Origin of the sequence: Mesorhizobium sp. M0701, from assembly GCF_040320365.1 — a bacterium.
In the GTDB taxonomy this organism is placed as follows: Bacteria; Pseudomonadota; Alphaproteobacteria; order Rhizobiales; family Rhizobiaceae; genus Mesorhizobium.
The window spans coordinates 115,344-200,320 of the sequence record NZ_JAMYPO010000010.1 but is presented as its reverse complement, the minus strand read 5'-3'; the positions used below and the strand labels follow the sequence as shown (position 1 = coordinate 200,320).

Annotated in this window: 89 protein-coding genes, 11 pseudogenes, 1 riboswitch and 1 other annotated feature (1 of these 102 only partly in view); of the genes and pseudogenes, 54 read left to right on the top strand and 46 right to left on the bottom strand. The window is 61.2% G+C overall.

Going from position 1 to position 84,977, the window contains the following annotated elements; genetic code table 11:
• Positions 1-727: 727 nt before the first annotated feature.
• The 8 genes from NKI24_RS13315 to NKI24_RS13280 all read right to left on the bottom strand — a co-directional run bounded on the left by NKI24_RS13315 (position 728) and on the right by NKI24_RS13280 (position 8,770).
• Complete coding sequence (locus NKI24_RS13315) at positions 728-1,432, bottom strand: GntR family transcriptional regulator (protein WP_352452202.1); 705 nt, start codon at positions 1,430-1,432, stop codon at positions 728-730.
• Positions 1,433-1,534: 102 nt separating this feature from the next.
• Entirely contained in the window at positions 1,535-2,275 is a 741-nt protein-coding gene (locus NKI24_RS13310; protein ID WP_352452197.1) for an aspartate/glutamate racemase family protein, read from the bottom strand.
• An 8-nt stretch (positions 2,276-2,283) separates the two neighbouring features.
• The gene (locus NKI24_RS13305) at positions 2,284-3,006 is read right to left on the bottom strand and encodes an ABC transporter ATP-binding protein (RefSeq protein ID WP_352745800.1); all 723 of its coding nucleotides are present in this window, start codon (positions 3,004-3,006) and stop codon (positions 2,284-2,286) included.
• Positions 3,007-3,008: 2 nt separating this feature from the next.
• Positions 3,009-3,788 carry an ABC transporter ATP-binding protein gene (locus NKI24_RS13300; RefSeq protein ID WP_352745797.1) on the bottom strand — a complete coding sequence of 260 codons (780 nt, stop codon included), beginning with the start codon at positions 3,786-3,788 and terminating at the stop codon, positions 3,009-3,011.
• 4 nt (positions 3,789-3,792) lie between these two features.
• A complete protein-coding gene (locus NKI24_RS13295) occupies positions 3,793-4,767 on the bottom strand; it encodes a branched-chain amino acid ABC transporter permease (RefSeq protein WP_352452195.1) in 975 nt (324 codons plus the stop codon).
• Between the two features lie 5 nt (positions 4,768-4,772).
• Positions 4,773-5,639 carry a branched-chain amino acid ABC transporter permease gene (locus tag NKI24_RS13290; protein WP_352452194.1) on the bottom strand — a complete coding sequence of 289 codons (867 nt, stop codon included), beginning with the start codon at positions 5,637-5,639 and terminating at the stop codon, positions 4,773-4,775.
• Between the two features lie 76 nt (positions 5,640-5,715).
• Positions 5,716-6,918 (bottom strand): ABC transporter substrate-binding protein, encoded by a 1,203-nt coding sequence (locus tag NKI24_RS13285; protein WP_352745793.1) that lies wholly within the window; start codon positions 6,916-6,918, stop codon positions 5,716-5,718.
• A gap of 409 nt (positions 6,919-7,327) precedes the next feature.
• Entirely contained in the window at positions 7,328-8,770 is a 1,443-nt protein-coding gene (locus NKI24_RS13280) for a LuxR C-terminal-related transcriptional regulator (RefSeq protein ID WP_352452192.1), read from the bottom strand.
• 182 nt (positions 8,771-8,952) lie between these two features.
• Between NKI24_RS13280 and NKI24_RS13275 the strand changes: the two genes are divergently transcribed.
• On the top strand, positions 8,953-9,333 hold the full coding sequence (locus tag NKI24_RS13275) for a hypothetical protein (RefSeq protein ID WP_352452191.1): 381 nt from the start codon (positions 8,953-8,955) through the stop codon (positions 9,331-9,333).
• Positions 9,334-9,874: 541 nt separating this feature from the next.
• Here the strand turns inward: NKI24_RS13275 and NKI24_RS13265 are convergent.
• The 7 genes from NKI24_RS13265 to NKI24_RS13235 all read right to left on the bottom strand — a co-directional run bounded on the left by NKI24_RS13265 (position 9,875) and on the right by NKI24_RS13235 (position 18,331).
• Positions 9,875-10,753, bottom strand: coding sequence for an SMP-30/gluconolactonase/LRE family protein (locus NKI24_RS13265; RefSeq protein ID WP_352452190.1), 879 nt, complete (start codon positions 10,751-10,753; stop codon positions 9,875-9,877).
• 36 nt (positions 10,754-10,789) lie between these two features.
• Complete coding sequence (gene kce / locus NKI24_RS13260) at positions 10,790-11,752, bottom strand: 3,5-dioxohexanoate:acetyl-CoA acetone transferase (RefSeq protein ID WP_352452189.1); 963 nt, start codon at positions 11,750-11,752, stop codon at positions 10,790-10,792.
• Complete coding sequence (locus tag NKI24_RS13255) at positions 11,749-12,696, bottom strand: 3-hydroxyacyl-CoA dehydrogenase (protein WP_352745787.1); 948 nt, start codon at positions 12,694-12,696, stop codon at positions 11,749-11,751. Before NKI24_RS13255 ends, kce begins: the two co-directional genes overlap by 4 nt.
• Positions 12,697-12,706: 10 nt before the next feature.
• Positions 12,707-13,513, bottom strand: a complete 807-nt coding sequence (locus NKI24_RS13250; protein WP_352452187.1) for an SDR family oxidoreductase — start codon at positions 13,511-13,513, stop codon at positions 12,707-12,709.
• A 13-nt stretch (positions 13,514-13,526) separates the two neighbouring features.
• Entirely contained in the window at positions 13,527-15,599 is a 2,073-nt protein-coding gene (locus NKI24_RS13245; RefSeq protein WP_352452186.1) for an ABC transporter permease, read from the bottom strand.
• Positions 15,596-17,131: a sugar ABC transporter ATP-binding protein gene (locus NKI24_RS13240; protein WP_502901452.1), complete on the bottom strand. Its 1,536-nt coding sequence runs from the start codon at positions 17,129-17,131 to the stop codon at positions 15,596-15,598. The genes NKI24_RS13245 and NKI24_RS13240 overlap by 4 nt, the downstream gene beginning before the upstream one ends.
• Before the next feature lie 72 nt (positions 17,132-17,203).
• Positions 17,204-18,331 carry a sugar ABC transporter substrate-binding protein gene (locus tag NKI24_RS13235; RefSeq protein ID WP_352452185.1) on the bottom strand — a complete coding sequence of 376 codons (1,128 nt, stop codon included), beginning with the start codon at positions 18,329-18,331 and terminating at the stop codon, positions 17,204-17,206.
• A gap of 240 nt (positions 18,332-18,571) precedes the next feature.
• Between NKI24_RS13235 and NKI24_RS13230 the strand changes: the two genes are divergently transcribed.
• Positions 18,572-19,252, top strand: a complete 681-nt coding sequence (locus NKI24_RS13230; protein ID WP_352452184.1) for a GntR family transcriptional regulator — start codon at positions 18,572-18,574, stop codon at positions 19,250-19,252.
• A 140-nt stretch (positions 19,253-19,392) separates the two neighbouring features.
• On the opposite strand, the gene panC is transcribed toward NKI24_RS13230, so the two are convergent.
• Together panC and panB are read right to left on the bottom strand one after the other, a co-directional pair.
• Complete coding sequence (gene panC, locus NKI24_RS13225; RefSeq protein ID WP_352452183.1) at positions 19,393-20,361, bottom strand: pantoate--beta-alanine ligase; 969 nt, start codon at positions 20,359-20,361, stop codon at positions 19,393-19,395.
• A complete protein-coding gene (gene panB / locus NKI24_RS13220) occupies positions 20,358-21,194 on the bottom strand; it encodes a 3-methyl-2-oxobutanoate hydroxymethyltransferase (protein ID WP_352745293.1) in 837 nt (278 codons plus the stop codon). The genes panC and panB overlap by 4 nt, the downstream gene beginning before the upstream one ends.
• Positions 21,195-21,636: 442 nt before the next feature.
• Here panB and NKI24_RS13215 point away from each other — a divergent pair, with 442 nt between their 5' ends.
• Both NKI24_RS13215 and NKI24_RS13210 read left to right on the top strand, forming a co-directional pair.
• Positions 21,637-21,828, top strand: coding sequence for a hypothetical protein (locus NKI24_RS13215; protein ID WP_352745781.1), 192 nt, complete (start codon positions 21,637-21,639; stop codon positions 21,826-21,828).
• A gap of 991 nt (positions 21,829-22,819) precedes the next feature.
• Entirely contained in the window at positions 22,820-23,005 is a 186-nt protein-coding gene (locus NKI24_RS13210) for an FCD domain-containing protein (RefSeq protein ID WP_352745290.1), read from the top strand.
• 57 nt (positions 23,006-23,062) lie between these two features.
• Here NKI24_RS13210 and NKI24_RS13205 read toward each other — a convergent pair whose 3' ends face one another.
• Positions 23,063-23,479, bottom strand: a complete 417-nt coding sequence (locus NKI24_RS13205; protein ID WP_352745288.1) for a hypothetical protein — start codon at positions 23,477-23,479, stop codon at positions 23,063-23,065.
• Positions 23,476-24,138 (bottom strand): nucleotidyltransferase domain-containing protein, encoded by a 663-nt coding sequence (locus NKI24_RS13200; protein ID WP_352745286.1) that lies wholly within the window; start codon positions 24,136-24,138, stop codon positions 23,476-23,478. Before NKI24_RS13200 ends, NKI24_RS13205 begins: the two co-directional genes overlap by 4 nt.
• 521 nt (positions 24,139-24,659) lie before the next feature.
• Between NKI24_RS13200 and NKI24_RS13195 the strand changes: the two genes are divergently transcribed.
• Complete coding sequence (locus NKI24_RS13195; RefSeq protein ID WP_352745838.1) at positions 24,660-25,364, top strand: SOS response-associated peptidase; 705 nt, start codon at positions 24,660-24,662, stop codon at positions 25,362-25,364.
• On the opposite strand, the gene NKI24_RS13190 is transcribed toward NKI24_RS13195, so the two are convergent.
• Both NKI24_RS13190 and NKI24_RS13185 read right to left on the bottom strand, forming a co-directional pair.
• Entirely contained in the window at positions 25,361-25,621 is a 261-nt protein-coding gene (locus NKI24_RS13190; protein WP_352745777.1) for a hypothetical protein, read from the bottom strand. The two genes, NKI24_RS13195 and NKI24_RS13190, sit on opposite strands and share 4 nt — an antisense overlap.
• Before the next feature lie 3 nt (positions 25,622-25,624).
• Entirely contained in the window at positions 25,625-25,885 is a 261-nt protein-coding gene (locus NKI24_RS13185; RefSeq protein ID WP_352745284.1) for a hypothetical protein, read from the bottom strand.
• Positions 25,886-26,019: 134 nt separating this feature from the next.
• Here NKI24_RS13185 and NKI24_RS13180 point away from each other — a divergent pair, with 134 nt between their 5' ends.
• The 6 genes and pseudogenes from NKI24_RS13180 to NKI24_RS13155 all read left to right on the top strand — a co-directional run bounded on the left by NKI24_RS13180 (position 26,020) and on the right by NKI24_RS13155 (position 28,318).
• Positions 26,020-26,235 carry a hypothetical protein gene (locus tag NKI24_RS13180; RefSeq protein WP_352745281.1) on the top strand — a complete coding sequence of 72 codons (216 nt, stop codon included), beginning with the start codon at positions 26,020-26,022 and terminating at the stop codon, positions 26,233-26,235.
• The gene (locus NKI24_RS13175; protein ID WP_352745278.1) at positions 26,210-26,419 is read left to right on the top strand and encodes a hypothetical protein; all 210 of its coding nucleotides are present in this window, start codon (positions 26,210-26,212) and stop codon (positions 26,417-26,419) included. The genes NKI24_RS13180 and NKI24_RS13175 overlap by 26 nt, the downstream gene beginning before the upstream one ends.
• Positions 26,420-26,596: 177 nt before the next feature.
• A complete protein-coding gene (locus NKI24_RS13170; RefSeq protein WP_352745276.1) occupies positions 26,597-26,944 on the top strand; it encodes a hypothetical protein in 348 nt (115 codons plus the stop codon).
• Positions 26,945-27,083: 139 nt separating this feature from the next.
• Positions 27,084-27,374: a hypothetical protein gene (locus tag NKI24_RS13165; RefSeq protein ID WP_352745459.1), complete on the top strand. Its 291-nt coding sequence runs from the start codon at positions 27,084-27,086 to the stop codon at positions 27,372-27,374.
• A gap of 372 nt (positions 27,375-27,746) precedes the next feature.
• Positions 27,747-28,019, top strand: a pseudogene (locus NKI24_RS13160) (type II toxin-antitoxin system RelE/ParE family toxin).
• Positions 28,020-28,096: 77 nt separating this feature from the next.
• Positions 28,097-28,318 (top strand): HigA family addiction module antitoxin, encoded by a 222-nt coding sequence (locus NKI24_RS13155; RefSeq protein WP_352745273.1) that lies wholly within the window; start codon positions 28,097-28,099, stop codon positions 28,316-28,318.
• Between the two features lie 210 nt (positions 28,319-28,528).
• On the opposite strand, the pseudogene NKI24_RS13150 reads toward NKI24_RS13155, so the two are convergent.
• Positions 28,529-28,990 (bottom strand): annotated as a pseudogene (locus tag NKI24_RS13150) (transketolase-like TK C-terminal-containing protein); the annotation flags it as partial.
• A gap of 101 nt (positions 28,991-29,091) precedes the next feature.
• On the opposite strand from NKI24_RS13150, the gene NKI24_RS13145 reads away from it, so the two are divergent.
• The 3 genes from NKI24_RS13145 to NKI24_RS13135 are packed head-to-tail and all read left to right on the top strand — an operon-like array spanning position 29,092 to position 30,222.
• On the top strand, positions 29,092-29,346 hold the full coding sequence (locus tag NKI24_RS13145) for a type II toxin-antitoxin system VapB family antitoxin (protein ID WP_352745270.1): 255 nt from the start codon (positions 29,092-29,094) through the stop codon (positions 29,344-29,346).
• Positions 29,346-29,798, top strand: a complete 453-nt coding sequence (locus NKI24_RS13140; RefSeq protein WP_352745267.1) for a type II toxin-antitoxin system VapC family toxin — start codon at positions 29,346-29,348, stop codon at positions 29,796-29,798. Before NKI24_RS13145 ends, NKI24_RS13140 begins: the two co-directional genes overlap by 1 nt.
• Positions 29,799-29,820: 22 nt before the next feature.
• Entirely contained in the window at positions 29,821-30,222 is a 402-nt protein-coding gene (locus NKI24_RS13135; protein ID WP_502901451.1) for an SOS response-associated peptidase family protein, read from the top strand.
• Positions 30,223-30,478: 256 nt separating this feature from the next.
• Here the strand turns inward: NKI24_RS13135 and NKI24_RS13130 are convergent, their stop codons facing one another.
• Both NKI24_RS13130 and NKI24_RS13125 read right to left on the bottom strand, forming a co-directional pair.
• Positions 30,479-30,862, bottom strand: coding sequence for an isocitrate lyase/phosphoenolpyruvate mutase family protein (locus NKI24_RS13130; RefSeq protein ID WP_352745770.1), 384 nt, complete (start codon positions 30,860-30,862; stop codon positions 30,479-30,481).
• A 543-nt stretch (positions 30,863-31,405) separates the two neighbouring features.
• Positions 31,406-32,581: a Fic family protein gene (locus NKI24_RS13125; RefSeq protein ID WP_352745767.1), complete on the bottom strand. Its 1,176-nt coding sequence runs from the start codon at positions 32,579-32,581 to the stop codon at positions 31,406-31,408.
• Positions 32,582-32,886: 305 nt separating this feature from the next.
• On the opposite strand from NKI24_RS13125, the gene NKI24_RS13120 reads away from it, so the two are divergent.
• The 4 genes from NKI24_RS13120 (at position 32,887) to NKI24_RS13105 (ending at position 36,519) form a co-directional block, all read left to right on the top strand.
• Positions 32,887-33,318 carry a potassium channel family protein gene (locus NKI24_RS13120; protein WP_352745258.1) on the top strand — a complete coding sequence of 144 codons (432 nt, stop codon included), beginning with the start codon at positions 32,887-32,889 and terminating at the stop codon, positions 33,316-33,318.
• Between the two features lie 161 nt (positions 33,319-33,479).
• Positions 33,480-34,448, top strand: a complete 969-nt coding sequence (locus NKI24_RS13115; RefSeq protein ID WP_352745255.1) for a GAF domain-containing protein — start codon at positions 33,480-33,482, stop codon at positions 34,446-34,448.
• Positions 34,449-34,586: 138 nt separating this feature from the next.
• The gene (gene adh / locus NKI24_RS13110; protein WP_352745764.1) at positions 34,587-36,104 is read left to right on the top strand and encodes an aldehyde dehydrogenase; all 1,518 of its coding nucleotides are present in this window, start codon (positions 34,587-34,589) and stop codon (positions 36,102-36,104) included.
• Between the two features lie 70 nt (positions 36,105-36,174).
• Positions 36,175-36,519 (top strand): DUF779 domain-containing protein, encoded by a 345-nt coding sequence (locus NKI24_RS13105; RefSeq protein WP_352745761.1) that lies wholly within the window; start codon positions 36,175-36,177, stop codon positions 36,517-36,519.
• 26 nt (positions 36,520-36,545) lie between these two features.
• On the opposite strand, the gene NKI24_RS13100 is transcribed toward NKI24_RS13105, so the two are convergent.
• The 4 genes from NKI24_RS13100 to NKI24_RS13085 all read right to left on the bottom strand — a co-directional run bounded on the left by NKI24_RS13100 (position 36,546) and on the right by NKI24_RS13085 (position 37,823).
• Positions 36,546-36,671 (bottom strand): hypothetical protein, encoded by a 126-nt coding sequence (locus tag NKI24_RS13100; RefSeq protein WP_502894994.1) that lies wholly within the window; start codon positions 36,669-36,671, stop codon positions 36,546-36,548.
• 118 nt (positions 36,672-36,789) lie between these two features.
• Entirely contained in the window at positions 36,790-37,044 is a 255-nt protein-coding gene (locus tag NKI24_RS13095; protein WP_352745758.1) for a DUF982 domain-containing protein, read from the bottom strand.
• A 184-nt stretch (positions 37,045-37,228) separates the two neighbouring features.
• Positions 37,229-37,447: a hypothetical protein gene (locus NKI24_RS13090; protein ID WP_352745845.1), complete on the bottom strand. Its 219-nt coding sequence runs from the start codon at positions 37,445-37,447 to the stop codon at positions 37,229-37,231.
• Positions 37,386-37,823: an ATP-dependent DNA ligase gene (locus NKI24_RS13085; protein ID WP_352745835.1), complete on the bottom strand. Its 438-nt coding sequence runs from the start codon at positions 37,821-37,823 to the stop codon at positions 37,386-37,388. Before NKI24_RS13085 ends, NKI24_RS13090 begins: the two co-directional genes overlap by 62 nt.
• Before the next feature lie 192 nt (positions 37,824-38,015).
• On the opposite strand from NKI24_RS13085, the gene NKI24_RS13080 reads away from it, so the two are divergent.
• The 4 genes from NKI24_RS13080 to NKI24_RS13065 all read left to right on the top strand — a co-directional run bounded on the left by NKI24_RS13080 (position 38,016) and on the right by NKI24_RS13065 (position 39,792).
• Positions 38,016-38,327: a hypothetical protein gene (locus NKI24_RS13080; protein ID WP_352745756.1), complete on the top strand. Its 312-nt coding sequence runs from the start codon at positions 38,016-38,018 to the stop codon at positions 38,325-38,327.
• A 779-nt stretch (positions 38,328-39,106) separates the two neighbouring features.
• Complete coding sequence (locus tag NKI24_RS13075; protein ID WP_352745754.1) at positions 39,107-39,256, top strand: hypothetical protein; 150 nt, start codon at positions 39,107-39,109, stop codon at positions 39,254-39,256.
• Positions 39,257-39,260: 4 nt separating this feature from the next.
• Positions 39,261-39,485: a hypothetical protein gene (locus NKI24_RS13070; RefSeq protein WP_352745751.1), complete on the top strand. Its 225-nt coding sequence runs from the start codon at positions 39,261-39,263 to the stop codon at positions 39,483-39,485.
• A 52-nt stretch (positions 39,486-39,537) separates the two neighbouring features.
• Positions 39,538-39,792 (top strand): DUF982 domain-containing protein, encoded by a 255-nt coding sequence (locus tag NKI24_RS13065; protein WP_352473196.1) that lies wholly within the window; start codon positions 39,538-39,540, stop codon positions 39,790-39,792.
• Between the two features lie 236 nt (positions 39,793-40,028).
• On the opposite strand, the gene NKI24_RS13060 is transcribed toward NKI24_RS13065, so the two are convergent.
• The 9 genes and pseudogenes from NKI24_RS13060 to NKI24_RS13020 form a co-directional block, all read right to left on the bottom strand.
• Positions 40,029-40,484 (bottom strand): Ros/MucR family transcriptional regulator, encoded by a 456-nt coding sequence (locus tag NKI24_RS13060; RefSeq protein WP_352745747.1) that lies wholly within the window; start codon positions 40,482-40,484, stop codon positions 40,029-40,031.
• A 168-nt stretch (positions 40,485-40,652) separates the two neighbouring features.
• Positions 40,653-40,862: pseudogene (locus tag NKI24_RS13055) on the bottom strand (biotin/lipoyl-containing protein); the annotation flags it as partial.
• Between the two features lie 33 nt (positions 40,863-40,895).
• Positions 40,896-40,979 carry a DUF982 domain-containing protein gene (locus NKI24_RS13050; protein WP_352745833.1) on the bottom strand — a complete coding sequence of 28 codons (84 nt, stop codon included), beginning with the start codon at positions 40,977-40,979 and terminating at the stop codon, positions 40,896-40,898.
• 409 nt (positions 40,980-41,388) lie between these two features.
• Positions 41,389-41,550, bottom strand: a complete 162-nt coding sequence (locus tag NKI24_RS13045) for a DUF982 domain-containing protein (RefSeq protein ID WP_502901455.1) — start codon at positions 41,548-41,550, stop codon at positions 41,389-41,391.
• Positions 41,551-41,557: 7 nt separating this feature from the next.
• Positions 41,558-41,854 (bottom strand): hypothetical protein, encoded by a 297-nt coding sequence (locus NKI24_RS13040; RefSeq protein WP_352745745.1) that lies wholly within the window; start codon positions 41,852-41,854, stop codon positions 41,558-41,560.
• Positions 41,855-41,895: 41 nt separating this feature from the next.
• The gene (locus NKI24_RS13035; RefSeq protein WP_352745742.1) at positions 41,896-42,132 is read right to left on the bottom strand and encodes a hypothetical protein; all 237 of its coding nucleotides are present in this window, start codon (positions 42,130-42,132) and stop codon (positions 41,896-41,898) included.
• Positions 42,133-42,275: 143 nt separating this feature from the next.
• On the bottom strand, positions 42,276-42,503 hold the full coding sequence (locus tag NKI24_RS13030) for a hypothetical protein (RefSeq protein ID WP_352745739.1): 228 nt from the start codon (positions 42,501-42,503) through the stop codon (positions 42,276-42,278).
• A 111-nt stretch (positions 42,504-42,614) separates the two neighbouring features.
• Entirely contained in the window at positions 42,615-42,857 is a 243-nt protein-coding gene (locus NKI24_RS13025; RefSeq protein ID WP_352745827.1) for a DUF982 domain-containing protein, read from the bottom strand.
• Positions 42,858-43,073: 216 nt separating this feature from the next.
• The gene (locus NKI24_RS13020; RefSeq protein ID WP_352745736.1) at positions 43,074-43,334 is read right to left on the bottom strand and encodes a hypothetical protein; all 261 of its coding nucleotides are present in this window, start codon (positions 43,332-43,334) and stop codon (positions 43,074-43,076) included.
• Between the two features lie 166 nt (positions 43,335-43,500).
• On the opposite strand from NKI24_RS13020, the gene NKI24_RS13015 reads away from it, so the two are divergent.
• The 8 genes from NKI24_RS13015 (at position 43,501) to NKI24_RS12980 (ending at position 51,451) form a co-directional block, all read left to right on the top strand.
• Entirely contained in the window at positions 43,501-43,644 is a 144-nt protein-coding gene (locus NKI24_RS13015; protein WP_352745734.1) for a DUF6894 family protein, read from the top strand.
• Between the two features lie 136 nt (positions 43,645-43,780).
• The gene (locus tag NKI24_RS13010) at positions 43,781-44,995 is read left to right on the top strand and encodes an ROK family transcriptional regulator (protein WP_352745731.1); all 1,215 of its coding nucleotides are present in this window, start codon (positions 43,781-43,783) and stop codon (positions 44,993-44,995) included.
• Positions 44,992-46,290, top strand: a complete 1,299-nt coding sequence (locus tag NKI24_RS13005) for a M20 family metallopeptidase (RefSeq protein WP_352745728.1) — start codon at positions 44,992-44,994, stop codon at positions 46,288-46,290. The genes NKI24_RS13010 and NKI24_RS13005 overlap by 4 nt, the downstream gene beginning before the upstream one ends.
• Positions 46,284-47,345, top strand: a complete 1,062-nt coding sequence (locus NKI24_RS13000; RefSeq protein WP_352745725.1) for a substrate-binding domain-containing protein — start codon at positions 46,284-46,286, stop codon at positions 47,343-47,345. The genes NKI24_RS13005 and NKI24_RS13000 overlap by 7 nt, the downstream gene beginning before the upstream one ends.
• 60 nt (positions 47,346-47,405) lie before the next feature.
• Positions 47,406-48,467, top strand: coding sequence for a substrate-binding domain-containing protein (locus NKI24_RS12995; protein ID WP_352745722.1), 1,062 nt, complete (start codon positions 47,406-47,408; stop codon positions 48,465-48,467).
• 35 nt (positions 48,468-48,502) lie between these two features.
• Positions 48,503-49,477 (top strand): ABC transporter permease, encoded by a 975-nt coding sequence (locus NKI24_RS12990; RefSeq protein ID WP_352745719.1) that lies wholly within the window; start codon positions 48,503-48,505, stop codon positions 49,475-49,477.
• A 12-nt stretch (positions 49,478-49,489) separates the two neighbouring features.
• Positions 49,490-50,689 carry an alanine racemase gene (locus NKI24_RS12985; RefSeq protein WP_352745718.1) on the top strand — a complete coding sequence of 400 codons (1,200 nt, stop codon included), beginning with the start codon at positions 49,490-49,492 and terminating at the stop codon, positions 50,687-50,689.
• Positions 50,690-50,698: 9 nt separating this feature from the next.
• The gene (locus NKI24_RS12980; RefSeq protein ID WP_352745716.1) at positions 50,699-51,451 is read left to right on the top strand and encodes an ATP-binding cassette domain-containing protein; all 753 of its coding nucleotides are present in this window, start codon (positions 50,699-50,701) and stop codon (positions 51,449-51,451) included.
• Between the two features lie 104 nt (positions 51,452-51,555).
• On the opposite strand, the pseudogene NKI24_RS12975 reads toward NKI24_RS12980, so the two are convergent.
• Both NKI24_RS12975 and traG read right to left on the bottom strand, forming a co-directional pair.
• A pseudogene (locus NKI24_RS12975) lies at positions 51,556-52,977 on the bottom strand (transketolase-like TK C-terminal-containing protein); the annotation flags it as partial.
• Positions 52,947-54,386, bottom strand: a pseudogene (gene traG / locus NKI24_RS12970) (IncP-type conjugal transfer protein TraG); the annotation flags it as partial. The pseudogenes NKI24_RS12975 and traG, both read right to left, overlap by 31 nt.
• 486 nt (positions 54,387-54,872) lie before the next feature.
• On the opposite strand from traG, the gene NKI24_RS35950 reads away from it, so the two are divergent.
• The gene (locus NKI24_RS35950; protein WP_502901454.1) at positions 54,873-55,106 is read left to right on the top strand and encodes a type II toxin-antitoxin system VapB family antitoxin; all 234 of its coding nucleotides are present in this window, start codon (positions 54,873-54,875) and stop codon (positions 55,104-55,106) included.
• 77 nt (positions 55,107-55,183) lie between these two features.
• Here NKI24_RS35950 and NKI24_RS12965 read toward each other — a convergent pair whose 3' ends face one another.
• The gene (locus tag NKI24_RS12965) at positions 55,184-55,441 is read right to left on the bottom strand and encodes a hypothetical protein (RefSeq protein WP_352452180.1); all 258 of its coding nucleotides are present in this window, start codon (positions 55,439-55,441) and stop codon (positions 55,184-55,186) included.
• Positions 55,442-55,675: 234 nt separating this feature from the next.
• A complete protein-coding gene (locus NKI24_RS12960; protein WP_352452179.1) occupies positions 55,676-55,975 on the bottom strand; it encodes a DUF1236 domain-containing protein in 300 nt (99 codons plus the stop codon).
• A 497-nt stretch (positions 55,976-56,472) separates the two neighbouring features.
• Here NKI24_RS12960 and NKI24_RS12955 point away from each other — a divergent pair, with 497 nt between their 5' ends.
• Positions 56,473-56,799: a hypothetical protein gene (locus tag NKI24_RS12955; protein WP_352452178.1), complete on the top strand. Its 327-nt coding sequence runs from the start codon at positions 56,473-56,475 to the stop codon at positions 56,797-56,799.
• 198 nt (positions 56,800-56,997) lie between these two features.
• A pseudogene (locus NKI24_RS12950) lies at positions 56,998-57,206 on the top strand (IS66 family transposase); the annotation flags it as partial.
• 383 nt (positions 57,207-57,589) lie between these two features.
• Here NKI24_RS12950 and NKI24_RS12945 read toward each other — a convergent pair.
• Complete coding sequence (locus NKI24_RS12945; RefSeq protein WP_352745712.1) at positions 57,590-58,141, bottom strand: hypothetical protein; 552 nt, start codon at positions 58,139-58,141, stop codon at positions 57,590-57,592.
• A 142-nt stretch (positions 58,142-58,283) separates the two neighbouring features.
• Between NKI24_RS12945 and NKI24_RS12940 the strand changes: the two are divergent.
• The 4 genes and pseudogenes from NKI24_RS12940 to NKI24_RS12925 all read left to right on the top strand — a co-directional run.
• Positions 58,284-58,790: pseudogene (locus NKI24_RS12940) on the top strand (IS3 family transposase); the annotation flags it as partial.
• Positions 58,404-58,520 (top strand) — a sequence feature (AL1L pseudoknot). Its footprint overlaps the pseudogene before it by 117 nt.
• A gap of 390 nt (positions 58,791-59,180) precedes the next feature.
• Positions 59,181-59,399 (top strand): annotated as a pseudogene (locus tag NKI24_RS12935) (tyrosine-type recombinase/integrase); the annotation flags it as partial.
• 114 nt (positions 59,400-59,513) lie between these two features.
• A pseudogene (locus NKI24_RS12930) lies at positions 59,514-59,657 on the top strand (transposase domain-containing protein); the annotation flags it as partial.
• Positions 59,658-60,373: 716 nt separating this feature from the next.
• On the top strand, positions 60,374-60,619 hold the full coding sequence (locus NKI24_RS12925; protein WP_352745710.1) for a DUF6074 family protein: 246 nt from the start codon (positions 60,374-60,376) through the stop codon (positions 60,617-60,619).
• 957 nt (positions 60,620-61,576) lie between these two features.
• On the opposite strand, the gene NKI24_RS12920 is transcribed toward NKI24_RS12925, so the two are convergent.
• On the bottom strand, positions 61,577-62,032 hold the full coding sequence (locus NKI24_RS12920; RefSeq protein WP_352576660.1) for a YybH family protein: 456 nt from the start codon (positions 62,030-62,032) through the stop codon (positions 61,577-61,579).
• A 1,147-nt stretch (positions 62,033-63,179) separates the two neighbouring features.
• On the opposite strand from NKI24_RS12920, the gene NKI24_RS12915 reads away from it, so the two are divergent.
• The 8 genes and pseudogenes from NKI24_RS12915 to NKI24_RS12880 form a co-directional block, all read left to right on the top strand.
• Positions 63,180-64,724 carry a Fic family protein gene (locus tag NKI24_RS12915; protein WP_352745707.1) on the top strand — a complete coding sequence of 515 codons (1,545 nt, stop codon included), beginning with the start codon at positions 63,180-63,182 and terminating at the stop codon, positions 64,722-64,724.
• Between the two features lie 182 nt (positions 64,725-64,906).
• Positions 64,907-65,023: riboswitch (TPP riboswitch) on the top strand.
• 105 nt (positions 65,024-65,128) lie between these two features.
• Complete coding sequence (gene thiC, locus NKI24_RS12910) at positions 65,129-66,964, top strand: phosphomethylpyrimidine synthase ThiC (RefSeq protein WP_352745705.1); 1,836 nt, start codon at positions 65,129-65,131, stop codon at positions 66,962-66,964.
• Positions 66,961-67,962 (top strand): glycine oxidase ThiO, encoded by a 1,002-nt coding sequence (thiO, locus tag NKI24_RS12905; protein ID WP_352452171.1) that lies wholly within the window; start codon positions 66,961-66,963, stop codon positions 67,960-67,962. Before thiC ends, thiO begins: the two co-directional genes overlap by 4 nt.
• On the top strand, positions 67,931-68,128 hold the full coding sequence (gene thiS / locus NKI24_RS12900) for a sulfur carrier protein ThiS (RefSeq protein WP_031253541.1): 198 nt from the start codon (positions 67,931-67,933) through the stop codon (positions 68,126-68,128). Before thiO ends, thiS begins: the two co-directional genes overlap by 32 nt.
• Positions 68,129-68,131: 3 nt before the next feature.
• Positions 68,132-68,905 carry a thiazole synthase gene (locus tag NKI24_RS12895; protein ID WP_352745701.1) on the top strand — a complete coding sequence of 258 codons (774 nt, stop codon included), beginning with the start codon at positions 68,132-68,134 and terminating at the stop codon, positions 68,903-68,905.
• Positions 68,902-69,507, top strand: a complete 606-nt coding sequence (locus NKI24_RS12890) for a thiamine phosphate synthase (RefSeq protein ID WP_352745699.1) — start codon at positions 68,902-68,904, stop codon at positions 69,505-69,507. Before NKI24_RS12895 ends, NKI24_RS12890 begins: the two co-directional genes overlap by 4 nt.
• Positions 69,498-70,259, top strand: coding sequence for a hydroxymethylpyrimidine/phosphomethylpyrimidine kinase (locus NKI24_RS12885; RefSeq protein WP_352745824.1), 762 nt, complete (start codon positions 69,498-69,500; stop codon positions 70,257-70,259). The genes NKI24_RS12890 and NKI24_RS12885 overlap by 10 nt, the downstream gene beginning before the upstream one ends.
• Positions 70,255-70,398, top strand: a pseudogene (locus NKI24_RS12880) (ribosome small subunit-dependent GTPase A); the annotation flags it as partial. The gene NKI24_RS12885 and the pseudogene NKI24_RS12880, both read left to right, overlap by 5 nt.
• A 228-nt stretch (positions 70,399-70,626) precedes the next feature.
• Here the strand turns inward: NKI24_RS12880 and NKI24_RS12875 are convergent.
• Together NKI24_RS12875 and NKI24_RS12870 are read right to left on the bottom strand one after the other, a co-directional pair.
• Positions 70,627-71,685: a tyrosine-type recombinase/integrase gene (locus tag NKI24_RS12875; protein WP_352745697.1), complete on the bottom strand. Its 1,059-nt coding sequence runs from the start codon at positions 71,683-71,685 to the stop codon at positions 70,627-70,629.
• On the bottom strand, positions 71,682-72,113 hold the full coding sequence (locus tag NKI24_RS12870) for an excisionase (protein WP_352452167.1): 432 nt from the start codon (positions 72,111-72,113) through the stop codon (positions 71,682-71,684). The genes NKI24_RS12875 and NKI24_RS12870 overlap by 4 nt, the downstream gene beginning before the upstream one ends.
• Positions 72,114-72,621: 508 nt before the next feature.
• Between NKI24_RS12870 and NKI24_RS12865 the strand changes: the two genes are divergently transcribed.
• The 7 genes and pseudogenes from NKI24_RS12865 to NKI24_RS12835 all read left to right on the top strand — a co-directional run bounded on the left by NKI24_RS12865 (position 72,622) and on the right by NKI24_RS12835 (position 83,892).
• A complete protein-coding gene (locus NKI24_RS12865; RefSeq protein WP_352452166.1) occupies positions 72,622-73,563 on the top strand; it encodes an ArdC family protein in 942 nt (313 codons plus the stop codon).
• A gap of 237 nt (positions 73,564-73,800) precedes the next feature.
• A complete protein-coding gene (locus tag NKI24_RS12860) occupies positions 73,801-75,921 on the top strand; it encodes a ParB/RepB/Spo0J family partition protein (protein ID WP_352745693.1) in 2,121 nt (706 codons plus the stop codon).
• 362 nt (positions 75,922-76,283) lie between these two features.
• Positions 76,284-80,413 (top strand): annotated as a pseudogene (locus NKI24_RS12855) (strawberry notch-like NTP hydrolase domain-containing protein).
• The gene (locus tag NKI24_RS12850; protein WP_352745690.1) at positions 80,413-81,459 is read left to right on the top strand and encodes a DUF7146 domain-containing protein; all 1,047 of its coding nucleotides are present in this window, start codon (positions 80,413-80,415) and stop codon (positions 81,457-81,459) included. Before NKI24_RS12855 ends, NKI24_RS12850 begins: the two are co-directional and overlap by 1 nt.
• A gap of 314 nt (positions 81,460-81,773) precedes the next feature.
• Positions 81,774-82,709 carry an SLOG family protein gene (locus NKI24_RS12845; protein ID WP_352452161.1) on the top strand — a complete coding sequence of 312 codons (936 nt, stop codon included), beginning with the start codon at positions 81,774-81,776 and terminating at the stop codon, positions 82,707-82,709.
• Between the two features lie 418 nt (positions 82,710-83,127).
• The gene (locus NKI24_RS12840; RefSeq protein WP_352745687.1) at positions 83,128-83,367 is read left to right on the top strand and encodes a hypothetical protein; all 240 of its coding nucleotides are present in this window, start codon (positions 83,128-83,130) and stop codon (positions 83,365-83,367) included.
• 195 nt (positions 83,368-83,562) lie between these two features.
• Positions 83,563-83,892 (top strand): DUF736 domain-containing protein, encoded by a 330-nt coding sequence (locus tag NKI24_RS12835; protein WP_352452159.1) that lies wholly within the window; start codon positions 83,563-83,565, stop codon positions 83,890-83,892.
• A gap of 192 nt (positions 83,893-84,084) precedes the next feature.
• On the opposite strand, the gene NKI24_RS12830 is transcribed toward NKI24_RS12835, so the two are convergent.
• The gene (locus NKI24_RS12830; RefSeq protein WP_023674290.1) at positions 84,085-84,300 is read right to left on the bottom strand and encodes a helix-turn-helix domain-containing protein; all 216 of its coding nucleotides are present in this window, start codon (positions 84,298-84,300) and stop codon (positions 84,085-84,087) included.
• A 126-nt stretch (positions 84,301-84,426) separates the two neighbouring features.
• Here NKI24_RS12830 and NKI24_RS12825 point away from each other — a divergent pair, with 126 nt between their 5' ends.
• Both NKI24_RS12825 and NKI24_RS12820 read left to right on the top strand, forming a co-directional pair.
• Positions 84,427-84,705 (top strand): DNA -binding domain-containing protein, encoded by a 279-nt coding sequence (locus NKI24_RS12825; protein WP_023674289.1) that lies wholly within the window; start codon positions 84,427-84,429, stop codon positions 84,703-84,705.
• Between the two features lie 169 nt (positions 84,706-84,874).
• Positions 84,875-84,977: the 5' portion of a transcriptional regulator domain-containing protein gene (locus NKI24_RS12820; RefSeq protein WP_352452199.1), read on the top strand. Its footprint extends 83 nt past the window's final position; only the first 103 of its 186 coding nucleotides appear in the window; the start codon lies at positions 84,875-84,877; the stop codon falls past the right edge of the window.

Here is an 84,977-nt window from a genome sequence, read left to right as displayed (position 1 = left end):
GCCATCGCCCATGTCGCGCAGGGCTCGGGCCGCAAAAAGAAAAGTCGCCGGGCGGATCTGCTGCACTGGTCTAGCCTGCCCTCATGACCTGCGTTGGCGTCAACGGCTTTGGCAGCGTCGCTCGACAGGGCCGGAAGATCATGACGGAGTCGCGTTAGACATTCCAGCGAGGCGAATATCGGTTTCAATCCTCGGGCTGCCGCCCAACAATGCTGAATCATATCGTGTCAAGGCTTGCAACGACCGAAGACGCAACTGGCGCATATTGCACTTGGCTGTCAAGGTCGGGAATAGGGTCAGAACCTGCCCGTGATCTTGCATTCAGGGAAGGTCCGAGAAGGGTCGGATCGCGAAGTTCCCCGCCGCATTGGCGAACGTCCCAAGATGGCGCATGGTGCCGTTTCGGAACCGGGTGGACCGGGATCGCCAATCAATCTGGGATCATGTTGCAACCATGTTCGAATGTCGCGTTACTGGCAAGTAGAAATGTCGCATTGGGACGTTTCAGAGGTAGGCGCCAGGTCAGGATTGCGGGGTGACGTGCATGCTGGCTTCGCCGTGAGCGCGATCGGGGGCGATCCAGTATGGCACTTCGGCTTTACTAGCTTTGAGAGCCACTTACGCGCGAGCTTCGTTGGCCGGTGTCGGTTGCGGGTGATCCGATATTGGTCCAGCATCGCGACGACATCTGCAATGCGAAGCTTGGCGAAGAGTTTGACAGCGCAGATCAGCGCAAGATGTCCGACAGGCTCTCGGGCTTCTTCTCGCCAAGCGACAGATCAAGGCCCGACAGCAGGTCGACGAGATGGCTTTGCATCAGGTCGGACGCGTTTTGTGCGTCGTGCTTTTCGATGGCATCGACGAGGGCGTGATGGGCGTGGCTTTCGCAGGTGGTGTCGCGGCGGCGCCAGTAGAGCGCGATGATCAGCGACGACCGCGACAGCAGGTCTTTGACGAAACCGGTCAGGATAGAATGGCCGGCGATTTCGGCGATGCCGACATGGAATTTTGCCGACAGCATGATGGCGTCGCTGTCGCGGCCGGCATGCAGGGCCTCGTGCTCTTTTTCGAGATGAAGCCGCAGTTGCGCGATCTCGGCCGGCTTTGCCACTTCGGCGGCAAGCGCCGCGACCTTGGGCTCGATCAGCGCCCGCGCTTCGAACACCTCGCGCGCTTCCTGCCTGGTCGGCTGGGCGACGAACGCGCCGCGGTTCGGCTCGAGCCGAGCCAAGCGGTCATGCGACAGCGCCTGCAGCGCCGCGCGTATCACCGCGCGGCTCACCGAATAGATCGAGGCGAGTTCGTCCTCGGGTAGTTTTGTGCCCGGTGCGAGGCGGTGGCTGACGATGGCGTCGCGCAGGCCGGCATAGACCGGAAACCAGCGCATCGTCGGCTTGTCGCCATCCCGTGGCTTTGGCCCAAGCAGGTCCATCGTCTCATTGTCCCGGCGGCCGGATCGCTTAGCGGCGCGAACACCGCGTTTCCGGCCGGACATCGAACATCCTGTGTGGGAATGTCAACAATTTTGCACGCATCAGGATACACGGCCGGAGGGCGAAAAGGACGCAAAGCTTCCGGCGAAGGATTTTTCGAGTGGAACCTGGTAGCCGCCGCGCTTTGAGGTCGACAGGCCAAGGCCGACGAGGCTCTCACAGAGTTTTACTGCGCAGGCGACGCCGTCGAGCACGGGAAGGCTATGTTCGCGGCTGAGCGCGGCGGCGAGGTCGGCCATGCCGGCGCATCCCAGCACAATCGCTTCGGCCCGGTCGTCGCGGATGGCGCGCTCGATCTCCTCCGAAATTCGATGGCGGGCGTTGGAGCCGGGCACTTCGAGCTCCAGAACGGGAACGTCGCTGGCCCGCACCCTGGCGCAGCGGCTGGCGAGGCCGTAGCGCACCAGATTGTGCTCGATCGCCGGCACCGAACGCGACAGCGTCGTCACCACGCTGAACTTGCCGGCAATCAGGCTCGCCATGTGAAACGCCGCTTCGCCGATACCGACCACCGGCATCTCGCCGACGCAGCGTACTGCGTCGAGGCCGGTGTCGTCGAAGCAGGCGATGACGCAGGCGCTCGCCGCCGGATGTTTTTGGATCTCGCCGATCATTCCCGGGATGGCGAAGACCTCGTCGAAATAGCCTTCGACGCTCGGCGGCCCGTCCTTCGGATTGACGGCGATGATCCTGGTGCCGGCCGAAGCCGCGCGGCGCGCCGCCTCGCCGATCTTTTCGGTCATGGACGCGGTGGTGTTGGGATTGACGACGAGTACGTCCATTTGCGCTTTCATATTTCGCCGCCGAGATAGAGTTTCTTGACCCGGTCGTCGCCAAGCAGCTCAGCCGAATGTCCGGCCAGCGCGATCTTTCCGGTCGTCAGTGCGTAGGCACGCTGCGAGATGCGCAGCGCCATGCGCGAATTCTGCTCGACCAGCAGCACGCTGACCTTTTCATCGCGGTTGATCGCGACGATCGAGCGGGCGATGTCCTGAACGAGCTTCGGCGCGACGCCGAGCGAGGGTTCATCGAGCAGCAGAAGCTTCGGTTTGGCCATCAGCGCCCGCCCGATCACCAGCATCTGCTGTTCGCCGCCGCTCATCGTACCCGCCGTCTGGGAATAGCGTTCCTTCAGGCGCGGGAAGCGCCCGAGCACCATGTCCAGCGTCCTTGCGATTTCGGCCTTGTCGGTGCGGGTGAAGGCGCCCATCATCAGATTGTCGCGCACCGTCATGTAGGAAAAGACGCGACGACCCTCAGGTACCATGGCGATGCCCATCCTGACCAGCTCGTCCGGGCGCGTTCCGTCGATGCGGTGGCCCTGGAAATGGATCTCGCCGCTGCGGACTTTTTTCAGGCCGGTGATGGCGCGCAGGATTGACGATTTGCCCGCACCGTTCGCGCCGATTAGCGCTACCGTCTCGCCCTCGTTGACGCTCAGCGACACGCCCTTCAGCGCATAGACGTGGTCGTAGTAGAGTTCGACATTGGAGACGCTCAGCAGTTCGTTCATGGCTAAAATCCGATCGTCTCGTCTTCGGCGCCGAGATAGGCTTCGATGACCTTTTCGTTCTCTTGGATTTCTTTTGGCGTTCCCTCGGCGATTTTGACGCCGAAGTTCAGGACGACGATACGGTCGGAAATGTTCATGACGGCGGGCATATCGTGCTCGACCAGCAGGACAGTCACGCCGCGTTTGCGGACGCCGCGCACCATCTCCACCGCGCGCACGGTTTCGTCATGGTTCATGCCGGCGAAGGGCTCGTCGAGCAGAAGCACGGTCGGGTTCGTGGCGAGCCCGATGGCAATCCCGAGCGCGCGCAGATGGCCGTGCGGCAGCGTGCTGGCGATCTCATGCCGTTGCGCGCCGAGACCGAGGAAGTCGATGATCTCGTCGGCGGATCGCCCGAAGTCATCCTCGTCGCGCCGTGCGGTATTCGTGCCGAGATAGAAGCCGGCAAGGCTGGCATTGGAACGCAGGTGATGCGCGATTATGACATTGTCGCGCACCGTCATGCCCTTGAAGATCGTCGTCTCCTGGAACGTGCGCACCACGCCCTTCCGGGCGACGATATGCGGCGCCAGGCCTGAAATCCGCTGTCCGCCAAACAGCACTTCGCCCGAGGTCGGATTGAGGAAAGAGGAAATCAGCTTGAACAGCGTCGACTTGCCGGCGCCGTTGGGGCCGATGACGGAAAGGATCTCGCGTTCGCGGACCGCGAAGGAAACATTGTTGACCGCGACCAGCCCGCCGAAGCGTTTGGTCACTGCCTTGATCTGGAGAAGCTCAGTCATGGTCCTAGCCCTGCTTCTTGCCGAACAGCCTGAGGCTGAGCAGGCCGTTGGGAAGGAACAGCATCAGCGCGATCAGCACCGAAGAGAAGATCAGCAACTGGAACTCGCCGGTCTCGAACAGGAAATCCCAGCCGAAATAGAGCACGAAGGTGCCGATCATCGGCCCGAAGACGTGGCCGAGCCCGCCGAGGAAGCAGTTCAGCATGAAGTTCACCGAGTCGGTGACGGTGAAGCTCGACGGATAGATCGATTGCGAGATGGCGACGAACATCGCACCGCCGAGACCGCCGAGGAATGAGGAGATGGCATAGGCGATGACGCGCAGATAGGCGATGTTGACGCCGATCGAGGAGGCCAGTTCCTCGTTCTGCTGCAACGACTGGCAGAGTTTGCCGATGCGCGAATGGACAAGGCGGTAAAGCCCGGCAAAGCACAGCACCATCAGCGCAACCGACACCAGATAGAAGGCGGGACGCGGATTGGCGAGCGTCGCGAAATCCGGAAGGATGGTCAGCCCGAAGATCGAGATGCCGCCGGGGAGCGGAATGCTGACCATGCCCTTGGCTCCGTTGGTGATCGGCAGCGCCAGCGCGAGCAGCCGCGCCACTTCGGTCAAAACCAGCGTGACCATGGCGAAATAGACGCCGCGAAGCCTGAGGATGGGCAGCCCGATCAGCACGCTTGCAGCGGCGCAGAACAGCCCAGCCAGCGGCAGTGTCAGCCAGAACGACACACCATACTGGACGACAAGGATGGCCGAAACATAGCCGCCCATAAGCGCGAAGGCGCCCTGGCCGATATTGATGCGGCCGATGTAAAAAGTCACCCACACCCCGGCGCTGGCGATGCTGAGCAGCGCGACCGAAGTCAGCGTGTAGTAGAGGTCGAGCCGACCGGTCGCCTCGATCAGCCAGGGCACGCCGATGAGTACGACCAGCAGGAAGACAGCGACGCCGAGGATGTTGCGTGTACGCTTCATGTCGATCACCCCCACGGCTTGCCCATGAGCCCGTTCGGGCGGATGCTCAGGAACACCATCAGCGCGGCGAAGATGACGAGATAAGTGACGTCGCCATATTGGCGTAGCACCGTCAGGCCGACCGATTCCATCATGCCGAGGATGAAGCCGCCGGCGATTGCTCCGCTGACCACGCCGGCCCCGCCGATCATCACCATCAAGAACGCCTTGATCGAGATCGGCCCGCCGATGCCCGAATTGACGCCGGTGATGGCGACCAGCAGCCCGCCGACTATGCCGGCAAGCATGGCGCCGAGCGCAAAGCCGATCATCGAATAGCGGTCGACCTCGACGCCCATAAGCTGCGCCGCGACCCGGTCCTGCGCCAGCGCCCGCATGGCGCGTCCCGGCTTGCTGTACTGCATGAAAAGCACGAAGGAGGCGATGAACAGTATGGCGAGTGCGCCGACCAGCAGCCGGTCGTAAGGCATTATGAGGCTGTCGGAGACGAAGACGCCGTTGACGATCTTCGGCACGCCGCGCTGCTTTTCACCGAACAGGAGGAGGATCACGGCGTCGAGGAAGAATGCGACCGCCGCCGCGAGAAGCATCGTACTTTCCTCCCGCACGCTTCGCTTGATCACCGTTCTGAAAAGGAATTTCTCGACCAGCGCTCCAATGACCAGCAGCGTGATCCCGGACGCAACGAGCGCGACGACGAAAGGCATGCCGAGCTGGCCATAGACGGTGTAGGTGATGAAGCCGCCGAGAACGTACATCTGCCCATGGGCAAAGTTAAGCACGTTCATCAGAGCGAAGATCAGGGTCAGACCGAGCGCGATCAAGGCGTATTGCGCGCCAAGATAAAGCCCGTTGGCGATGACTTGTTCCATCAGGATGTTCCCGGCCATTCAGAGGCTCAAGGCGAATGCACGAGCCTCTGCGGCAATCCGCTTCAGTGCAGTTGCGTCAATCGACTTGAGCGACGAAGAGCGTCTCGAACTTGCCGTCGCGGTATTCCGTAACCACCATCGGGACCGAAAGCTGGCGCTTCTGGCCAAACGACGTCATTCCGACATAGGTCAGCTTGGCATCGCCCTTCAGATAGGGATTGGGCGCCGAGAAAGTGTCGATCGTCTTCTTGAACTCCTCGACATTGTCGATCGCGGCCGGGTTCGCCTTCAGCGTCTCGATGATGTATTCGAGCGCGTAGACCTTGGTGTTGGACTCGTCATTGTATTCGCCGAACATTTTCGTATAGCGGTCGACGAACTCCTTCATCATGTCGGACGCGATTTCGGGCGTCGATGCGCCGCCGACTGAGATGAAGCCGTTGGCCAACTCGCCCGCGCCCTCTTCCAGCACCTTGGCATCCTGCGCCGTTTCGGTGGAGATCAGGCCTTCGTAGCCGAGCTCGCGCGCGGCGCGGATCAGCAGCGGCGCATTGCCGGGCGCGACACCCGAAAGCACCAGCAGGTCCGGTTTTTGCAAAACGATCGGCGTCAGTACCGGTGTGAAATCGCGGGTATCGTTTTGGTAGACATCCGTGGCTGCCACAACCTCGAGCCCGAGCGCCTTTGCCGCGGCAACACCGCCATCCCGCTGGCTCAGCGGATCGGATTCGTTGGCGGCGACAAAGGCAACTTTTCTCACGCCCCTGTTTTCCATGAGATATTTGTAGATCGCCGGAGCTGACTGGTAGTTGGCGATCATGCCGAGCACGGCGTTGGACGCCGGCGGGGTGTAGAGTTCCTTCGGGAACGCGTAGGGAAAATAGATGATGCCCTTGGATTCCGCCACGGGACGCACCGCCGCCGCGCCGTCGTCGACATTCGGACCGACGACATAGTGGATGCCCTCCTGGGCCATCTTCTCCATGCCGGCGATCGCCCGCTTCGGGTCCTTCTGGTCGTCGAAGGTGACGATTTTGATGTCATAGGTCTCGTCACCAATCTTCACACCGCCGGTTTCGTTGATCCAGGCGGCGCGCGTCTGCATCGAGCGGACGTTGGATGTGCCCCACGCAGCGGCCGCGCCACTCGTCACGCCGACAAAGCCGATCTTGAGTTCCTTGTTGGCGGCGTGCACCGTGATTGTGCCGCCGGCCATGATTGCCAGCGCAGAGACTGCGCTGAGCGTGGCGTATGTGATTATTGAACGTCTATTGATCATTGTTCTTTCCCCTTTGGAGGCCGCGCATTGTTGCGACAGAACTCGACCGATACGCGGAGTTTTGTGAGTGAGGGCTCAAATCTATTATCTGTCAACAAAACTTTTACAGATTGTTGACAATCTTGTGCGGTCGTAGATGGAGGACGCGGTCCGCATCCGATGCGCTCTGCAATCGATCGACCTGGCCGTGCGCTTCCAGCTCTTTCCGGTACGCGCTTACGACAGTTTAGCGGAATGCTGTTGACGGAAGCCGTCCCGGAAAAGGAGAGCGTCCCATCAACAGTCTGACCAGACACTGGTGCAATGATGGTGAGCGGATTCTGCGCCTGCGCGTAGCCGAGAGCGTCTACGACACACAGGCAATCAACAGGGTCGTGCCGAGGGCTCCACAATGGTATCTCAATTGAAGCTAGGCCAGCCCCGCGCGGCGGGCGCCCTCCCGGATCGCGGCAATTGCGGGAGGATTGGTGACTGGATAGGAGCCGATAAATCCTTCGGCCGAAATGTCTGGAAATTCTCTCGCCAACCGGTTGGCAATTTTTATTGCCTGAGGTGTTTCGCCGAGCATGGCGTGCGCCATGGCCTGGAACAGCAGCGTTGCAGGCGAGTCCGGCGGAGCTTGGCTGAACGCGGTCAGGCACTCCCTGTGGAGACCTACAACGAAGCTCGACCGGCCCAGCATGCTATAGTACCAGGAAACATGTGGATTGAGACGGATCGCGCGGTTCGCCAATTCATATCCTTCCTGCGGGTCGCCTGTCACGAATGCCTTTCCTCCGGCAAGCAAGGCGAGGGTATCGGCATCGTGCGGGGCGGCCGCCAAGGCAAGATCATGTTCTCTTGCTGTGGCATCGAGATCGCCCTGCAAGGCCCGCAGCTCGGCTAGACATATGCGCGCATGGGTATCACCCGCGTCGAGCGCCAAAGCTCGTTCGAGGCACAGTTTCCAGCGCTCCTTTGCGACGGAAGGTTTATTGGTAAACGCATTGATGGCGGCGACGGCATGCGCCAGCCCCAAGACAGTCCAGGCTCTGGCAAGGCCCGGGTCCAGCTCGATGGCACGCGTCAGAAGCCGCACCGCTTCCGCATTCGAAGCGTGCGTGTAAAAATTGTGCTGCTCGACGCCGAGCAGATAGTAGTCATAGGCACGAAGGCTGGCGGGGTGTTTTCGACGGACGACATCACGTCGAAGTTTTGCGAGCTTGCCGCAACAGCTAGCAAGGACATTGACGACGTTTTCGGTGACCATGTCCTGCATCGCAAACAGATCTTCCGCTGATCGATCATAGCGGACCGTCCACAAATCGACTCCAGTGCGCGCGTCGACGAGTTGGACGCAGATCCGCAGCTGCTGCGCTGCCGCCTGCAAGGTCCCCTCAAGTAGATAATCCGCATTCAGTTCCCGCCCGATGGATCGCACGTCATCGCGCCGTCCCTTGTACGAGAGCATGGTCTGGCGGGCGATGACCGCAAGATCGGGGTAGCGAGCCAGATCGACCATGATGTCCGCCGACAAGCCATCGGCCAGGCGGTTCCATGGTTCGTCCGCACTCAGATTGTCGAAAGGGAGAACCGCAACGACTGTTGGCCCTGAGCCCTCTACCGAAAGGTCACCGGATGGTGCCTGGCCCGTGTCTTGCTCGTGTTGGTCGGCAAGCAAGCTTGCAAGCGCCACTTTGTTGCGAATATCGAGTTTCCGATAGATGGCCGACAGATGGGTCCGCACGGTAGTCGGCGCTATGAAGAGCGTCTCGCCGATTTCACGATAGGTCATCCCCTGGGCGAATTTTGCAGCGACCACCCGCTCCCGGTCCGACAGACTGGTCAGAGGATTGCTCACGGCGCGAAGCATCGCTTCAGGTCTCCGATCTGCTACGAGTTGTGGTCGACCCGGCACGGCAAAATACTACAGATGCGATCTCGAAAACACTGCATTTGAACGATCCCATCCGACCGCCAGCAATTCTAGGCTTTCCTGTCGATAGGGTTTCGTCGGGTCGCAGACCCCGATCCATTCTGTAACAGGAGGTATCCATGACAAAGTCATCTATCTTTGCCGCAATGCTGGTGCTGCCTTTGTCGGCTGGACCATGCTTGTCCGAAGGCAGGCAATCTGGTGGCAAGCTGATTTCCGAAGATGCCACGAGAGCCGTCAGTGCCGAATTGTATTCCGACGTCCTCATCCGAGCGTGCAGGAACGGATGGCGCTACCCTCGGAGCCAAATCGAGAACGGCTTTAAACGGCATCTTAGGGAGCTGAAATTGCAACTGGTCGATCAGGGTTACACGATCGTGCCTGGTGCGAAAGCGAACAACTCGCTCCGGAGTCTCTCCGCAATGGCATTTGTCGCCAAGCGCCAATCTGTCGCCTCGCGCCAGTTCGGCTGTTCCCGCCAATACTGGCTCGACGAGTGACCGTTCTGGAGCGCGCAACCGGGGCAGCATATCAGGCAAGTATTGTGGTCAATTGGCTTCCTAGTCTGGTCGTTTCGGCTCGGTGGCCCCATTTTTCGAGACGGCGGCGGCGGTGACGGTGGTGCTCATCGGCGAGACTCCTTTATTCCGGAATATACGGGCTTTCCGGGCTTGCTTGCCGGAGAGTGGATACTCGCAGACCGCCACACTGCTATAGCCTTGCTATGGATCGACTGCAGCAGCTGGTGCCTGCGTGCGGCGGCCGTGATGATTTTGTCGGGATCGTCGGTCCAGACGAAGGGCTATGACTGCAGCTTGTGGTCGATGACGAAGCGGTTGATGGCGGAAACCCACATGCCCTCAACACGGGACTGGTGATGGCTCGCGCAGCGCCTGCCGTGCTGCCGCCATCGTGCTCTTAGTTCCTGACACGACCCCAGGCCAGAACCGCACTGCACGAGCTTCCAGCGCCGGTTGCCCTGCGGCGGGAGGTTGGGGTGGCACCAAGAGGCGGGGAGGATGATCGCCATTAAGCACCGATTTATGCGGCAAATCTTGGCTCCGGAACTCCCGTTGCACCCAGGCCGGTGATGGCAAAAAGGCTGCCGCGCAAGACACCGTCGCTTGGAAAGCGCGGCAGCGGCGGCTTGGCCATCGAAGTGACGTACAGGGTGTCGAGCTTCGGCCCGCCGAACATGACGCTGGTGATCTTCTTGACGGGCATGTCGATGATGCGATCAACGCTGCCGTCGGGCGCGTAACGCACCAGCCTGCCGTCATAGACCAGCGCGTTCCACAGGAATCCTTCCGCATCCACGGTCGAGCCGTCAGCCGCCCCTCCCCGGCTGGTATCGACGCGGGTGAAGGTGCGCCGGTTGTCGGCGGCACCTGTTTCGATATTATAGTCGTAGGCCCAGATCTCGCCGGTCCAGGTGTCGGCGAAATAGAAGGTGCGGTCGTCCGGGCTCCAGCACGGACCGTTCGAGCAGATGATGCCGGAATCTATTCTGGTAACGGAGAAATCCGGATCGAGCCGGTAGAGCCCGCCGGAGGGTCCCTCTTCCATCGTGTCCATTGAGCCGGCGAAGAAGCGGCCGCGCCGATCGACCTTGCCGTCATTGAGCCGGTTCATCGGCCTGTCCGGCTCCGGATCGTGAATCGGCGTCACCTCGCCGGTGGCGAAATCAAGCAGATGGAAACCGCGCTGCAGCGATACCACCGCGCCACCGCCGTCCTTGCGCAATGCCATCGAACCGATCTTCATCGGCACGTCCCAGCAACGGATCTCGCGGCCGTCGGCGGTCGCCCGAAACACACGCCCGTCGAAACTGTCGATCCAGTAGAGGCGCTCCTGTTCAACGTCCCACAGCGGTCCCTCGCCCAGCGTGGTCTTCACGTCCACCACGACTTCGATCTTCATGCCGTCCTCCTCTGTTTCGGCGCTCTGCGGCAAAGGTCAAAACGCGACCTGGTCGCCGCCTTTCAATGACAGGATTTCGCGGGCCTCATCGGGCGTTGCCACTTCCATGCCGAGGCCTTCGATGATCTTGCGGGCAAGCACCACCTGCTCGGCATTTGACTTGGCAAGCTTGCCCTTTCCGGCCCACAGACTGTCTTCAAGCCCGACGCGGATGTTGCCGCCAAGCGCTGCCGATTGCGCGGCGATGCGCAACTGGCTGGCGCCCGCACCCAGCACCGACCAGCGGAACTGCTCGCCGAACAGCCGGTCGGCGGTGCGCTTCATATGGGCGACGTCTTCCGGATGGGTGCCGATGCCGCCGAGAAGGCCGAACACCGACTGCACGAAGAACGGCGGCTTCACCAGCCCGCGATCGGCGAAATGGGAGAGGTTATAGAGATGGGCGATGTCGTAGCACTCGAACTCGAAGCGCGTGCCGTTGTCGTAGCAGGTCGCCAGTATATATTCGATGTCCTTGAACGAGTTGCGGAAGACCAGATCACGTGTCGCTTCCAGGTGCGGTCTTTCCCAGTCGAACTTGAACGTTTCGTATTTGTCTACGAGGTGATAGAGCCCGAAATTGATCGAGCCCATGTTGAGCGAGGCGACTTCCGGCTTGAACTGGGCGGCGGGGCGCACACGCTCCTCGACCTTCATGTAGGGACTGCCGCCGGTGGTGATGTTGATGGCGGCATTGGTGCCTTGCTTGACGCGCGGCAGGAAACGCGCGAACGCCTCCGGCGTCTGGTCGGGCTTGCCGGTCTCGGGGTCGCGCGCATGCAGATGCAGGATCGCCGCACCAGCCTCCGCCGCCGCGATCGCCTCGCGGGCGATCTGGTCCGGCGTGATCGGCAGATAGGGCGACATGGTCGGCGTGTGGATCGCCCCCGTCACCGCGCAGGTGATGATGACCTTCCCGCTGGGTTGCTGGGCGCCGGGCTTGCGGCTTGTTTGCGTCATCGTCCAAACTCCTGATCCGACTTTTTCTTGTGCGCCGCCAGTGCCATCAGCCGGCGGTCGCGCCAGACCTGCCGTTCGCCGAGTTCTTCTCGCGGCAGCCGCTTGCGGCGCTCGGCCTCGACGGTCTCCATGACCTCGCCGGCCCAGTCGACGCGCCGCAGCATCTGCGGGAAGATGTTGGAATAGATCGTCTGGTAGCGCTCGACATAGTCGCGCACACCACCCGGTGCATTGAGGTCGATCGTCTCGAACGGACCCATGAACGACCAGCGCAGCGCCAGCCCGTCGCGCAGGCCCGTGTCGACGTCCTCGACGCTGGCATAGCCGTCGGCGACGAGCCGGAACGCCTCCTCCAGCAGCGCGCCTTGCAGGCGGTTCATGATGAAGCCGTCGAGCTCGCGCTTCATCACCAGCGGCGCGTGGCCCGCCTCGACAAGAAAGGCGCGGGTCCTTTCCACCGTTTCGGCGGAGGTCCATGGCGCCGGCACGACTTCCGCCGCCGGGATGAGATAGGGCGGATTGATCGGGTGCACGACGAGGCAGCGATGGCGCCCCTCAAGATGATCGGTGAATTTCGACGGCAACAGCGCCGAGGTGGAACTGGCGATCACCGCCTGCGGACCGGCAAGGGCGTCGATCCGGGAGAACACTTCCCGCTTCACCTCGAGGTTTTCCGGCGTGTTCTCCTGGACGTGGACGGCATCGGCCAAGGCGTCGCCAAGCTCCGCCACAATAGTGATGCGGCCAAGCACGGCATCGACCGCCTGTCCCCGCAGCAAATCGTTGGCGGCAAGGTCGCCGAGCACGCCAGCGATATAGTCGCGCGCACCGCTGGCCGCGGCCGGCGCCTGGTCCCACATGCGCACATCATGGCCTGCACGAGCGAAGCTGATCGCCCACGCTCGCCCGATGAAGCCGCTTCCGACAATTGCTACCTTCGCCATGATCTCCCCCTCAGAGTGTCTCAACGTTGCCGTCGACGCCGAGCGACTGGCCGGAAATATTGACACCCGCATCGGAAAGCAGGAAGGCGACCATCGCGGCAACATCGTATGGGCTGGTCATGCGGCGCAGCGAGATGTTTTGCAGATAGCGCTGCGTCATCTCCTCGTTTGAAACGCCGAGCTGCTTTGCCCGGTCGGCAATGACCTTGTCGATGCGCGGCCCTTCGATGATGCCGGGCAAGATGGCGTTGACCCTGATCCCATGCGGTCCGAGTTCCTTGGCAAGACTCTGGGTCAGGCCGACAACGCCGAACTTGGCAGCCGAATACGGCGTGCGGAACGCGTAGCCATGGCGGCCGGCGGCGGAAGACATTGAGACGATCGAGCCCCCGCCCGCCGCCTTGATCAGCGGCACGGCACGCCGCGCGCACAGGAACTGGCCGGTCAGGCAGATATCTATGCAGCGCCGCCAGTCTGCCGGATCGATCTCATCGACGCCACCGGTCGGCCCGGCAATGCCGGCATTGTTGATCAGGGCGTCGAGCCCGCCGAGCTTCTCCTTGACGGTCTCGAACAGCTGGTCGACATCGTCGTCGCGCGAAACGTCCGCTTTGACTGCGGCGGCGAGTGTGAGCCTCTCTGGAGCGGCGGCCAGCGCCTCGTCGGAAATATCGCAGATCACGACACGCGCGCCGCGCCTCGACAGCGTCTCTGCAATGGCAAAGCCGATGCCTCCGGCACCCGCCGTCACCAGCACGCGCTGGCCTTTGAGCCCGGTCAGGAATTCGTCCGCCGATGCCGGTGCGCTTGAGCTCATTATTCCATTCCTTTCACTGAATCCGCCTTTCGCGCAGCGCCATGACGGCACCGAGCACCACCAGCCCGAACAGGATCGCCCGCGTCGCGTAAGGCAGCGTCGTGCCGGCGAGCAGCATCTGCAACGCGGTCAGGAGCAGCACCCCGCCTAGCATGCCAAGATAATGGCCGCGCCCGCCGGTGATTAGCGCACCGCCGACCACGACGACGGCGATGGAGGGCAGCAGATAGTCGTCACCCATGCCGAGGCTGGCCTGGCCGGAAAAGCCGGTCAGCATGATGCCGACGAGCCCCGCGCAGACCGCCGACAGCACATAGACGAGGATGAGCGTGCGCCCGACCGCGATGCCGGAGAGCTGGGCCGCGCGCAGGCTGTTGCCGATGCCATAAACCCGGCGGCCGAAAGCGGTGCGGCCGAGCAGCAGCACGGCAAAGACGACGAAGGCGATCATGAACAGCACCACCGGCGTCACAACGAATACCTTCCCGGTCATGAACCAGCGCAGCATCGGCGAGGAGAAGCCGGCCGGCGTACCCTGCGAGTAAAGCAGCGCGACGCCTTGCAGAATGCCGTTGGTGGCCAGCGTCATCACGATCGGCGAAATGCCGAGGACGACGATACCGATGCCGTTGGCAAGTCCGATCAGGCAAGCGGTGAGCAGCACCGCCGGCAGCGCATAGGCAAGTGCACCATCCGAGCCGTTGACCATGCCGGCAAGCAGGATGCCCGAGAGTCCGATCGTCCACGGCACCGACAGGTCGAGCCCGCCGGTGAGGATTACGCTGCCTTGCCCAAGCGCCAGGACGGCGAGGAAGCTCGACAGCACGAACAGCGAGTTCCAGTAGGTGACGTTGAGGATGGCGCGTCCGAGCCAGATCTGGGTGACGATCACGACGACGGCCAGGCAGACATAGGCCGGCAGCGCATAACGCAGCGTCTCGGCATTGCGGATATGGAAGGCCGGCAGCGGCGCCTGCTGGTCGTCGGTGCTGCCACGCGCGATCCTCAGCCGCCGGTCGGTGCGATCGATCTGCGAGGGCAGCATTCCGGCGCGCCATGCGCCCAACCGCGCCCGTAGCGCACGCAGTTGGCGGGCGAGCACGGAGCCATGCGACAGCGAGCCGGCAAGCACGGCAAGGATCAGGATCGTGCCCTCGGCGATCGTCGAATAATAGGCCGAGACGTTGAGTACGAGCAGGATGTTGACGACCATCATCAGTATGTAGGCGCCGAAGACGGTGCCAACCGGCCCGCCTTGACCGCCGCCCAGCCTTGTACCGCCGACAACAACCGCCGCAAACATCGACAGCAACAACGGGTTGCCGACGAGCGGATCGCCGCTGCCGGTCTGGGCGCTGATGAAGACGCCGGCGAGCCCGTAGCAGCCGCCGGCTATGACATAGACCAGGAAGCGCACGAGAACGACGCGCACGCCGACCGAAGCGGCCGCATCCGGATCGCTGCCGACGGCATAAAGCGCCGTCCCGAAGCGTGTGCCTTTGAGCCAGAACCAGCCGAGCAGGACGACGCCAATAACCACCAGCGGCATCGGTATCCAGCCGGCGATGGCGTCACCGAGATAGAAGGCGCCAAGATCGGGAGAGACGAAGCCGCCCGGCTTGTCCATGACCAGCAGCGTTACCCCCTGCAGGATGAACATGGTCGACAGCGTGACGACGATTGGCTGCATGCGCAGGACCGCGATGAAGAAGCCGTTGAAGGCGCCGATCAGCATGCCGACACCAATTCCGGCCAAGGTCCACAGCGCGACACTGGTGCCGGTCGCCATCGGATCCATGCCTTTTGCCAGGACGACATTGACCAGCGAGATCACCGCGCCGGCGGACAGGTCGAAACCGCCGGACAGGATGACCACGGTCTGGCCGATCGCCGCCAGTGCCGAGGTGGCGCCGCCGCTGGAGAGAAACGAAATGTCGAAATAGGTGAGCCGCCCGGCACTGACCAGATCGACGATAAGCAGGAGCACCGCAAAGACGATCGCCGCTATGATCGCGCCGCTGTGCCGCGCGAGAAGCCGCGTCAAAGTCGCGGCCGGTGCCGCGGCGGGCAAACTCGTCACGCTCATTCCGCCGCCTCCCGGACCAAGTCGCCGTGGCCCAGCGCTGGTCGCATGATCGCGCCTTCCGTGATGTGGTTGCCGGCAAGCTCCGCCACCAGGCGACCGTCATAGAGGACGAGCACTCGGTCGCATTGATGGACCAGCTCGGGAATTTCGGTTGAATGCAGAAGGATCGAGCCGCCGGCCGCCACATAGTCGCGCATCATCACATAGAGCTCGTGCTTGGTGCCGACGTCGATGCCGCGGGTTGGGTCGAAGAGCAGCAGAATGCGGCTCTCGGCGACCAGCCATTTGGCGATGGCGATCTTCTGCTGGTTACCGCCCGAAAACGCCCCCGCCCTCGTCCACATGGCGCGGTGGTCGACCTCGACCGTCGAGAAGGCGGACTGTACGGCCCGCGCCTCCTCGTGCCTGCTGATCAGGCCAAATCGGGTAAAACGCGCGACGACCGGCAGCGATACGTTCTGCCGGCCCGAGAGTTTCAGGAACAGGCCTTCGGTCTTGCGGTCCTCGGGTACCAGCCCGATCGCCATGTTGGGCTTGAGCGCATCGGCGGGCGATCCAAGCCAAACCATGCGGCCGTCGACCAGGACATGGCCGCGCTCAATCTCGGCCATGCCGAAGCAGGCGAGGAACAGGTCGAGCTGGCCCATGCCCTGAAGCCCGGCAATGCCGAGGATCTCGCCCTTGCGCAGGTCGAAACCGACGCCGTCGAGCTTCCTCCCGGCCTTGAGATCGCGCACGCCGAGCACCGGAGGACCGAAGACGGCCTCGCTTTCGGGTTTCGGCGGAAAGGTCTGGGCGATGCTGCGACCGATGATCTTTTCGATCACTTCTCCATCCGGGACGTCGGCAACCGGCGCCGTCACGATATGACGGCCGTTTCTGAGAATGGTCAGCATATCGCAGAAGGCCCGCACCTCGCGCATGCGATGGGTGATGAACACGACCGTTGTGCCGGCCTTAAGTCGCGCGATGATGCCGCCCAGCCATTTGACATCGCCGCCCGACAGCGTCGAGGTCGGTTCGTCGAGCAGGAGGATGCGCGGCTTGCGATAGAGCGCGCGCGCGATCTCGATCTTCTGGCGGACGGCGAGATCGAGGGTCGCGACCTCGGCATCAAGATCGACCGAAAAGCCGAGATCTGAAATGTGCTGGCGCACCGCCTTGCGCGCGGCCGACCGCTTGATCAGGCCGATCGGGCCGACAGGCGCGTAGGGCAGCAGCATGTTGTCGAGAACGCTGAGATCGCGCACCAGCGTCATTTCCTGGAAGGCTGTCTGCACGCCTTTGGCGTGCGCGGCGCGCGGCGAACCGAGTGGCGCCGGTTCACCAAGAACGGTGATTTGCCCTTCGTCGGGCCGCACCAGTCCCGACAGCAGCTTGACGAGCGTGGACTTGCCCGCACCGTTCTCGCCAAGCAAGGCATGCGCGCTGCCCGAAGCGATCTCGAAGGAAACGTCATCGAGGGCGACTGTTGCGCCAAACGCCTTGCGGACGCCCTCTATGCCGACAGCTGTCGAATGCGCTGACATCATGATCCCAGTCCCGGCCTGCATGAAAGGTGCGTCGAGCGCCTCGCAAGCACCCCACACCCACTTCGGGAGGGCCTACTCCTCGGGCTGGCCTACAAGGGCGGCCGCGAGACCGATTTCCGGTGTCTGATCGGAGAAGATCGAGGCGAACCAGCCTGGGTTCGAGACCAGCGACGGTTTGAACGCGTTGCAACCAGCCTTCATCTCCGCCCAGGTGCCTTCGTCACAAAGCTTTATCGTCTCGTTGGTGACGACCGGCAGTGGCAGGATCGTCTTCTTGGCAACCTCCTTGCCGTCAAGCGCCTCGACCGCAAGCTTGAGGGCCAGCGCACCGGAATAAGGCGGCGACGCGTAGGAAATGCGCGGCGCGCCGAGCGGCGCATAGGGAGAGGTCGCGCCCTCGACCTCCGTGCCCTCCGGCAGCATCTGGATACGCCCGCCATTGGAACCCTCGCCGGCGCAAGGCAGGAGTTCGCTGACCTTTTTGCCGGCCTCGAGCTGCATGGAATTGGCGGTGAAGCAGCCGACCTGCATCCACAGCCCGTTGATGTCGTCCCAACTGCGCGTCGCCAATATCTTGGAAAGTTCGGTACGGGCCACCGCCTGGCTCCACATGCCGACAGCCTCGCCGACGATCTTGATGTCGGGATGCTTGGCAAACACCTCCTTCGCCGCCTTGGTGCGCAGATCATCGACCGAGGTGCCGGGAACGCCGGTCACCGCGATGATGTTGCCCTTGCCATTGAGCTTCTTGACCAGCCACTCCGCCGTTACGCGGCCAGCCTCTTCCTGGTCGATATGGACGTTGTAGGCGCAGGGCTCCGTGATCTCGGCATCGTAGGCAAACACCTTCACGCCCTTGTCGCAGGCGTTCTTCACCACCTGGTTGAGCGCGGTCGGCGAGATCGGGAAGATCACGATGGCTTCGGCACCTGTCTGCACCATCGCATTGATCTGCTGGATCTGGCGCTGTGCGTTCGGCCCCGCAACCTGGACCTGGAGGTCCACCTTGTCGGCCATGCTCTTGTGCGACGCCATCGCCTTGACCATGTTGGCGGCCTCGGCCTGCCAATCATTGCCGATGAAGCTCATGCTGAGAAATATCTTGTGCTTTCCGGCCGCTTCGGCGGCGGACGTACCAAGAACGCAAACAGCCATGCCGGCAAGCAGCGCAAGCCGCCGGGCTTTCGATCCGATACCCATTCAAAACTCCTCCCAGTTCAGACGACCAAATGCCTCCCAAGGGCGCGAAACGTGCTCCTTGTCATTCGATGCAGCTGACCGTATCATGATTTGATCAAAGATCAATGATGAAAAGCTAATAAGTAAAAGCCGGATAGGCCGGCGCTTGACGCGGCAATCCGAACCTTGCATTCCGGGCACAGGCGCCGGGTAGGACAAGAGCGTCGCCGTATGTCGCCGTATGGGGAAAGGTAGGCAGAGATGGCTGGGGCGGCATTCAGGAAGCCGGGCGTCGAGATCACGCCGCTTTCCAGGGAAACCCTGCAGGACAGGGTTTACCGGCACGTCACCGAGTTGATCCTCGACGGCAGTATCGTTCCAGGTGAAATGGTGACGGTGCAGAGCCTTGCCGACGCTTTCGGCGTCAGCCCGATGCCGGTTCGCGAGGCACTGCGGCGTCTGAGCGCCGCCAACGCATTGATGGTGGTTTCGGGCCGGTCAATCGGTATCCCGGCATTAAGCCGCGCGCGACTCATCGATCTCAGGAACGTCAGGTTTGAGATCGAGGCGATCGCCGCCGCATGGGCGGCCGAGCGAATGGACGATGCCAGCGTGGCGCTGCTGCGCCAGCATCTGGACGCACTCGAACAGGCCAATGCCGCCGGCGACGTCAAATCCTACCTCAGGGCCAACTACGCCTTCCATTTCTCCATCTATCGAGCCGCAGGCTCGGAAAACATGCTCAACATCATCGAGAACCTGTGGCTGCAGATCAGTCCCTATTTCAACATGCTGCACGATTCCGGAAACTATTCGACCGCGAACCAGCACCATCAGCAGATGTTTGCAGCGCTGCGAGACCGCAACGCGGAGGCGGTCCGGGCTGCGGTTCGCGCTGACATCGACGCGGCTTTCACTGTCCTGATCAAACTGCTGAAATAGGGTGAGGTCGCCAAGCCCGACATAGCAGGACGGTGATGCTGACCACCAACCGAACCGCCGAGCATCAGCGGGCATTTCCGGCGCCCTGCTGCGGTGATTCATCCAGAGGGGACGATCCAGCGCTCACAGGGCGGAGTTGGTCAGGGGTAGCGTTTGCCAGAGCCTACAAGCTCATCCTTTAATGCTGGCGTTGCGGTGTGACCGTCGGCACGGGTGAAGGCATGCCCGATTGATGGCGGCGGCTTGTCAACGAGAAGGGGAGACGGCAGTGTTCTGACGTTATCAATGAGCCGCGTTTCGCCGAGCCAGGCCGCTGCAAACAGGCGTGCCGGCCGATCCAGGCTTGCTATCGGTTGCAGATCTGCCTCGCCACGGAGTTCCAGGTACTCGACCTCGCGATAGCCTGCGGACAGGATCGCTGCGCGCGCTTCGGCAAGCGTTGGCAGGACGGGAGAGCCGTTCGAGAGCCCCGACGCCGTATCGAGTAGGACCGATGCTAGCCTTGGGGCGACGGCGCGCTCTGCCGGCGAGAGCCGGACATTGCGCGACGACAAAGCGAGACCATCGGCTTCCCGGACTGTCGGACAGGGGACGACGGTGATCGGAATATCCAGGTCCCGGACCATGCGCCTGATAAGTTGAAGCTGCTGGAAGTCCTTCTCTCCGAAAAAGGCGAAATCAGCGCCGGTCTGCAGGAAGAGTTTTGCAACGACGGTCGCCACCCCATCGAAATGGCCGGGCCGGAACGCACCGCACAGGCTTTCACTGACGCCGGACACGGACACGGTCGTGGCGAAGCCGTCAGGATACATCTCAGTCGCATCCGGAACATAAAGCAGGTGGGCGCCCAGCAGCGTAAGCTTTGCAGCGTCTTCATTTTCCATGCGGGGATAGGCGGCAAGATCCGCCGCACTGTTGAACTGCTTGGGATTGACGAACAGCGTCACGATCACGCGATCGGCCTTTTGAAGCGCAGAACGCACGAGACTCGAATGCCCTTCGTGCAAGGCTCCCATCGTAGGCACCACGGCGATATTGGCACCAGAACGGCGCCATCCCGCCACAACGGTACGAAGCTCGGCAATGGTGCGGACGATCGGCACGCTCACGCGGTTTCTCCGGCCTGCGGCGCGTCGGCGAAGAGATGTTCGGCCGCCGGAAAGCGCCCTCCCCGCACATCAGCCGCGTAAGCCGTAATGGCAGCTTCGGCCTCTGAGCCCAGTTCGGCATAGCGCTTGACGAATTTCGGACGAAAACCGGTGAACATGCCCAGAATATCGTCGACGACCAGAACCTGGCCGTCGCAGGCGGCGGAGGCGCCGATCCCGATGGTTGGAATCGTAACCTCCTCGGTTATTCTTCGTGCGAGCGGCTCGGCCACTTTTTCCAGCACAACGGAGAATGAGCCGGATTCGGCAACAGCAACAGCGTCCCGCAAAATCCTGTCGCCGTCTCTGCCCCTGCCCTGGACCTTGTAGCCGCCAAGCACATTGATCGCTTGCGGTGTCAGCCCGACATGGCTCATGACGGGGATGCCGCGGGCAACGAGAAAGCGGATCGTGTCAGCCATGCTCTCGCCGCCCTCCAGCTTGACCGCGGCGCATCCGGTCTCCGCCATCAGCCGGGCGGCGTTGCGAAAGGCCTGTTCGCAGCCCTCCTCATAGGAGCCGAACGGCATGTCGACGACCATCAGCGCTCGTTCAAGACCGCGGCGCACGGCCTTGCCGTGCATGATCATCATCTCCAGCGTAACCCCGAGGGTTGACGTCAGGCCGTGAAGCACCATGCCGACGCTGTCGCCGACCAGGACCACGTCGCAATGCCTATCGGCGAGGCGCGCAACGGGCGTTGTATACGCTGTTAAGCAGACAATCGGCTTCTTGTGCTTTCGGGCCGCAATGTCCGACGGCGTCAGCGCCTTTGTCTCAACCGCCACACTCATAGGCACATTCCCTCGGGTCAAGTTCCAGCGGTGACGGTTTTGCATAGTTCTGTGCAGGTGCGAAGGCCAAAACCGCACTGCATCAGAAAAGTTTGTGCGTCGCGAAGCAGGCTCTCGGCAAAGCAAATACAGAGGGCCAGCGTTCCTCTGCTTCGGTGCGCCACAACCGTGTTGCTGATCGGCTGAGCAATCGGGCTCCGGTCGTTTTCAACTCGAACCGTTTAACTGCCGCACGGCGGTTCACGCCAGAAGCGACCTTGGTTGCAAGCCTATCCGAAATGCGTTGTGACGGAAGCATGCGCCCGCACTCCAGACACTACCATTTGATTCAATATCGCTGGTTCGAATCGGTTCCGAAACAAGGTGCACGCTGGCGGCGTTGGCATTTTCCGCATATTAGCAATCCCTTGACTATCGTCAAAGCCGCTCCAGAATCATGGGCATGGCTTGGGAAATTGCGGACATCAATATCGGCGATGAGGTGGCGATCACCGTGACGGTGCTGAAGCTCCTGGACGACGGAAGAGCTAGCGTCAGCATCCCCTCCTATGGTTTTCCGCATTCGATCCCTGCTCCTAAAAAGTATCACCGACTGGACGCCTGTCCGCCGCAAAAAGATGTCGCTCACAGATGAGGCGGATTAGCGAACGCAGATCAAACCATCGATGCCGAAGACAAGTCCGCTAAGTCTGGCCGCCCTTGCTCTGGTGCGCGTGGCATCGAGGAGACCTGCCGGCCGGCGTGCTGCCGATCGAGGAGGCTGTCTTCCTGCTCTTATGGCCAAGAGCCCATGCATGAGGATGAGGCGCTTGCCACGGCTATCATTGAAACAGTTGAACGGCTAACTGCTTGCGGGACCCCAGGTGGCGCACTGTACGAAAATTACCAACTTCGTTAGCCGGGAACAAGCACTCTACATCAAACGTTTTTTTGCGCGAGACTGAACTCTCCTCCGTTCTCCAGTCTGGCTGTAAAGGCCCGCTGCTCTGCACGGGCAGCGGGCTCTGAGGGTTCGCACATGCCGCAGCGCCAGCGTACCAATCGCACCTGCCTTAGTCCTCATGATTTGGCTATTTGCCAGCGCGTTTTGGATCGGATTTGCGCAGACTAAGACCTCGACCCTTTAAGCCAACAGGGCAAAATCCTGGCGGAAACGGTAGTGGCGACTTTTCGAAATGCTCACACGGACGAGCGCGAACTGCTAAAGGCAGTCAGGTCTCATCGAGGAAATTGAGCAGCAAAATTTCACCCGACCGACAAGGTCGGGCTTGACCCATTCGGCCTTGTCCCCGGAGCAGGCCCGGGAGCTAACGAGGCCCTAACTGCCAACAAGATAGGCGTCACCGATTGCGGCGTCGCTGTGCTGACGGTCGTTTTGCGCCCTCATCATTCCGCTCTTGCATAGCAGTCCCAGTCTTCAGCCGCTGTTCCCGTAGTCTGGCCGTTTTTGCCTCCCGTGCCGTACGCTCAGTGCGATCCTTGCTTTCCTGATGAGCAGCCATGCTTCACCTACGTTTTTTGCTGGTGCCCAACCTTCGTCAAAACCCGCTGTTCCACTCCGGATCCTACCTCAGGGCTAGTACGCCTTTCATTTCTCCATCTATCGAGCCGCTGGCTCGGAAAACATGCTCAACATCATCGAGAACCTGTGGCTGCAGATCAGCTCCTATTTCAACATGCTGCACGATTCTGGAAACTATTCGACCGCCAACCAGCACCATCAGCAGATGTTTGCAGCGCTGCGAGACCGCAATACGGAAGCGGTCCGCGCGCGGTTCGCGCCGACATCGACGCGGCTTTCACAGTGCTGATCAAACTGCTGAAGTACATTCAGGTCGCCATAAGCGACATGCCGCCTCCATTGCTGATCAGACTTCCAGTTCTTTTTCCGCCCACTCCGCGAATTTTTCCAACTTGACGAGCAAGCTCTCGGCTTCGGGTAGTGATTTTGCCCTGATTCCGTATTGAGCTTCGTCCTTCTCATCGAGGATGCTCCGCAACCTGCTGGCCTGCGCTGCAGGAAGGCGATTTCCAAGCGCATCGCGCATGGTTTTCACCACGGCCGCATGATCCGCGCGGTTGATCTTTCCTGCAAATCGGGCAGTGAGCGCATCGGCGTATGCTATTGCCGCATTCACGATCTGCGACATAGCCGGATTTCCGATGTCACCCGTTTCAGACATTGCCACCTCCAAACGGGCAGCCTTCAAATATGAGCGGGCGATGCGCAGTCGCCCCTCGCCAAAGCCTGTCTCGACTGCTTTCGTCGCACCTCTTCTGATCATGCCAACGCCTTCTGGCGAGTTTTTGTTGCGAGTTCGTCCGGGCGTGGACCCAAGACGAGCAGGGCATTAGCTTCAACCCCGCCCCACCACGGGTCTCGCGTGCTCGACAGCCTTGCCACATCCTGCGGAGTGAGTCCCACGACCGAGGGATTGAAGCCAAGCTTTTGACCTTGGGTCACCAGTGCCTCACGGATTTCTTGGAGCGCGCTTTCTAGCTTTTCGGATGGCGTAACCACTGCGATGTCGAGATCGCTGTCTGGACGGTCCTCGCCCCTCGCCACGCTGCCGTAAATCCAGGCTGCGAGTACGTTCGGCCGAACTGCGGAAACCGCCTCAGTGACTACAGCGCGAATGTTGGAATACCGAAGCGCCTCCTGCTCAAAGAGGGCTTCCAGTGATGTCGCCAGTGGATGGCGATCATTCAACCGATAAAGACGAGCCCTGCCCGTTCCCTCTGAAGATACGATGCCAATCCCCTCCAAGGTTGCGAGAGCAGACCATACGCTTGCCCTCGCAAGCCCACTACGAGCCGCAAGCAATGGCGAAGAAAGCAAGCCGCCGTGCCGGGATAATTCCCGGAGCAATCTTACGCTTGCGTCGGTGCCGAGCATAATGGTGAGTGGATAGCGCAAAGCGCTTTGAGCGGTCGAGCGTGCCATCGCGTAAGTTCCTTCTGCTCTCGCAGCCATAGCACATCGATTGCCGGATATCAAATCTGATGTTTCGTTTTCTAAACAAATGTCCTGTTATCTGAGTCTTGGCGGTTGCTGCGCCGCTGTCACGAATATATCCGAGCGATGTTGATCGTCTCGAGCGACGGCGAAAGCCGGGCTTGATCCCTACGCAAGAATATCGCGCATCTAAGATGCGCGAAATTCCCAGACATCTGACCGCAGGCCTGAATTATCGCGCATCTGTAATGCGCGATAATTCTGTGCCGCGCCTCGCAAGCGCACCCCATCTGCGCGCTGAACCAGCGGAGCGGGTTCAGCTCGTCCAGGGTGTGTTTGTCGATTCGCAGCGGCCGACCTTGCACATACGGTAGTTGCCCGCAGCGAGTGTGAGCTTTGCCAAAGCAGGCCTTGCTAAACTTCTGCTAGTCCATTTCAGGGGAATGGAGGCCGTGCCTATTGCCCTGTCGACGTTGCGACACGGCAGCGATTGGGGCACATTCCAAGCCATGTGCAATCTCTACAACATCACGACCAGCCAGGAGGCCATCCGTCAGTGGACCCGCGCCTTGCGCGACATCCTCGGCAATCTCGAACCCTCCATCGACATCTATCCCAACCAGCCCGGCCCGGTGGTGCGCAATGCGCCGGACGGCGAACGCGAATTGGCCAATCTGCTGTGGGGCATGCCGACGCCACTGGAGCGGGTGAAGGGCAAGGCCGACTATGGCACCACCAATATCCGCAATCCGCAATACGGCCATTGGCAGCAATATCTCGGCATTGAGAACCGCTGCGTGGTGCCCGTCACCAGCTTTGCCGAGCCCAGCCCGACGCCCGGCGACAAGGACCCCGAGACCGGCATTCAGCGCAACTACTGGTTTGCACTCGGCGAGGACCGCCCGCTGTTCTTCTTTGCCGGCCTGTGGACGCGCTGGCATGGCCTTCGCAAGGTCAAGGACGGCCCCGCCGATCACCAGGTCTATGGCTTCATGACGACCCAGCCCAACACGCTGATCGCGCCGATCCACGAAAAGGCAATGCCGGTGATCCTGACCACGCCGGAAGAAACCGAGACCTGGCTGACGGCGCCATGGTCCGAGGCAAGGCACCTGCAGCGCACGGCGCCCGATGATGCGCTGGTGATCGTCGACAAGCCGGCGACACAGATCAAGTTTCCGCAGCAGGCGCCGGCGCAAGGCTCGTTGTTTTAGCGCTTGAATTTCTGCAGCACCCAGATGTAGCTCTTGGGCGGATGGTCCTGGTCGATGAACTGCGTCTTCATCGTCGTGTCCTTGCGGCGGCATCGTTTGCACCTGAACCTGATCGCTTCCAGCGGCTTGCTCCAGCCCACCACCTGGGCCACGTCATTCGCCCTGAAGCGTCCGACATGGTAGCAGTGGCCGCACTCCACGATGAGCAGCATGTTGGCCTTGGCGGCACGCCCAACGCTGTCCATCGGCCCGGCCATGGCTCATTTCCGGGTCGAGTAACCCTCGGGGAGGGGAAGCAGGCCAAGCTCCGCCATCCGGTAATCGGGCTCCTTCTCCGCTACGCTGGCCAGCACCTCGTGCAATTTCTCGACAAGCCCGCAAAGCTGCCAGAACAGCTCGCCATGCGCCTTCAGATGCAGCTGCGACGACAGCACCGTCTTGCGCAGGCTCAAAGCGTCCCTGATGATCGCCTCCGCATCCCTCGCCGACAGCCTGTCAAACCGGCTTTTTCGTCTGCCCATCGCGGCTCTCCTCGATTTGTGAGCACCGCCCCGCCTACTGACAAATAGGAAGGCATTCCTCGCAGAGTCAATTCGCTCTTGACATTTTTGTTCCGTTTTTGTTCACTTAGCAAAGGAGGTTTGGAGCAACGGCCATGGACCACATTGTGAGACTGGACAGCCGCCAGGAGGCTGCGCTGCAGGCGATCGCCGACAGATTCATAGCCCAGCACAAAGGCGACGCGGTGAAGGCGCTCAAGGAAATGATCGTCCTCAATGGCCACCTCCAGGACCGTCTTGACGAACTCTCGGCTCCGCGACGGGCAAACATCAGGAGGAACGACAATGGGCACTATTCGCCTAGACGCTGAAGCCAGAGCTGAACTTCATTCTGAGGCGGTCAAGCTCATCGCCCGATACGACAGCCCGCTTGAGACCGTAAAGGCGCTCATGGCTTATAACTGCGAGCTTGAGACTCAAATTCTGGCCCTCGCTCACCGGCATCCCGGACTGGTGGCGCTCGGTTACGACGACACGCCGCCAATCTTGGGATGAGCCATGACCGTCGGAACGGCCCTCATGCCGCCGGACGGGTATGGTGATGACGGCGAGTGACTCAGCAGGTTCGAGATGCAACGAGCCCGGACGATTCGCGACAAGTATGCCAACCGGGGCCGAGCCAGCCGGTGACGCCAGCTCGCTTCTCTTCAGCATGACCGGGTCGAGTTGACCATGCAGGATCTTATCAGCTTTTTGGAAGCCAACTCCGCGCTGATGCTGGCCAACCCGGCCGCCTTTGCCAGTCTTGCGGTTCTTTTCGGAGGAGGCGGATTTGCGGTCGGCCGCTATTTGTTGACCGAGCGTCTGGCCAATCTGGAAAGCCGCATTGCCAGGCGTGACGAGGAAATTGCTGAGCTGAAGACTGGGAAGAAAATGCAAGATGACGAGCCGCCAATGGTGCCTATAGTCGGCACTGCTGCAATAGGTCCAATCATTCGAAGCGACCCGGTAGCTCTGGCCATCGGACGAGCCCAACGCACCGGCCCGGCAACCACAAATGGAAGACGACGAGCATACTGAAGGCCAGCCGTCCTCTCTGCAAAGAAGCGCGGAAAATGATTGTTTACTGCCTTCGACCCACGATAGCCGCAGCCTTGGCCAATCACTATCCAACTGAATACCAGGGCGAAGGCCAGATGCCATGCACCGAGTGACACCAATGACTCGCCGATCTGTTGCTGAAGATCTCGAAAGCGCAGCTCAGCGCATAGCCGAAATGTCTCGCGCGAACTTGCAGATCCTTCTGCGTCGCGCTGCTTTGATGCTCCGAAACGTCGGTGGCGTGCCGCTGGAGCCCGCGACCGCAGATGCACTCGATTCCATAGCGGCCGAGATGAAAATCGGCAGGCCAGACCTTATCCAGATCATCTTGGGACAATGGCTGGAAACGAATGCCTATCTGCCGGTTCGGACGATTGACGAGGAAAGCGAGACGGACGGGAGCGCGTAGTTATCCTCAGCTAACCTCGACGCCTGATCGCTGAGCGATTTTCCGTGTCTTTCGAAGTGTCCTGTTCAAAGCGACCGAGAAGGGGAACGCGCAAGCTTCGTTCCCGTCCACATAGGAAGCGAAAACGCGAACGAGGCGGACAAGGACAATCTGAGCGGTGTCGTCATCCTGGTTCCCTTGAAAGCCGAAGCGGCGTCGTGAAAGGGTGGCGAAATTTTGTGCTCGCGTTCGACTATCAAGTTGAAATCGGCAATTGGCGTCCGGCCCAAAGCCAGAAGGCGCCCTGCCCGCGGCGATCCGGTGAATCAGTCTGTTGGGAATGAGCCAAGTCGTTTCGGTATCATGCGATGATACGTTTGCTGGAGGCAGCAGTTGATACGTTCGTTCAAAGACAGAGCCAGCAAGGCCGTTTCGGAAGGCAAAGCACCGAAGGGTTTCCCGTCGGACCTCGTCCGTCCACTCAGCGGAAGCTGTTCATGATCGACAACGCTGCTGAATTGGCGGACCTCAAGACGCCGCCAGGTTGAGGCGCTGAAAGGCAATCGTGCCGGTAAGCATTCGATCCACATCAATGATCAATTCCGTGTCTGCTTTCGGTGGGTAGATGGGGCGGCAGAGGATATTGAAATCACCGACTATCACTGAGGATATCGTGACCGCCCATGCCCTAACGCAAACAACCTACGCAAACCAACGCATCGCTCACTGCCAGGAGCTTCACAATGTTGAACCTCGACACCCCGATCCATCCAGGAGAAATCCTTCGCGAGGAATATCTCGCACCGCCTGGCCTGAAGCCCTATACGCTGGCGAAGAAGCTGCATGTACCGCGCACCCGCATTGAGCGCTTGACGCACGAGGCGACCCCGATCACTCCGGATACTGCTCTGCGCCTGGCCAAGTTCTTCGGCACCACGCAGATGAACATTGCAGGCCAGCTATGATCTCGCGGTCGAAGGCAGAGCGAAGCAGGCCGAGATTGCTGAGATCGAACAGCTCGAAGTCGCGGGCTGAACAGTTTTGCTATCGCGGCACCCGACTGGTGACATAGCGGCATAGAACCGACATGGCGGCGCAGAGCCATCTGGGCGAGGCCGCATCTTAGACACAATATTCGCCTTCCGGTCCGCAACAGCCGTGAATGACATCATCGGTCAATCCAGCGCGCGCAGATAGCGGATGGGGCGCCCACCAGCAATCCGCTCAGCGGCTGTGGCTATGGATTGGCGTCGATGCCGAAGTGGCGGTAAAGATCACCGATTGTCCCCGACTGGCCAAAGTGCTCGACGCCGAGACTACGCGTGCGGTGGCCGTAGATTGAGCCCAGCCAGCCGTGTGCCGCTGGGTGGCCGTCTGCGACGGTGACGATCGCACAATGGGCTGGAAGGTCGGCGAACAGCCTTTCGACATGGCTTCTGGCATGAACAAGGCCGCTCACGTGCGCGACTTGCCGCCGTCCAGCCTGCGTTCAACCGGTCGGCCGAGGTCACCGCCAAAAGACCGACGTCGCGACGATCCTCCGCCATCATACCCACCGCCTCGATGGCTTCCGGCGCGACGGCTCCTGTATAGGCGACGATCACCTCGGGATTCGGACCCGGACGCCGCAGCCAATAGCCGCAGCGTCGAATAGTACGCCGCCCCGCGCCGTAGCGACCGAGCATTGAAAAAAGCTACACAATAGCGTAATGATGGATACGCGATTGGAGCTACACATATGACCTTGAACATCCGAAACGATGAAGCTGACAAATTGGCGCGGGAGCTTGCCCGCCTCGACCGCACCAATATCACCGAAGCGGTGATATCCGCTCTCCGTGAGACAATCCGAAACCGGATGCAAAAGGAGCGGCCGCGCGAGACTGCAAAGAAGATTCTGGCAAAACATGGCCTGTCATTCCAACCTGATCGAAAGCCGGTCCCACAAGAAGCCTATCACGACCTGGATCACGATCTGCAGGGCGACGAATAATGTTCGTGGATGCCTGTGCCATCGTGTCGATGATGGCTGGCGAGGACACGGCCGATAGCTATGAAGCCGCCTTGCTGGAAGCGCCCTCCCCCCTCACATCGACGCTCGCCGCGTGGGAGGCGATTATTGTTCTATCCCGGCCGGACCAGCTGAATTGCCCGTACAGCGCCGCCGAGGCGGTCGTGGTCGAATGGCTGGAAGCCAGAAGAATCGCGCTTCGCGAGCCAGGATCGCCGCTGCGGGTACTGTCCTATGCCGTCGCGGTTGCCGAAAAACAGGGAATTGGCAAACGCTACCTCAGCAATTTCGATTGCTTTCACTACGCCTATGCCAAGACGATGCGCGCGCCGCTGCTGACGCTCGACGGGCTCTTGTGCGAAACCGACGTGAAGACCCTGCCACAACGGCGCTTTCCGCGGAAAAAAAGCCGTAGCCGGAACGCGCCCCCATAGGGCGCTGTGTGTATGCATTGCGATGAAGTCGGGGGAGCCGTTCGCCTTGGCGGCGCTCTGGGAGAATTGGCGCGACCCCGCTATCGGCGGCAACATCCGCTTCACGGTGCTGACCTGTGAGCCGAATCCGCTCATGGCGACGTTCCACAACCGTGTGCCGGTCATACTGGCGCCCGAAGAATACATGATTTGGCTGACGGACCCCGAACCGGAACATCTCATGAAGGCGTTCCCAGAAGAGCTGCGACCATGTGGAAGTTTGGCCGCGACGTCGGCAACCCGAGAAACCGCCGCCCAGTTCAACCTCGGTGCTGTCCGGAACGAATTGCAGCATGCGCTGCGCCAAGCGGCGAAGAAGCATAGGATCGGATTCAAACCGATTCGCCGAAGTATTCAGTGGAGCTCTGACCAGAGCGCAGCCTAACGTCCCACGAAGGCCCGCGACTGCATAGGCTAACTTTCTTGAATTGCGCATAATGCCTGCTCTCGACCTCGTAGCGAATCTAGAAGACAAGCTTGAGGCTACGGAGAGAGTTCCAAGTCGGAGTGGTTTCCAATTCGGTGAAGTCACCAGCCGCGATCTCCCTGGCATGTTTTCAACAGCGCTCCGGCGATTGCGCGGGCAAGCGAACCGCCGACACTTATTCGCAGTACGCCAGCCTCCGCAATCTGATCAAAGGTCAAGCCGGGTGCACCATGGCCCACGAATCGGCAATCCCTTCGGGGGTATCGGCGTATCCGTTCTCCAAATCCGCCGACACCGGAATATCGGTCGAAGCTGCTATTTCAGCAGCGTAGGTCAAGCTTTCAGCGCGGCTGACCTCCCGCGTTCCGTCTTTCTTGCCTTTCGATAAGGCGTAGTCTGAAGATGTGGTTGCCAGCGCCTTCAGCCCAACCCCGTCATTATTGGAGCGCCGGCAATGTCCCATCGATTTGGAATGACAAAGCAGCCCGTTTTGTGAAGAGCACGAAAACATTCGACTTTTTGGGATCGACTTATCGTCAGTGGCGTTGCCTTTATCTCCCGGCGCCGCGCAATTGGAGCGGCGCTGCTGAGGAGGCAAGCAACGATGCTGCAAACCTATAGTCGCGACGTCGCGGAGATCGACAATGCGAGGCGATCGTCTCGATCACTTGCCACACTCTTGCAGCGCTCTTCCAAGTTCCTGTCGTCGTCATTCTCGTTTTGGACGGCAAAGTGGTTTCCGTCGAGAAAGTCGGCAAAGTAGCACTCCAGGAAGCAGAGATCGAGGCGGCTTAATCGTCGCTGGCAACGGGACTTGTCGTGAGCGCCGGAGTCTATCCGGCGTTGACCTCCCGCTTTGACTTTTGACCCGTGAAAACAACGGCAGGAGGTCCCCGCGCCGCGATCGGGCTCGCATTCGAACGCCCGCCGGTTCCACCCAGATGCGCTCGCCGAACACGTCTGGAAGGGCACGCTGGCCCAATACGGCGGCCGTCTGCACCACCAGGATAACGGGAAGACCGAGGTTATCGTCTTCGACTATGTTGATGAGATGGTCCCAGTGCTGGCGCGCATGGCAGCAAAACGGCGAACGGGATATCGGACGCTCGGCTATAGGGTTGAGTGATCCGCCGCCGGCCGCTCATCGGCTGAAGTCCAGTTCCGTTCCGGTTCGCAGACGTTCCATATAGGCGCGATAGGCGAAACTGCGGTCGCGCTTCTTTCCCGTCGTTTCCACGAGGATACCGATTTCGGCCAGCACCTCGATGGCGCGGGCTGCGGTCGGCTTGCTCGTGTCGAGCAGCTTCATCGCCGATGCGACGGTCACGATCGGATGCCGCGGAAGCCGCTCGAACAATCGAAGAGCTGAAACGGATACGGATTCGACACCGAGCAGCCGCGTGCGATCCGCGCTGACGAGGTTGAACAATTCACGCGCCGAGCCGACAGCTTCATCGGCGATCGTGGCGATGCCATCGAGAAAAAAATCGATCCAGCCCTCCCAGTCGCCCTCTAGCCGCACGAGATTGAGGCGCCGGTAGTATTCCTCGCGATGACGCTTGAAGAAGAGGCTGAGATAGAGAAGCGGAGCCCTCAAGAGTCCCCAGTGTTCCAGCAGGAGGGCGATCATCAGGCGCCCGATCCGCCCATTGCCATCGAGATAGGGGTGAATGGTTTCGAACTGGGCATGCAAGAGACCCGTCCGCACGAGCTTCGGCAGCTGGTCGTCGGCGTGGATGTATTTCTCTAAAGAGCTGAGAAGCTGAGGGAGTTTCTCGGAAGGCGGCGGAACATAAGCCGCGTTCCCGGGACGGCTTCCGCCAATCCAGTTCTGGCTGCGGCGGATTTCTCCGGGCTGCCTGCTTCCGCCGCGCACGCCGCGCATCAACCGCTTGTGTGCTTCGTTCAAGAGCCGCAGGGAAAGCGGCAGACCATGCTTCGACGCGAGCTGGTTGCGCGCGTAGGCAAGGGCGTCGAGGTATTTTGTCACCTCCTCGACATCGGCGTTGGGTTGGGGCTGTTCCTCGGCTTCAAAAGCGAGAAGGTCGACGAGCGATGCTTGCGTGCCCTCGATCTGAGACGAGATCACCGCTTCCTTGCGCACGAAGGCGTAGATGAACCAGTCGAGCGAAGGCACCATCTCGCCCGCCAGATCGAGTCGGACAAGCGCCTGCTCGGCTTGCCCAAGGCGGCGTTTGAGCTTGGCGTCGATGACAAGCACCGGCCGCACCGGCGGCAGATCGAAGGGGACGAAAGCACCAACCTTCTCGCCGCCTGCGGTCACGCTTTCGTACCGGCCTGTTGTGCGCTTCGGCATGACTTGGCGGCTCAACCCGGGGGGACGACGTTGTTCCAACGGCCGGACGCAAGGAACGCTTATGTTCTCTGTCGGCCACGCTGAGAACGAACTCTTTACTAGTCAGAGTTCTTAGTCAATAAATTGTTCCTAGTGGTTTCCGCCTGATAAGAGTCCCGGGTGGGATTCCCTTTTGCCTGTGCGCATGCGAATCTGGCGCATGCGCACTGGAATATCTCTCACCGTCTCGCCTTCTGATCATCGGCGCCTGGCTGGTCAGCGACCGCAACGCAACAGTGTCGTGATTCCGACCTGTAGGGTCACCCATGGTTCTAAATCTGCTCATCGGCACGATCGTCATAAGCCTGACGGTGCTGGTTCATACCTTTGGCCTTATCGCCGTCACACATGCGATGGGATATCTTATCTCCCGCTTTCGCATGCACGGGCGCCGCAGCCGTATCATGGCGATGATCAGCGTGGTGATGGGTCTCCTTGCCGGCATGACCGCGGAGGTGTGGCTCTGGGCCGGGCTATACCGGTTGCTTGATATCTTCGCCGATTGCGAAACGGCGTTGTACTTTTCCACCATCACCTTCTCGACGGTCGGCTATGGCGACATCGTGCCAGCTCATGCGTGGCGTGTCCTGGCGGCGCTGGAGGGCGTGAACGGGTTCTTGCTCATCGGCTGGTCGACCGCCTACCTGATCGCAGCCGGGACCCGTATCGGACCGTTCAAGGCCGGTGAGCATTTCTGACCAATCAATGCGCAGACTTGCTCCCGATCAATGATTGCGTGGCATTCTGTTGGTAGGCTTTCTGGATGGGTGCTTAGGCAAGAGAGGTTTGCCTTCTGCTTCTTTCGGCGAATTGACTATGTGCTGATCGGAGGAAAGAAATCAGTTTCGGGAGGATAAGTATGGGCGAAGATCTATACGGCCATCATGCTGACCGCATTCAAGCGGCGATCGCCTCGGACGCTGCGGCGACGTCGGCGTTGGTTGCGTCCTGGCGCCGGTCTTCCAATTTGCATCGGCTCGATCCAGCTGACCGCAGCCCTCCACATTATCTGACAGAGGCCGAACTGGGGCAGGCCCGGCTACGCATCGAACCTCTCGTCAACGCCGCGCAATCAAGTCTCGATCGTCTCTATCTTGCGGTAGGCGGCGTCGGATGCTGTGTCCTACTCGCCGATCGTGACGGCGTGCCGATCGAACGGCGCGGCGCGCCCGTCGACGACAAGACGTTTCATTCCTGGGGTTTGTGGACTGGTTCGGTCTGGAATGAGGAAAGCCAGGGCACCAACGGAATTGGCACCTGTCTTGTCGAAGGGCGCGCGCTGACAATTCACCGTGACCAACATTTCCATACGCGCAACACCCTACTCAGTTGCACCACCGCCCCGATCCACGATCATGAGGGGAATCTTATGGCTGCTCTTGACGTGTCTTCCTGCCGGGCTGACCTGATCGAGGCCTTCGCCAATCTCATTTCGATCGCCGTGATCGACGCGGCGCGCCGGATCGAGGCGGAGAACTTCAAGATGGCATTCCCGAAGGCGCGAATTCTGCTGGCGCCGGTGAGCGACAAAGGCTCCGGCGCGCTCATCGCCGTCGATGCCGACGAGCTCGTGGTCGGCGCGACCCGTTCGGCCCGCCTGGCACTTGGCATTACGCAGCAGTGCCTCGACAAACCGATGCCCGCCGCCGATCTGCTCGGTTGGGCTGAGAGTGACTCCAAAATTCTCGCTGAGGCAGAACGCGCAGCTCTACAGCGAGCGCTGGCACGGGCGGACGGAAATGTCTCCGCAGCGGCTCAGGCACTTGGGATTAGCCGCGCGACGCTTCACCGCAAGCTCAACCGCCTTGATGTTCACCGGACGCACTGACCTTTCGATCTGACTGTCGCAATTCTGCGACACATCGTCCCCGACCACTGTGACCGGTACGGTGACAACCACAGGCGGAAATCGCAAGTCTCTTCCGAAGCGTCGCATCCCGCGACGTCAGCTTTGGGAGGAATACGCATGAACAAGGTTGAATTCTCACGCTCGGTCAAAGCACCCTTCGACAAGCGCTACGGCAATTTCATCGGCGGCAAATGGGCCGAGCCCCGCTCCGGCCGCTACTTCGAGAACTTCTCGCCGGTGAACGGTCAGCTACTTTGCGAGGTGGCGCGCTCGGATGCCCAGGACATCGAGGTGGCCCTGGACGCGGCACATGCCGCCAAGGACGCCTGGGGGCGCACGAGCGTGGCCGAGCGGTCACTCATCCTCAATCGCATCGCCGACCGCATGGAGGAAAACCTCGATCTCCTCGCATGTGCCGAAACCTGGGACAACGGCAAGCCGATCCGCGAAACGACCGCCGCCGACCTGCCCTTGGCCATCGACCATTTCCGCTATTTTGCCGGCGCCGTGCGCGGCCAGGAAGGGAGCCTTTCCCAGATCGACGACGACACCGTCGCCTATCATTTCCATGAGCCGCTCGGTGTGGTCGGCCAGATCATCCCCTGGAACTTTCCGCTGCTGATGGCATGCTGGAAGCTTGCTCCCGCGCTTGCCGTGGGAAACTGCGTCGTGCTGAAGCCTGCCGAGCAGACCCCGGCTGCCATCCTGCTGTGGGCCGACCTTATTGGCGATCTGCTGCCGCCGGGTGTGCTCAACATTGTCAACGGCTTCGGCCTCGAAGCCGGTAAGCCGCTCGCGTCGTCGCCGCGCATTGCCAAGATCGCCTTTACCGGCGAGACCACGACGGGCCGGCTGATCATGCAATATGCCAGCCAGAACCTTATCCCCGTAACACTGGAATTGGGCGGCAAATCGCCAAACATCTTCTTCAAGGATGTTGTCGCCGAGGATGACGATTTCTTCGACAAGGCGATCGAAGGCTTCGTCATGTTTGCGCTAAACCAGGGCGAGGTCTGTACCTGCCCGAGCCGCGCGCTCATCCATGAATCGATCTACGATACGTTCATGGAACGCGCCCTCAAGCGCGTCGAGGCGATCGTGCAGGGCGATCCGCTCGATCCGGCGACGATGATTGGCGCCCAGGCCTCGTCCGAGCAGTTGGAGAAGATCCTGTCCTATATCGACATCGGCCGCCAGGAAGGCGCGGAGGTGCTGACCGGTGGCGCCCGCAATGTTCTGCCTGGTGATCTCGCCGGCGGCTACTACATGAAGCCTACGGTGTTCAAGGGCCACAACAAGATGCGCATCTTCCAGGAAGAGATCTTCGGACCGGTGGTCTCGGTCACGACCTTCAAGGACGACGACGAAGCGCTCAGCATAGCCAACGATACGCTCTACGGCCTCGGCGCCGGTATCTGGACACGCGACAGCAATCGCGCCTACCGGTTCGGCCGCGCGATCCAGGCGGGCCGCGTCTGGACCAACTGCTACCACGCCTATCCCGCGCATGCGGCCTTCGGCGGCTACAAGCAGTCTGGCATCGGCCGCGAGACACACAAGATGATGCTCGACCACTATCAGCAGACCAAGAACATGCTGGTCAGCTATAGCCCGAAGAAGCTCGGCTTCTTCTGATCACCTCTTTGTCTCACAGGCGCGGCCCGCGAGGGGCCGCGCCCATAATGACTGGAAACCGGATTAGACTATGCATGCAAAAGTCACGGCGACGCCGGAAGCCCTTGAACTGATCGCGGAAATTGTTGCCGAGCACGGACCAGTGCTGTTCCACCAATCCGGCGGCTGCTGCGACGGGTCTTCGCCGATGTGCTATCCGCTTGCTGGCTTCATCGTCGGCGATCAGGATGTGTTGCTCGGCCACATCGGCGACGCGCCCTTCTATATCGGGGCTTCGCAATTCGAGGTCTGGAAGCATACCGATCTCATCATCGACGTAGTGCCTGGCCGCGGCGGCATGTTCTCCCTCGATAACGGACGGGAGAAGCGATTCCTGACTCGGTCGAAGATCTGCGCTGTTCAGATCGGGAGGTAGCCTTCCCATCCGACTGCCGCCGATGGTCAGACCGCTACCGAATGCCTGGCCTTGCCGGTTTCGAAATATTTGTCGAACTTTGTCGCGATGCTCCTGACAAAGGGCCGGCTTTCCGCAGGCACGACGAAGCGGTCACCATCAAGTTCAAGCAACCAGCGATCGGTTCTTCTTGGATGTGCAGCCGCTGTGGGGGTCCGTCGCCTTTCTCACGGGCGGCGAGCTCCTTTCGCGAAGGCGGTGTTGGTCAGAGAACCTTTAGCGCAGTTCAAGTTAGCTGGTTGCCATTGGGGGGACTAATGTCCCCTCCTCTTTTGCAGCAGCCAGGAATGCCTTACGAGCCTCCTCAGGTTCCATCTCGTCGAATATCACGGCCATGCAAACGCGCACCGCGAGGTCCCAGCAAGGGCCACGTTTGGTCCACTTCATCAGCTCCTCGCCGGCTGCCTCGGCGTTGTTGACGTTGCGGATGATCCCGGGACGCTCCGTCTTGACGGGGACCGGAGGGTTGAACCAATGGAGTGCCATACAGTCACTCTTTGTCGGCCCTATCAAGTTCCTCCAGGAAAGACCTTTGCTCAGCCGGCAGTTCCCGTTCTACAGGCAGATTTAGCAGGTTGCGAAGGTAATTGCGGATTACCTCTAACTATTGAAAATGGCGCAGGACGGCGCGCTTTGTTGCGATGCCACAGTGACTGAAGTTGGCTGACAGCTACTCGCCACAGTCGAAAGCCACGCAGAGGCCCATGGCAGTTGCTGCCTCGACGATCGCCTCGGTCAGTTCTTCATCGGAGGCCACCAAATAAGGCGCAGCCTCCCGCGCTTCGCGCAGCGCCGCTTTTATCGAGACCGTGTCGCGACGGTCCACCCTATTGAGGAGTACGGTGATTGCTTGCTCTAGAAGTGGACCGACCCTTCGCGCGACGCTCATCCAGCCCTCCCCAGGGACACGCCGAAGTGGACTCTACTCCTACCTCCGAATCGTACAATTGTACGGTGCTGGCCGCAACAGTCAGGAATGTTTGGTTGAAAAATTCGTCCGGGTGATCGGATAATTGGGCGCGCGAAGAGGTCCGGACGCCCCGTGGTGCCAAGCACTGTTGCTTCGCCGTCGATGATTGCCCGCTTTGCGTCAATTCAGCCGCAGCCCGGACGATTGGGCTGTATCTGTCGGTCCAGTCGAAGCCGTTTCGCGTGAAGGCCTGCACCTTACCCCGTTGGATGATCAACTGCGTGCGATACCCATCATATTTGATGTCGTGAAACCACCCTGGGCCCTTGGGCGGCTTCTCGACCAGGGTGGGCATTTGGAACTCAATAAATGACAGCCGGCCAACGCCAGGCTCGGTGAGCATGCGCCCGCACTCCAGACATTACGATTTGAATCAATATCGCTGGTTCGAATCGGTTCCGAAACAAGGTGCACGCTGGCGGCGTTGGCATTTTCCACATATTAGCGATCCCTTGACTGTCGTCAAAGCCGCTCCAGAATCATGGGCATGGCTTGGGAAATTGCGGACATCAATATCGGCGATGAGGTGGCGATCACCGTGACGGTGCTGAAGCTGCTGGACGACGGAAGAGCTAGTGTCAGCATCCCCTCCTATGGTTTTCCGCATTCAGTCCCTGCTCCTAAAAGGTCCAAACCAGGTGACGAGCTACAGCTCACCGGCGAGGTCACGCGGGTCGACGAGGAAAATCGAAAGGTGACGGTGAAAGCTGGCGGGCTAATCACCGTGGATGCCGATACGATCACCGACTGGACGCCTGTTCGCCGCAAAAAGATGTCGCTTAGAGATGGGGCGGATTAGCGAACGCAGATCAAAGCATGGATTGCCGAGGATAATCCGCAAGGGCTGGCCGCCCTTGCTCTGGTGCGCATGGCATCGAGGACACCTGCCCGGCCGGCGTGCTGCCAATCGAGGAAGCTGCCTTGCCCAGGTGGCGCACTGTACGAAAATTACCAACTTCGTTAGCCGGGAACAAGCACTCTACATCAAACGTTTTTGCGAGACTGAACTCTCCTCCTCCGGCCTGGCTGTAGCGGCCCGCTGCTCTGTACGGGCAGCGGGCCTGAGGGGTCGCACATGCCGCAGCGCCTGCGTACCAATCGCACCTGCCTTAGTCCTCATGATTTGGCTATTTGCCAGCGCGTTTTCGATCGAATTTGCGCAGACGAAGACCTCGACCCTCTAAGCCAACAGGGCGAAATCCTGGCGCAAACGGTAGTGGCGACTTTTCGAAATGCTCACACTGACGAGAGCGAACTGCTGAAGGCAGTCAGGTCTCGTCGCCGAAATTGAGCAGCAAAATTTCACCCGACCGACAGGTCGGGCTGCAGCCATTCGGCCTTGTCCCCGGAGCAGCCCCGGGGAGCTAATCAAAGCGACCACCAATGATCGCGTCGCTTTGACTAGCCGCCGCGAAGGGATTGAAGGCCGTCCAGCAACGAGGCCCTAACTGCCAGCAAGATAAGCGTCACCGATTGCGGCTGGCGGTGTGGCGGTCGTTTTGCACCCTCACCATTCCGCTCTTGCCGAGCAGTCCCAGTCCTCAGCCGCTGTTCCCGTAGCCCGGCCGTTTGCCTCACATGCCTGCTCGTTCCCGTGTGACGGTCGCCTTCACGACGCTCGCACTTGCCGGCTTCCATCCAGACGAGCCAATCGAGCCCAAGCGCAAAGCCGTGCTGGACGCCATTGAGGCGCTGGAGAAGGCGACAGAGAAACCGACCGCGAAGTGATGCGATGCGCAGCCTAGGCCCCACACCGGCCAGGATCGACCCGGAATGGCCTTACCAGATCGCGCTGCCCGACGACCTATGTACCGGACAGAGCTTTGCGCTGATCCGCGAATTCTGCGGAGCGCGCGGGCTGGCCCCGAACGGTAGGCAGGTGCAGGCGATATGGCCGGATCATAAATACGAGAACTGGCGGCTCCACGCATGCCTTCTGCTAGTTGCCGACGTTTGATGTGGCGCAAAGGATCTGCAGAAGCTAACATAGCTTGTTCTTGGAGGCTGTCGTGCGTACGAGACGTTTCAGAAAGCCCGTCGTCGTTCAACCCGGCCGGATCGATCGCGACAGAGTTGTTGCGTCCGTATCGGACGCGGCCGAAGTTCTGCTGAGGGATTGGCCGAGGCCGGCGGGCAAGTCGCGGCTCGCCGCAATCGAAGCATGCCTTGCCGTAATCCGTGGAGAAAAACCACCAAGGATAGCTCGCCAGGCGTTCATCGCTGCTGCCAAGGAGGCCAGGATATTGCTCGCGGAAGAAATTTAGGCTTACCCAGCACCCGTATGGGCATGCCCTTGAAGCACGGAGCGCTGCTGGATTCAGCGGCTTTAATCGACCTCTCCTGCCCCGTCAGGATACGAGGACGTGAAGACGCAAGCCGTGCTGAAGCTTGTGTTGTGGCGTGAGCCGCGCTTACTGAACCGCGAAGCCAGGCAGCTCATTCCCAGCCAGGCCACCTAGACCATCTAGACCTGACGGCATGGCCCGAACGTCGTGCACTGTCAGGCTTTGGCCTTGCGCTTTGCTGGTGCTTTTTTGGGCGGCGTTTTGTCAACCGCCTTGCGGCCGAGACCGGCAGCTTTGGCAAGCGCAGACCGCTGAGCCGCATAGCTGGGCGCTACCATAGGATAGTCCCACGCCAAACCCCACTTGGCTCTGTACTCATCAGGTGTCATGCCAAGCAAGCCCAGGTGGCGCTTCATCGACTTGAACTTGCGCCCGTTCTCAAGGCTTATAATGTATTCGGGAAAGATCGACTTCTTAGGATTTACCGCGGGCGTAAGTATTGGCGATGGTGCAGCGACCGGCTCAGCTAGGCCAGACAACGCAGAATTGACACTGGCGATCAAATTCGGCAGATCCGCCACCGGCGTTGCGTTGCTCTGGACATAGGCTGCGACGATATCTGCTGTCATCCCTAGCAAATCAGCCCTTCGCTGCCCAATTGCTTCATCCATCAAAATCGTTCCCGTGTTGATCTCCGGCGTTCCTATTTGGAAAATTCGGCCTGCGCAATTGCAAACAACGATTATTTGACGCTAGATTACTCCAAGGCCGACTTTGCTGGTCATCCCCTGCGACATGCGTGTATGCGGCCAATTTCCCTTCAGGTGTAGCACCCTCATTCACCCAAATGCGATCAGCAGATCGTTGGCATTATCTGGTCGCCGGCCTTGATCTGGACTTCGGGCATGGTGCTGTCACGCTCGGCATGCAGCGCCGTTCCATCTCATCGCTTCGATCGAAAACAGCAGATCGCCGGCCTTCACCGCCTGGACGGCAGCGACCGAGAGCGCCGAGACGACGCCAGACATCGGCGCGCCGACACGCGAACACAGCCCAGGATGACAACGTGTGTTCGCGAGATGTCAGGCGTTCAAGATTTTCGCTTCCTTGGCGGCGCTGAGAAATGCCACGCGGGCAATCTCCGGGGCCTTATCGCCGCCGAGCAACGCATCAGGTCAGGCGGCGTTTACGCGTTCGACTCTACCTTCACCGCGAAAAAGCGCCTGTCGATACCTCTCGGAGCCGCTTAACCAATCCATGGGTATAGAGGCTGAGATTATTCAGGGGCGATCGCTGAAAAATTCAGAGATGGGACACAGGAGACCTAACCAGAGGAGCGTAACACCCCTCCTCCTTGGCAGCAGCCTCGAAAACCTGACGGACCTCTTCCACGCGGTCCCGAAGGGCTTCTACGCTTGCACACCCTTCCTCCACTATCTTGGTCCACTTCATAAGTTCCTCGGCGGCACCCTCGACATTGTTGCACCCGTAGGTGGCCCAACATCGGTCGGTCTTGACGTACAGCGGAGGGGAGAACCAATGGGTTGCCATGGGTGGAAATTAGAGGGGACTTCCTCAGTAACCAGCTACCGGTCGCGAGTTTTGATAAACTTTCCAATCACCAGCTCTAGTCAGAGGCGACCGTAACGTCCCCTCCTCCTCGGCAGCAGCCAGGAATGCCTTACGAGCCTCCTCAGGTTCCATCTCGTCGAATATCGCGGCCATACAAACGCGCACCGCGAGGTCACCAAGGGCCACGCTTCGTCCACTTCGTCAGCTCCTCGCCGGCCGTCTCGGCGTTGTTGACGTGGTGGATGATCCCGGGACGCTCGGTCTTGACGAGGACCGGAGGGGAGAACCAATGGGTTGCCATGAGCGGAAATGTAGGGCGAGGAATTTCGTCGGCCGATTCTTGCTTCCGCAGCTCAAACTCTTCTGAAAGCTCCCGCGCCAGTGCGGCAAGCGTCGGTGTCAGAGTTGGTTCGCCCACAAACCTTAGGAGCCTGCGCAGCTTCCGGCAGTAGCCTTCCGAACTGATCATCCCCCGGAAGGCACGTCCCCTACGTAGCATGGCCATAAGGGTCACTGAAGGTTCCTTCTGGTTCGTCGAAGGCCATAGAAAACCCACGCTGCCAAAGTGATGGCGCTCCAATCAGCCTCGACCTGCTCTCGCCGCTCAAGCTCCTGCAGCAATGCAGCAAGGGACGCCGGCAGTTTCTCGTCGACTTCGAGACCAAGCCTGTTGCGGAGCATCTGACGATTATCTTCTGAGCTGATCAGCCGTTGAAAGGCTGTCGCTGCTGTTGGTCGTGCCGGCATAACGTCGTTCCCACATTCGGTCTGAAACACTTTCGTTGCGAAAGGGTTCCGAAGGGGATGCGAATAATTTGGTGGGTGCGCGCGCGAAGTTTCCCGTGCCCCTCTCGATCCCATAGACGGTTGACCAATGGGTTGCCATGCGGCTATTCGCGAAGATCGAACCCGACAAACAGGCCAAAGGCTGGGGCAACGTTGACAATAAGCTCCACCAGCTCGCAGTCAGTTTCCGCCAGATGTGGCCCGTCTCGGCGCACCGCTGCGACAGTGTCTTTGACGGAGATGATTTGGCCGCGACGGGCTTGTAGGATCAGCTCGTGAACAAGGTGTTTGGCAGTCACTTTGTCGGGTCGGCAGTTCGTCCAAACGTTCATACGAGGCCTTCCACCTCAGCGAGAACCCAAGTGGCAATTTATGGATCATTCCACGGAAAAATCAATGTTCGAAGGAATAAAGGACTGAATCTTTGGGAGAAATTTCTCCTCCTACGGGGAGAGATACATCTTGGCTTCCTTTGCGGCAGCCTCAAAGGCCTTTCGCACCACCTGAGGGTCAATCGGATCGCCCTCCAGGTCTGACAGACAGAGGGTCACCGCCTTGTGCCAGCGAGGTCCTCTGCGGGTCCACCTCTTGAGCTGCTCAAGGGCTGCCCTCGCATTGTTGCAGCCATGCCTGTCGCCGGTTTCAGTCTTCACGAACACCGGAGGGACGAACCAATGGGTTGCCATTGAGGGATAGTTAGGGGAGGTGGGAATGTTTGGAAGGATCTCTGAGCCGGTGATCGACTTTGGCTCGCGCGAAGAGCCACGGGATCTGCTAATCAGGAAAAAGCATACCCTCCTCCTCGACAGCAGCCAGAAAAGTCGCTGCGCGCCATTGAAGGCGGTGGGCATACGACCTCTGGCTAGCCCCGCTTACGTTCCCAGACGGGCAGCGCCTAACCTTCAAGTCGCACGACCCAGAGCGGATGAAACTAAAGCCGCTTCCGTTCCCGGCAGTTCGAACAGCATGGGCAGATGGCGACACTCGGCTTCGTCCACGATCAGCTCCTCGATAGTCGCGATGGAAAGATGGCTTTTGAGGCGCAGCCGGACAACCGCCGCGAATTTGTGAACGGGGACCGGTACCGCGCCGGCGTGATGGGCTAGCAGAGTTTTGATCTCAGCAACTACCTTTGGATCGACGGCGTGGGGCAATGGCAGCATGAGAGCACTCCTTTCGGAAGTAACTCTAAGCGGATCAGGGCGATGAGTCTGGCCGCGTACGCTTTTAACCAAATGCGCGGACATCATTGGACGTCAGATCACGCTCCTTAGTGGCTGCGTGCATTAGAGCGGCGGGCGCCGGCTGCATAGCCAATCGTGAAGCAAGATGAACCTTTCCCGCATTTATACCGGGCAAGTCTTCCCAAACGTCGAAGGCACCGATCTGCCCGACCTCGAAGCTGCAAAACAAGAGGCGGTAAGAGCCTTGGTCGAAATCACCAAAGATAAGCTGCCTCAATTGGTGCGGTGACGATCAACCTCCTGCATGACCCCGTGGCCTCGCATATGGGTCGGCGGCCCGCCGGTGAAGAGCCTGAGCGGCCAGTTGACGGCCGTCGAAAATGACTATTAAGTTCGGTCACAGAACGAATTAATCGGAGCTGCTGTTGAACGACCTGCCGCGCATTTCTCGTCAGTTCTCCCAGCGCTCCGTCATGGAGGCGATCGTGCAAGGTGGGCCGATCTCGCGCGCTTCGATCGCAAAGCAGACCGGCTTGTCCAAGCAGACAATCTCCGAGATCGTCAGGGCACTCGAGCAGGAAGGCTGGGTGCAGGAGACAGGGCGCACGAGCGGACATGTCGGACGCACGGCTGTCACTTACGAACTCGTATTTGACGCGGCCTACATCGCGGCCGTCGACCTCGGCGGCGCCAAAGTCCGGGTCGCCCTCACCGATCTTGCCTGCCAGATATTCGCGGAGGAAACGGCGCCGACCGATCCTCGGGGCGGACAGTTCATCGTCGACCAGATCGTGGATCTAGCGCTTCAGGCGGCCGAGAGGCACCGAATCTCGCGCACAAAGATAAGGCTGGCGGTGATTGGTGTTCCCGGTGCACCCGACAAGAAGACGGGCCGCGTCCTGCTTGCCCCGAATGTTGCCGGCTTTGGCACGATGAATGTCGTCCGCGCTTTCGAGCAGGCATTCGGGTTTCATGTGATGATCGAGAACGATGTCAATCTGGCGGTGCTCGGCGAGAACTGGCAGGGGTGCGGCCGCGGTATCGACAATCTCGCCTTCATAGCGCTGGGTACTGGTATCGGCAGCGGCCTCATGGTTGGAGGCAATCTGGTGCGGGGCGCCAGCAATGCAGCCGGCGAGATGGGCTTTTTGCCGATTGGCGCCGATCCTTTCGCGCCGACATCGTTGCGCGCCGGCGCTTTCGAGCGCGTGGTCGCAACCAACGCCATGGTTGAACGCTACGCAACGCTGACGGGCAACATCGTCAACGTGCCGACGATTTTCCACTGTGCATCGGCTGGAGACAGGCATGCCGAGACGGTACTCGACGAAACCGCGCGCTACCTCGCACAAGGCATTGTGGCCATAGCGGCAATTGCCAATCCGCAAAAGGTCGTCCTGGGCGGCTCGATCGGGCTGCGGCCGGAAATCCTGTTGCGCGTTAGGGACCTGCTGCCGCGCTGCTTCCCCTACCCTATCGCCGTTGAGGCGAGCGAACTCGGGTCGCGGGCAGCGCTCATCGGCGCTGCCGCGATCGGGCTCGGCCAGTTGCACAACACACTGTTCGGCGTCGACGCGCCCGACGGACGCATTTCGCTTCCCCCAGCCAGTTCGGCCGTGCTGCGCGAGGCCACGCTATGACTGTCTCAAAGGACATCACCACTCGCTTGCGCGCGGCCCTCGATTGCGACGCAGCGGTTGAGCTTCTGCAGGCGGCAATCGGCCGCGAAAGCATAACCGGTCACGAAGAAAACTTTGTCGCCTTCCTTGAAGACCGGATGCGCGTGCTTGGCTTGAGCGAAATTCGGCGTGCGGAATTCGCGCCCGGCCGGCCCAACGTCTGGGGTGAGCGCAAAGGTGCCGGCGCCGGCAAGCGGCTGCTCTTCATCGGCCACACCGATACGGTCCATGTCGAGGGCTGGCGCGAGCACTGGGCTGGCACCGCCAAGCAGGATCCGTTTGCCGCGCCAATGATCGACGGGCAGATCTGGGGCCGCGGCGCCGGCGACCTCAAGGCCGGCATCTGCTCCGCGCTGTCGGCACTCTCTCTGCTCGACACAGCCGACATCCAACTGGCCGGCGACGTTGCGTTTGCCTTCGTCGGCGACGAGGAGAGCGGCCAGCCTGGAACCGGCGTCTCCGCCGGCATCAAGGACTTCGTCGGCCGCATCGAGAGAGGCGAAGTCGTGGCGCCCGATTTCGTCGTCTATGTGGAGCCTACCCGCCTTTCGGTTTATCCGGCCCAAATTGGCTTCTTCATTACCGACATCACCATCACCGGACGATCAGCCTATTTCGGCGTACCCGAACTCGGCAAGGATGCCTTGCGTGCAAGCCACGCCGTCATGAGCGCGCTGTGGAAGCATTCGGAAGATGTTGCAACAAGAGCCGAGCACCCGCTGATTGGGCGTGGCTTCCTGCTGATCACCGGCCTTGCGGGCGGCGGCTACATCGCGGTGCCCGAACGCTGCACGTTGTCGCTGATCCGCAAGCTGTTACCCGGCGAGTCGCTGGACGAGGCCGCCGCCGAAATCGAGGCAGTGGTGCGCGGCGCCATCGCCGATCCCGAAATCATGTTGGCGTTCGCCTATCCGGCCGGCCGCGATCATCCGCTCGGGGGTAACGCCGCCGAGATTGCACCTGACAGGCCGGAGGTCGGCGCTCTTGCTGCCGCCATGGCCCGATCGATGGCTGGTCGCGGCGCCATCGAAGGCGCGCCATTCTGGTCAGAGTCATCGTTTTTCACCAACCGGCTCGGCATCCCCGCCGTGTACTGCGCGCCAGGCGACATTCGCAACTGCCACACCTTCGACGAACACGTCGATGTCGAGGAATATCTGGCCGGCGTCGTAGGCTTCGCCCGGTTCATGGTGGAGTATTGCGGCGTTACGGATGAAGGACAACTGAGAGCGAAAATGGGAGAAAGACCATGCTGATAGACAGACTTGTTGCTACAGCACTTGCAGGCAGCCTTATGCTGTTGGCCGGCGGAGCCGGCGCACAGACAGTGGGACCGAGCGGCGAGACGGCGACACCCAGCGCCGAGGTTAGATTGTCGGACGCGGACCTGGCCGCAGTAAAGGAGAAGGGCTACAAGGCCGCGCTGCTGTGGCACACCTCCTCCGACTTCACCAATGCGGTCACGTCCGGTGCCAAGGATGAATTTGCCCGTGCCGGCATTCAAATCGTCGCCACCACCGACGCGGGCTTTGACGCCGCGCGCCAGCGCAGCGACATCGAAACTGCGCTCGCGGCGAAGCCAAACGTCATCCTGTCACTGCCCCTTGATCCGGTCACTTCGGCCGAGGCGTTCCGTCAGGCGCTCACCGACGGCACCAAGCTGGTATTCCTTTCGAATCTGCCGAAAGGCTACAAGCACGGAGCCGACTATGCCGCCATCGTCACTGACGACCTGTTCCAGATGGGCAAGCAGGCGGCCGATGCACTGGCCAAGGCGCTCGATGGCAAGGGCAAGGTCGGCTACATCTTCCACGACGCCAGTTACTATGTGACGAACCAGCGCGACCAGGCTTTCAAGACAACGATCGAGAAGGATTATCCCGGTATCAAGATCGTCGCCGAGCAGGGTATCTCGGATCCGGCGCGAGCAGAAGAGCTGGCCAGCGCGATGCTCGTGCAGCATCCCGATCTTGACGGCATCTACGTCACCTGGGCCGAACCGGCCGACGGCGTGCTGTCGGCCTTGCGGGCAAGCGGAAACACCAAGACCAAGATTGTCACGCTCGACCTCGCCGAACCGGTGGCGCTCGATATGGTCAAGGGCGGCAATGTGACCGCACTGGTGGCCGACAAGGCCTATGAGCTCGGTCGCGCCATGGCCGCTGTCGGCGTCAAGGCGCTGCTCGGCCAGGAGACCCCGGCCTTCGTCGTTGCCCCGGCGCTTACCGTGACCAAGCAGAACGTTGCGCAGGGCTGGAAGGATTCGTTGAACCGCGACGCGCCGCAATCGGTGCTCGACGCGGCCAAATGACAGGGCAATGCCCGGCGGCCAATCAGGGCCGCCGACATCATAAAAACAAGGGGAACTGACATGCGCATAGCAATTGGAATGTTGTCGGCACTGGTAGCACTCGTCGCCGCCAACGCCTTCGCAGCCGAGGGCACCACCACGGGACCGAACGGGGAAAAGCCGACGCCGGCAAAGAGCGTCGTGCTCACACCAGCTGAGGAGCAGCAGATCAAGGACGGCAAATACACCGCCGCGCTGGTCTGGCATGAGATGAGCGAATACACCAACGCGGTGAACAGCGGCGCCCAGGACGAGTTGAAGCGGCTCGGCATCACGGTCGTCGCTCAGACCGACGCCGGCTTTGATGCGGCCCGTCAGAAATCCGACGTCGAGACAGTACTCGCCAAAAGGCCCTCTATTATACTGTCCCTACCGGTCGATCCCGCAAGTGCGGCCACCGTATATGATCCTGCGCGCCAGGCCGGCGTGAAATTGGGATTCGTCGACAATTCCCCGGCAGGCTACGTTCACGACAAGGACTATGTGACCATCGTTTCGGACGACCTTTTCCAGATGGGCAACAAGGCCGGGATCGCAATGGCCGACGCGCTCGGCAAGCAGGGCAAGGTCGGCTACATCTTTCACGATGCCGATTTCTACGTCACCAACCAGCGTGACGGAGCATTCAAGCACACGATCGAGCAGGACTATCCCGACATGAAGATCGTGGCCGAGGCCGGAATGGCCGACCCCGCGCGCAGCGAGGAAATCGCGCAGGCGATGATCACACAGCACCCGGACCTCGACGGTATCTACGTTACCTGGGCTGAGCCGGCGCTTAGCGTGCTGTCCACATTGCGGGCGGCCGGCAACAGCCACACCAAGATCGTCACGCTCGACCTGAACGAACCGGCGGCACTGGACATGGTGAAAGGCGGCAACGTTGCGGCACTCATCGCAGACGAAGCCTACGACATCGGCGTGACGCTGGCGCGCGCCACGGCCGCCTCGTTGATCGGCAAGAAAGCCGCGCCGTTCATCGTGGTCGATTCCCTCGCCGTCACCAAGGACACTGTCAAGGACGGGTGGAAGCGGTCCCTCAACAAGGACGTGCCCGCGACCATCGCGGCCGTCATGAAATAGCGGCAGACAATGGCGGCCCGCCGGAGGAAGTGAGAATGTCGAGTATCAACACCAGCCCCGGCCGGGCAGCAAGCTTGGTCAGCCGCTTCAACCTGCAGCAATATGTCGTCTATCTCGGATTTCTGGCGATCTTTCTGTTCTTCGCGATCGTACTGAAGGACAGCGGTTTTCTGACGGTCCGCAACCTGTCGAACGTCGTGCTGCAGACGGCACCCGTGACGATCATGGCGATCGGCCTTGTCTTTGTCATGTCGGCGGGCGAGATTGATCTTTCGATAGGTTCGATCGTTGCCGTGGCAGCCCTTGCAGCCGCGGTGGCGATAAACGCCTACGGCTTGTTGGCTGGGGTGCTGGCCGGCCTCGGCGCTGGCCTTCTGATCGGCCTGCTCAACGGCGCCCTCGTGGCTTACGTCAAGTTGCCTTCATTCCTGGTAACGCTGGCGACGCTCGGGCTGTTTGCCGGCGTATCTCGCTCGATGACCGATTTGCGGTCGATCCCGGTCACCAACGACGCCTTCACCGGTTTCTTCGGCTCGGGTTCTTTGCTGGGTGTCCCGTCCTTGATCTGGTGGACGGCAATTGCCGTTGCGATCGCGCATCTCATCTTTCGCGAGACGCGCTTCGGCGCCCATGTGCTGGCCACCGGCGACAACAGCCGTGCCGCCAGTGTTTCCGGCATCAGCGTGGCGCAGATAAGGCTTGCCGTTCTGACCATAAGCGGCGGGCTCGCCGGCCTTGCCGGGCTGCTCTATGCCGGCCGGCTGCAGGCTGCGAAATATACGCTCGGCGAAACCGACCTTATGACGGTGATAGCGGCCGTCATTGTCGGCGGAACCCTGCTCAACGGCGGCAAGGGATCGATTGTCGGTGCGCTGGTCGGCTCGCTGATGATGGGCATGCTGAACAACGGCCTCATCCTGATGGGCCTGTCCGTCTCCGACCAGATGATCGTGCGTGGCTTGATCATTCTTGCGGCCGTCGCCGTATCGCTGCGCGAAAAGTCCCGTTGAAGGAGTTTTGTCATGTTCCTCGATGTTCTGCGGCGCCGCAATCCGAGCTTTATAGAAAGCGCCATGCGCCTGCACCAGGAAGGAAAGCTGCCGGCTAATTCCTATGTGCTCGACCTCGATGCCGTCGAAAGCAATGCCCGGGTCCTGAAGCGCGAGGCCGACCGGTTCGGCCTGAAGATTTTCGCCATGACCAAGCAGGTCGGCCGCGCCAGTTCGTTCTGCCATGCGCTCAGGCGTGGCGGCATCGATCAGGCCGTTGCCGTCGACATGGCCTGCGCGCGGGCAACGCACAGAGCAGGCCTGAGGCTCGGTCATCTTGGCCACCTGCAGCAGATCGCAAGGCACGAGGCCAATGCGGCGGCCAAAACGTTCAGGCCGGACTATTGGACCGTCTTCAACGACACCAAGGCTGAAGAAGCCGCTGCCGGCGCAAGGCTCGCCGGGTACACGCAAAACCTGCTTGCCCGCATCCGCGCCGATGGTGACGTTTTCTACCGCGGCCACGAAGGTGGTTTTGAGGCGGCCGATATCGCCGCGGTCGCCGAAAAACTGGATGGTCTCGACGGCGCACGGTTCGCTGGCATCACCACCTTCCCGGCGCTGTTGTTCGACCAGACCACGCGACCGGTCCTGCCGACACACAATCTGGCGACACTGGGCAGAGCTGCCGAAGCGCTCGCCAAGTCCGGCCGCAGCGACATAGAGGTGAACGCGCCCGGCACAACGTCGAGTGTCCTGCTTGGCGCGCTGGCCGAAGCCGGCGCCACGCAATGTGAACCGGGCAATGGCTTGGCCGGCACCACCGCGCTGCACGTCATGGAAGATCTGCCGGAGCTCCCTGCCGTTCTGTATTTGACCGAGGTCTCGCATTTGTCTGGCGGCAAAGCCTACTGCCTGGGTGGCGGCTTCTATATCGATCCGATCTTTCCGGACTATGAGGTGAAGGCAATCGTGTCCGCAGAACCCACCACGGCCGCCGCCGCGCTCAGAAGCGTCGAGGTGCCGCCGCCTGCGGCAATCGACTATTACGCAATGATTGACGCTAGCGGCGCCAATGCTCCACGCCCCGGCGACACGGCGGTGTTCGGCTTTCGCGGCCAGGCGTTCGTGACCCGCGCCTACGTGGTCGGCATCTCCGGTGTCTCAAAGGGGGCGCCCCAAGTCGAAACGATCGAAAACGGTTTTGGCGAAACCGCTGCCTGGCCTGTCTAGGAGCAAGTGATGAACGCGACCACGACCGGCATGCCCCCTGTTTTGCAGCTGCGCGACATCCGCAAGAATTTCGGCGGCCTCACCGCCATCGAAAATTTCTCGCTCGAGCTCTATCCCGGCGAGATAGTGGCGTTGGTCGGCGATAACGGTGCCGGCAAGTCGACGCTGGTCAAGATCGTGACGGGGGTGCATGCTCCGACATCCGGGACGATCATCATCGAGGGGCAGGCGGTGGCAATGTCGAGCGCCACCATGGCGCGCGCGCACGGCATTGAGGTGGTCTATCAGGACCTGGCGCTCGCCGATCAGCAGACCGTCTACATGAACATGTTTCTTGGCCGCGAGCCGGTGAACCGCTTCGGCCTGCTCGACCGACGCCGGATGATCGACGACACCGAAAAGCTGGTGAAGGATCTCGACGTTCGCATCCCATCGGCTCACGCCACCATCCGCGATCTTTCGGGCGGCCAGCGCCAGGGCGTGGCGATCGCACGCGCCACGCACTGGGCAAGCAAGCTGATCCTGCTCGACGAGCCAACCGCCGCGCTCGGCGTTGCCGAGACCGCCAAGGTCGAGACGATTGTTCTGTCGCTGAAGCAGCGCAATATCGGCGTGCTGATCATCAGCCACAGCCTCGACCAGGTGTTCAGGCTCTCAGATCGGATCTGTGTTCTGCGACGTGGCAAACAGATCGGCGTGCGCAAGACCAGCGAGACCGACAAGAACGAGATCGTCGCCATGATCACCGGGCTTCAGCACTAGCCCGGTCCGACAGAGGCGCGCCGTTCAGATATTGCGTTACCCGAGCAGCGAGTGGCATGACTTCGGATCCACGATCAGGCCTCGGCCACAGAATGCCGCCAGCATCAATCCAGCGCGCGCAGATACCGGATGGGGCGGCCACCGGCAATCCGCTCGGCCGCTGTCGCTATGGAATTGGCGTCGATGCCGAAATGGCGGTAAAGGTCGCCGATCGTCCCTGACTGGCCAAAATGCTCGACGCCGAGACTGCGCGTGCGATGGCCGTACACCGAACCCAGCCAGCCGAGTACCGCCGGATGGCCGTCGGTGACGGTGACGATCGCGCAATGCGCAGGGAGATCGGCAAACAGCCTTTCGATATGACTCCTGGCGTGAACGAGGCCGCGTTCGCGCGCGCGACTTGCCGCTGTCCAGCCTGCGTTCAAGCGATCGGCCGAGGTCACCGCCAGGAGACCAACATCGCGACGGTCCTCCGCCATCATGCCGATAGCCTCGATGGCCTCCGGCGCAACCGCGCCGGTATAGGCAACAATCACTTCGGCATTCGGACCCGGAGGCCGCAGCCAGTAGCCCCCGTCGATGATGTCCTGCTCGAGTAGGGGCGTCACGCCACGCGTTATCTGCTCGACCGGGCGCGTCGAGAGCCGCAGATAGACCGAACCGCCCGTCTCGTCGCGCAGCCAGGTGCGCTCCGACTGCACGGCGTCGCCGTCGCGCTGCATATAATCCAGCGCAAAGCGCATGATGACGCCCAACTCGTCGACGAAGGCCGGCTCGTAAGCCGCAAGCCCGTCTTGCGCTATGCCGATCAACGGTGTGGCGATCGACTGATGCGCCCCACCTTCCGGCGCCAATGTGACCCCGGATGGCGTGGCGACCAGCAGGAAGCGCGCATCCTGATAGCAGGCGTAATTGAGCGCATCGAGACCGCGCTGGATGAACGGATCGTAGAGCGTGCCGATCGGCAGCAGCCGTTTGCCGAAAATCGAATGCGACAGCCCAAGTGCCGACAGCAGGATGAACAGATTGTTCTCGGCGATGCCCAGTTCGATGTGCTGGCCGGAGGTGCCGAATTCCCATTTCTGCGCCGAGGCGATGCGTTCGCTGCGGAAAGTGTCGGTGAGTGACTGACGGGCGAACAGGCCGCGCCGGTTGACCCAGGGGCCGAGATTGGTCGAAACCGTGACATCGGGCGATGCCGTGACGATCGCGTCGGCGAGCGGCCCGCCAGCGCGCGCAATCTCGTCCAGAATTCTGCCGAAGCCGACCTGCGTGGAGACGCTGCCTTTGGCTTCCGCGACGAGACGACCAGGGACCACGATGCGCTGGGCGTGCCGGCGCCGCTGGCCCTTTGCCGCGAACGGAACGGCGTCGAGGAACCGTTGCAGCTCCAGATCCCCGACAGCCAATCCCTCGAAGGCATCCCACTCCCGCCCGTCGCCGACCGACATCGAGGCACGAAGGACCGCCATCTGATCCCTGGTCATCAGGCCGGCGTGGTTGTCCTTGTGGCCGGCGAGCGGCAGGCTGTCCGCTCGTCATTGGTGGCGAAGCTCACCCGTACGTGACAATTGTCGAGGATGGAATTGTTCGGTCCGTAGGCCTTCTCGATCTGATTGAGCGATTGTGCGATCAGGAACGACTTGATGCCATAGCCGGCCATGAAGGCCAGCGCGCTTTCGAAGAAATCGAGCCGGCCGAGCGCCGGGAACTCGTCGAGCATCATCAACAGACGCTGTCGATGATCCTTCGCATGGAGATCTTCCGTCAGTCGGCGGCCGATCTGGTTAAGCACGAGGCGGATGAGAGGCTTTGTGCGACTGATGTCCGATGGCGGCACGACCAGATAGAGGGTCGTCGGCCGTCTCTCCTCGACAAGGTCGGCGATCCGCCAGTGGCAACATGACGTTACCTTGGCCACAACCGGATCGCGGTAGAGGCCCAGAAAACTCATGGCCGTCGAGAGCACGCCGGAGCGCTCGTTTTCGGATTTGTTGAGCAGTTCTCGGGCAGCCGACGCCACGACCGGGTGCGGGCCGGCATCGCCCAAATGCCGGGTCAGCATCATGGCGCGCAACGTCGTCTCGATTGGGCTCTGTGGATCGGAGAGGAAGTTTGCCACGCCGGCAAGGGTCTTGTCCTTCTCCGCGTAGAGCACATGCAGTATGGCGCCGACCAGCAGCGCATGGCTGGTCTTCTCCCAGTGGTTGCGGCGTTCCAATGTGCCTTCCGGGTCGACCAGGACATCTGCCACGTTCTGCACATCTCGAACTTCCCGCTCGCCTCGTCGCACCTCCAGCAGAGGGTTATAGGCCGCGGATGCGGCATTGGTCGGATCGAACAGAAGCACCCGGCCGAAATGTGCGCGCCATCCGGCCGTCAGTTCCCAGTTTTCGCCTTTGATGTCGTGGACAATTGCCGAACCCGGCCAAGTCAGCAGCGACGGCACGACCAAGCCAACACCCTTGCCGCTTCGGGTCGGCGCAAAACACAGCACGTGTTCGGGACCGTCATGCCGTAGATAGTCGTGGTCGAGCTTGCCGAGCACCACGCCATCAGGACCGACTATGCCTGCGGCTCTGATTTCGTCTCGCGTCGCCCAGCGTGCCGAGCCATAGGTCGCGGAGTCCTTTGCCTCGCGCGCGCGCCATACCGACATCCCGATCGCGGTGGCGATCGCCATCAGGCTGCCGCTTGCCGCAATCGCCGCGCCCTCAACAAAGACCTTCGGCGCGTAGGCGTCATAGAAAAACCACCACCAGAAAAATGCCGGCGGGGGATAAATGGGCTGTCCCGCCAGTTCGAACCAGGACGGACCGAGTTGGCTCTGAAAGCCGAGCCGCCATGCCGTCCATTGTGTCGCTGCCCATGTTGTCACGAGGACGAACCCAAGGGTGGTGAGGACCTGTCCCCACAAAATCTTGGTTGCCGGCACTTGTCGTGTCTCCGATCTGATGACCCGAACAACGAAGAAAGACCGAGTGTCGAGATATGCAAGCGGAAGGAGTTGTCAAAAGCGGCAGGACGTACTGTGAGATAGAAAGACTTGCAGAATTCGGTGCGAGACTTCTTTGGAAAGTATTTCACTTGGGCAGAGAGATCAGAGTCGGGTCGTTGCCATTGCGCCACCATGGAACAATCGTGACTGTTCTCATTCTGGTGGTCGTGAAGGAGATCAACTAAATCGCAGATCTGCACAACTATCCCACTTGCGCCTCGAATGGGAAAGGGGTCCGACACCTGGCACATGGAACGTCCGGCCCAGAGCCGCTCGATCTCTTGTGCCCGATCGCACTGTCTGCCGACGACCTGATCACGTGCGGCCGCGCATAAGATCCGCAAATTGCAAGATGATCGCGGCTGCGGTGGCTATTTGTCGACGAAAGCCGGCTGCAGGACCGTCGCTGGTTCTCAATGGAGACTGCCGCAACCGCGCCAAAGCGCGACGTTATCGGGAACGAATCCGTGCGTTGGGTTTAGCTCCGCTTCGCAGCGCGCGCTGGAGGAGCGCCTACGTCGATTCGGATCCGACGCTCGCAAGCCGGCAATGCTGGAAGACCTAGCTGCCAGCCGCCGGCGCTGGGCCGCCCTGCCCGTGCTCAATGCTCGCAGCGCCGACGAGATCATTGGGGGCGCGGCCAGCAAGGACGCTTAGTGCGCAATCGATAGGACCTCCTCGCAACCCCGTTTGGACATGGACTTGGAATAGTTGAAAAACGCTCTCGACAGCCGTTATTTGGACTGGCGCGCGGCAGCGATGGCCTGCAAGAGATTAATGCTGCTCATGTCAGGTTGACTGGATGCGGCAACAGCCAGTGCTGCGGCATCGGCCATTTTCGCGACGTCGTCGCTGCTGATGGTTCCGCGCTTTTCCAGCAGGTTTAAAAGTTCGACAACGAGAATGAAGGCGTTCACGCCATACCGTTCGGCTCTGAGCTCGAATTCGCCCCGCGCCAGTTCCTCCGAGTCTCCCTCGACCCTTTTGTCCATGATTTTGATCGCCTCCCGCGGCAAAGCTATCATAAATTAACAACCTGTTCTAACCCGCCTTCATCTGGAAAAACCCGCCGTGCCCATCAGCACGGCGGGTTGATCAAGCGTTGCCCAAGGCCTGGTGCTGGCAGATCTATAGATCGATTGCCGCCCGACAGCCTATCAAACACGCTTCGTCCCCGCGCCGCCTAACTTGGTAACGGCGGGCTTCTCCTCCCCAAATCGTTCAGGTCACTGGATGACTTTGACGATCTTGCGTGTGCCTGGATCAACGACAACGGTCCGGTTGTCGACGACGACGTAGCGGTATTTGACGTTCGGGACCTCATGAAGCTCGACTGTGTCGGGCAGGGTTGAGCCGATATTGAGCTCCACTCCAGGAATTTTCACCGAAGCGAGTGGCTGCTTTTTCACATATTCCTTAATCACCGTCTCCTGTTCCGGGTTGATCACCACGTCCTGAGCGGCGGCAGCACCGACACCAGCCAGCAGCAGAAATCCCGCGGCTGCGATGGAAAAACGCATTCTCATAGCTATCTCCTTGTGAGCTCTCTTGCACTGGACGCGAAACTTTGCGCCAAAGCTCCCCCAAACATGAAGCTTGTGCAGACGTTCCTCACTGAGCCTTCGGTCTAGCCGTGCGTGGGACCAAAGTCTTCGCTGCAGCGCGCAATAGCCCCGCACATGCAGCCACGCGGAACTGTGTCTGTTCGTACTCGTTGGCGTCGCTCAACGGAGGAGCCTATGGAGAACAGTGTCCACCAAGCTCGCTGGCTGCTTGCACCGGTTTTCGCCGTCTCCATCACCTTCTTGGTGATAGGAATGGTTGCTAGCTGATGCTCGCTAGCCAGAAATGACGCTCCAACAGCCCCGAATTTGTATCTGCGCAGAAAAGTCCCTTCCTGCGCTGATAGGATCCGCCCGCCATTCCTCGATTGGCGGACGGATCCTCATTTCCCAGCTGCGTCGGATGTCGAGTGAGTAGGAACGGAAATGGACGAGAACAAAAGCAGTCGAGACTTGTTCACTTGTTCGACCGAGGCCGCCTGTCGGTCGATGCGCTTTATGAGGTGGAACATTTCGCGCGGGAAAATGGCGTGTGGCCGAGCCAGGTCAGCAAGCTGATCAAAGAGAACGGCAACGACCGTCTGACCCTCACCAAGGCAGTGAAGAGCTGCGCGATCGGCATTGAAAAACCCGCCGCACTCTACAGCACGACGGGTCGATCGAGCGTTGCGCCGAGCACGGGCGTGGGCGCTGGGGTGGGCTGTGCCCGGTGCGGCCCGATCGTAACAAACGATACGTGCGCGGCTGCTTGGCGTCTACCAACCGCCAGTTGGGGACAATTTTCGTAGCCGGTGGGGCGGACAATCATTGCAAATGTCCTCCTTTTACACACCGTTCACTCGTTCATCCCGACGGGCGCTAATTTTGATCACCAGTGACGGCCTTTCTGAAGCATGGGGGTTCCAAAAATCCCTTTCAACAGGCCGGTTTATACCCGTCCGATCCAGAGCTTCGCCAACGCGTTTTCGACCAGGTTTGGAGTGACGAGGTCGGCAGACGAACGCCGTGCGTCGCCAGGAAAGGAGCCGCGCTATTGTCGCCGATCTCGAACCTTGGCTGCGGGAGAAGCTCGGCCTGATCAGCCACAAGACAAAGCTCGCCGAGACGATCCGCTACACTCTCACCCGCTGGGGAAGGCCTCTCGCGCTTCCTCGACGACGGTCGCATCGAGATTGACAGTAACACCGTCGAGCGGGACCGAACAATCGACGCCCGCCTGCAGCAGCTCCATGGCAGCGCTGTGCCTCAAAACATGGGGCGCCGAAGCGTTCGAAACGCAACCGGAAGGTGCCCATTGGTCCAAGCATGGCGTCGTCAGCAGCGTGAGAGTGGCGATATCCGTGTATGACAGCAGAGTTGAAGGCACGGTCAAACACTAAAAGCCGGCGCCGTGTGGGCAAATTGGACGTCCATTGCCGCAGCAATTTCGGTCATGATGGGAGCAATTATGACCGGGGCTATCTTTGCCTCTCCCCCTTCCCCTGGCCTCCAGAACCTGCGAAACTTCGCCATGCGGGCAACATATCACCATGGCGACAAATAAAAAACTCGACCGGAGCCAGACGGCTGTTCTGAGGCCTACCGCTTAACGCACATCCGCGGTTCCGCTGTGCCGCAGATTTCACCTATGCCGCAATCGAGATCGCGACTGCAGGGCGGCGGCATCTGCGGCGGCTCCAGCACGATGAAGGGCGTCATCACCTTTTCGCCGGGCGCAACCAGCTGCGGTGCTGCCGCTCCGGCGGGGCCAAGCGACCGGAGATAGCGGTAGAGCGAGCGCACGTCGGTTTCGTCCATCTTGCGGAGATTGTACCAGGGCATTGGCGGCACTGCGTCGAAAAAGCGGGCAATGCGCACGAACTCATCTTCGCCGTCGTCTGCCACCATGAGCCGCAGGTTGGCCGGATAGCTCGTCCCCCATGGACCCTGGAAACCGATGTTGCTGCCCTTGAGCGCCTTCTCCGGGTCGATCTTCCCGCCGCTTTCCCGATAACCCATGGTGTGACAGTCGTGGCAGCCGCCGGTAATCGAGACGTAGAGGCCGCGTTCGACCGAAGGTTCCTCGGCGCGGGCCGGGATGTGGGCGAGCGAGAAAAGCACGGCACTGCACAGCAAAACGATCGTGCGCATGGCATCCCCCGAAGCAAATGCGGAAGAGAGACTATCAAGCCTAGCATCACCCGGGCAAATGAAAACCCGGCCGGGGCCGGGGTTCTGAGTGAAACGTGGCGGCTCGTTATCTCACGCCAGCCGCACTGGCTGGCTGAAGCGGATGGAGGTGGACAGCGGCCAACGTGCAGGGGTTCCCCACCGAAATGACGGCGCGGATGAAGGCTCTGGAGCGGGAGAACCGGGAGCTTCGGCAGGCCAATGAGATCCTGCGGAAAGCATCCGCTTATTTTGCCAAGGGGGAGCTCGACCGCCCGTTCAAAAAATGATCGCCTTCATTGATGATCATCGTGGCGACTACGGGATCGAGCCAATCTGCAGGGTTCTGCCGATTGCCCCGTCCACCTATCACGCGCGTGCGGCACAGCACCACGATCCTTCCCGCCTGTCATTGCGGGCGAAACGGGATTTGGCTCTGAAGCCGGAGATCACAAGAGTGTTTGCAGAGAACTTCGCCGTCTATGGCGTGCGCAAGGTGTGGCGGCAATTGAAGCGCGAAGGCTTCGATGTGGCCCGCTGCACCATTGAACGATTGATGCGGGAGACCGGGCTGAACGGCGCCATCCGCGGCAGGCCGTTCAGAACCACGATCAGCGACAAGGCCGCGCCCGGTGACGTCGTGATCGGGCCGACTGGTGCGGTCAAGGTCATCGTGGCGACGAGGCCAATCGACTTCCGGAATTACGTTGAGCGTCTGATTATGCGGAGCCCGCAGCGGCAATTGCTTGCCGCCTGCGGTATTTGAGCAGCGATCACTCGACATAATCTGCCGATCGGCTGACGGACTTCAGCACTGCCAGCAGCCTGGCGGGAGTGCGGAAGCGACCCGACTTGAGCGACGGGGGCGCCATCGCGGCAAGCAGTCGGCTCGGCCCGCAGGTAGATTTCAGTGCTTTGGAGGCTGGCGTGACCGAGCCAGAGCGAGACTTTGCGGACATCCCGGGTCGCCTGCAGCGTGTGCATGGCGCAGGTGTGCCGTCTATGTCGACCAAGACATAAGCGGCACACCGCCGCCGTGGAATTGCTGCAGGCCGGTGTCGATTGCTCGGTCATTGCCCTGTGGCTGGGCCATGAGACGATGGAAACGACGCTGATCTATCTTCACGCACATCTTGAGCTGAAGGAATCCGCACTCGCCAAGCTGAAGCCGTACGAACGCGCCAAAGCCGAGCGATTTCGACCAAACGACCGGCTTCTGGAATTCCTGAACGCCCTTTGAGCATGAGAATTATGCCGAGTGTCAACGACTGGCCTGCGGCCAAAACGGCGGGAGAAGCACGCTCTGACCGCCATGGTGAAAGAGGCACTCGGCATAGTTCGACGGTCGCCATAAACACGCAAACTTAACGGCATCGAGCCGCTCGGCTATCTCGCCGACGTCCTCACTAGGATCGTCAACGGCTATGCCAACAGCCGAATCGACGATCTCCTGCCATGGGCCTACGTCACCGCACCCAATCTCAAGGCCGTGATCTGAATTCGGGTGATACGCGGCCTCGCCAGTTCATTCGGCTAGTTCAAGACCCCCCTGAACTCGCTCCTCGATCGCCTTCAGGAAATGGTCGGACGTCGATGTCCATCCAAAGAGTATCTGCACGAGCGTGATCGAGGCGTCATGATTGCTCCTTGAGGCATCCCAGGAGATGGGCTCGCTAGTGCAATCCGTTAGCAGTATGCAGACAAGTGGCTGCATTTTTATTCTCCCACCAGCATGAGGGTCGCTCTTTGCGCCCTTGGTTATCATGATCGGCCACCTACATCGCGTCAACAAAAGGGGGAGCTACATCCTGCTTGGGAGCCCAAGGAACAGCGGTTATACTGCTGCGCGGGGCAATGAAGTCGATCGGCTGACGATGCCGGAGCGTGCCGGCTTGCTCCGTTCGCGCAGCAGCGACGATCAAATCCTATCGTGACGACATCGGCTATTCCGGAACGCCAGCCAATGACACCGGCTCTGGAATCGATTGGGAGCATTGTCGAGATTTTTCCGGCCCTGAAGAGCGGAGATCGGCCAATGTCCGCTCTTACCCATTCCTGCCCGACAGTTTGCGCCCAAGCCATCGCGCTCATTGGCTAATCGCGGCACCGTTCAGCGCCCGCACAGAACTCTTACTACTACCAAAAAGAACGCCGTTAACCAGATTTTCTAACCCGCCAATGCTTAATCGCGAGACTGAATGGGTGAGGTGATCGGTGTCAAGCATAAGGGCGTTTCCGCTGTATCGGCGGCGGAAGTTGGTCGAGGGAGTTGCCCGCGTGCTGGAATCCAAGAACGGCGAGGAGGCGAATGCGTTCTGGCGCAGCACCGCCAAGACAATTCTCGTTCAGTTGTCCGAATCAGGAATTGCACCCGGGCGCGCCGAACAGGAAATTGGAACGCTTCTTCATGCCGTCTTACGCGAGATAGCCAGCCGGAGTGCTGCGAAACGCACACTCTAGCGTCGACTCACGACGAATGATTGCCGCTTGCAGACTCGACTAGGCTTCGCACATGTTACTGCACTGCTCCCGTCGAATGCCAGGTTTCTCACCCCTCATTGCAATATGCGCAGCCGAACTGGCTCGGCCAAGCCGGTTTCGGCAAAAGGCAGGCAGCTAGCGCGGCTCCCGCCCAAAAAGCCAGTTTCGAATATTTCATTGTTTACTCCAGCTGGCACGTGCCCGGTGGCAGCCAGCTGGAAACCTGGCGGAGCCAACCAATTGAGATCGTGAAACACTCCACTTACGCCAATGGTTACGCTCGCTGCCTATCGCCGCGCTGGCCCTAATCACCGTCCGTCGCGGTCTATAATGGGTCGGCTGGCTGCTCCGCGTCGCAATGCTGAATGCCGAAGGACTGGCGCGGCCATGGACAGGCAAGCGCAGGTCCTGATGCGATGTTTGCTGAATCCGGTTGCTGGGCTTGCATTCCATGGTGGTATTGGCTCGAATAAGCTTCTGGCGGGCAGTGTCCGTTCGAATGATGCTTTTGCGTTGCCTTGAGCGCAAGTTTTTGGCCAGCCAGCCAGCGCCTCCTCTTAAGCATGCTGCTGGTCAAGGCCCAGCGGCCTCTAGCTGCTAGTCCCCCCTCAACCAAGCCGCTGGGCCATACCCGCTAGAGCGAAGCGTGCTGTCTCGCACATTAGCAATCCCTTGCTTAAGCACGCTCCAGACTCGTTTCATGAAGCGGGGAATTGGAATTGGTGACGTGGTCGCAATCACCGCGACTGATCAGCGATCCGCCAAATTGGCGGCAAATCCATTGGAAAGCGCGCCAGACCGAAGCTATACCGCGCGGTTAGCCGGTCCCATCGTCCTGCCACCACTCGACAGCGCTGGCAATAGAGCACCAGATCCCGGTCAATACAGCCGCCCTACCCTTCGCAAGACAGTCGATGAGGGCCTGGATATCTATCCCTATTCGGCCGCACCTAAGTTCCAGATGTCCCGATGTAGGCGCCATGTCCCGTCGTCGCCCTTTTTCCAGACGACGAGATACTTGCCCGCGACGGTGGAGAGGGCGCCGCCTTTGCTCGGCACACCGAGCGTAAATGCGCCAACTTCGTAGGCGAGATTCCCGCTCCCTTCCACTTCCAGCGCCTTCAGGGTGAGATTCTTCATCCCGGCCTTGATTGCGCCCTGCCAGAATTCTTCCACGCCCTTGCGGTCATCGACGCGTTTGCCGTCGGGTGGCAGCAGGGCGGCATCGTCGGTATACATTTGACCTACCGCTGCTGCGTTTCCGCTGTTGAAGGCGTCCATGAATTTTACCAACGCCGCTTCGATGTCCTCACGAGCCGAGTGGGCGGCCGCAGACAATGCAGACGAAAGAAGCAGCACAGCAGCAAATGCAAATGACTGAACCAGTCTCATTTCGTCCTCCCTTGCGTGCCCGACATGCCCACCCGATGAATAGCGCCGACCCGAGGGCGCCGCGGCGTTCGATGGCCAGGCGCGGATCATATTAGACTTATCTGATATGACGGCGCAAGCGCAGCTGCGACCCTCTGAACGACCAGCGTAGCAGCTGCCGGAGAGCTTCAAAGCGGCGGCTACCGCCTCACTGCCCTCCTCGTCTCGACGAAAGAGTTCGTTCGAATGATGCTTTTCCGTGGCTTTGCTCGCAAGTTTTCGTCAGCCAGCACAGGGCCTCCTCTTACGCTCGCTGGTCGTCAAGGCCCGGCGGCCACTAGCTGACAGTCCCCCCGCAGCCAAGCCGCTGGGCCCCTCGACGTGGGGAACGAGCATTGGAGACGATGTCGCGCTTTCCGTTACAGCCCGAAGGCGGGTGACAGATGACCGCGTCAGCCTCTCCACCCCGAGCTACGATTTCACGCATTCGATCAGGCACAGCTCTCTCGGGCTAGCGCGCCAAGCATGAGTTAGCTCCCGAATGAGCAGGTGCCGCCCAGTTCAGCTTCGGCCCTTGCGCGCGCAAAGTATTGGGCGAGATCGATCGGCAGTCCGGTCGGCAAATTGGGGCAGCGATGGCGAGAATGAATGCCAGGAACTTCCCTTCGGTGCCGCTTCGTCGATCTGTTTGCCGACAAGACGCGCGCGCTGCGTGCCGCCCCATACCGCAGAGAACTCACTTCAGGTCACACACACACACACGACGCCACCGAGACCCTGCATCACTTTTCTACTCCGACGCCGCCACGTCACCAAGATCAGTCGCGAGCGTGATCGCGGCTATCAAATCGGGATCGCGCGCCGGAGCGCTCTATGAGTGAGCCCCGAACGGCGCGCTGCTCCTCGAGCAATCCGGCTCGACGTAAGGCGGGCCATCCGTGCCGGCCTCGTGACTAAGAGACGGGCGAATGGCGGTTCCTGGACTCACCTTTTTGTCTGAAGTCGCTTCCTTGAGCCGGTGGCGGAGTTCTTGCTTGATCGACTTCAGCACCGTCTTAGAATCGGTTTTCGGAAAATTTGTCTTGTAGCATCAATTTTCATGGAATAGGATCATTTTTCATAGGATTTGGCCGGCTAAACCAAAATTCGATGGAAGGATTCGCTTTTCATGCCTGCGGTGCAACAGCACCAATTTTCAGGTCCTGTTACCGTTTTTCAGGAACTCCGCCTTCCTGAAACGGCGACCCCGGCCGGGTACAGCGCCCTGATCGGAGCCTACAGGCTCGCCGTGCCCTTGCCCCGTAGGTTGTTCGCCACTGGCGAGCATCATCGCATTACCGAACGGGATGGCTGGCGGATCATGACCCCCCGCCACGCCCCAAATCCTACCCTCGAGGGCCACCTGACCTTTGCGCTCAAGTACGAGGGACTGGACCTTGCCGTCCTCAAGCGGCTGTTCCAAGTGACCGGTCCCGCGCCGATCGAGGCGCTGGTCCGTGAAAGCCCGACCGGCAGTTATGCCCGCCGCATCTGGTTTTTATATGAATGGCTGAGGGGCGCGCGTATCGATCTGCCGGACGCGGCGGCCGGACGATACATTCCGGTTGTCGATCCCGAGCTGCAGTGGCCCGGACCCGACAAGACCGCTTCGCGCTACCGCGTAAGGGACAATCTCCCCGGCACGCGTGAGTTCTGCCCTCTGGTGTTCCGCACCAAGATTCTGGAAAAATTCATCGGCCTTGAACTACCGCGGCGCGCGGAGGCAATCGTAGCGGACGTGCCGCGCGACCTCCTTGCTCGGACCGCCGCCTTTCTTTTGCTCAAAGACTCGCGATCAAGCTATGCGATCGAGGGCGAGCACCCGCCGCAAGATCGCATCCAGCGCTGGGGCCGCGCCATCGGCGAAGCCGGCCGCTGGCCGATCGATCGCGATGAGCTGCTGCGTCTGCAAAGAATTGTACTTGGCGACGCCCGTTTCGTAAGACTTGGCTTCCGAAAAGAAGGAGGTTTCGTCGGCGAGCATGACCGAGACAACGGCACGCCCTTGCCCGATCACATCGGCGCTCGGCCCGAGGACCTGCCGCGGCTAATCGATGGAATGGCAGCGTTCGATCAGGGCCCCGCGCAAAAGCTTGATGCAGTCGTAGCCGCCGCAATCCTCGCCTTCGGCTTTGTCTACATTCACCCATTCGAGGACGGAAACGGCCGCATTCACCGCTACCTAATCCACCACGTCCTTGCCATGCGCGGCTTCAATCCGCCGGGAGTGGTCTTTCCCGTCTCGGCCGCGATCCTGGACCAGATCAACGAGTACAGGGGCGTGCTCGAGAGCTATTCGCAGCGCCTTCTGCCGTTGGTGGAATGGGAACCGACGCCGCAATTCAACGTCCGGGTGCTGAATGACACCGGTGATTTCTACCGGTTCTTCGATGCAACCCCGCACGCCGAATTCCTCTATGCCTGCGTTCAGCGGACGATCGAACGGGACCTTCCCGAGGAAACCGCATTTCTGCAGCGCTACGATCAGTTCCGGCAGCAGGTGGACGCCTTTATCGACATGCCCGAGCGGTTGACCGATCTGCTCTTCCGTTTTCTTCACCAGAATGATGGACATCTATCGAATCGCGCGCGCGAAAAGGAATTCGCCGCGCTGACCAGTGACGAGGCAGGAAGAATCGAGGCGATCTACGCGCAAACCTTTGGTGCCCATTGAAGGTGTGATCATCAGGATCGATTTTTAGTCCGACGGTTTGCGATTCCCTTGTCCCTGCCTTCATCTCCGACGCTTGACTTGTCGCCGAGACATGCACGATTTTTTCCGCACGGTCTGACCGGCCGCCGATCAGCCGCGGCCAGAACGCGCTTGACAAACCGGAGCCGTCCCGTCCAACCTCACGCATTCACCAGGGGAGTCCCGGCAAGGGGCTGAGATACTGCTGGCTTTCGCGGCGCAGTGACCCGTTGAACCTGATCCAGTTCATACTGGCGTAGGGACGGTGCAAGCGCTTTGCGGGAGTTCACGCCCGAGGTCCTGTTTCGAGCAGGTCGACCAAAGCGTCTTTTCATCCTTCCGGCACAGAACTGGGTCTCCAATGCAACGAGCAAAGGAGCCTCAAGATGAATGCCCTCACCCCCGCCGTCTCGACGGGACCGCTGCCTGCCTCACGCAAAATCCACAAATCCGGTACCATCCACCCGCAGCTCAGGGTGCCGATGCGCGAAATCTCCGTCCATCCGACAGCCGGCGAGCCGCCCGTCACCGTCTACGATCCGTCCGGCCCCTATACCGACCCGACTGTCGAAACCAGCATTGAAAAGGGCCTGGCCCGGCTTCGCCACGAATGGATCTTGGCGCGTGGCGATGTCGAGGCCGGTGACGGTCGCCATGTCCGGCCGGAGGACAACGGATTCGCGACGGGCGAACGCCTGACGCCGGAATTTCCCATCCGCCACCGACCGCTCAGGGCCAAAGCAGGCAAGGCGGTGACGCAGCTTGCCTACGCGCGCGCAGGCATCATCACACCCGAAATGGAGTTCGTCGCCATCCGCGAGAACCTTGGTCGCGAGATCCTGCACGGCAAGCTTGAGCGCGACGGCGAGGCTTTCGGCGCGACACTGCCCGATTTCGTCACGCCCGAATTCGTGCGTGACGAGGTGGCGCGCGGACGGGCGATCATTCCCGCCAACATCAACCATCCCGAGAGCGAGCCAATGATCATCGGCCGCAATTTCCTGGTCAAGATCAACGCCAATATCGGTAACTCCGCCGTCACATCGTCGATGGCGGAAGAGGTCGAAAAGATGGTGTGGGCGATCCGCTGGGGCGCCGATACGGTGATGGACCTGTCGACCGGCCGCAACATCCACAACATCCGCGACTGGATCGTCCGCAACGCGCCGGTGCCGATCGGCACGGTGCCGCTGTACCAGGCGCTCGAAAAGGTCGGCGGCATTGCCGAGGATCTGACCTGGGAGGTCTACCGCGACACGCTGATCGAACAGGCCGAGCAAGGCGTCGACTATTTCACCATCCACGCCGGCGTGCGGCTGCATTACATCCCGCTGACCGTCGACCGGGTGACGGGTATCGTCTCGCGCGGCGGCTCAATCATGGCCAAATGGTGCCTGCACCATCACCGGGAAAGCTTCCTCTACGAGCACTTCGCCGAGATCTGCGACATCGCCAGAGCCTACGACGTCTCCTTCTCGCTCGGCGACGGCCTTCGTCCAGGCTCGATCGCCGATGCCAACGACGCGGCGCAGTTCGCCGAGCTGGAAACGCTCGGCGAGCTGACGCAGATCGCCTGGGCGAAGGATTGCCAGGTGATGATCGAGGGGCCTGGCCACGTGCCGATGCACAAAATCAAGGCGAACATGGACAAGCAACTCGCCGTCTGCGGCGAGGCGCCGTTCTATACGCTTGGACCGCTGACGACCGACATCGCGCCGGGCTACGACCACATCACCTCAGGCATCGGCGCCGCGATGATCGGCTGGTTCGGCACCGCCATGCTCTGCTACGTCACGCCCAAGGAGCATCTCGGCCTTCCCGATCGCAGCGACGTCAAGATCGGCGTGATCACCTACAAGATAGCCGCCCACGCCGCCGACCTGGCGAAGGGCCATCCGGCAGCGAAAGTCAGGGATGATGCGCTTTCCCGCGCGCGCTTCGAGTTCCGCTGGGAGGACCAGTTCAATCTGTCGCTCGACCCGGAAACCGCGCGGTCCTTCCACGACCAGACCTTGCCCAAGGAGGCGCACAAGGTGGCGCATTTCTGCTCGATGTGCGGACCGAAATTCTGCTCGATGCGTATCTCTCACGACATCCGCGCCGAGGCACAGAAAGAGGGCATGGCGGCGATGGCGGCGAAATACCGCGAGGGCGGCGATCTCTACGTGCCGGCGGACGAGACCGACGCACCGCTCATACCTCAGCCACGTGAGCGATCATGAGGGTCTTGGTCAAAGGGGCCGGCGTCGCCGGCCTCACCGCCGCCTTCGAGTTCGCCGCACGCGGCGCGGCGGTTACCGTTGCCGAGATAAGGCCTGCCCTTGGGGGCAATGCGTCGTGGTTCGCCGGCGGCATGCTGGCGCCATGGTGCGAGCGTGAAAGCGCCGAGCAGCCGGTGCTGGATCTCGGGCGCGGTGCCGCCGACTGGTGGGATGCCGCAACGCCCGGCCAGGTGACGCGGGCCGGAACGCTGGTCGTGGCCGCGCCGCGCGATGCGGGCGAGCTCGACCGGTTCGCCAGCCGCACGACGGGCTATCGGCGCGTCGAGGAAGATGAAATTGCCTTGCTGGAGCCCGACTTAGCCGGCCGCTTCCGCCGCGGATTGCTCTTCCCCGCTGAGGGCCATCTTGATCCGCGCCAGGCGATGGCAGCACTTCATGATAAGCTCGCGGCCACGGGGGTCGAGTTCCGCTTCGGCGCCGACGCCCAGCATGTTTTTGGTTTCGATCGTCAGATCGACTGTACAGGAATGGCGGCGCAAAATGACTGGCTGCGCGGCGTTCGCGGCGAAATGCTCACCCTGCGTATCCCTGATATCTCGCTGTCGCGCCCCGTCAGGCTGCTGCATCCGCGCTTTCCACTCTATGCAGTGCCGCGCACCGACCACCGTTTCATGATTGGTGCGACGATGATTGAAAGCCAGTCCGTCGGACCGGTTACGGCGCGTTCGATGATGGAACTGCTGGGTACCGCCTATGCCCTCCACCCGGCCTTTGGCGAGGCCGAGATCGTTGAAACCGGTGTCGGCGTCCGCCCAGCCTTTCCCGACAATTTGCCGCGCGTCGAAATCAAGGGTGAAATCATCGCGATCAACGGGCTCTATCGTCACGGTTTTCTCCTGGCTCCCGCCATGGCGCGCCAGGCTGCCGATCTGGTTTTCACTCAAGACAGAACCAAGGAGCTTGCTCATGAAACTGATGGTCAACGGCGAAGCGCATGAGGTTGCCGCCACAACGCTGGAGGCGCTGCTTGCCGCGCTTGACTATGAGGGCGATTGGCTGGCGACGGCCGTCAACAATGACCTCGTGCACAAAGCCAACCGGGCGGAATTCCAGTTGAACGACGGCGACCGGATTGAAATCCTCTCGCCCATGCAGGGCGGCTAGGCCATGATCGAGCTTTATGGAGCCGAGCTTCCGTCGCGCCTGCTTCTTGGCACGGCTCAATATCCTTCGCCGGCCATCCTTGCCTATGCAGTCAGGGCTTCGGGCACGGCGGTGGTGACCGTCTCGTTGCGCCGTGAAATGGCAGGCGGCAGGGCTGGCGAAAAATTCTGGTCGTTGATCCGCTCGCTTAGTGTCAGAATCCTGCCCAACACTGCTGGCTGCCGCTCCGTCAAGGAAGCGGTCACGACCGCACAAATGGCGCGCGAAGTCTTCGGCACGCCCTGGATCAAGCTCGAAGTGATCGGCAATCACGACACGCTGCAGCCGGACGTGTTCGGTCTGCTCGAAGCCGCCCGCATCCTGTGCGAGGACGGTTTTGCGGTGTTCCCGTATACAACCGACGACCTTGTCGTCGCCGAGCGGCTGCTTGCGGCGGGCTGCAAGGTCTTGATGCCCTGGTGCGCACCGATCGGTTCCGCCCTCGGGCCGGTCAACATCATGGCGCTGCGCTCGATGCGCGGACATTTCCCTGATGTCCCGCTGATCGTGGATGCTGGTCTCGGACGGCCATCGCACGCGGCAACCGTCATGGAGCTCGGCTTTGACGCCGTACTCCTGAACACCGCAGTTGCCAAGGCGGCCGATCCGGTCGGCATGGCGCGTGCGTTCGGCAAGGCGGTCGAGGCCGGTCGTGAAGCTTTCAGCTCGGGAATGCTCGAACCGCGCGAGGTCGCCGTGCCCTCGACGCCGACGATCGGCAGGGCGGTTTTCTCATGAAGCTCGATCCCTTCTACCTGATCGTCGACAGCGCCGCCTGGATCGAACGGCTGGTGCCACTTGGCGTCAAGCTGGTTCAGTTGCGCATCAAGACCTTGGATGAGGCCGGGTTGCGCGCGGAGATCCGCAAGGCGAAGGGTTTATGCGCCCAGCACTGCTGCCAACTGATCGTCAACGACTATTGGCGGCTCGCCATTGAGGAAGGCTGCGACTTCGTCCATCTCGGCCAAGAGGATTTGGCTGCGGCCGACCTGCTGGCGATTAGATACGCCGGATTGAAGCTCGGGCTCAGCACGCACGATCATCCCGAACTGGAAATGGCGATCGCTGCCGAGCCCGACTATATCGCGCTCGGCCCCATCTATCCCACCGTCCTGAAGCAGATGAAATGGGCGCCGCAAGGGCTCAAGCGGATCAGCGAGTGGAAGCATCGGGTGGTACCCATTCCCCTAGTCGCCATAGGCGGCCTCACCCCTGACCGGCTCGACGGTGTCTTCAAGGCTGGTGCGGACAGCGCGGCGGTGGTCACCGACATCACGTTGAATGCCGATCCCGAAGCGCGCACGCGAGAATGGATCGAAAAGACAAAGCCATGGCGCTGAGGCGAGAACCGCATGTGCTCGTGGTCGGCGGATCTGACTCCAGCGGTGGGGCTGGAATTGCACGCGATATCGAGACGATCTCTTCCATTGGCGTCCGCACCTGCCTGGCTGTCACAGCGCTGACGGTGCAGACGCACGAAGCCGTGATGAAAATCCATCCTTCGCAGCCCGATCTTGTGTCCGATCAGATGCGCGCCGCGCTGCAGGCCAACAAGGTGGCGGCAATCAAGATCGGCATGCTCGCAACGGCCGAGATCGTCGTTGCGGTTGCCGCCGTACTGCGCGAAAATCGACAGGTGCCGGCAGTACTCGATCCAGTGCTGGCCTCCACCTCAGGCCGGGCGCTCTTAGAGGCAGCCGCTATCGCTGTCATGAAGCGCGATCTGATGCCGCTTTGCTGCCTTGTCACGCCCAACCTTCCCGAACTGGCGCACCTTATTGGCTCCGAACTGGCAGTGGATGAGGACGATGCGCTCCGACAAGGACAAAGACTGTTGGCCGCCGGCCCTCAGGCCCTGCTGATCAAGGGTGGGCATGCCTCGGGACTCCGATCGACCGATATTTTATTACGCTCCGATCATGAACCCATCCACGTCGATACACCGCGCCTTGCCACATCAATGCGCGGAACAGGTTGCATACTGGCCAGCGCGATTGCGGCGCATCTGGCGAAGGCGAAGCCGCTTGAAGACTGCGTGCGCGAAAGCAAGCGGCTTGTCTTCGCCACGTTTCAGAGGAATGGAGCAGAATGAACCCGGCTATGCGGTACAAGCAGCTTTGGCCGCTAGTATGCTGGATCCTGAGCGTCTTGCTCGCTGGCGCAAACTCTTAGACGAAAATCGCAACAACACGGCGGTTCGAACCGGACCTCGTGGAAGCAATTCGGCCGCGGTCGCAGCGATCATTCATGAAGGAGGAGAGCTGGTCCTCTTGTTTCGAGGGGATCGGCAGCTCGTAGTTCGCAGTTTCGTTCAGTCCGGGGAGTCGGAGTGGATTCGAACGGCGTGACCGCCCAACCCAAATTAGAGAAAGTGGTGCGGGTGGCAGCGTGAACCTGCGACCCCATCGTCCCGAACGATGTGCGCTACCAGCAAAGCCGCAGCTTTTTGGGCCCGATCGTCACGCTTGCTTCGCAATGATCGCGTTTCCTTTCGAGCTTTGGGTGGGAAACATAGGGCCCCCCCTGCCGAGTTCATGTTTCATTGTCATCTGTCCTGAGACCGATTTCGTCGCCTCGGCGGCGACCTGCTTCTTGGCGATCTTCTCGGCGGCGTCTGCCTGGAAGTCGGGATGATGGTGGCCATAAGTATCGATCAGGACATCCACGGTGATGCCCAGAAAGCCCGCCGCCTGCCACATGTCGGTGCCGGCCCGCATCAGCCAGGTCGCAGCGGTGTGGCGAAGCGTGTGCGAAGTGACGTCGGGACCGAGGCCGGCTGCCTCGCGAGCTCTCCTGAAGCTCTTCTTTACCGACACCACCGGCTTTCCATTCCATTCCACGACAAAATCTTGCGATATTTTTCGGCCGATATTTGCGCTTTTGCCGCGCGCCTTGGTTCTGATATCGAGATCCGTGCACGCCCAGCGGCGGAGGTGAGCCAATAGCCGGTCCGGCAGGCGCACGGGCGGCTGGCGTTTTTTGGTCTTCTTTGCGCCATCGGCACGGCGGTAAAAGATGCCGCGGTCAAGGTCCACATAACCACGCCCTTTGGTTGGACGGACGGCGGCGCCGCAGACTGCGGCAGAGCGTGTTCCTGTATAAAGCGCGACAAGCATGAAGCGGGCGAGGTGTCGTCCGGTACGCCGGCCGCTCTCCTGGCCCTTCCATTTCTGCTTCATACGCCAAGCTGCCCAGATGAGAGCGGCCGCTTCACTGCGCGTCAACCAGCGCTCGCGTGCACCAGCCTTGTCGGGCAGGACAATCGTCGGTGCGGCAGTCGTGTAACCTTCCCTGCGATAGTAGTTGATGGCTGCACGAAAATCCTCGAGTTGGCGGCGCGCAACGGCTTCTGTGGGACAGGACGCGGCGTAGTCGCGGCAGAGTTTGCCGTTAATAGCGGCGAGGGTCTTTTCACCGAAGAAATCGAGGACGTTGTCCAGCCGAGCCGCCGTCTCTTCCGGCGCGGCATGCTTCGGTGCAACCTCTCTCAGGTAGACGCTGACGACATCGGCTATCAAGACATCTTCGGCACCGCGCGCTCGGTGGTACTTGCTTGCGATGTAGGCCGCGAGCGCCTTTTCAGCTTCAGGTCCTGGATGGCCTTTTTCGCCGCTGCCAGCGCTGATGAACGTTGTTCGATCGCGGATAAACCATCCAGCTTTGTTTCGGAGTGTTCCGTCCTTTTTCCAGCTTTCGCCGCGCCAGACGAGGCGTGGCCCTTTCGACGCCCGCGGCATAGTTCCCTCATTCTGGTGATCGCCAGCAAGGTGACGTACTCCTTTCCTGCGATTAGCTCGGTTTCAAGTCGGCCGGCGTCACGTTCCTTGCGTAGGCCTGCTGCGCACATCGAGCCATCGGGAAAGGCAATTCGTGCTGCAATCGCGACGCGCAGGGGCGTGGTCTCGTCGAATTGTTCGGGGATTTTCAAAACGGAGCCCTCAGCCAATCTCTATGGTCCGATAGTTTCGCTCGGAAACAGACGGATCGCGGGTCGCATTGAGCACACTTTTCTGTCTCGCCATTCCGGATGCCCTGCCGCACGATCTTTTCTCTGAATATACGGCTGCGAAAAGCGCCGACTGGAGCGCCTGCGGCAAAGATGCTCCTTTGACCTGCTAATCGGAACGGTTGCGCTGACGCGCACTCCACGAGCCTTTCGGCTGGCTCCCCACTTCCGTGGCCGGTGAAACCGCTCCTGACTGGCTTCGGCTATCTGTGCGGCTTCCGTTTCCATGGACTCACTGCCAGGTCTCTTGGGCCTACTCCCGCGCGCCCGGCTTTAGTGGGTTCTGCTGATCGCCTCACGCTGCGGTTTCGAACGGTGTCTTTCACCTCGGAGTTGGTCAGCAACCGCAATCTTCGTTCGAGTCCATAGAGTTAGAGCGCCGCGCTTGGCGCACTGACGGGTTGAAGGCTGGGAGAGAGGCTCCCGGCGCCCGACGCGGAGACTCGCAATGACCAAGCATCGGCACCAAGCTGCCCCGACCCGGGCCAGCGTATATGACGACATCACCAGCAAGATCATCGGCGAGCTGGAGGCCGGTCGGCTGCCCTGGGTTCAGCCATGGGGAATGGCAGCTGCGAAGGCGCCGCTCGCCATGCCGAAGAACGCCGCCACCGACCGGCAATACTCTGGAATCAATGTCCTGATCCTCTGGGGTTCGGTGATCGAGCAGGGCTTTTCAGGACAGAGCTGGCTGACCTTCCGCCAGGCGCTCGCGCTTGGCGGTAGCGTCCGCAAGGGTGAGCATGGAACGACAGTCGTCTACGCCCATCGGTTCGTGCCCGACGACGAGAAAAAGCGTACCCGCGAAACCGGCGAGCAAGCCCGATCGATCCCATTCCTCAAACGCTTCACGGTGTTCAACGCCGCGCAGTGCGACGGGCTGCCCGACGATGTTGCGATGGCCACGCACCCGCCCCTACCCGGCCTGATCGAGCCGAAGGTCGAGAGGCTGATCAAGCAGACGGGGATCGATTTCCGGGTTGGTGGCAGCCGCGCCTTCTACGCTCCGGCCCACGATTATGTGCGGGTCCCGCCACCCCAAGCCTACTTCGAGCCGATCAATTGGCACCGGACCGCCCTGCATGAACTCGGGCACGCCACCGGTCATGCCTCACGCCTCAACCGGGATTTGTCTGGTTCCTTCGGCACCAAGAAGTATGCCTTCGAAGAGCTGGTTGCCGAGATAAGTGCGGCTTTCTGCTGCGCCTCGCTGGGCATCACTCCGACCGTGCGTCACGCCGACTATATCGGCTCGTGGCTGGAGGTCCTGCGCGAGGATAACCGTGCGATCGTTCGCGCCGCCTCTCTGGCAAGCAGGGCTGCGGATTATCTCTTGGGGTTCTTGCCCGACAAAGTCGCCGCTGACGACGATCGGCGGGAGGCAGCGTAATGGCCGCCCGCTTCCAGTTCGGCGTCTTCCTGCGGATGCGTTCATGACCGAAGTCTGCCTCGATGCCGGACCCCGCTGCGGCGAAGTCGTTGCAGAGCGCCAGGACCGACCGGCTGCTCCGCGACAAGTGTCGCTTGGCTGCAGAGCACATCAGAGGGCGGGGAGTGACGGAATTCTCATGACGGGTTTGGAGGTCGAGAGAGAGGCTCTCGGCCGCCCGTCGCGGAGTACATCCCGATGGCTACTGCCGTTCAGAAGATCACCCTGTCGTCCTCGCGCGACATTCCCTTCAACAAGCTGGTGCTCTCCCAGTCCAATGTCCGGCGCGTCAAGGTCGGCGTCTCGATCGAGGATCTTGCGGCCTCGATCGCCCGCCGCGGCTTGATCCAGAGCCTCAGCGTCTTGTCCGTCGTCGACAGCGACGGCAACGAGACTGGCATGTTTGAGGTACCTGCCGGAGGCCGGCGCTTCCGCGCGCTTGAGCTGCTGGTGAAGCAAAAGCGCCTCGCCAAGACCGCCCTCGTGCCCTGTGTCGTGCGCGCCCGTCACAGCGCGATCGTTGCCGAGGAGGTGTCGCTCGCCGAGAACATTGAGCGAGCGCCGCTGCACCCGCTCGATCAGTTTCGCGCCTTCCAGGACATGCGCCAAAAAGGCATGAGCGAGGAGGAGATTGCCGCAGCCTTCTTCGTGCCGGTCAACGTCGTTAAGCAACGGCTTAGGCTGGCTTCTGTCTCCCCAGTGCTGCTCGATGTGTATGCCGATGACGGGATGACGCTGGAGCAACTCATGGCTTTCACGGTCTCTGAAGACCGCGCTCGCCAGGAGCAGATCTGGGAGGCAATCAGGGATGCCTGGTCGAAAGAGCCCTATCAAATCCGGCGCATGCTGACCGAAACGACGGTGCGCGCCTCCGACAAGCGCGCCGTCTTCGTGGGGACCGACGCCTATGAGGCCGCGGGTGGTATCGTCATGCACGACCTGTTCCAGTCGGATGACGGCGGCTGGCTGCAGGATGCAGCGCTGTTGGACCGCCTGGTCACCGAGAAGCTCAAGGCGGTTGCCCAGGAAGTTGCAGCCGAGGGTTGGAAGTGGGTCGAGGTCGCTGTCAGCTTCCCCTACGACGCAACGCGTGGGCTGTATCAGCTGCAGAGTGATCCGCTCGATCTCTCTGCCGAGGAGCAGGCTACCATCGATGCCCTCAACGCCGAGCATGCCAAGCTTGAAACCGAATCTGAGGGTGCTGACGAGCTGCCCGAAGACGTCGATCAGCGACTCGGTGAAATCGAGACCGCGCTCGCCAATTTCGACAAGCGCCCAAGGCAGTTCGATCCGGCCGACATCGCCATCGCCGGCGCGTTCGTCAGCATCGACGCCGACGGCTCGCTCTCGGTCGACCGCGGCTTTCTCCGGCCTGAGGACGTGCCGCCGATGTCACTCGACGGCGCGAATGAATCGAACAGGGACGGCGGGTCCGGGGCTGCCGACAGTTCGTCGGTGCACCGTGCCGTTGTCACCATTGGCGGCCAGGCAGTCGAGTGCGAGGAAGACGAGGACGATGCGGTCAAGCCTCTGCCGGACCGACTGGTGACAGAGTTGACCGCACGCCGGACGCTGGCGTTGCGCGATGCGGTTGCCGGCAACCCTCACGTCGCCATGACAGCGCTCTTGCACAAGCTGGTCACCGACACGTTCCAGCACCGCACCACGAACGGGTGCCTGGAGGCCTCGATCCGTCACGTCTTCTTTCCTCTGCAGGCAGGTGACCTGAAGGACAGCCCCTCGGCGAAATCGGTGGCCGAACGCCATGAGGCCTGGAAATCGGACCTGCCGACCGAGGACGATGCACTTTGGGACTGGATCGCCTCACTTGATGAGACCAGCCGCGCGGCGTTGCTCGCCCATTGCGTCAGCTACGGCGTGAACGCGCTCCACGAGAAAGCCGACCGCTATGGCGGCGCTATCTCGGCACACGGGGTTCGGCAGCGGATCGCGCAAGCTGATCGACTGGCACGCGCGGTCGGTCTCGATATGGTCGACGCCGGCTGGACACCGACAGTCGAAAACTATCTCGGCCGCATCACCAAGTCTCGCATTCTCGAGGCAGTGCGAGAGGCGAAGGGGGAACAGGCCGCACAGCTTATCGACCATCTGAAGAAGGGTGATATGGCGAAGGAAGCCGAGCGCTTGCTGACCGATAGTGGCTGGCTGCCCGAGCCGCTGCGCCTGGTCGACCTCGACGGCAGTGCTGGCGCTGATAGCGGCGCCGGCGCCGACGGCTATGGGGAAGAGCTGCCCGAATTCCTCTCAGACGACGATGCGCAGATTGAAGACAGCGAACCGCACATGGCCGCTGAATAGATCGCCTCGCGCGGAGCGGCTTCGGCCGCTCCGCGCCCTTTCCTACCCCTGCCGGGCGCTCACTTTCTCGCACACGGGCAAAGCCAATTGGCCGCTTCTGCCGCGTCCTTCTCGGTCGGCGGCTGCTGCCCCGCCGTCCCCACTGCCTGCCAAGATATCGCCCCCGGGCTGCCAACCGCGTTGCCGCTGTCGTCGTTGGGCTGACAGCGGGTAGCGGCGCAGCGCCTGGATCGAAGAAGGATCGTTATCGGCAAGACCGCAGTCCAGAGGGGAGAGGCCGGCCAAGGCGGATTTGAGCCGGATTGGTCGAGAGAGAGGGCCGCCCGGTTCATTCCCGTTCCGCTCTCCTCGAGGTTTTCTCCATGCTTGATGTTTCTTCGAAGACTGCCGCTCCGGCAGTGCCGCTTCCGCTTGTCTCATCCCCGGCTGTCGAACCAGCTGCCGCCATCCACAGCGCGGCGCAGTTTCTTCTGCCCCATCTCGAACGCGGTCAGCGCGTCGACGCCTCGAGCCTTCGCTCGGCCATGGAAGCTGCCTTCGGTGCCTCCGATGCGTCCGGCGCATGGGACTGGAAATCAGCCTATGACGCTTGCGAAGTCGCGACGGTGCTGTTCCTGCGCAAATACGGAAAGTCGCTTTTCCGCAAAGCCGGTTCTGCGGCCGCTGCACTTCCGATGCTGGACAAGATTGCCGGCCTGTTCCCAACTCACACGCGCCGCTCCGAAGAGACCGAAGCGCTTCAGCAGTTCAGCACCCCCATTCCGCTCGGTCTGGCGGCCGTGACTGCCGCGGCAATCACCCCTGCCGACCGCGTGCTTGAGCCCTCCGCCGGCACCGGGTTACTTGCTATTTTGGCCGAGATCAGCGGCAGCACGTTGCTGCTCAACGAACTGGCCGAGGCCCGCGCCGGGCTTCTCTCATTGCTCTTTCCGGCTATCCCCGTCACTCGCTTCAACGCAGCGCAGATCGATGATTATCTCAATCCCGGCATTGTGCCGAGCGTCGTGCTGATGAACCCGCCGTTCTCGGTTCTGGCCAATGTCTCGGGTCGCGTGTCCGACGCTGCCTATCGTCACGTCGCCTCTGCGCTGGCCCGGCTCGCCGAGGGCGGGCGGCTTGTCGCAATCACTGGCGCAAATTTTTCCCCAGAGCTGCCCATCTGGCGCGAGTCCTTCGTCAGGCTCCAGGAGCGCGGTCGCGTGGTGTTCACCGCCGCGATCGACGGCGCCGTCTACGCCAGGCATGGCACCACCGTCGAGACCCGGCTGACCGTCATCGACAAACTGCCGGCCGACAATCCAGGCAGCTTTCCAGCATCAGCCGGCACGGCGCCCGATGTCGCCACACTGATCGCCAGGATTGGCGAGCACGTTCCCGCACGGCTGCCGGTCAGCGCTTCGACTTTTGCGCCCGCCGTCAAGGCACTAGGGCCCACAGCCCGCCCCGTGCGCGGTGATCTCGCCAGATCCGCGGCTTCCTCTCCGGTGCGCAGCCTCGCCGAGCCGGAAGGCGCCGAGCTTGCTTACGAGACTTTGGACTGGAGGCCTGCCGAAAGTAGGCACATCACCGATGGCATCTATGAGGAGTACGGGTTGCAGGCGATCCGCATTCCGGGCGCCCATCCGCATCCGACCAAGCTGGTTCAATCGGCGGCGATGGCATCCGTTGCTCCGCCGAAGCCGAGCTACCGGCCGATTCTTCCTGCCAAGGTTGTCAGCGACGGCCTCTTGTCCGACGCGCAGCTAGAAACAGTCATCTATGCCGGCGAGGCCCATTCGGAGTTCCTCGCCGGTTCCTGGATGGTGGACGAGACCTTCGATCTTGTCTCTGCCGCGCGCCACGATGCCGCGCACGCCGTGCGATTCCGCCGGGGCTTCATGCTCGGCGACGGGACGGGCGCCGGCAAGGGCCGCCAGTCGGCCGGCATCATCCTGGATAGTTGGATGCAGGGCCGCCGCAAGGCGGTGTGGATCTCCAAATCCGACAAGCTGATCGAAGACGCCCAGCGCGACTGGTCTGCTCTCGGCATGGAGCGCCTGCTGGTCACGCCGCTGTCGCGGTTCCCGCAGGGCAAGGCCATCCGCCTCGATCACGGGGTCCTATTCACCACCTACGCCACGCTGCGCTCCGACGAACGCGGTGAGAAGGTCTCGCGCGTGCGGCAGATCGTCGAATGGTTGGGCACCGAATTCGACGGAGTGATCATTTTCGACGAGAGCCACGCCATGCAGAACGCCGCAGGCGGCAAGGGAGAACGCGGCGACGTCGCCGCCTCACAGCAGGGACGCGCCGGCCTCCGCCTCCAAAACGCCCTGCCGAACGCCCGCGTCGTCTATGTCTCGGCGACGGGCGCAACCACCGTCCACAACCTCGCCTACGCGCAGCGTTTGGGCCTGTGGGGTGGTGAGGATTTGCCCTTCGCGACCAGGGCCGAATTTGTCGAGACGATCGAGGCCGGCGGCGTTGCCGCCATGGAAGTGCTGGCCCGAGACCTTCGCGCACTCGGTCTCTACATGGCCCGATCGCTCTCGTACGATGGTGTCGAATACGAGCTGGTCGAGCACCAGCTTACCTCCGAGCAGACCCGCATCTACGACGCCTATGCCGGAGCGTTTAGCGTCATTCATAACAACGGCGCCTCGCGGAAATTCCAACCGAGGAATGGAACGACGTTCGCGTCGACATCACGCCGCGCGAATATGTCCTCTCGTATCTGCAGCATTCCTTCCCCGTGCAACTCTACGAGCCGTTCACCGACAGCGAAGGCAATTTGTCGTCACGTCCGGTCTATCGCGACGGCCAGCCCGTCGAGAGCCGCGAAGCGGTCGCCCGCCGCGATCGCCTCATCGAGCAACTCGCTTCACTGGCCCCCGTCCCGGGGGCACTCGATCAGATCGTACAGCGCTTCGGCACCGACCTCGTAGCGGAAGTGACAGGCCGGTCGCGCCGCGTCGTTCGCAAGACCAGCACTCGAGGCATCGATCGCCTTGTCGTCGAAAACCGCGCCGGATCGGCCAATTTCGCCGAGGCACAGGCATTCATGGATGACTGTAAGCGCATATTGGTGTTTTCCGACGCCGGTGGCACTGGCCGCAGCTATCACGCTGATCTCACTGCGAAGAACCGCCGCCTTCGAGTTCACTATCTGCTTGAGCCGGGCTGGAGGGCCGATGCCGCCATCCAGGGCTTGGGGCGCACCAACCGCACGAACCAGGCGCAGCCGCCGCTGTTCCGGCCGGTTGCGACCGATGTGAAGGCTGAGAAGCGCTTTCTCTCGACGATAGCCCGGCGGCTCGACACATTGGGCGCCATTACGCGCGGCCAGCGCCAGACCGGCGGTCAGGGCCTATTTCGCCCTGAGGACAATCTGGAGTCGCACTATGCCCGCGACGCGCTGCGGCAGCTTTACCTGCTGCTGGTTCGCGGCAAGGTGGACGGCTGCTCACTCCAGATGTTCGAGGAAGCGACCGGCCTCACACTGACGGAGTCCACCGGCATCAAGGACGAGCTGCCACCGATCACGACCTTCCTCAATCGGCTGCTGGCGCTTACCATCGCACTTCAAACCGTCCTGTTTACAGCCTTCGAACAATTGCTAAATGCGAAAATCGAGGGCGCCATTGCCTCCGGTGCCTACGACATCGGCTTGGAAACACTGCGTGCCGAGAGCTTCGTCGTCACCGAGCGACGCGTCATCCATGTCCATGCGGCCACCGGTGCGGAAACGCGACTGCTGACCATCGCCCAGCGCAAGCGCAATCGACCCGTTTCACTTGCCGATGCCCTTGCCCAGCTTCACGATCCCCGCGCGAAGCTCCTGGTCAACAACCGATCCGGCCGCGCCGCCGTACAGGTGCCAGCGCCCGCACTCATGCTCGACAACGGCGAGATCGAATGGCGCGTCCGGCTGATCCGGCCGATGGAGCACCATCAGGCCTCATTGAAGATGATGGCGGAGAGCCACTGGGTTGAGGCTGAGCAGGCTGCGTTCGCTGACGCCTGGAGTGCCGAGACGGCTGACGTGCCCGAGTTCACGGACAGCACTATCCATGTCGTTGCCGGCATGCTGCTGCCGATCTGGAAGCGTCTGCCTAGGGAATTCTCACGTGTGTACCGGCTCCAGACTGACGATGGCGAGCGCATCATCGGTCGTCAGGTCCCGCCAGCATGGATCGCGGGCGCACTGGCAACAAGCTCACCTTCGATCACAGCCAGTGATGCTTTCGTTGCGCTACTGGGCGGTCGAACGATCCTCGACCTCGCTGATGGTCTGCAGCTTCGGCGCAGCCGCCTCATGGGCGTTAGCCGAATCGAGCTGACGGGCTTCAACGACACAATGCGCGACCGTCTTTCGGCTTACGGCCTCTTCCGAGAGATCATCTCCTGGAAGCTGCGCATGTTCGTGCCCGCCGACGCATCTGGACCCGCAATTCTGGGCAAGTTGCTGAAGGGCTATCCAGTCCAGCGCATCGACACGCGGGAGGGTGCGTGATGGCCCGCCACGATGCGTCAGAACTGGCGCACCGCCTCGGCCAGCAGGCTGAGGCGGTTTGTCGCTACTATCTTTCGAACGGGCATCGCGAGGGCCGCTACTGGCTTGTCGGCGATGTGCAAAACACGCCGGGCCGCTCAATGTTCGTGCGTCTCGTCGGGTCAGCGAACGGAAAAGGAGCAGCCGGCAAGTGGGCCGATGCGGCGACTGGCGAGCATGGCGACCTTCTAGACGTCATCCGCGAAAGCCGCGGCTTCAGCAACTTCAAGGACGTTGCGAATGAAGCAATGACATTTTTCGGCTTGCCGCATCCCGAACCAGAGCAGATTTCTCCCCGGCCGAAATCGGTAGACACGCCATCCGGATCATCGGAGGCAGCGCGTCGGCTGTTTGCGATGTCGCAGCCGATTGCGGGTACGGTCGTAGAGGCGTATCTGCGCAACCGCAGTATTACCGCTTTGCACGGGACCGGAAGCCTGCGTTTTCACCCGCGCTGCTACTACCGGCCCGACGAACACGCGCCGACTGAGACCTGGCCGGCGATGATCGCTTCCGTCACCGATCTCGACGGCCATTTGACTGGCGCACATCGCACCTGGCTTGATCCTTCCGGCAGGGGCAAGGCATCGGTCGGTACGCCGAGGCGCGCGATGGGCGATCTTCTCGGTCACGCGGTTCGCTTTGGCCTGCCGGGCGACGTCATGGCGGGCGGCGAAGGCATCGAGACCGTCTTGTCGCTTCGGTGCATCCTGCCCGATATGGCTATGGCAGCGGCACTTTCGGCCGCCCATCTTGCTGCCATGCTGTTCCCCCTCACGCTGAGACGGCTCTACATCGTGCGCGACGCCGATCCAGCCGGTAACGGCGCGCGTGACACCTTGATCGAAAGAGCGAATGCTGCCGGGATCGAGCCGGTCGTGCTCTCGCCGGCACTTGGGGACCTCAACGAAGATCTCTGTACGCTAGGCGTGGATGCCGTTCGAGCAGCAGTCCGTGTTCAGCTCGCCCCGCAGGACATCACCCGTTTCATGGCAGTGGCGGGATAACTCGGAACGAAACAATCTGTCCGCTGTCGCTTGCATCGCTTGGATGCTCCTGAAGTCGGAGAGAACCGCGCCTGCGGGCCTTCGAGAGGGCGATCGGCCAGCAAACGACCCGGACCCGCAATGTCTTCGGCCGACTATTTTCCGGCGCGCTCCCCAAGGGAGCGCTTTCCATCGCGAAGCAAAATAGCCGGCCTTCACCCTCCTCCGCTGACACTCCGGCCCTTCGCTTCGCTGCGGGTGCAGGTCCGTCCCGTCCGCCGGCTTCCGTCGCCATGAAGGCCGCGAGGGTCGCGGTCCAACCGGCGGAGCATCCAATGAGCGAGCATGACGACTACGAACCACAGCACTCGTCTTCACCCATCGACCACGTCCTCACCGAACTCCAGCTCTATGGCTACCGACCCTTCGCGGATGAGCCTGATCCTCGACCGCTTCCAGAGGGCCACTGCGTCGCCGGCGCGATTGCCGACATCTTCGACGCCCTCATCGTGGCACTGCAAGACACTCGCCTCGAGCCCGATCTCGACGATCTTCTGTGGTCGACCGTCAACATCTTTCACCGCGCCGCAGATCGGATCGAGCGCGAACTCGACCACAACGAGCAGGCGCAACGCCGCAGCCAGCGTGAGCAGGACGGCAGCGAAGTGAAATCCGTCGAGCTGGAACGCCTGACGGCCGAAGGGCAGACGCTGATCGAACGCCAAAGCGCCTTCGAACTGATGCGTGATCAGGCCGCGGATCACTACGAGCGCCACACCGGATCGAGTTGGCGACCGCGCAGCGGATCGATGGTCAACCACCGCAACATGACCTCTGCGCTGATCGACAGCCGCGACTTTCTCAGCGCCAAGAAACGCGCCTCGCAGGAAGTCCTTCTGCCACCTGGCCCGAAAATCGCCTTCACCGCTGGGCTCGACTTCAATGACCACCAGCTGATCTGGGCCAAGCTCGACCAGGTCCACGCCAGGCATCCCGACATGGTCTTGATGCATGGGAAATCGCCGAAGGGTGGCGAAAAGATCGCCTCCTGTTGGGCAGACCACCGCAAGGTACCCCAAATCGGCTTTGCCCCTGATTGGACAAAGCATGCCAAAGCCGCCCCGTTCAAGCGCAATGACGCAATGCTGGAGGTACTGCCGATAGGCGTCATCGTCTTTCCCGGGACCGGAATTCAGGACAATCTTGCAGACAAGGCAAAGAAGCTCGGCATCCCAGTCCTCGACTTCCGCCCCAAGGGAGGCGGCGCGTAAGCGCTGCCCGCCCCTACCTTTTTTCGATTGTACGATACGGCCGCGGTCGGGCAGCGCATACTGTATTTGCAGCTCGCTGGAGTGCTTGGCCCGGGATGCCGTATCTCCGGCTCCCGGCGCCGCCCGTCTTTTGCGATACTCAAGTCCGCGCGCTCTAGCAAAGGCGCGCGACGCCGTCACGCTTGCCGTCAACGTTTCAGCTGCGTCGCAGCTGGCATCACAGCTGCGAATAACGACGCCCGTTCAACCGAACAGGGCTGGATCTGGGCGAACTCACAGAACAACCGGCGTGGGCAGGATGCTTTTTTCTGACCGGCCGTCACATTGTTAGCGTTGTCGCTGACACGGCATCGCGCGACGCACAGTTCGAATCCACCACGGCGTGCCGTCTCGTTCCAAAGATAGCGGATATCCGGTGATGCACGTCAGCCGTGACTTTGACCATCACGTGCGTGTCTTAAGCGCGGTGCCGACAACAGCTTGCGACTTCGCGATGCCTGTACAGAGGAGCATCGACGCCGGTGATCGTCGTAGCCGGGATTTCGCCAGCGACGGTATCGCCAGGTTCTCCGTTGATGTCTCTATCTGGTGGGCCGCTCCAAACGGCCTCTTTAATGGGCTGATCTGGCCGAAGGTCGGCTGCGCCTCGATCGCCTAAGCCGCAATGGCGCCGATCGACTTTCTTCCCCTGCCGGCTGCGCCGTCATTCCTCGCCAAACAACAAAGTCGCTTGGCTGCCATCCTCCGCTGGCGCTGCGGTCGCAAGCGATGCGGCGTCGATCGCCTCCGGCCCGCCGATCGCCATCGAGGCCGCAATGGTGCGGGCTCGAAACAGAGTTCAAGGAGAAAACTCATGGCGATAATCGGAACCTTCAAGAGGACCGGCAACAACGAGTTCACCGGCGAAATCGTCACTCTCTCGCTCCAGACCAAGAACGTCCGGGTCGTGCCCGAGACCAACCGCTCTGGCGACAGCGCCCCCAGCCACCGTGTCTTCGTCGGGCGGGTCGAGATCGGCGCCGCATGGTCCAAGCGCTCCAATGACGGCCGCGACTATCTCGGCGTGAAGCTGGACGATCCGAGCTTCGCTGCTCCGATCTACGCCAACCTCTTCAACGATGAAGAAGGCGAAGGCTACAGCCTCATCTGGTCGCGCCCCAACGGCCGCCGCAACGCGGAGTAAGGGCCCGACCAAGGCTCCGCCCGGACGAACAGGGCGGGGCCGTCCTCCTTTTCACGACAAGATGAGCGCAGTCGCTGCGCAACCAGCTCCGTCGGACTTGGGGCGACTACCTGTCGTGTTCGCGACTGGAGACTTCATTCCTGCATGTTGCCTCGCCGATCATCGAAAATTCGCGGTGTTTCCCGCGTCAACTCACGGTGCCGATTTTCTGATCAACTCGCATGGGTCCACATTCAGCGCAGTTGCGATCCTCCCAAGAACACTGATGCTGGCCGAGACCCGAGCGCGCTCGATCGATCCGACGTAACGCATGCTCAGTCCAGAGCGGGCGGCCAGTTCCTCCTGCGTCACGTTCTGGTCATGGCGCAGACGACGCATGTTGGCCGCCATGATCTCCTTGAGATTCATGACGGATTAGGGACCAGAAAGGGAACTATCGTTCTAGGAATGATCGTTCCTATTCGCTATGATTGGTGCTCGATCTAAAGGACGGCTCCTTCGAGATCGCGATCGAAATATGAACGGTCAAATACCATGCTTAAACCGCTGCTCGATCCTGATGTCGCCGACATTGCGCCGGATGCCCCGGTCCTGACCGGCTATGACGAGGAGCGTCTGCTCACCTACATTCGCCTCCTTGACGCGGCAGCGGAAGATGCCGATTGGCGAGAGGTGGCCAGGATCGTCTTGCATATAGACCCGGAGCAGGAGCCGGAACGAGCGTTCCGGTCCTGGGAGACCCATCTTGCCCGCGCGCGATGGATGACGACCAGCGGCTACCGATATCTTCTCGCTGGCGGCGCTCCGCACTGACGCGGGCCGGCGCTCCACTTTGCTGAGTCGGCATAATGGTTTGCCGACTCTCCAACTATTCAACTTCCTTATCCGCCGGGAATGTTGATGCCGACGCCTCACATCCGGGTACGCGGAGAGGACAGGAACAGTGCAAGGCGATTGGACCGATCCGGCGGCGTATGCACACATGTGCAGCTACCAGGCTACGGAGTTCGCTGCCGAGTATCTGATCCGGAATGACGAATTCGTGGCAGAGTGCAGCCAGCTTGCATCGCAACTCGCTGGTTCTG

What these genes read in the sequence shown, in the direction of transcription:
- NKI24_RS13315 (WP_352452202.1), bottom strand. Translation starts at nt 1,432, where the DNA reads ATGGACCTGCTTGGGCCAAAGCCACGGGATGGCGACAAGCCGACGATG.
- NKI24_RS13310 (WP_352452197.1), bottom strand. Translation starts at nt 2,275, where the DNA reads ATGGACGTACTCGTCGTCAATCCCAACACCACCGCGTCCATGACCGAA.
- NKI24_RS13305 (WP_352745800.1), bottom strand. Translation starts at nt 3,006, where the DNA reads ATGAACGAACTGCTGAGCGTCTCCAATGTCGAACTCTACTACGACCAC.
- NKI24_RS13300 (WP_352745797.1), bottom strand. Translation starts at nt 3,788, where the DNA reads ATGACTGAGCTTCTCCAGATCAAGGCAGTGACCAAACGCTTCGGCGGG.
- NKI24_RS13295 (WP_352452195.1), bottom strand. Translation starts at nt 4,767, where the DNA reads ATGAAGCGTACACGCAACATCCTCGGCGTCGCTGTCTTCCTGCTGGTC.
- NKI24_RS13290 (WP_352452194.1), bottom strand. Translation starts at nt 5,639, where the DNA reads ATGGAACAAGTCATCGCCAACGGGCTTTATCTTGGCGCGCAATACGCC.
- NKI24_RS13285 (WP_352745793.1), bottom strand. Translation starts at nt 6,918, where the DNA reads ATGATCAATAGACGTTCAATAATCACATACGCCACGCTCAGCGCAGTC.
- NKI24_RS13280 (WP_352452192.1), bottom strand. Translation starts at nt 8,770, where the DNA reads ATGCTTCGCGCCGTGAGCAATCCTCTGACCAGTCTGTCGGACCGGGAG.
- NKI24_RS13275 (WP_352452191.1), top strand. Translation starts at nt 8,953, where the DNA reads ATGACAAAGTCATCTATCTTTGCCGCAATGCTGGTGCTGCCTTTGTCG.
- NKI24_RS13265 (WP_352452190.1), bottom strand. Translation starts at nt 10,753, where the DNA reads ATGAAGATCGAAGTCGTGGTGGACGTGAAGACCACGCTGGGCGAGGGA.
- kce (WP_352452189.1), bottom strand. Translation starts at nt 11,752, where the DNA reads ATGACGCAAACAAGCCGCAAGCCCGGCGCCCAGCAACCCAGCGGGAAG.
- NKI24_RS13255 (WP_352745787.1), bottom strand. Translation starts at nt 12,696, where the DNA reads ATGGCGAAGGTAGCAATTGTCGGAAGCGGCTTCATCGGGCGAGCGTGG.
- NKI24_RS13250 (WP_352452187.1), bottom strand. Translation starts at nt 13,513, where the DNA reads ATGAGCTCAAGCGCACCGGCATCGGCGGACGAATTCCTGACCGGGCTC.
- NKI24_RS13245 (WP_352452186.1), bottom strand. Translation starts at nt 15,599, where the DNA reads ATGAGCGTGACGAGTTTGCCCGCCGCGGCACCGGCCGCGACTTTGACG.
- NKI24_RS13240 (WP_502901452.1), bottom strand. Translation starts at nt 17,131, where the DNA reads ATGATGTCAGCGCATTCGACAGCTGTCGGCATAGAGGGCGTCCGCAAG.
- NKI24_RS13235 (WP_352452185.1), bottom strand. Translation starts at nt 18,331, where the DNA reads ATGGGTATCGGATCGAAAGCCCGGCGGCTTGCGCTGCTTGCCGGCATG.
- NKI24_RS13230 (WP_352452184.1), top strand. Translation starts at nt 18,572, where the DNA reads ATGGCTGGGGCGGCATTCAGGAAGCCGGGCGTCGAGATCACGCCGCTT.
- panB (WP_352745293.1), bottom strand. Translation starts at nt 21,194, where the DNA reads ATGAGTGTGGCGGTTGAGACAAAGGCGCTGACGCCGTCGGACATTGCG.
- NKI24_RS13215 (WP_352745781.1), top strand. Translation starts at nt 21,637, where the DNA reads ATGGCTTGGGAAATTGCGGACATCAATATCGGCGATGAGGTGGCGATC.
- NKI24_RS13210 (WP_352745290.1), top strand. Translation starts at nt 22,820, where the DNA reads ATGCTCAACATCATCGAGAACCTGTGGCTGCAGATCAGCTCCTATTTC.
- NKI24_RS13205 (WP_352745288.1), bottom strand. Translation starts at nt 23,479, where the DNA reads ATGATCAGAAGAGGTGCGACGAAAGCAGTCGAGACAGGCTTTGGCGAG.
- NKI24_RS13200 (WP_352745286.1), bottom strand. Translation starts at nt 24,138, where the DNA reads ATGGCACGCTCGACCGCTCAAAGCGCTTTGCGCTATCCACTCACCATT.
- NKI24_RS13195 (WP_352745838.1), top strand. Translation starts at nt 24,660, where the DNA reads ATGTGCAATCTCTACAACATCACGACCAGCCAGGAGGCCATCCGTCAG.
- NKI24_RS13190 (WP_352745777.1), bottom strand. Translation starts at nt 25,621, where the DNA reads ATGGCCGGGCCGATGGACAGCGTTGGGCGTGCCGCCAAGGCCAACATG.
- NKI24_RS13185 (WP_352745284.1), bottom strand. Translation starts at nt 25,885, where the DNA reads ATGGGCAGACGAAAAAGCCGGTTTGACAGGCTGTCGGCGAGGGATGCG.
- NKI24_RS13180 (WP_352745281.1), top strand. Translation starts at nt 26,020, where the DNA reads ATGGACCACATTGTGAGACTGGACAGCCGCCAGGAGGCTGCGCTGCAG.
- NKI24_RS13175 (WP_352745278.1), top strand. Translation starts at nt 26,210, where the DNA reads ATGGGCACTATTCGCCTAGACGCTGAAGCCAGAGCTGAACTTCATTCT.
- NKI24_RS13170 (WP_352745276.1), top strand. Translation starts at nt 26,597, where the DNA reads ATGCAGGATCTTATCAGCTTTTTGGAAGCCAACTCCGCGCTGATGCTG.
- NKI24_RS13165 (WP_352745459.1), top strand. Translation starts at nt 27,084, where the DNA reads ATGACTCGCCGATCTGTTGCTGAAGATCTCGAAAGCGCAGCTCAGCGC.
- NKI24_RS13155 (WP_352745273.1), top strand. Translation starts at nt 28,097, where the DNA reads ATGTTGAACCTCGACACCCCGATCCATCCAGGAGAAATCCTTCGCGAG.
- NKI24_RS13145 (WP_352745270.1), top strand. Translation starts at nt 29,092, where the DNA reads ATGACCTTGAACATCCGAAACGATGAAGCTGACAAATTGGCGCGGGAG.
- NKI24_RS13140 (WP_352745267.1), top strand. Translation starts at nt 29,346, where the DNA reads ATGTTCGTGGATGCCTGTGCCATCGTGTCGATGATGGCTGGCGAGGAC.
- NKI24_RS13135 (WP_502901451.1), top strand. Translation starts at nt 29,821, where the DNA reads ATGAAGTCGGGGGAGCCGTTCGCCTTGGCGGCGCTCTGGGAGAATTGG.
- NKI24_RS13125 (WP_352745767.1), bottom strand. Translation starts at nt 32,581, where the DNA reads ATGCCGAAGCGCACAACAGGCCGGTACGAAAGCGTGACCGCAGGCGGC.
- NKI24_RS13120 (WP_352745258.1), top strand. Translation starts at nt 32,887, where the DNA reads ATGGTTCTAAATCTGCTCATCGGCACGATCGTCATAAGCCTGACGGTG.
- NKI24_RS13115 (WP_352745255.1), top strand. Translation starts at nt 33,480, where the DNA reads ATGGGCGAAGATCTATACGGCCATCATGCTGACCGCATTCAAGCGGCG.
- adh (WP_352745764.1), top strand. Translation starts at nt 34,587, where the DNA reads ATGAACAAGGTTGAATTCTCACGCTCGGTCAAAGCACCCTTCGACAAG.
- NKI24_RS13105 (WP_352745761.1), top strand. Translation starts at nt 36,175, where the DNA reads ATGCATGCAAAAGTCACGGCGACGCCGGAAGCCCTTGAACTGATCGCG.
- NKI24_RS13095 (WP_352745758.1), bottom strand. Translation starts at nt 37,044, where the DNA reads ATGGCACTCCATTGGTTCAACCCTCCGGTCCCCGTCAAGACGGAGCGT.
- NKI24_RS13090 (WP_352745845.1), bottom strand. Translation starts at nt 37,447, where the DNA reads ATGAGCGTCGCGCGAAGGGTCGGTCCACTTCTAGAGCAAGCAATCACC.
- NKI24_RS13085 (WP_352745835.1), bottom strand. Translation starts at nt 37,823, where the DNA reads ATGCCCACCCTGGTCGAGAAGCCGCCCAAGGGCCCAGGGTGGTTTCAC.
- NKI24_RS13080 (WP_352745756.1), top strand. Translation starts at nt 38,016, where the DNA reads ATGGCTTGGGAAATTGCGGACATCAATATCGGCGATGAGGTGGCGATC.
- NKI24_RS13075 (WP_352745754.1), top strand. Translation starts at nt 39,107, where the DNA reads ATGCCTGCTCGTTCCCGTGTGACGGTCGCCTTCACGACGCTCGCACTT.
- NKI24_RS13070 (WP_352745751.1), top strand. Translation starts at nt 39,261, where the DNA reads ATGCGCAGCCTAGGCCCCACACCGGCCAGGATCGACCCGGAATGGCCT.
- NKI24_RS13060 (WP_352745747.1), bottom strand. Translation starts at nt 40,484, where the DNA reads ATGGATGAAGCAATTGGGCAGCGAAGGGCTGATTTGCTAGGGATGACA.
- NKI24_RS13040 (WP_352745745.1), bottom strand. Translation starts at nt 41,854, where the DNA reads ATGATCAGTTCGGAAGGCTACTGCCGGAAGCTGCGCAGGCTCCTAAGG.
- NKI24_RS13035 (WP_352745742.1), bottom strand. Translation starts at nt 42,132, where the DNA reads ATGCCGGCACGACCAACAGCAGCGACAGCCTTTCAACGGCTGATCAGC.
- NKI24_RS13030 (WP_352745739.1), bottom strand. Translation starts at nt 42,503, where the DNA reads ATGAACGTTTGGACGAACTGCCGACCCGACAAAGTGACTGCCAAACAC.
- NKI24_RS13025 (WP_352745827.1), bottom strand. Translation starts at nt 42,857, where the DNA reads ATGGCAACCCATTGGTTCGTCCCTCCGGTGTTCGTGAAGACTGAAACC.
- NKI24_RS13020 (WP_352745736.1), bottom strand. Translation starts at nt 43,334, where the DNA reads ATGCTGCCATTGCCCCACGCCGTCGATCCAAAGGTAGTTGCTGAGATC.
- NKI24_RS13015 (WP_352745734.1), top strand. Translation starts at nt 43,501, where the DNA reads ATGAACCTTTCCCGCATTTATACCGGGCAAGTCTTCCCAAACGTCGAA.
- NKI24_RS13005 (WP_352745728.1), top strand. Translation starts at nt 44,992, where the DNA reads ATGACTGTCTCAAAGGACATCACCACTCGCTTGCGCGCGGCCCTCGAT.
- NKI24_RS13000 (WP_352745725.1), top strand. Translation starts at nt 46,284, where the DNA reads ATGCTGATAGACAGACTTGTTGCTACAGCACTTGCAGGCAGCCTTATG.
- NKI24_RS12995 (WP_352745722.1), top strand. Translation starts at nt 47,406, where the DNA reads ATGCGCATAGCAATTGGAATGTTGTCGGCACTGGTAGCACTCGTCGCC.
- NKI24_RS12990 (WP_352745719.1), top strand. Translation starts at nt 48,503, where the DNA reads ATGTCGAGTATCAACACCAGCCCCGGCCGGGCAGCAAGCTTGGTCAGC.
- NKI24_RS12985 (WP_352745718.1), top strand. Translation starts at nt 49,490, where the DNA reads ATGTTCCTCGATGTTCTGCGGCGCCGCAATCCGAGCTTTATAGAAAGC.
- NKI24_RS12980 (WP_352745716.1), top strand. Translation starts at nt 50,699, where the DNA reads ATGAACGCGACCACGACCGGCATGCCCCCTGTTTTGCAGCTGCGCGAC.
- NKI24_RS12965 (WP_352452180.1), bottom strand. Translation starts at nt 55,441, where the DNA reads ATGGACAAAAGGGTCGAGGGAGACTCGGAGGAACTGGCGCGGGGCGAA.
- NKI24_RS12960 (WP_352452179.1), bottom strand. Translation starts at nt 55,975, where the DNA reads ATGAGAATGCGTTTTTCCATCGCAGCCGCGGGATTTCTGCTGCTGGCT.
- NKI24_RS12945 (WP_352745712.1), bottom strand. Translation starts at nt 58,141, where the DNA reads ATGCGCACGATCGTTTTGCTGTGCAGTGCCGTGCTTTTCTCGCTCGCC.
- NKI24_RS12920 (WP_352576660.1), bottom strand. Translation starts at nt 62,032, where the DNA reads ATGAGACTGGTTCAGTCATTTGCATTTGCTGCTGTGCTGCTTCTTTCG.
- NKI24_RS12915 (WP_352745707.1), top strand. Translation starts at nt 63,180, where the DNA reads ATGCCTGCGGTGCAACAGCACCAATTTTCAGGTCCTGTTACCGTTTTT.
- thiC (WP_352745705.1), top strand. Translation starts at nt 65,129, where the DNA reads ATGAATGCCCTCACCCCCGCCGTCTCGACGGGACCGCTGCCTGCCTCA.
- thiO (WP_352452171.1), top strand. Translation starts at nt 66,961, where the DNA reads ATGAGGGTCTTGGTCAAAGGGGCCGGCGTCGCCGGCCTCACCGCCGCC.
- thiS (WP_031253541.1), top strand. Translation starts at nt 67,931, where the DNA reads ATGAAACTGATGGTCAACGGCGAAGCGCATGAGGTTGCCGCCACAACG.
- NKI24_RS12895 (WP_352745701.1), top strand. Translation starts at nt 68,132, where the DNA reads ATGATCGAGCTTTATGGAGCCGAGCTTCCGTCGCGCCTGCTTCTTGGC.
- NKI24_RS12890 (WP_352745699.1), top strand. Translation starts at nt 68,902, where the DNA reads ATGAAGCTCGATCCCTTCTACCTGATCGTCGACAGCGCCGCCTGGATC.
- NKI24_RS12885 (WP_352745824.1), top strand. Translation starts at nt 69,498, where the DNA reads ATGGCGCTGAGGCGAGAACCGCATGTGCTCGTGGTCGGCGGATCTGAC.
- NKI24_RS12865 (WP_352452166.1), top strand. Translation starts at nt 72,622, where the DNA reads ATGACCAAGCATCGGCACCAAGCTGCCCCGACCCGGGCCAGCGTATAT.
- NKI24_RS12860 (WP_352745693.1), top strand. Translation starts at nt 73,801, where the DNA reads ATGGCTACTGCCGTTCAGAAGATCACCCTGTCGTCCTCGCGCGACATT.
- NKI24_RS12850 (WP_352745690.1), top strand. Translation starts at nt 80,413, where the DNA reads ATGGCCCGCCACGATGCGTCAGAACTGGCGCACCGCCTCGGCCAGCAG.
- NKI24_RS12845 (WP_352452161.1), top strand. Translation starts at nt 81,774, where the DNA reads ATGAGCGAGCATGACGACTACGAACCACAGCACTCGTCTTCACCCATC.
- NKI24_RS12840 (WP_352745687.1), top strand. Translation starts at nt 83,128, where the DNA reads ATGCACGTCAGCCGTGACTTTGACCATCACGTGCGTGTCTTAAGCGCG.
- NKI24_RS12835 (WP_352452159.1), top strand. Translation starts at nt 83,563, where the DNA reads ATGGCGATAATCGGAACCTTCAAGAGGACCGGCAACAACGAGTTCACC.
- NKI24_RS12830 (WP_023674290.1), bottom strand. Translation starts at nt 84,300, where the DNA reads ATGAATCTCAAGGAGATCATGGCGGCCAACATGCGTCGTCTGCGCCAT.
- NKI24_RS12825 (WP_023674289.1), top strand. Translation starts at nt 84,427, where the DNA reads ATGCTTAAACCGCTGCTCGATCCTGATGTCGCCGACATTGCGCCGGAT.